100 protein-coding genes and 3 pseudogenes are annotated in these 113,604 nt (G+C 71.0%); 53 read left to right on the forward strand and 50 right to left on the reverse strand.

Going from position 1 to position 113,604, the window contains the following annotated elements; genetic code table 11:
• Positions 1-199: 199 nt before the first annotated feature.
• Positions 200-2,263 carry a serine hydrolase domain-containing protein gene (locus ACIRVF_RS30575; RefSeq protein ID WP_402824857.1) on the reverse strand — a complete coding sequence of 688 codons (2,064 nt, stop codon included), beginning with the start codon at positions 2,261-2,263 and terminating at the stop codon, positions 200-202.
• 264 nt (positions 2,264-2,527) lie between these two features.
• Between ACIRVF_RS30575 and ACIRVF_RS30580 the strand changes: the two genes are divergently transcribed.
• Together ACIRVF_RS30580 and ACIRVF_RS30585 are read left to right on the forward strand one after the other, a co-directional pair.
• Positions 2,528-3,892, forward strand: coding sequence for a sensor histidine kinase (locus ACIRVF_RS30580; RefSeq protein WP_402824860.1), 1,365 nt, complete (start codon positions 2,528-2,530; stop codon positions 3,890-3,892).
• Positions 3,856-4,506 (forward strand): response regulator transcription factor, encoded by a 651-nt coding sequence (locus tag ACIRVF_RS30585; protein WP_030290358.1) that lies wholly within the window; start codon positions 3,856-3,858, stop codon positions 4,504-4,506. Before ACIRVF_RS30580 ends, ACIRVF_RS30585 begins: the two co-directional genes overlap by 37 nt.
• 4 nt (positions 4,507-4,510) lie before the next feature.
• Here ACIRVF_RS30585 and cutA read toward each other — a convergent pair whose 3' ends face one another.
• The 4 genes from cutA to ACIRVF_RS30605 all read right to left on the reverse strand — a co-directional run bounded on the left by cutA (position 4,511) and on the right by ACIRVF_RS30605 (position 7,965).
• Positions 4,511-4,840, reverse strand: coding sequence for a divalent-cation tolerance protein CutA (cutA, locus tag ACIRVF_RS30590; RefSeq protein WP_402824863.1), 330 nt, complete (start codon positions 4,838-4,840; stop codon positions 4,511-4,513).
• 134 nt (positions 4,841-4,974) lie between these two features.
• Positions 4,975-5,874 (reverse strand): class I SAM-dependent methyltransferase, encoded by a 900-nt coding sequence (locus ACIRVF_RS30595; RefSeq protein ID WP_402824866.1) that lies wholly within the window; start codon positions 5,872-5,874, stop codon positions 4,975-4,977.
• A gap of 74 nt (positions 5,875-5,948) precedes the next feature.
• Positions 5,949-6,917: an NAD(P)/FAD-dependent oxidoreductase gene (locus ACIRVF_RS30600; protein WP_402824869.1), complete on the reverse strand. Its 969-nt coding sequence runs from the start codon at positions 6,915-6,917 to the stop codon at positions 5,949-5,951.
• Between the two features lie 76 nt (positions 6,918-6,993).
• The gene (locus ACIRVF_RS30605; protein ID WP_402824871.1) at positions 6,994-7,965 is read right to left on the reverse strand and encodes a hypothetical protein; all 972 of its coding nucleotides are present in this window, start codon (positions 7,963-7,965) and stop codon (positions 6,994-6,996) included.
• 164 nt (positions 7,966-8,129) lie between these two features.
• Here ACIRVF_RS30605 and ACIRVF_RS30610 point away from each other — a divergent pair, with 164 nt between their 5' ends.
• From ACIRVF_RS30610 to ACIRVF_RS30620, 3 genes are read left to right on the forward strand one after another with little or no spacing between them, the layout of a single operon-like run.
• The gene (locus ACIRVF_RS30610) at positions 8,130-9,185 is read left to right on the forward strand and encodes an aldo/keto reductase (protein WP_402824873.1); all 1,056 of its coding nucleotides are present in this window, start codon (positions 8,130-8,132) and stop codon (positions 9,183-9,185) included.
• A 59-nt stretch (positions 9,186-9,244) separates the two neighbouring features.
• Positions 9,245-9,520, forward strand: coding sequence for a type II toxin-antitoxin system Phd/YefM family antitoxin (locus ACIRVF_RS30615; protein WP_402824876.1), 276 nt, complete (start codon positions 9,245-9,247; stop codon positions 9,518-9,520).
• A complete protein-coding gene (locus ACIRVF_RS30620; protein ID WP_402824879.1) occupies positions 9,517-9,921 on the forward strand; it encodes a type II toxin-antitoxin system VapC family toxin in 405 nt (134 codons plus the stop codon). Before ACIRVF_RS30615 ends, ACIRVF_RS30620 begins: the two co-directional genes overlap by 4 nt.
• Before the next feature lie 68 nt (positions 9,922-9,989).
• On the opposite strand, the gene ACIRVF_RS30625 is transcribed toward ACIRVF_RS30620, so the two are convergent.
• A complete protein-coding gene (locus tag ACIRVF_RS30625; RefSeq protein ID WP_402824882.1) occupies positions 9,990-10,559 on the reverse strand; it encodes a GNAT family N-acetyltransferase in 570 nt (189 codons plus the stop codon).
• 23 nt (positions 10,560-10,582) lie between these two features.
• The gene (locus tag ACIRVF_RS30630) at positions 10,583-11,473 is read right to left on the reverse strand and encodes an NAD(P)-binding domain-containing protein (protein ID WP_402824885.1); all 891 of its coding nucleotides are present in this window, start codon (positions 11,471-11,473) and stop codon (positions 10,583-10,585) included.
• A gap of 97 nt (positions 11,474-11,570) precedes the next feature.
• Here ACIRVF_RS30630 and ACIRVF_RS30635 point away from each other — a divergent pair, with 97 nt between their 5' ends.
• Positions 11,571-11,903, forward strand: coding sequence for a winged helix-turn-helix transcriptional regulator (locus tag ACIRVF_RS30635; protein ID WP_402824888.1), 333 nt, complete (start codon positions 11,571-11,573; stop codon positions 11,901-11,903).
• A gap of 3 nt (positions 11,904-11,906) precedes the next feature.
• Here the strand turns inward: ACIRVF_RS30635 and ACIRVF_RS30640 are convergent, their stop codons facing one another.
• Complete coding sequence (locus ACIRVF_RS30640) at positions 11,907-12,395, reverse strand: LURP-one-related/scramblase family protein (protein WP_402824891.1); 489 nt, start codon at positions 12,393-12,395, stop codon at positions 11,907-11,909.
• Between the two features lie 95 nt (positions 12,396-12,490).
• Here ACIRVF_RS30640 and ACIRVF_RS30645 point away from each other — a divergent pair, with 95 nt between their 5' ends.
• The 3 genes from ACIRVF_RS30645 to ACIRVF_RS30655 are packed head-to-tail and all read left to right on the forward strand — an operon-like array spanning position 12,491 to position 15,639.
• A complete protein-coding gene (locus ACIRVF_RS30645; protein WP_402824894.1) occupies positions 12,491-12,997 on the forward strand; it encodes a GNAT family N-acetyltransferase in 507 nt (168 codons plus the stop codon).
• Positions 12,998-13,030: 33 nt separating this feature from the next.
• A complete protein-coding gene (locus tag ACIRVF_RS30650; RefSeq protein WP_402824897.1) occupies positions 13,031-13,765 on the forward strand; it encodes a hypothetical protein in 735 nt (244 codons plus the stop codon).
• 59 nt (positions 13,766-13,824) lie between these two features.
• Positions 13,825-15,639 carry an NHL domain-containing thioredoxin family protein gene (locus ACIRVF_RS30655; protein ID WP_402824900.1) on the forward strand — a complete coding sequence of 605 codons (1,815 nt, stop codon included), beginning with the start codon at positions 13,825-13,827 and terminating at the stop codon, positions 15,637-15,639.
• A gap of 62 nt (positions 15,640-15,701) precedes the next feature.
• Here the strand turns inward: ACIRVF_RS30655 and ACIRVF_RS30660 are convergent, their stop codons facing one another.
• Positions 15,702-17,015, reverse strand: coding sequence for a M18 family aminopeptidase (locus ACIRVF_RS30660; protein ID WP_402824903.1), 1,314 nt, complete (start codon positions 17,013-17,015; stop codon positions 15,702-15,704).
• A gap of 274 nt (positions 17,016-17,289) precedes the next feature.
• On the opposite strand from ACIRVF_RS30660, the gene ACIRVF_RS30665 reads away from it, so the two are divergent.
• Genes ACIRVF_RS30665 through ACIRVF_RS30675 form a run of 3 tightly spaced genes read left to right on the forward strand, consistent with a single transcriptional unit; the run spans position 17,290 to position 20,861 of the window.
• Positions 17,290-18,900 carry a peptidoglycan-binding protein gene (locus tag ACIRVF_RS30665; RefSeq protein ID WP_402824906.1) on the forward strand — a complete coding sequence of 537 codons (1,611 nt, stop codon included), beginning with the start codon at positions 17,290-17,292 and terminating at the stop codon, positions 18,898-18,900.
• Positions 18,897-19,607, forward strand: a complete 711-nt coding sequence (locus tag ACIRVF_RS30670; protein ID WP_402824909.1) for an ABC transporter ATP-binding protein — start codon at positions 18,897-18,899, stop codon at positions 19,605-19,607. Before ACIRVF_RS30665 ends, ACIRVF_RS30670 begins: the two co-directional genes overlap by 4 nt.
• On the forward strand, positions 19,608-20,861 hold the full coding sequence (locus ACIRVF_RS30675) for an ABC transporter permease (RefSeq protein ID WP_402824912.1): 1,254 nt from the start codon (positions 19,608-19,610) through the stop codon (positions 20,859-20,861).
• Between the two features lie 205 nt (positions 20,862-21,066).
• On the opposite strand, the gene ACIRVF_RS30680 is transcribed toward ACIRVF_RS30675, so the two are convergent.
• Positions 21,067-22,896 carry an acyl-CoA dehydrogenase gene (locus ACIRVF_RS30680; RefSeq protein ID WP_402824915.1) on the reverse strand — a complete coding sequence of 610 codons (1,830 nt, stop codon included), beginning with the start codon at positions 22,894-22,896 and terminating at the stop codon, positions 21,067-21,069.
• Between the two features lie 216 nt (positions 22,897-23,112).
• On the opposite strand from ACIRVF_RS30680, the gene ACIRVF_RS30685 reads away from it, so the two are divergent.
• The 3 genes and pseudogenes from ACIRVF_RS30685 (at position 23,113) to ACIRVF_RS30695 (ending at position 25,023) form a co-directional block, all read left to right on the forward strand.
• Positions 23,113-23,616, forward strand: a complete 504-nt coding sequence (locus tag ACIRVF_RS30685) for an SseB family protein (protein WP_402824918.1) — start codon at positions 23,113-23,115, stop codon at positions 23,614-23,616.
• A 126-nt stretch (positions 23,617-23,742) separates the two neighbouring features.
• Positions 23,743-23,943: pseudogene (locus tag ACIRVF_RS30690) on the forward strand (pirin family protein); the annotation flags it as partial.
• Between the two features lie 123 nt (positions 23,944-24,066).
• The gene (locus ACIRVF_RS30695; RefSeq protein ID WP_402824921.1) at positions 24,067-25,023 is read left to right on the forward strand and encodes a pirin family protein; all 957 of its coding nucleotides are present in this window, start codon (positions 24,067-24,069) and stop codon (positions 25,021-25,023) included.
• Between the two features lie 314 nt (positions 25,024-25,337).
• On the opposite strand, the gene ACIRVF_RS30700 is transcribed toward ACIRVF_RS30695, so the two are convergent.
• A complete protein-coding gene (locus ACIRVF_RS30700) occupies positions 25,338-26,591 on the reverse strand; it encodes a restriction endonuclease (RefSeq protein ID WP_402824924.1) in 1,254 nt (417 codons plus the stop codon).
• Positions 26,592-27,014: 423 nt separating this feature from the next.
• On the opposite strand from ACIRVF_RS30700, the gene ACIRVF_RS30705 reads away from it, so the two are divergent.
• The gene (locus ACIRVF_RS30705) at positions 27,015-28,418 is read left to right on the forward strand and encodes a DNA phosphorothioation-associated putative methyltransferase (RefSeq protein ID WP_402824927.1); all 1,404 of its coding nucleotides are present in this window, start codon (positions 27,015-27,017) and stop codon (positions 28,416-28,418) included.
• Between the two features lie 3 nt (positions 28,419-28,421).
• On the opposite strand, the gene dndA is transcribed toward ACIRVF_RS30705, so the two are convergent.
• Positions 28,422-29,567 (reverse strand): cysteine desulfurase DndA, encoded by a 1,146-nt coding sequence (dndA, locus tag ACIRVF_RS30710; protein WP_402824930.1) that lies wholly within the window; start codon positions 29,565-29,567, stop codon positions 28,422-28,424.
• A gap of 74 nt (positions 29,568-29,641) precedes the next feature.
• Between dndA and dndB the strand changes: the two genes are divergently transcribed.
• Genes dndB through dndE form a run of 4 tightly spaced genes read left to right on the forward strand, consistent with a single transcriptional unit; the run spans position 29,642 to position 34,616 of the window.
• Positions 29,642-30,772: a DNA sulfur modification protein DndB gene (dndB, locus tag ACIRVF_RS30715; RefSeq protein WP_402824933.1), complete on the forward strand. Its 1,131-nt coding sequence runs from the start codon at positions 29,642-29,644 to the stop codon at positions 30,770-30,772.
• Positions 30,769-32,268: a DNA phosphorothioation system sulfurtransferase DndC gene (gene dndC / locus ACIRVF_RS30720; RefSeq protein ID WP_402824936.1), complete on the forward strand. Its 1,500-nt coding sequence runs from the start codon at positions 30,769-30,771 to the stop codon at positions 32,266-32,268. The genes dndB and dndC overlap by 4 nt, the downstream gene beginning before the upstream one ends.
• Positions 32,255-34,246 carry a DNA sulfur modification protein DndD gene (dndD, locus tag ACIRVF_RS30725; RefSeq protein WP_402824939.1) on the forward strand — a complete coding sequence of 664 codons (1,992 nt, stop codon included), beginning with the start codon at positions 32,255-32,257 and terminating at the stop codon, positions 34,244-34,246. Before dndC ends, dndD begins: the two co-directional genes overlap by 14 nt.
• Positions 34,236-34,616 carry a DNA sulfur modification protein DndE gene (gene dndE / locus ACIRVF_RS30730; RefSeq protein ID WP_402824942.1) on the forward strand — a complete coding sequence of 127 codons (381 nt, stop codon included), beginning with the start codon at positions 34,236-34,238 and terminating at the stop codon, positions 34,614-34,616. The genes dndD and dndE overlap by 11 nt, the downstream gene beginning before the upstream one ends.
• 155 nt (positions 34,617-34,771) lie before the next feature.
• On the opposite strand, the gene ACIRVF_RS30735 is transcribed toward dndE, so the two are convergent.
• From ACIRVF_RS30735 to ACIRVF_RS30755, 5 genes are read right to left on the reverse strand one after another with little or no spacing between them, the layout of a single operon-like run.
• A complete protein-coding gene (locus tag ACIRVF_RS30735; protein WP_402824945.1) occupies positions 34,772-35,188 on the reverse strand; it encodes a hypothetical protein in 417 nt (138 codons plus the stop codon).
• Between the two features lie 53 nt (positions 35,189-35,241).
• Positions 35,242-37,299: an AAA family ATPase gene (locus ACIRVF_RS30740; protein WP_402824948.1), complete on the reverse strand. Its 2,058-nt coding sequence runs from the start codon at positions 37,297-37,299 to the stop codon at positions 35,242-35,244.
• Positions 37,296-37,460, reverse strand: coding sequence for a hypothetical protein (locus ACIRVF_RS30745; RefSeq protein WP_402824951.1), 165 nt, complete (start codon positions 37,458-37,460; stop codon positions 37,296-37,298). Before ACIRVF_RS30745 ends, ACIRVF_RS30740 begins: the two co-directional genes overlap by 4 nt.
• A gap of 41 nt (positions 37,461-37,501) precedes the next feature.
• Positions 37,502-39,643 (reverse strand): DEAD/DEAH box helicase family protein, encoded by a 2,142-nt coding sequence (locus ACIRVF_RS30750; protein WP_402824954.1) that lies wholly within the window; start codon positions 39,641-39,643, stop codon positions 37,502-37,504.
• Complete coding sequence (locus ACIRVF_RS30755; protein ID WP_402824957.1) at positions 39,640-41,850, reverse strand: sigma factor-like helix-turn-helix DNA-binding protein; 2,211 nt, start codon at positions 41,848-41,850, stop codon at positions 39,640-39,642. The genes ACIRVF_RS30750 and ACIRVF_RS30755 overlap by 4 nt, the downstream gene beginning before the upstream one ends.
• Positions 41,851-42,361: 511 nt before the next feature.
• Between ACIRVF_RS30755 and ACIRVF_RS30760 the strand changes: the two genes are divergently transcribed.
• Positions 42,362-44,068 carry a hypothetical protein gene (locus ACIRVF_RS30760; RefSeq protein ID WP_402824960.1) on the forward strand — a complete coding sequence of 569 codons (1,707 nt, stop codon included), beginning with the start codon at positions 42,362-42,364 and terminating at the stop codon, positions 44,066-44,068.
• Positions 44,068-45,033, forward strand: a complete 966-nt coding sequence (locus ACIRVF_RS30765) for an HNH endonuclease (RefSeq protein WP_402824963.1) — start codon at positions 44,068-44,070, stop codon at positions 45,031-45,033. Before ACIRVF_RS30760 ends, ACIRVF_RS30765 begins: the two co-directional genes overlap by 1 nt.
• Before the next feature lie 186 nt (positions 45,034-45,219).
• Here the strand turns inward: ACIRVF_RS30765 and ACIRVF_RS30770 are convergent, their stop codons facing one another.
• Together ACIRVF_RS30770 and ACIRVF_RS30775 are read right to left on the reverse strand one after the other, a co-directional pair.
• Positions 45,220-45,363 carry a hypothetical protein gene (locus tag ACIRVF_RS30770; protein ID WP_402824966.1) on the reverse strand — a complete coding sequence of 48 codons (144 nt, stop codon included), beginning with the start codon at positions 45,361-45,363 and terminating at the stop codon, positions 45,220-45,222.
• A gap of 144 nt (positions 45,364-45,507) precedes the next feature.
• Positions 45,508-45,774 carry a hypothetical protein gene (locus ACIRVF_RS30775; protein ID WP_402824969.1) on the reverse strand — a complete coding sequence of 89 codons (267 nt, stop codon included), beginning with the start codon at positions 45,772-45,774 and terminating at the stop codon, positions 45,508-45,510.
• Positions 45,775-45,915: 141 nt separating this feature from the next.
• On the opposite strand from ACIRVF_RS30775, the pseudogene ACIRVF_RS30780 reads away from it, so the two are divergent.
• Positions 45,916-46,455, forward strand: a pseudogene (locus ACIRVF_RS30780) (NUDIX hydrolase); the annotation flags it as partial.
• 18 nt (positions 46,456-46,473) lie between these two features.
• On the opposite strand, the gene ACIRVF_RS30785 reads toward ACIRVF_RS30780, so the two are convergent.
• Positions 46,474-47,619 carry a multiprotein-bridging factor 1 family protein gene (locus tag ACIRVF_RS30785; protein ID WP_402824972.1) on the reverse strand — a complete coding sequence of 382 codons (1,146 nt, stop codon included), beginning with the start codon at positions 47,617-47,619 and terminating at the stop codon, positions 46,474-46,476.
• 431 nt (positions 47,620-48,050) lie between these two features.
• Between ACIRVF_RS30785 and ACIRVF_RS30790 the strand changes: the two genes are divergently transcribed.
• From ACIRVF_RS30790 to ACIRVF_RS30800, 3 genes are read left to right on the forward strand one after another with little or no spacing between them, the layout of a single operon-like run.
• Positions 48,051-49,397: a hypothetical protein gene (locus ACIRVF_RS30790; RefSeq protein WP_402824975.1), complete on the forward strand. Its 1,347-nt coding sequence runs from the start codon at positions 48,051-48,053 to the stop codon at positions 49,395-49,397.
• Between the two features lie 42 nt (positions 49,398-49,439).
• A complete protein-coding gene (locus ACIRVF_RS30795) occupies positions 49,440-50,156 on the forward strand; it encodes a class I SAM-dependent methyltransferase (protein WP_402824978.1) in 717 nt (238 codons plus the stop codon).
• Positions 50,153-51,079 (forward strand): glycosyltransferase family 2 protein, encoded by a 927-nt coding sequence (locus ACIRVF_RS30800; RefSeq protein WP_402824981.1) that lies wholly within the window; start codon positions 50,153-50,155, stop codon positions 51,077-51,079. Before ACIRVF_RS30795 ends, ACIRVF_RS30800 begins: the two co-directional genes overlap by 4 nt.
• 101 nt (positions 51,080-51,180) lie before the next feature.
• On the opposite strand, the gene ACIRVF_RS30805 is transcribed toward ACIRVF_RS30800, so the two are convergent.
• Complete coding sequence (locus ACIRVF_RS30805; protein ID WP_402824984.1) at positions 51,181-53,814, reverse strand: valine--tRNA ligase; 2,634 nt, start codon at positions 53,812-53,814, stop codon at positions 51,181-51,183.
• 188 nt (positions 53,815-54,002) lie between these two features.
• On the opposite strand from ACIRVF_RS30805, the gene ACIRVF_RS30810 reads away from it, so the two are divergent.
• Together ACIRVF_RS30810 and ACIRVF_RS30815 are read left to right on the forward strand one after the other, a co-directional pair.
• Entirely contained in the window at positions 54,003-54,887 is an 885-nt protein-coding gene (locus ACIRVF_RS30810; protein WP_402824987.1) for a phosphotransferase enzyme family protein, read from the forward strand.
• Between the two features lie 28 nt (positions 54,888-54,915).
• Positions 54,916-56,082 carry a damage-control phosphatase ARMT1 family protein gene (locus tag ACIRVF_RS30815; protein ID WP_402824990.1) on the forward strand — a complete coding sequence of 389 codons (1,167 nt, stop codon included), beginning with the start codon at positions 54,916-54,918 and terminating at the stop codon, positions 56,080-56,082.
• Positions 56,083-56,174: 92 nt separating this feature from the next.
• Here the strand turns inward: ACIRVF_RS30815 and ACIRVF_RS30820 are convergent, their stop codons facing one another.
• The 6 genes from ACIRVF_RS30820 to ACIRVF_RS30845 all read right to left on the reverse strand — a co-directional run bounded on the left by ACIRVF_RS30820 (position 56,175) and on the right by ACIRVF_RS30845 (position 62,265).
• Entirely contained in the window at positions 56,175-56,516 is a 342-nt protein-coding gene (locus ACIRVF_RS30820; protein ID WP_402824993.1) for a hypothetical protein, read from the reverse strand.
• Between the two features lie 192 nt (positions 56,517-56,708).
• Positions 56,709-58,463 (reverse strand): relaxase/mobilization nuclease domain-containing protein, encoded by a 1,755-nt coding sequence (locus tag ACIRVF_RS30825; protein WP_402824996.1) that lies wholly within the window; start codon positions 58,461-58,463, stop codon positions 56,709-56,711.
• Complete coding sequence (locus ACIRVF_RS30830) at positions 58,460-59,008, reverse strand: plasmid mobilization protein (RefSeq protein WP_402824999.1); 549 nt, start codon at positions 59,006-59,008, stop codon at positions 58,460-58,462. The genes ACIRVF_RS30825 and ACIRVF_RS30830 overlap by 4 nt, the downstream gene beginning before the upstream one ends.
• A gap of 449 nt (positions 59,009-59,457) precedes the next feature.
• Positions 59,458-60,390 (reverse strand): DUF2637 domain-containing protein, encoded by a 933-nt coding sequence (locus ACIRVF_RS30835; protein WP_402825002.1) that lies wholly within the window; start codon positions 60,388-60,390, stop codon positions 59,458-59,460.
• A gap of 121 nt (positions 60,391-60,511) precedes the next feature.
• Positions 60,512-61,141, reverse strand: a complete 630-nt coding sequence (locus tag ACIRVF_RS30840; protein ID WP_402825268.1) for an ATP-binding protein — start codon at positions 61,139-61,141, stop codon at positions 60,512-60,514.
• Positions 61,142-61,221: 80 nt separating this feature from the next.
• Complete coding sequence (locus ACIRVF_RS30845; RefSeq protein ID WP_402825005.1) at positions 61,222-62,265, reverse strand: hypothetical protein; 1,044 nt, start codon at positions 62,263-62,265, stop codon at positions 61,222-61,224.
• Between the two features lie 419 nt (positions 62,266-62,684).
• Between ACIRVF_RS30845 and ACIRVF_RS30850 the strand changes: the two genes are divergently transcribed.
• Complete coding sequence (locus ACIRVF_RS30850; RefSeq protein WP_380574093.1) at positions 62,685-63,179, forward strand: transcriptional regulator; 495 nt, start codon at positions 62,685-62,687, stop codon at positions 63,177-63,179.
• Positions 63,180-63,772: 593 nt separating this feature from the next.
• Complete coding sequence (locus ACIRVF_RS30855) at positions 63,773-64,612, forward strand: hypothetical protein (protein WP_402825008.1); 840 nt, start codon at positions 63,773-63,775, stop codon at positions 64,610-64,612.
• Positions 64,613-64,678: 66 nt separating this feature from the next.
• Here ACIRVF_RS30855 and ACIRVF_RS30860 read toward each other — a convergent pair whose 3' ends face one another.
• Positions 64,679-66,427, reverse strand: a complete 1,749-nt coding sequence (locus tag ACIRVF_RS30860; RefSeq protein WP_402825011.1) for a recombinase family protein — start codon at positions 66,425-66,427, stop codon at positions 64,679-64,681.
• Between the two features lie 35 nt (positions 66,428-66,462).
• Here ACIRVF_RS30860 and ACIRVF_RS30865 point away from each other — a divergent pair.
• Together ACIRVF_RS30865 and ACIRVF_RS30870 are read left to right on the forward strand one after the other, a co-directional pair.
• Positions 66,463-67,197, forward strand: a pseudogene (locus ACIRVF_RS30865) (pirin family protein); the annotation flags it as partial.
• A 190-nt stretch (positions 67,198-67,387) separates the two neighbouring features.
• On the forward strand, positions 67,388-67,756 hold the full coding sequence (locus ACIRVF_RS30870; RefSeq protein ID WP_402825014.1) for a hypothetical protein: 369 nt from the start codon (positions 67,388-67,390) through the stop codon (positions 67,754-67,756).
• Between the two features lie 34 nt (positions 67,757-67,790).
• On the opposite strand, the gene ACIRVF_RS30875 is transcribed toward ACIRVF_RS30870, so the two are convergent.
• The gene (locus tag ACIRVF_RS30875; protein ID WP_402825017.1) at positions 67,791-68,612 is read right to left on the reverse strand and encodes an integrase; all 822 of its coding nucleotides are present in this window, start codon (positions 68,610-68,612) and stop codon (positions 67,791-67,793) included.
• Positions 68,613-68,812: 200 nt separating this feature from the next.
• On the opposite strand from ACIRVF_RS30875, the gene ACIRVF_RS30880 reads away from it, so the two are divergent.
• Positions 68,813-68,935: a hypothetical protein gene (locus ACIRVF_RS30880; RefSeq protein ID WP_402825020.1), complete on the forward strand. Its 123-nt coding sequence runs from the start codon at positions 68,813-68,815 to the stop codon at positions 68,933-68,935.
• 70 nt (positions 68,936-69,005) lie between these two features.
• On the opposite strand, the gene ACIRVF_RS30885 is transcribed toward ACIRVF_RS30880, so the two are convergent.
• Together ACIRVF_RS30885 and ACIRVF_RS30890 are read right to left on the reverse strand one after the other, a co-directional pair.
• Positions 69,006-69,614 (reverse strand): TIGR03086 family metal-binding protein, encoded by a 609-nt coding sequence (locus ACIRVF_RS30885; RefSeq protein WP_402825023.1) that lies wholly within the window; start codon positions 69,612-69,614, stop codon positions 69,006-69,008.
• Positions 69,611-70,477 carry an alpha/beta hydrolase gene (locus ACIRVF_RS30890; RefSeq protein WP_402825026.1) on the reverse strand — a complete coding sequence of 289 codons (867 nt, stop codon included), beginning with the start codon at positions 70,475-70,477 and terminating at the stop codon, positions 69,611-69,613. The genes ACIRVF_RS30885 and ACIRVF_RS30890 overlap by 4 nt, the downstream gene beginning before the upstream one ends.
• A gap of 143 nt (positions 70,478-70,620) precedes the next feature.
• On the opposite strand from ACIRVF_RS30890, the gene ACIRVF_RS30895 reads away from it, so the two are divergent.
• Positions 70,621-71,265 (forward strand): TetR/AcrR family transcriptional regulator, encoded by a 645-nt coding sequence (locus ACIRVF_RS30895; protein ID WP_402825029.1) that lies wholly within the window; start codon positions 70,621-70,623, stop codon positions 71,263-71,265.
• A 17-nt stretch (positions 71,266-71,282) separates the two neighbouring features.
• On the opposite strand, the gene ACIRVF_RS30900 is transcribed toward ACIRVF_RS30895, so the two are convergent.
• Together ACIRVF_RS30900 and ACIRVF_RS30905 are read right to left on the reverse strand one after the other, a co-directional pair.
• A complete protein-coding gene (locus ACIRVF_RS30900) occupies positions 71,283-72,584 on the reverse strand; it encodes an amidase (protein ID WP_402825032.1) in 1,302 nt (433 codons plus the stop codon).
• Between the two features lie 25 nt (positions 72,585-72,609).
• Positions 72,610-72,840, reverse strand: a complete 231-nt coding sequence (locus ACIRVF_RS30905) for a hypothetical protein (RefSeq protein ID WP_402825035.1) — start codon at positions 72,838-72,840, stop codon at positions 72,610-72,612.
• 254 nt (positions 72,841-73,094) lie between these two features.
• Here ACIRVF_RS30905 and ACIRVF_RS30910 point away from each other — a divergent pair, with 254 nt between their 5' ends.
• Positions 73,095-74,045, forward strand: a complete 951-nt coding sequence (locus ACIRVF_RS30910) for an LAETG motif-containing sortase-dependent surface protein (RefSeq protein ID WP_402825038.1) — start codon at positions 73,095-73,097, stop codon at positions 74,043-74,045.
• A 99-nt stretch (positions 74,046-74,144) separates the two neighbouring features.
• Positions 74,145-74,819, forward strand: a complete 675-nt coding sequence (locus tag ACIRVF_RS30915; protein WP_402825041.1) for an LPXTG cell wall anchor domain-containing protein — start codon at positions 74,145-74,147, stop codon at positions 74,817-74,819.
• 126 nt (positions 74,820-74,945) lie between these two features.
• Here the strand turns inward: ACIRVF_RS30915 and ACIRVF_RS30920 are convergent, their stop codons facing one another.
• Positions 74,946-75,572 (reverse strand): ATP-binding protein, encoded by a 627-nt coding sequence (locus tag ACIRVF_RS30920; RefSeq protein ID WP_402825044.1) that lies wholly within the window; start codon positions 75,570-75,572, stop codon positions 74,946-74,948.
• 229 nt (positions 75,573-75,801) lie between these two features.
• On the opposite strand from ACIRVF_RS30920, the gene ACIRVF_RS30925 reads away from it, so the two are divergent.
• The 11 genes from ACIRVF_RS30925 (at position 75,802) to ACIRVF_RS30975 (ending at position 88,152) form a co-directional block, all read left to right on the forward strand.
• Positions 75,802-76,605: a hypothetical protein gene (locus tag ACIRVF_RS30925; protein WP_402825047.1), complete on the forward strand. Its 804-nt coding sequence runs from the start codon at positions 75,802-75,804 to the stop codon at positions 76,603-76,605.
• A gap of 198 nt (positions 76,606-76,803) precedes the next feature.
• Positions 76,804-77,559 (forward strand): YcnI family protein, encoded by a 756-nt coding sequence (locus ACIRVF_RS30930; RefSeq protein WP_402825050.1) that lies wholly within the window; start codon positions 76,804-76,806, stop codon positions 77,557-77,559.
• Positions 77,560-77,654: 95 nt separating this feature from the next.
• Positions 77,655-78,323, forward strand: a complete 669-nt coding sequence (locus ACIRVF_RS30935; protein ID WP_402825053.1) for an SCO family protein — start codon at positions 77,655-77,657, stop codon at positions 78,321-78,323.
• Entirely contained in the window at positions 78,320-78,853 is a 534-nt protein-coding gene (locus ACIRVF_RS30940) for a copper chaperone PCu(A)C (RefSeq protein WP_402825056.1), read from the forward strand. Before ACIRVF_RS30935 ends, ACIRVF_RS30940 begins: the two co-directional genes overlap by 4 nt.
• Positions 78,854-78,866: 13 nt before the next feature.
• Positions 78,867-80,960, forward strand: coding sequence for a FixH family protein (locus tag ACIRVF_RS30945; RefSeq protein WP_402825059.1), 2,094 nt, complete (start codon positions 78,867-78,869; stop codon positions 80,958-80,960).
• A complete protein-coding gene (gene efeB, locus ACIRVF_RS30950) occupies positions 80,957-82,282 on the forward strand; it encodes an iron uptake transporter deferrochelatase/peroxidase subunit (protein ID WP_402825062.1) in 1,326 nt (441 codons plus the stop codon). The genes ACIRVF_RS30945 and efeB overlap by 4 nt, the downstream gene beginning before the upstream one ends.
• 116 nt (positions 82,283-82,398) lie before the next feature.
• Positions 82,399-83,334, forward strand: a complete 936-nt coding sequence (gene pheA, locus ACIRVF_RS30955) for a prephenate dehydratase (protein WP_402825271.1) — start codon at positions 82,399-82,401, stop codon at positions 83,332-83,334.
• A gap of 529 nt (positions 83,335-83,863) precedes the next feature.
• Positions 83,864-85,138 (forward strand): serine--tRNA ligase, encoded by a 1,275-nt coding sequence (gene serS, locus ACIRVF_RS30960; protein WP_380413518.1) that lies wholly within the window; start codon positions 83,864-83,866, stop codon positions 85,136-85,138.
• Positions 85,135-85,968: an HAD family hydrolase gene (locus ACIRVF_RS30965; protein WP_402825066.1), complete on the forward strand. Its 834-nt coding sequence runs from the start codon at positions 85,135-85,137 to the stop codon at positions 85,966-85,968. The genes serS and ACIRVF_RS30965 overlap by 4 nt, the downstream gene beginning before the upstream one ends.
• Positions 85,969-86,086: 118 nt before the next feature.
• Positions 86,087-86,818 carry a FadR/GntR family transcriptional regulator gene (locus ACIRVF_RS30970; RefSeq protein WP_402825069.1) on the forward strand — a complete coding sequence of 244 codons (732 nt, stop codon included), beginning with the start codon at positions 86,087-86,089 and terminating at the stop codon, positions 86,816-86,818.
• A gap of 95 nt (positions 86,819-86,913) precedes the next feature.
• Positions 86,914-88,152, forward strand: a complete 1,239-nt coding sequence (locus tag ACIRVF_RS30975) for a CynX/NimT family MFS transporter (protein ID WP_402825072.1) — start codon at positions 86,914-86,916, stop codon at positions 88,150-88,152.
• A gap of 31 nt (positions 88,153-88,183) precedes the next feature.
• Here ACIRVF_RS30975 and ACIRVF_RS30980 read toward each other — a convergent pair whose 3' ends face one another.
• The 4 genes from ACIRVF_RS30980 to ACIRVF_RS30995 are packed head-to-tail and all read right to left on the reverse strand — an operon-like array spanning position 88,184 to position 91,766.
• Positions 88,184-88,900 (reverse strand): ABC transporter permease, encoded by a 717-nt coding sequence (locus ACIRVF_RS30980; RefSeq protein ID WP_402825075.1) that lies wholly within the window; start codon positions 88,898-88,900, stop codon positions 88,184-88,186.
• A 52-nt stretch (positions 88,901-88,952) separates the two neighbouring features.
• Positions 88,953-89,870, reverse strand: coding sequence for an ABC transporter ATP-binding protein (locus tag ACIRVF_RS30985; RefSeq protein WP_402825078.1), 918 nt, complete (start codon positions 89,868-89,870; stop codon positions 88,953-88,955).
• Positions 89,871-89,908: 38 nt separating this feature from the next.
• The gene (locus tag ACIRVF_RS30990; protein ID WP_402825080.1) at positions 89,909-90,808 is read right to left on the reverse strand and encodes an ABC transporter permease; all 900 of its coding nucleotides are present in this window, start codon (positions 90,806-90,808) and stop codon (positions 89,909-89,911) included.
• Positions 90,792-91,766, reverse strand: coding sequence for an ABC transporter ATP-binding protein (locus ACIRVF_RS30995; protein WP_402825083.1), 975 nt, complete (start codon positions 91,764-91,766; stop codon positions 90,792-90,794). The genes ACIRVF_RS30990 and ACIRVF_RS30995 overlap by 17 nt, the downstream gene beginning before the upstream one ends.
• A 204-nt stretch (positions 91,767-91,970) precedes the next feature.
• Between ACIRVF_RS30995 and ACIRVF_RS31000 the strand changes: the two genes are divergently transcribed.
• From ACIRVF_RS31000 to ACIRVF_RS31015, 4 genes are read left to right on the forward strand one after another with little or no spacing between them, the layout of a single operon-like run.
• Complete coding sequence (locus ACIRVF_RS31000; protein ID WP_402825085.1) at positions 91,971-92,405, forward strand: hypothetical protein; 435 nt, start codon at positions 91,971-91,973, stop codon at positions 92,403-92,405.
• 13 nt (positions 92,406-92,418) lie between these two features.
• Positions 92,419-94,707 carry a hypothetical protein gene (locus tag ACIRVF_RS31005; protein WP_402825088.1) on the forward strand — a complete coding sequence of 763 codons (2,289 nt, stop codon included), beginning with the start codon at positions 92,419-92,421 and terminating at the stop codon, positions 94,705-94,707.
• A gap of 3 nt (positions 94,708-94,710) precedes the next feature.
• Positions 94,711-95,259 (forward strand): hypothetical protein, encoded by a 549-nt coding sequence (locus tag ACIRVF_RS31010; RefSeq protein WP_402825091.1) that lies wholly within the window; start codon positions 94,711-94,713, stop codon positions 95,257-95,259.
• Positions 95,256-95,774, forward strand: a complete 519-nt coding sequence (locus ACIRVF_RS31015; RefSeq protein ID WP_402825094.1) for a hypothetical protein — start codon at positions 95,256-95,258, stop codon at positions 95,772-95,774. The genes ACIRVF_RS31010 and ACIRVF_RS31015 overlap by 4 nt, the downstream gene beginning before the upstream one ends.
• A gap of 28 nt (positions 95,775-95,802) precedes the next feature.
• Here ACIRVF_RS31015 and ACIRVF_RS31020 read toward each other — a convergent pair whose 3' ends face one another.
• From ACIRVF_RS31020 to ACIRVF_RS31030, 3 genes are all read right to left on the reverse strand, one after another.
• The gene (locus ACIRVF_RS31020) at positions 95,803-96,405 is read right to left on the reverse strand and encodes a hypothetical protein (protein ID WP_402825097.1); all 603 of its coding nucleotides are present in this window, start codon (positions 96,403-96,405) and stop codon (positions 95,803-95,805) included.
• 255 nt (positions 96,406-96,660) lie between these two features.
• Complete coding sequence (locus ACIRVF_RS31025) at positions 96,661-97,869, reverse strand: hypothetical protein (protein ID WP_402825099.1); 1,209 nt, start codon at positions 97,867-97,869, stop codon at positions 96,661-96,663.
• A gap of 68 nt (positions 97,870-97,937) precedes the next feature.
• A complete protein-coding gene (locus tag ACIRVF_RS31030; protein ID WP_402825102.1) occupies positions 97,938-98,252 on the reverse strand; it encodes a hypothetical protein in 315 nt (104 codons plus the stop codon).
• 80 nt (positions 98,253-98,332) lie between these two features.
• Between ACIRVF_RS31030 and ACIRVF_RS31035 the strand changes: the two genes are divergently transcribed.
• Positions 98,333-99,220: an LLM class flavin-dependent oxidoreductase gene (locus ACIRVF_RS31035; RefSeq protein WP_402825105.1), complete on the forward strand. Its 888-nt coding sequence runs from the start codon at positions 98,333-98,335 to the stop codon at positions 99,218-99,220.
• Between the two features lie 18 nt (positions 99,221-99,238).
• On the opposite strand, the gene ACIRVF_RS31040 is transcribed toward ACIRVF_RS31035, so the two are convergent.
• Positions 99,239-99,481 carry a hypothetical protein gene (locus tag ACIRVF_RS31040; protein WP_402825107.1) on the reverse strand — a complete coding sequence of 81 codons (243 nt, stop codon included), beginning with the start codon at positions 99,479-99,481 and terminating at the stop codon, positions 99,239-99,241.
• A gap of 187 nt (positions 99,482-99,668) precedes the next feature.
• Between ACIRVF_RS31040 and ACIRVF_RS31045 the strand changes: the two genes are divergently transcribed.
• A complete protein-coding gene (locus ACIRVF_RS31045; protein WP_402825110.1) occupies positions 99,669-100,517 on the forward strand; it encodes an HAD family hydrolase in 849 nt (282 codons plus the stop codon).
• Between the two features lie 93 nt (positions 100,518-100,610).
• Here the strand turns inward: ACIRVF_RS31045 and ACIRVF_RS31050 are convergent, their stop codons facing one another.
• The 8 genes from ACIRVF_RS31050 to ACIRVF_RS31085 form a co-directional block, all read right to left on the reverse strand.
• Positions 100,611-102,419 carry a GAF domain-containing protein gene (locus tag ACIRVF_RS31050; RefSeq protein WP_402825113.1) on the reverse strand — a complete coding sequence of 603 codons (1,809 nt, stop codon included), beginning with the start codon at positions 102,417-102,419 and terminating at the stop codon, positions 100,611-100,613.
• Positions 102,420-102,497: 78 nt separating this feature from the next.
• Positions 102,498-105,983, reverse strand: coding sequence for a thiol reductant ABC exporter subunit CydD (gene cydD, locus ACIRVF_RS31055; RefSeq protein ID WP_402825116.1), 3,486 nt, complete (start codon positions 105,981-105,983; stop codon positions 102,498-102,500).
• Between the two features lie 4 nt (positions 105,984-105,987).
• Positions 105,988-107,079: a cytochrome d ubiquinol oxidase subunit II gene (gene cydB, locus ACIRVF_RS31060; RefSeq protein WP_402825119.1), complete on the reverse strand. Its 1,092-nt coding sequence runs from the start codon at positions 107,077-107,079 to the stop codon at positions 105,988-105,990.
• Between the two features lie 36 nt (positions 107,080-107,115).
• A complete protein-coding gene (locus ACIRVF_RS31065) occupies positions 107,116-108,660 on the reverse strand; it encodes a cytochrome ubiquinol oxidase subunit I (protein ID WP_402825122.1) in 1,545 nt (514 codons plus the stop codon).
• Positions 108,661-108,989: 329 nt separating this feature from the next.
• Positions 108,990-110,357 carry an oxygenase MpaB family protein gene (locus ACIRVF_RS31070; RefSeq protein ID WP_402825125.1) on the reverse strand — a complete coding sequence of 456 codons (1,368 nt, stop codon included), beginning with the start codon at positions 110,355-110,357 and terminating at the stop codon, positions 108,990-108,992.
• The gene (locus ACIRVF_RS31075) at positions 110,350-110,961 is read right to left on the reverse strand and encodes a Uma2 family endonuclease (protein ID WP_402825128.1); all 612 of its coding nucleotides are present in this window, start codon (positions 110,959-110,961) and stop codon (positions 110,350-110,352) included. The genes ACIRVF_RS31070 and ACIRVF_RS31075 overlap by 8 nt, the downstream gene beginning before the upstream one ends.
• A gap of 139 nt (positions 110,962-111,100) precedes the next feature.
• Positions 111,101-112,600: a sensor histidine kinase gene (locus tag ACIRVF_RS31080; protein WP_402825131.1), complete on the reverse strand. Its 1,500-nt coding sequence runs from the start codon at positions 112,598-112,600 to the stop codon at positions 111,101-111,103.
• 12 nt (positions 112,601-112,612) lie between these two features.
• Entirely contained in the window at positions 112,613-113,401 is a 789-nt protein-coding gene (locus ACIRVF_RS31085; protein ID WP_402825134.1) for a response regulator transcription factor, read from the reverse strand.
• Positions 113,402-113,604: the final 203 nt, after the last annotated feature.

The raw sequence follows: 113,604 nt of genomic DNA on the forward strand, positions 1-113,604 counted from the left end.
GCCCCACCCCCCCCCCCCTTGGTGCCCGCCACCCAAAAAACCCCCCCCCCCCGCCCCACCCACCCCCGGAACCGCCCCCGGCGTCACCCACCCTCCCGAGAGCTCCCCGAACAACCAACACCCCCCAACAGCAACCCCCCACAGCCCCCGAAAAAGCCAAAAGGCCCGGAGCCTCCCCGGCCCCGGGCCCCCCACCCCCTCATCCGATCAGATCCAACGACCCCGCCAAGTTCCCCGTCCCGATCAGGTCATAGCCCCCCGCCAGCACCAGGAACACCAGCGCCGCCACCGTCACCCCCGTGTAGTGCAGCCGCCCGAACACCCCCCACCACCCACGCCGCCAGGCAACCACCGCACAGATCACCATCAGCAGGGTGAGCACCGCAGCCCCCAGGTACATCGCCGGCACCACCTTCAGCAGCGGAGAGTCCCCCAGGAACAGCGTCTGGTTCAGCGCATTGGAGTCCGAGGTCAGCAGCGCGAATCCAGCGGTCGCCACCACCAGCACCGCTCCCGTCAGCCACCCCAGCAGTCGAGCCACCGGCTGCCCGGCCCGCCCCTTGCCCCGCGCCGCCCGCACCACCGCTGCCACGCCCCACCCGATCACCGTCAGCGCCAGCACCACCAGGCTCCCCAGAGCGACCCGCTGGTGCAGCTCCGGAGCCTGGTACCAGGCCAACGGCTCGTACGCGATGGTCGGGTCGCTGTCCGTCAGCATCGAGGTGACCTCGCCGTCCGCGTTCAGCTCGAAGGCGATCTGACCGCTCCCGCCCACCTGCTGGAAGAGTCCCGGCTGCACCTGCTCCCACTGGGTGTCCCCCGCCGAAGGATCCCGGGTGACCGGCCCGCTCACGACCAGCCGCCCGTCACGCGCGGCGATGTGCACCGACCCCATCAGCGCCGCCGCCTTGGTCAGGTTCGACTGGCTCACCCGCGTCGACCGGAAGTCCCCGGTGAACTTCGAAAGCTCCCCACCGACCACCGGAGCCCCAGCCCCAGCCCCCGCCTTCGCGGCCCCCGCACCCGGGTAGAACCGATCCACGAACTCATTCAGCACCTGCTGCGTCATCCACCCCCCGGTGCCCCCCTCCCCGTCCCCGTTCACGGTCACGTACAGCCCGACCCCCCGCGCCGGCAGCAGCGCCAGGTTGCTGTGGAACCCGGGCACGTCCCCGTCCTTGACCAGCAGCTGCTGCCCGTTCCGGTTGCGCTGTTCGAGCAGGTACGCCATCCCGGGCATCCGCTGGTCCGGCCCGAAGTGCCGGGCGAGCAGCAGGGCGTCGCCCTCCCGGTCCAGGACCGACCCGCCGTCGTAGGTCCCGCCGTGCAGCTGGGCGAGCATCAGCCGTCCCATGTCACCCGCCGTGGTGACGGCGGCCGCCCCGGTCGGGGTCAGCGGCCCGTACAGCCCCTTGGTCTCGGTCTGCCCGCCCCCGTCGGGGCGGTATCCGTGGGCGAGGTCGGCGTCGACGGGGGCGGGGTGCGGCTGGGTGAAGGTGGTGTGGTCCATGCCGAGCGGCTGCAGCACGTGCTGGGCGACGTACTGGTCGAACGGCTGGCCGGAGACCACCTCGACCAGGTAACCGGCGAGCGCGACGCCGTAGTTGTCGTACGCGGCGGTCACCCCGGGGGCCCGGACCCGGTCCGGCTGGTGGGCGGCCAGCGCGGCCCCGAGGCCGCCGTTGGTGCGGGGCTCGGCCTCCGCCAGCCCCATGAAGGTGTCGTCGAAGCCACCGGTGTGGGTCAGCAGGTTCTCCACGGTGACCGGGTGCCCCGGGTAGCTGTCCCGGACCTTGAAGGCGGTCAGGTAGGTGTTGACGTCGGCGTGGAGGTCCAACTTGCCGGCCCGGACCTGCTGGAGGACGGCGACGGCGGTGAACACCTTGGCGTCGGAGCCCATGAAGAAGGCCGTCCGGGCCGGGTCGACGGGCTTGCGGTTCGGCACGTCGGAGACCCCGTACCCGCCGGCGAAGACCTGCTTGCCGCCGGCCACCACGCTCACCGCCGCGCCGGGGATCTTGTGCTCGGCGAGCAGTTTCGGCACGATCTCGTCGAACAGCCGCTTCACCGACCCGGAGTCGGGTGGTGCCGTCGAGCCTCCCGACGCCGCCGAACTCCCGCTGCCGGCAATCGTGGTGGCCGCGTGGGCACGGTCCGGCGTGAGCCCGTACAGGAACAGACCGATGGCAGCCAGCACCATGACCAGGCGGACCCAACCCCGCCTGACCAGCGGCCGGTTCGCCTCTGCACGTCGCTCGCTCATGATGAACTCCCGTTCCAGACAAGTTGATTGTGGAAGCTCCGGCGCGCTGCGGCGGGTCGCCCTCCCGACACCGACAACACTAGGAGGGATGCCCTTCCCCGGGACATGGCCTCTGGTCGTCGATCGGGGGGTGTACCCAGGTACCACCAAGAGGGGTCCAGGGCCCAGTGATCGGAATCGCGGCGGACGGCAGTCTGGATGTCGTCAGCAAGCAACGGGTAGGGATACCGGCCGCGAGGCCGTCACGGAAGGGGCCGAGCGGTCATGACCAGCAGCATCACCACAGGAGTTGTGAACAACGTGCAGAACACCGACACCACGACCGGCCGCTCCGGGCGGAACCCGCTCCGGGCGCTGGGCAACGCCATCCGGTCCTGCCTGCGCGGCCCGGTCCTGGCAGCCCTCGCGGTGCCGCAGGTGCTGCTGCTCACCGCGGCCACGGTCGCCGCCTCCCTGCTGGGCCTCGGCGTCGGCGCGCTGCTGGTGCCGCCCACGATCGTGGCGATCCGCGGCCTGGCCGGCCTGCGGCGCCGGCTCGCCGCCGACTGGACCGGCGTGGAGATCCGCGACCCCTACCAGCCGCTGCCGGACGCCGAGGCGGGCTTCAAGGGGGCCTGGAAGCGCTGCCAGGCGATGCTGTCCGACCAGGCCACCTGGCGCGACCTGCTCTGGCTGCTGGTCGATCCGGTGGTCGGCTTCACGCTGGCGATCCTCCCGCTCACGGTGGTCGCCTACGGCGTCCTCGGCCTGGTGCTGCCCCAGTTCTGGCAGTCGATCGCCGACAACGGCGGCAACACCTGGTACCTGTGGATCCACGTCACCAGCTCGGGTGCGGCCGGCACCGCCGCCCTGTTCGGCGTCCCGGTGATGCTGGCCGGCCTGGCCGTCGCCCCCGGCGTCATGCGGGCCCACACCGCGCTCGCCAAGTCGCTGCTCGGCCCGACCGCCCGTGCCGAGGCGCTGGCCGCCGAGCGCAAGGTCGCCCACCTCACCGAGACCCGGCGCGACGCGCTGACCACCCAGGCCGCCGAACTGCGCCGCATCGAGCGGGACCTGCACGACGGGGCGCAGGCCCGGCTGGTGGCCATGGGCATGAACCTGGGCGTGGCCGAGCGCTTGGTCGAGCGGGACCCGGAGGCCGCCAAGCAGCTGCTCGCCGAAACCCGTCAGGCCTCCGCCTCCGCCCTCAACGAGCTGCGCGACCTGGTCCGCGGCATCCACCCGCCGGTGCTGGCCGACCGCGGTCTCGCCGACGCCGTCCGGGCCCTGTGCATGGACAGCCCGCTGAACGTGACCGTCTCCGCCGACCTGCCCGGCCGCCCCGAGGCCCCGGTCGAGTCCGCCCTCTACTTCGCCGTCTCCGAGGCCCTCACCAACGCCGCCAAGCACTCCGGCGCCAGCCACGTCGATGTCCAACTGTGGTACGAGAACGGCACCCTGAAGGCCCAGATCACGGACGACGGCACCGGTGGCGCCGACCCCTCGCGCGGCACCGGCCTGCGCGGGCTGGAGCGCCGACTTGCTACCTTCGACGGAGTCCTGGCCGTCCGCAGCCCGCTCGGCGGCCCCACGACCCTGACGATGGAGCTGCCGTGCGAGTTGTACTCGCGGAGGACCTCTTCCTCCTGAGGGACGGTCTGATCCGGATGCTGCAGGCCTACGACTTCGAGGTCGTGGCCGCGGTGGACACCGGGCCGGACCTCCTCCAGGCCCTCCTCACCGAACGGCCGGACGTGGCAGTCGTCGACGTACGACTGCCACCGACGTTCACCGACGAGGGCCTGCAGGCGGCTCTGGAAGCGCGCCGGCAGATCCCCGGTCTGCCGGTGCTCGTGCTTTCCCAGTACGTGGAGCAGCTCTACGCCAAGGAGTTGCTGGCCGACGGCAGCGGGGCGATCGGCTACCTGCTGAAGGACCGGGTCTTCGACCCCGACGAGTTCGTGGCCACGGTCCACCGGGTGGCCGCGGGCGGCACCGCGCTCGACCCCCAGGTGATCGCGATGCTGGTCAGCAACACCGAACGCACCAAGCCGCTGGAGCGCCTGACGCCGCGTGAGCGCGAGGTGCTGGAGCTGATGGCGGAGGGGCGCTCGAACGGGGCGATCGCCGAGCGGATGGTGATCACCGAGCGCGCGGTGAAGAAGCACACCGCCAACATCTTCCTCAAGCTCGACCTGCCCCCCTCCGAGGAGGACCACCGCCGGGTGCTGGCGGTGCTGGCCTTCCTCCAGGTCGCGCCCTGACCGGCTACGGCGCGGTCTCCCCGGCCACCCAGCGCAGGTAGCCGGGGCTGCCGGACACCACCGGCACGGCGATCACCTCGGGCGTCTCGTACGGGTGCCGGCCGGTGACGAACCCGGTCAGCCGGTCGGCGAGTTCGGCCCGGGTCTTGAGGTCGATCCGCCACTCCTCGGCGTCCTGCACCTCGCCCTCCCACCAGTACACCGAGCGGACGGGGTACACCTGCGCACAGGCCGCCAGCCGCTCCCGCACCACGGCGGCCGCCAGGTCCCGGGCCCGCTCCTCGCTCTCGTGGGTGGTGGTCACCACGACGAAGCCCTGCTCGTTCGCTGTCATGCGCCGACTCTAGGACCCCGGCCCCGTGGAGCCCGGAAGCCTCCGCCCGTCGCGGCCCCGGAGGCGGCGGGCGGAGGCGGCGGGCGGAGGCGGCGGGCGGAGGCGGCCCCGGAGGCGGTGGGCGGAGGCGGTTCTCAGGCCCTGCGGGCGGTGTGGACGGTCATCGCCGAGAGGTAGAAGGCGTCCGGGCGGTGCAGGACGCCGGTCGGGGCCTCCTCCTCGATCAGCGCCTCCAGGGTCGCCCGGTCCTCCGGGTCGAGCACCTCGGCGAGCTGGTCGTGGCGCCGGACGAGCTGGGCGCGCAGGTACTCGCGGACCGGCCGGGCCAGCGGCGCCGGGTGGTCGACCAGGAAGGTGCGGGTGCCGCTGGGGACGAGCCCGGCCCGCCGCAGCATGGCCGGCCAGTCCTCGATCTCCTCGGTGGCGCCGGGCAGTTCGGCGCGCATCGCGGCGAAGCCGTCCTCGTGCACCGCGTCCAGCCGGGCCTGGAATCCGGGTCGGCCCAGGCCGAAGTCGCGGGGCAGGTAGCGCGCCGGCAGGCCGCTCTCGGCGACGGCGAGCAGCCCGCCGGGCCGCAGCCGTCCGGCCAGCGCGGTGAGCGCGGCCTGCTGGTCGCCGAGGTGGTGGATCGCGTTGCCGGACCAGATCAGGTCGGCCTCGCCGAGCTTGTCGAACTCGTCGGGCAGGTCGGCCTGTTGGGTGCCGAGCCGGCCGCCGGAGCGGGTCCGGGCGCGTTCCAGCAGGGCGGCCGACCGGTCGACGGCGACCACCTCGGCCGCCGGGAAGACCTCGGCGAGCAGCCCGGCGATCACCCCGGGCCCGGCGCCGACGTCGAGCACCCGGCGCACCGCGCCGTCCCCGGCGAGGCCGGACAGCCAGCGCCCGGCTTCGGTGACGGCCCCGGCGCGCAGGTCGGCCTCCAGCTCCAGGTGCGCCGCGAGGGCGTCCCAGTCGAGGTCGGCGGCGGGCACGTTGCCGTGGCCGTGGCCGTGGGCGTGCCCGTGGTGCTGGTGCTGGTGCTGGTGTGCGGACATGGTGTCCCCTTTCCGTGGTGACGGATTCGCTGGTGGGTTCGGCGGTGGGCCCGGTACGGCGGTAGCTTCGCCGCTCACGCGGCCACGGCCGGCCCGGACGCGCGGCGCAGCGCGACCGCCCGTCCGATCTCCTCGTCCACCAGGTCGTGGTCGAGGGCGAAGGCGGCCGCCGCGCCCATCCCGGCGGCGACGACCACCTGGGCACGCGGGTCGGCGACGTTGCCGACCGCCCAGACGCCGGGCACGCTGGTGCGGCCGACCCGGTCGGTGGTGACCCAGCCGTTGTCGTCCCGTGCGCAGCCCAGGCCGAGGAGCAGGGCGTCGTGGGGCACCATCCGCGGGAGGACGAACACCGCCTCGCGGCTGACCAGCTGCCCGGTGTCGAGCTCGACGCCGCGCAGCCGCCCGTCGTCGCTCACCAGCCGGACGATCCGGCCCTCGGCGACCCGGACGCCGCGTGCCGCGAGCCGCTCGCGGTCGGCCGCGGTCAGCTCCAGGGTGTGGGCGAGCAGCACCACGTCCGCCGACCACTGGCGCAGCAGCAGCGCCTGGTCGACCGCCCCGGGGCCGGTGCCGAGCACCCCGAGCGGGCGGTCGCGGACCTCCCAGCCGTGGCAGTACGGGCAGTGCAGCACGTCCCGGCCCCAGCGCTCGGCGAGGCCGGGCAGGTCCGGCAGGCCGTCCCGCAGTCCGGTGGCGACCACCAGCCGGCGTGCGTGCAGCACCGGTCCGCCGGCCAGGTGGACCATGAAACCGAGCTCGGTGGGCTCGGTGCTCCCGACGTGCTCGACCCGTCCGTCGATCAGGTCCACCCCGTACCGGGCGACCTCCTCCCGGCCGACCGCCAGCAGCGCGGCCGGTGGCATGCCGTCCCGGCTCAGGAAGCCCTGCATGTGGGCGGCGGGGGCGTTGCGCGGCTCACCCGCGTCCACCACCGCGACCCGCCGCCGGGCCCGGCCCAGCACCAGGGCGGCGTTCAGTCCCGCCGCGCCCGCGCCGATCACCACCGCGTCGTGGCGCTCCGCCGTGTTCGTTCCGCTCATCGTCGCTCACCTCCACCGCCAGGCTGCGACCGACCATCCCGTATCGGCAATCTTTGTTGCCGTCTCAGCAAAGAGTTCAGGAGACACGGTCGCCCCCGGTCCGCCGCCAGTACGAGCGGGTGGCCACCGCCAGCGCCACCCCGTACCCGGCGAAGGCGCAGGCCCCGACCCAGGCCACCTGCAGGGTCTGCTCGGGAGTGGCCCATTCGCCCTGCCGGACCCCGAGCACCCCGGCCGAACACAGCGCCAGGTACCCGATCCCGACCAGCCCGTACGGCACCAGCGTGGCCGCGCCGATCAGCGCCGGGGTGAGCGGCAGCCAGCGCGGGACGGCCCGGCCGCGCAGCGGCAGGGTCCAGCGGGGGAACACCTGCCCCCACGGCCGCACCAGCCCCCACAGCAGGAACACCCCGATCGCCGCCAGCAGCACGGTGCCGTCCAGCCCCCGGCGCTCCAGCGCGAGCCACAGCCCGGAGGAGCCGTTGTGCACGTAGCTCGCGTACATCTCGTCCCCGCTGACCCCGGCGAAGCTGCCGCCGAACGCCCAGATCAGCTTCATCACCACGTACGGCAGGAAGGCCAGGCTCCCGGCCCAGGCGGCGAGTTGGACGGCTGCCGGGGCCGCCGAGGGCGCCGGGCGGACGGCGGCTGCCGCCGTCCGCTCCGCGAGCGGGCGCCGGGCCCGGGCCGTCCCGGCCAGCAGCAGCGCCCCGGCCGCCGCCAGCGCCTTGTGCACCGCGTCCGGGACGCTGTCCACGGCCTGCCCGAACAGCAGCGTCACCACGTCCATCAGCAGGCTCCAGGACGCCACCACGGCCAGGGCGCACAGCAGCCGGAGCACCCACGTCAGCCACCGGCCCCGCCGCCCCCGCGCCGCGGCCCACCCGGCCCCGGCCGCCGCCAGCCCCACCCCGGCGACCACCCACCCCAGCCAGTCGGCGCTCCACAGCGCCGTCCCGCTCAGCGCACACCCCAGCCCGAACCCGGCGTAGCCCACGCCCCAGCCGGCCGCCGCCCGGCCGTCCCGTACCCACTCACGCTTCCGCATGGCCCCAGGCTCGCCCGCGCCTCCCCGCCCCGGCCTCGGCCCGCGTGCTGATCCGGATCCCCCCGCAGGGGGATCCGCGCCCGCACTTGCCCTGGAGCGCACTCCAACTCCTAACCTCTGAGCCACCACCGCAGCACCGACCCACCAACCTGGGGAGTACCACCATGCGTTACCGCATCCTGGGCGGCACCGGCATCGAGGTGAGCGCCTACTGCCTCGGCACGATGATGTTCGGCGCCATCGGCAACCCCGACCACAACGACTGCGCCCGGATCATCAACACCGCGCTCGACCGGGGCATCAACTTCGTCGACACCGCCGACATCTACTCGGCCGGCGAGTCCGAGGAGATCGTCGGCAAGACGCTGGCCGCCCGCGGCGACCGGGACGAGATCGTGCTCGCCACCAAGGCGCACTTCCCGATGGGCGAGGGCCGCGCCCGCGGCGGCAACTCGCGGCGCTGGATCGTCCGCGAGGTGGAGGAGAGCCTGCGCCGGCTGCGCACCGACCGGATCGACCTCTACCAGATCCACCGGCCGGACCACACCACGGACATCGAGGAGACCCTCGCCGTCCTGGGCGACCTGGTCCGGGCCGGCAAGATCCTCGCCTTCGGCTGCTCGACCTTCCCCGCCGAGCAGATCGTGGACGCCCACCACGTCGCCGAGCGCCGCGCCCTGCCGCGCTTCCGCACCGAGCAGCCCCCGTACTCACTGCTCGCCCGCGGCATCGAGCGCGACGTGCTGCCGGTCGTGCAGCGGCTCGGCATGGGCGCGCTGACCTGGGGCCCGCTGGCCGGCGGCTTCCTCACCGGCCGCTACCGCAAGGGCCGCCCGATCGACCTGACCACCGGGCGCGCCGCCATCAACCCGGGCCGCTTCGACCCGGCGCTGCCCACCACCGCCGCCAAGCTGGACGCCGTCGAGGCCTTCACCGAGCTCGCCGAGGACCTCGGCCGCACCCTGCCCGAACTGGCCACCGCCTTCCCGCTGGCCCACCCCGCCGTCACCTCGGTGATCATCGGCCCGCGCACCATGGAGCAGCTCGAATCCGCCCTCAAGGCCGCCGACCTGGTCCTGGACGACGCCACCCTGGACCGGATCGACACCATCGTCCCGCCCGGCACCGACCTCTACCGGGCCGACGGCGCCTGGCAGCCCCCGTCCCTCACCACCCCGGCCCTCCGCCGCCGCCCCGTCGCCGACCGCTCGGCGGACTGACCGAGGCCGACCGTCGAAGGGCTGCCATACGGCGCATTACGGCGCGATACAATGGTGGCATGAAGACCATCACGCAGCGCGAACTCGCAGCGCGGTCCAAGGCCGTGCTCGACGATGTCGAAGCCGGCGAGATCTACCACATCACCCGCAACGGCACCGAGATCGCCGAGGTCCGTCCGATCAGCGGTCGCCGTCGATTCGTTCCCGTCGAGGAGCTTCAGCGGAAGTGGCGGAACGCGCCCGCCGTCGACGCGGCACAGATGCGCGCCGAAGCCGATGCCTTCTACGGCGACGAGGACCGGGTCGACGGCGACGACCCGTGGGAGCAAGCGTGACCGAGCGACACGAGCGCGGGCTGCTCGACACCTGCGTGGTCATCGACCTCCCGCAGATCGACCCGCGACTCCTGCCGGTCGACGCGGCACTGTCGTCCATCGTGCTGGCCGAACTCGCCCAGGGTGTGGCCATGGCGAAGGACCCGGTGCAGATGCTGGCCCGGGCCCAGCGACTCGCGGACGTCGAGGCCGAGTTCGCCGCCCTGCCGTTCGACCGGGAGGCGGCTCGGCGTTTCGGAACACTGGTCGCGCTCACGATCCAGGCCGAGCGGGATCCCCGCCCCCGCCGAATGGACCTGATGATCGCGGCCACGGCCGCCGCTCACGGCCTGCCGCTGTACACCCGGAACGGCGCTGACTTCGCCGGCCTCGAACGGGGCGTCGAAGTCATCGTGGTCTAGCGGACCTTGTCGGACAGGCCCCGCGCACACCGCCCGGCGCTGCGCCGGGTGGTCGCGCCGCGTCCGCCTCATCCCCTCGGCGCGGCGAAGCAGTGGACCACGACCGTACGCCCGGAGGCCCAGCGCTGTTCGCCGCTGCCGAGCGGGGTCCAGCCGAGACGGCGGTAGAGGGCCAGGGCGGCGGTGTCGGTGGCGAGGACGTCGAGCACGGGGTGCAGTCCGAGCACCCGCGCGTGCGCCACGGCGCGCGCCAGCAGCAGTGCGCCGACAGCCCGTCCGCGCGCCGTCGGCGCGACGAACAACCGGCCGATCACGGCGGTGAGTTCCGGGCGTCCGCCGGTCCGCAGGGCCCACAGCCCGGGGGCCATGTCCCCCGGAGTGCTGCGGACCAGGCCGACGTGACCGGCGACCCGGCCGTCCACCTCGGCGATCCAGGCCGCCAGCAGGCCGTCCGGGGAGAGCCAGGCGGCGGGCCGCTCGGGCCACTCGACGGGGTAGCCGTCAGCGGCGTGGACGTCGGCCAGGGCCCGGACGCAGCCGGCGAGGTCGGCGGCCCCGCGCCGGCGCACGCCCACCTCCGCCCCGGTCAGCCGTGAGCCGGACGCGACGACATTGGCGCGTTCTTCAAGGTCAGCCATGCCGGTACGTTACCGGCACGCCCTCACCGCCGCAGCAGGTCGACCACCCCGACCAGGTCCTCGGCACCGCTGCCGAGCGCCAGCCGGTGCTCCATCAACCGGAAGTACGGAGAAAGCAGTTCGGCGCTCACCCGCTGCTCCTCGGCGGTGCGCAGCAGCGTCTCCTTGCCCGCCACCTGCATCGCCAGGTTGGAGACCACGCCCGTGGTGTAGTCGCCGCTCTCCAGCTGCTCCGCCGTCCGCTCCACCGACCCGACCATCGCGGTGAGCCAACCCGCCAGCAGCGGCGCCAGATCGCCCGGCTTCACGTCCTCGTTCCGCACCAGCGCGAAGGCGTGCGCGACCCCGGCGAACGTCCCGTACATCGCGCTGAGCAGCGCCACGTCGTGCAGCGCCGCGTACCCGGCGTCCGCTCCCACGTACTGGACGGCGGCCGGCGCGGCCAGCGTCTCCCGGTGCTCCTCCACCAACTCCGCCGAGCCGCTGTAGAACACGTACGCCCCGGCCGCCGGAACGCCGATCATCGGCGGGACGGCCATGATCCCGCCGTCCAGGTAGCGGGCACCGCGGGCCGCGGCCCAGTCGGCCCGGGCGCGGGCCTGGCCGGGGGTGCTGGTGACCAGGTTGACCAGGTCCCGCCCGGCCAGGTCTGCGCCGGCCAGCGCCTCCTCGACCGAGGCGTCGTCCAGCAGGCAGACCACCACCAGCCGGGCGGCCGCGACGGCCTCCGCCGCGGTGGCCGCCACCACGGCGCCCTCGGCGGCGAGCGCCTCGGCGCGGGCGGCGGAGCGGTTCCAGACGGTCAGCGGGTGCCCGGCGGCGAGCCAGGCGCGGGCCAGCGCGGTGCCCATCGCACCGAGGCCGAGCAGGGTGACGGGGGTCTTGCCGACGTTCTCAACGGTGTTCGGTTCCATGCCGATCAGCCTCGGCGCGGCCCCGTCCATGATCAAGTACGCACTTCGGAGTGGGTGGTTACCCTGAGGTGAGCAACGAGGTCGGAAGGGGTGGGCCATGGCGACCGTGCCGAGGCCGGGGGCGTACGTCTGCGGGATCGACGCCGCGATGGACGTGATCGGCGGCAAGTGGAAGGTGCTCATCCTGTGGGCCCTCGGCCAGCGCCCGCAGTGCCGCTTCGGCGAGCTGCGCCGCCTGGTGCCGGGCATCACCGAGAAGGTGCTGGCCGCCCACCTGCGTGAGCTGGAGGCCGACGGCATCGTGCACCGGGAGGCCTACCAGGAGGTACCGCCCCGGGTCGAGTACGCGCTGACCGGGGCGGGACGGCACCTGAACGCGGCACTGGCCCCGCTGGGCGTCTGGGGCCGGGACCACGTCCTCAACCGCTGACCCTCAGTGCTCCTCCGCCGCCAGGTGGTCGACGCAGGCCGCGATCGCGAGCAGCAGCCCGGTGTCCGCCCCGTCCGCGACCTCCACCCCGTAGGTGTCCCGGACCCGGAACCACTTGCGGGAGATCCGGGCGAGCTGGTCGCCGTGCTGGTTCTCGATCCGGTAGTCCTTGTCGATCAGATCGCCGCGGATCCGCAGCTCGCCGCCGGAGGCCAGCTCCACCAGGTACTTGTCCCGGAACGGGGTGAACAGCTTCTCCCGGACGGTCGCGACCGCCTCGCCGTCGGCGTCCTCGATCCTCATCGCGTCGCGAACGGCGAGCATCTTCTCCCTCACCACCGCGACCACCCGTCCGTGCGCGTCCTTCAACTCGAAGGTGTGCCGCAGCCGCAGCACCTTGCCGTCCACCAGGTAGGCCTTGTGCCCCCGGTCGTCCTCGATCCAGTAGTCGTCGCCGACCGCGAACAGCTTCTCCCTGACCAGGTACCGCACCACAGCCTCCTCCGTCGTCGGACTCGAACCACCCATTCGACCCGTACCCGCACCCGCCGCACCGCACCGCCGCGCCGCGACGCTTCAATGTCGCCATGCTGATCCCCCCGCTGCGCACCGAGCGCCTCGACCTCCTCCCCCTCGGCCCCGACCACGCCGACGAACTCGCCGCCGCCCTCGCCGACCCCGCCCTGCACGCCTTCACCGGCGGCCGCCCGGCCACCCCCGAGGAGATGCGCGCCCGCTGCGCCCGGCTCGCCGCCGGCTCCCCGGACCCGGCCCAGGTCTGGGGCAACTGGGCGCTGCGACTGCGCGCCGACGGCGCCCTGACCGGCTACGTCCAGGCCACCGTCCGCCCGGAGGCCGCCGAAGCCGAACTCGCCTGGGTGGTCGGCACCCCCTGGCAGCGCCGCGGCCTGGCCACCGAGGCCGCCCGCGCCCTGCTCGACCACCTCGCCGCCACCGGCGTCACCACCGCCCTCGCCCACATCCACCCCGACCACGAGGCCTCCGCCCGCATCGCCCGAGCCCTCGGCCTCCACCCGACCCCGCACACCCAGGACGGCGAAATCCGCTGGCAGGCCGATCTTCCGCACCCGTAGCATCCGAGGCCCGAACACCCCGGAGGAGCCGCCGTGTCCGTCGATGCCTCGCTGTCCCTGCGCTGGCCCGAGGGCCTCGCCCCCGGCACCGACGGACTGGCCCGGCTGCTCGGCCTCGACCACGGGCCCGGCCACGGGCCGGACGCCGGCCCCTGGAGCATGACCACCACCCCCGACGGCCGGAGCCGCATGTGGGTCCGCATCGCCACCGACCCCGCCGACCGCACCGGCCCGTACGACCACTGGCTCCACCTCTCCCCGCCCGGGTCCCCGCCGCACGCCGAGGACACCCACGCCGTCCTGCGCGCCCACTGCCGGGAGACCGTCGCCCTGCTGCGCCGCCACGGCCTGGCGGAGGCCGCCCACGACATCGACGGCGACCCGACCGGCTACTGGACCCGCGCCGCCGAACACCCCGAACTCCTCACCGACCCCGAGCTGACCGTCTGGTGGGCCGCCGAAGCCCCCACCACCGCGACCCTCCCGGCCGCCCTCACCCCCAACCTCCGCCCGGCCCCCACCACCCAGCGCGCCCCCGCCCCCACCGACGACCTCGGCGCCCATGCCGCCGAGCTGCCCGTCCAGCACACCGCCCGCTTCACCGGCCACCGGGTCACCTCCGGGGAACTCGACACCTTCGCCGACCGCCTCGTCGCCACCCTGACCCGCCCCGGAGAACGCATCGACGTCGCCCTCCGCCTCCACACCCGCCTGATCCGCTACGAGTCCGCCATCCAGCCCCCCACCGACCTCCGCGTCCTCCCCTGACCCCACCGAAGGCCGCCCGCCCGGAATGCCCCCGACCCCCCATGGGGTTGGATACAGCCATGGCATCTCGTGCACGCGTACGCGCCCCCGAACTGGTCGGGGCAGGCGGCTGGCTGAACACCGGCGGCAAGGACCTCACCCTCGCCGACTTCCGGGGCAAGATCACCGTCCTGGACTTCTGGACCTTCTGCTGCATCAACTGTCTGCACGTCCTCGACGAACTCCGCGAGCTGGAGGAGGAGCACCGCGACACCGTGGTGATCGTCGGCGTGCACTCGCCCAAGTTCGTGCACGAGGCCGACCACCAGGCCGTCGTCGACGCCGTCGCCCGGTACGAGGTGCACCACCCGGTGCTGGACGACCCGGCGCTCGCGACCTGGAAGCAGTACGCCGTCCGGGCGTGGCCGACGCTCGTGGTGATCGACCCCGAGGGCTACGTGGTGGCCCAGCACGCCGGTGAGGGCCACGCCCACGCGATCGCCAAGCTGGTGGCCGAGCTGGAGGCGGAGCACGAGGCCAAGGGCACCCTGCGGCGCGGGGACGGCCCGTACGTGGCGCCGGAGCCGGTCGCCGGGGACCTCAAGTTCCCCGGCAAGGCGGTCCGGCTGCCGAACGGCCACTTCCTGGTCGCCGACTCCGGCCACCACTCGCTGGTCGAGCTGGCCGAGGACGGCGAGACGGTGGTCCGCCGGATCGGCGACGGGCAGCGCGGCCTGGTGGACGGCACCAGCCCCCGGTTCAGCGAGCCGCAGGGCCTGGCGCTGCTGCCGGAGGGGCACGAGTACGACGTGGTCGTCGCCGACACCGTGAACCACGCGCTGCGCGGCGTGCGCCTCGCCGACGGCAGCGCCACCACCCTGGCCGGCACCGGCCGCCAGTGGTGGCAGGGCTCGGCCACCGAGGGGCCGGCCCGCGAGGTGGACCTCTCCTCGCCCTGGGACGTCGCCTGGTTCGACGGCCGGGTGTGGGTCGCGATGGCCGGCGTGCACCAGCTGTGGGCGTACGACCCGGCGGCCGGCACGGTCGGCGTCGCGGCCGGCACCACCAACGAGGGCCTGGTGGACGGCCCGGCCGCCGAGGCCTGGTTCGCCCAGCCGTCCGGCCTGGCCGTCTCCGCGGACGGCGGGAGGCTCTGGGTGGCCGACGCCGAGACCTCCGCGCTGCGCTTCGTTTCACGTGAAACCATGACGGTCGAAACCGCCGTCGGCACCGGCCTGTTCGACTTCGGCCACCGCGACGGCGCCGCCGACCAGGCCCTGTTCCAGCACCCGCTGGGCGTGACCGTGCTGCCGGACGGCTCGGTCGCCGTGAGCGACACCTACAACCACGCGCTGCGCCGCTTCGACCCGGCGAGCGGCGAGGTCACCACCCTGGCCACCGACCTGCGCGAGCCCTCCGGGGCGGTGCTGGTGGACGGCGACATCGTGGTGGTCGAGTCGGCCCGGCACCGGCTGACCCGGCTGCGGCTGCCGGAGGAGGCCGTACGGGTGGAGTCGGTGGCGCACCGCACCCAGCGCGCCGCCACCGAGGTCGCGCCCGGCGCCCTCCGGCTGGACGTGGTCTTCGAGGCGCCGAGCGGCCAGAAGCTGGACGAGCGCTACGGCCCGTCCACCCGGCTGCTGGTCAGCGCGACCCCGCCCGAGCTGCTGGTCTCCGGCGCGGGCGCGGACACCGACCTCTCCCGCGAGCTGGTGCTGTCCGAGCAGGTCACCGAGGGCGTGCTGCACGTCTCGGCGATGGCCGCCTCCTGCGACGACGACCCGGAGATCGAGTTCCCGGCCTGCCACGTGCACCAGCAGGACTGGGGCGTGCCGGTGAAGCTGGTCGCCGACGGCGTCCGCCGTCTCCCGCTGGTCCTGGCGGGCATGGAGTAGTAGCCGGCCAACGCGCAGGGGGCCCGCCGGTGTTCCGGCGGGCCCCCTGCGCAGCGGCGTGCTCAGCCCTCCAGGAAGGCCTTGATCGCACTGGCCAGCAGGTACGGGTCCTCCGCCCCGCACAGCTCGCGCGCCGAGTGCATGGACAGCGCCGCGATGCCGCAGTCCACCGTCTTGATGCCCAGCCGCGCCGCCGTGATCGGGCCGATCGTCGTACCGCAGGGCATCGCGTTGTTGGACACGAAGGTCTGCCACGGCACGCCGGCCTTCTCGCAGGCCGCCGCGAACACCGCCCGGCCGACGCCGTCCGTCGCGTAGCGGTTGTTGACGTTGACCTTGAGGATCGGCCCGTCGTTCGGCAGCGGGTGGTGGCCCGGCTCGTGCCGCTCGGAGTAGTTCGGGTGGACGGCGTGGCCCATGTCCGAGGACAGGCAGACGGTGCCGGCCAGCGCCCGGGCGCGGTCCTCGGGGGAGCCGCCGCGGGCGTGGACCGTCCGGTCGAGCACGTTGCCGAGCAGCGGGCTCTGCGCACCGGTGTCGGACTCGCTGCCGGTCTCCTCGTGGTCGAAGGCGGCCAGCACCGGGATGTACGGCAGCACGACGTCGCCCCCGGCGGCGGCCACCGCGACGGCGGCCAGCGCGGCGGTGGCCGCGTGCACCGAGAGCAGGTTGTCCAGGCGCGGGCCGGCCAGCAGCTCGCGGTCCCGGCCCAGGTAGGAGGCGGGCTGGACGTCGTGGGTCATGAGGTCCCAGCCGGCCACGTCCTCAGCGGCCAGCCCGGCCCGCTCGGCGACGTAGGCGATCAGCGAGCCCTCGTCGACCGGGCCGAGGCCCCAGATCGGGGTGAGGTGGCGCTGCCGGTCGAGCTTCATGCCGTCGTTGACCTGGCGGTCCAGGTGGATGGCGAGCTGGGGCACGCGCAGCAGCGGCTCGTCCAGCTGGACGAGCCGCGCACCACCGTCCTTCAGCGCCAGTCTGCCGGACAGGCCGAGGTCCCGGTCGAGCCAGGTGTTCAGCGGCACTCCGCCGTAGATCTCCACCGCCACCTGCCGCCACCCGGCCGAGCCGGTGTCCGGCACCGGCTTCACCCGCAGGTTGGGGGAGTCGGTGTGGGTGCCGACGATCCGGAACGGCGTCTCCGGCCCCGCGCCCTCCGGCAGGTACCAGGCAATCAGCGCGCCGCCGCGGATCAGGTAGCGCCCGCCGGCCGTCCCGTCCCAGGCGTCCGTCTCCGCGACCTGACGGAACCCCGCCTTCTCCAGGCGCTGGGCGGCGCTCGCGACCGCGTGGTACGGGGACGGCGAGGTGCCGAGGAACGTGATCAGATCGTCGGTGTGCGTCCGGTCGAAGAATGCCCGGCGGGCGGCGGTCGACATGCTGCTCCAGGGTCGAGGGAGGGCCGAAGCCGGATGGGGGTCAGCTTCGCCCCCTGAGCATATGCCCGTACACGGACATGGCATTCGATACCCGGCAACCGTTGTGGAACACGGACACACCGTGAACCCGCACTTCACCGGGCCTCCTTCACCCCGCGGTCCCCGCCGGTCGCGGACCGTCAGCGGACTCCCGCGCGCGAACGGGCCACGAGCGGCGCCCGACAGTCGGATGATGGCCCTGGTCCACAGTGAAGTCACCGGGGAGGGAACGCAGTTGACCACCACGATGCCCGCCGACGAGACCGTCGAGCCCGGCCCCGAACCGCCGTCACCACCACCCGCCCGGTCCGGGGCCGCGCGACGCAGGCGGGCGCTGCTGGGGGTGGCACTGGCCGCCGGGCTGGTGGCCGTGGGCGGGGTGGGGGCGGCGACGCTGGTGGAGTCCCCGGCCGACCGGGCGGCGCGGACCGCACCGCCGCCGAACAGCCTGCTCACGGCGCCGGTGGTCAGCCAGGTGCTGACGCCCTCGATCGCCGCCCGCGCGGTGGTGTACCCGCCGTCGCAGTACGACGTGGTCCCGGCGGCGGCCTCGACCGAGGTGACCGCTCTGTTCGTCTCCGGGCTGGGGGTGAAGCCCGGGGACACCGCGACGGCCGGGAAGCTGCTCGCCGAGGTGTCCGGGCAGCCGCTGTTCGCGCTGCCCGGACCGGTGCCCGCTTACCGCGACCTCAAGCCCGGCAGCACCGGCCCCGACGTGGCCGAACTCCAGTCCGCCCTGGCCGGGTTGGGGCACGACAGCGGGGACGACGACAAGGGTTCGTACGGGCCCGGCACCGCCGCCGCGGTGTCCGCGTTCTACCGCGGGCTCGGCTACCCGGTGCCGGCCACCGGCGCCACCACCCAGCAGGCCGTGGACACCGCGCAGAAGGCCGTCGACGCCGACCGGCAGACGGTGGACGACCTCACCGCGCAGAAGAAGGCGGGCGCCACCGCGCCCCGGAACCCGCCACCACCCGGCCCCGCCCAGCAGACGGCACCGCAGCCGACCGCACCGCAGACCGCACCGCAGCCGACCGCACCGCAGCCGGCCGGCGATCTCGACCGGCAACTGGCCGCCGCTCGCAAGCAGTTGGCCGCCGACCAGACCGCCCTCGCCAAGGCCACGGCCGCCAACGGCCCGATGGTCCCGGCCGCCCACGTGCTCTTCCTGCCCACCCTCCCCGCGACCGTCACCGCCGTCAACGGCGCTGTCGGCTCGCCCGTCTCCGGCACCCTGCTGTCGCTCACCAGCGGCGGCCTGGCCGTCACCGGACAGCTGACTCCGGCCCAGGCGGCCGGCGTCGGCGCGGGCATGGCCGTCGAACTCCTGGACGAGGGCACCGGCACCACCGTCCACGGCACCGTCGCCGAGGTCGGCGCCCCGACCACCGCTCCCCCGGCCGGCCGGGTGATCACCCTCGGCGCCACCGGAGCCGCACCGGCCGACCCGGCCCCCGGCGGATCCCCCGCCCAACCCGCCGCGGGCCGACCCGCCGGAGCCGCCGGAGCCGCCGGAGCCGCCGGAGCCGCCGACAGCCAACCCGGCGGCCCCAGTTACGTACCGGTGACGATCACCCCGGACACCCCCCTGCCGGCCGCCATGAACGGCAGGAACGTCCGGCTCACCGTCCTCCGGGCCAAGGCCGGCGCCCCCGTCACCACCGTCCCGGTCGCCGCGATCTCCACCGACGCCGCCGGCCGGACCTCCGTCACCCGGGTGGACCCCGCCGGGAACCGCACCACCGTTCCGGTCGTCCCCGGCGTCACCGCGGACGGCCTGGTGGCCGTCACGCCCGCCGGGGGAGCCCAACTGCGCCCGGGCGACCAGGTGGTGGTCGGCACATGACGGCCGAGGCCGCACCTGCGATCGCCCCGCCCCCCGTGATCGCCCTGCGCGGCGTCGGCCGCACCCACCCGGGCCGCCCGCCCGTGACCGCCCTGCACCCCACCGACCTGACCGTCCACCGCGGCGAGTACCTGGCCGTCACCGGCCCGTCCGGTTCCGGCAAGTCGACCCTGCTGCACCTGCTCGGCCTGCTCGACACCCCCACCACCGGCCGCTACGAGCTGGACGGCATCGACACCGGCAGCCTGCGCGACCGTGAGCGCTCCACCCTGCGCGGACGCCGGATCGGCTTCGTCTTCCAGTCCTTCCACCTGCTCCCGCACCGCACCGCCGAGGAGAACGTCCTCCTCGCCCAGGTCTACAACCGCACCCCGCGCCGTACCCGCCGCGCCGCCGCCCTGGAGGCGCTGCGCCTGGTCGGCCTCGGCCACCGCACGGACGCCCTGCCCGGCACCATGTCCGGCGGCGAGCGCCAGCGGGTGGCGATCGCCCGCGCCCTGGTGAACCGGCCCAGCCTGCTGCTGTGCGACGAGCCGACCGGCAACCTGGACTCGGCCAACGCCGATGCGGTGCTGGCCCGGTTCGACGCTCTGCACGCCCAGGGCTTCACCCTGCTGGTGATCACCCACGACCCGACCGTGGCCGCCCGCGCCGAACGCCGGGTGACCATCCGCGACGGCCGCCTCACCACGCCCGAGGAGGTCTGAGTGCCCCGTCCCGCCGCCCTCCGCGAGCTGCCCTCCCGGCTCGGCGCCCGCGACCTGCTCTCCGAGGCCCTCACCGGCCTCCTCCAGCGCCCCGGCCGCTCGGCACTGACCCTGCTCGGCACCGTGCTGGGCATCGGCGCCTTCGTCGCCGTCCTCGGCCTGACCGCGACCGCGACCGGCCAGATCGGGGAACGGTTCAGCCTGACCAAGGCCACCACCGTCACCGTGACCGACCGACCGCGCACCGACGGCGTCGCCCCCGGCAGCAACCCGCCCAGCGACTTCCCCGCCGACGCCGACCGCCGGATCGCCGCGATCGACGGCGTACGGGCCGGCGGCGTCTGGTGGCCGGTGCCCGGCGGCGCCCCGAGGCTCTCCCGCCGCCCGGACGGCCCCGACGAGGGCGCCGGGCTGTCCGTCCTGGCGGCCACCCCGGGCGCGGTCGCCGCGATGGAGCCGGCCCTGACCGCCGGGGTCGGCCTGGACGAGTTCGTCCAGCGCACCGCCCAGCCGGTGGTCCTGCTCAGCGAGGCCGCCGCCAAGCGCCTCGGGGTGAGCCGGCTGGACGCCCGGCCCGCCGTCTTCATCGACCGCGTGCCGTACACGGTCGTCGGGATCTTCGCGGACGTCCGGCGTCAGCCGGGCGCCCTGCTGAGCCTGGTGATCCCGGCCAGTACGGCGCTGGAGAGGTACGGCAACCCGGTCCCGCAGCCGGACCGCGGCGCCCAGGCACTGGTGGCCACCCGGATCGGTGCCGCGACCGTGGTGGCGGCCCAACTCCCGCTGGCCCTGCGGCCGGACGCCCCCGCCGCGTTCACCGTCGTCCCGCCCCCGGACCCGCACAGCCTGCAGGACACGGTGACCTCCGACCTGACCGGGCTGTTCCTGGCCCTGGCCGGGATCTGCCTGCTGGTCGGCGCGGTCGGCATCGCCAACACCACCCTGGTCGCCGTCCTGGAGCGGACCGGGGAGATCGGCCTGCGCCGCTCGCTGGGCGCCCGCACCGGCCACGTCGCGGCCCAGTTCCTCACCGAGTCCACCGTCCTCGGCACCCTCGGCGGCCTGATCGGCACCGGCCTCGGCGTGCTGACGGTCCTCGGCGTGGCCGCCGCCCGCGACTGGACCGCCGTCCTGCAACCCGCCGCCACGCTGCCCGCCCCGCTGATCGGCACCGTCGTCGGCCTGCTGGCCGGCCTCTACCCGGCCCTCCGGGCGGCCCGGACGGACCCGCTCCAGGCCCTGCGCAGCACGTAGCGGACAAGCAGCGACAGCAGCGCGACGGCGGAACAGCGCAACGGCGGAACAGCGAGCGCAACCGCCGGACAGCCGGACAGCGAAAACACCGAAGGGCCCGGTGGCAGCCGGGCCCTTCGGTGTGAGGGTTTCGTCAGGCGGTCAAAGAGGTGCCGCGCGCAGCACGCCCCGAGAAGGGTGGTGGCGGGCGACAGGCGGGCGGGCCTTAGAAGGCCTCCTCCGCCAGCTCCATGATCTCGTTGTCGATGCCCTCGGCGATCGCCCGCTGCGGAGCGATGGTCGGCAGGACGTTCTTGGCGAAGAAGCGGGCCGCCGCGACCTTGCCCTGGTAGAACGGCACGTCCTTCTCCGAGGCGCCGGCCTCCAGCTTGGCCAGGGCCACCGCGGCCTGGCGCAGCAGCAGCCAGCCGACGACGACGTCGCCGGAGACCATCAGCAGGCGGGTGGTGTTGAGGCCCACCTTGTACATGTTCTTGACGTCCTGCTCGACCGAGGTCAGGTCGGCGATCAGCTTGCCGACGATGGCCTCCAGGTCACCGGCGGCCTTGGCGAGCAGCTCGCGCTCGGCGGCCAGGGCGTCGCCGCCCTCGGCGGAGGCGAGGAACTTCTGGATCTGCTCGGACAGCGCGGCCAGCGCCTGGCCGCCGTCCTTGACGATCTTGCGGAAGAAGAAGTCCTGGCCCTGGATCGCCGTGGTGCCCTCGTAGAGGGTGTCGATCTTGGCGTCGCGGATGTACTGCTCGATCGGGTACTCCTGCAGGTAGCCGGAGCCACCGAAGGTCTGCAGGGACTGGGCGAGCTGCTCGTAGGACTTCTCCGAGCCGTAGCCCTTGACGATCGGCAGGAGCAGGTCGTTGAGGCGCTCGGCGGCCTCGTCGCGCTCGCCGCGGAGCTTGGCGGCCAGCATGTCGTCCTGGACGGACGCGGTGAACAGGACCAGCGCGCGCATGCCCTCGGCGTAGGCCTTCTGGGTCAGCAGCGAGCGGCGCACGTCCGGGTGGTGGGTGATGGTGACGCGCGGGGCGGTCTTGTCCAGGAACTGCGAGATGTCGGCACCCTGCACGCGCTCCTTGGCGTACTCCAGGGCGTTCAGGTAGCCGGTGGAGAGGGTGGCGATGGCCTTCGTGCCGACCATCATGCGGGCGAACTCGATGATCTTGAACATCTGGCGGATGCCGTCGACGGTCTCGCCGAGCAGCCAGCCCTTGGCCGGGTGCTTGGCACCGAAGGTCATCTCGCAGGTGTTCGAGGCCTTGAGGCCCATCTTGTGCTCGACGTTGGTGGCGTAGACGCCGTTGCGCTCGCCGAGCTCGCCGGTCTCCCAGTCGAAGTCGAACTTCGGGACGATGAAGAGGCCGAGGCCCTTGGTGCCCGGCTTACCGCCCTCGGGGCGGGCCAGCACCATGTGGATGATGTTCTCGGACATGTCGTGCTCGCCCGAGGTGATGAAGCGCTTCACACCCTCGATGTGCCAGGAGCCGTCCTCCTGCTTGATCGCCTTGGTGCGGCCGGCGCCCACGTCGGAGCCCGCGTCGGGCTCGGTGAGGACCATGGTGGAGCCCCACAGGCGGTCGGTCATCCGCTGGGCGACCTTCAGCTGCTCCTCGGTGCCCTCCTCGGCGATGACGCCGGCGAAGGCCGGGCCGGAGGAGTACATCCAGATGGCCGGGTTGGAGCCCAGGATCTGCTCGGCGAAGGCCCAGATCAGCGAGTTCGGGGTGACCTGGCCGCCGATCGACTCCGGGATGCCCAGGCGCCACCACTCGGCGTCCATGAAGGTCTGGTAGCTCTTCTTGAAGGCCGCCGGGATCGGCGCGGTGTTGGTCTCCGGGTCGAAGACCGGCGGGTTGCGGTCGGTGTCGGCGAAGGACGCGGCGAGGTCGTTCTCGGCGAGGCGGGCGATCTCGCTGAGGATGTTCTTCGCGGTCTCGACGTCCATGTCGGCGAACGGCCCGGTGCCGTACACCTGGTCGCGACCGAACACCTCGAAGAGGTTGAACTCCACGTCCCGCAGGTTGGACTTGTAGTGACCCATGGCCTGTTTTCTCCGGTTCGTCGCTTCCGGGTGACCGCCGCGTCTCGGGCGTCCCGTACCCACCAGTAGGCATCATGATGCTACCCAGCGGTAACTTGGGCAAGCCCCCGACGGTGAATCCGCTATGAACGTGGTCACGTCCCACAAGCCGGGACGACCACTCCTTGTCAGGATCGACGCCAGCGCGGGCGGCTGCGCTCCCGCTAGCCTGTCCGTGTGTACGGATATGACCAGAACGCATACCCGGGTGACCCCTACCAGCAGCAGGCGGGTCCGCAGCCGGGCATGAACGGCATGCCCGGACCGGACGCCTACGGCGCGCAGGCCCAGGCGTCCCAGCAGTCCCTCTACCCGGAGCCCTCCCCGCCGTCCCTGGCGGACGCCGTCCGGGCGTTCACCACGGGCTCGATGGCGGTCGAGGACTTCCAGGCCATCTTCATCACCTCGAAGGTGCACTGCCCGCGCGGCGACCGCCCCGGCTTCCTGGCACTGCACAACACCCCGACGCCGGTGATCCCGATGTTCAGCTCGCTCAAGGAGCTGCGCCGCTACGCCGGCAAGGACTCCAAGCACTTCACCGTGACCGGGGCCGAGGTGCTGGACCTGCTGCCGACCGGCTACGGCTTCGCCCTGGACATGGAGGGCGAGCACCGGATGGTGTTCGACGCCAAGGCGGTCGAGCAGATGGTCGACTTCACCATGCGCCGGATGTACGGATAGCCACGCCGGGAAGAGGAGCCGCGCTCCTCCGTCCCCACATAGTTCAATTTTCAACTTGCCTATTGTTGAGGATTGAACTAACCTCGTGGAACGTAGGCCAGAGATCCCCCCTCGAAGGAGGCCGACATGCCCGCCGTGACCGTCGACAACCCGCTGACCCTCCCGCGCGTGACCACGCCGGACCCGGCCGTCGCGAACGCCCGGCCGGTGCTGACCGTCGCCACCGCCCCCGAGGGCTACGAGGGCGAGGGCTTCCCCGTCCGCCGCGCCTTCGCCAAGATCAACACCAAGTACCTCGACCCGTTCATCATGATGGACCAGATGGGCGAGGTGGACTACGCGGCCGGCGAGCCCAAAAGCTAGTCCAGTTGGGGGACTAGTCGCAAGAGGGCTCTGACCTGCGAAGACGCAGGACGAACATCGCAATCCACCCCAACTGAGGAGGCCGACATGCCTGCCGTGACCGTTGAGAACCCGCTGATCCTGCCGCGCATCGCGGCTCCCGCCGAGGGCTCCGTCGCCCGCCCCGTGCTGGCCGTCTCGACCGCCCCCGAGGGCTTCGAAGGTGAAGGCTTCCCCGTCCGCCGCGCCTTCGCCAAGATCAACCAGAAGTACCTGGACCCCTTCATCATGATGGACCAGATGGGCGAGGTGGATTATGCCGCTGGGGAGCCGAAAGGAACCCCTTGGCATCCGCATCGGGGCTTCGAGACGGTCACCTACATCATCGACGGCACCTTCATCCACCGGGACTCGCACGGTGGTGGTGGCGTCATCACCGACGGTGACACCCAGTGGATGACGGCCGGCTCCGGCCTGCTGCACATCGAGACCCCGCCGGAGTCCCTGGTCATGTCCGGCGGCCTGTTCCACGGGCTGCAGCTCTGGGTGAACCTGCCCGCCTCGGACAAGATGATCGCGCCCAAGTACCAGGACATCCGGGGTACGAACGTGAAGCTGCTCGCCTCCTCGGACGGCGGCGCGCTGGTGCGGCTAATCGCCGGTGACATCGCGGGCCACCAGGGCCCCGGCGCCACCCACACGCCCATCACGATGATCCACGTGTCGGTGAACCCCGGCGCCCAGGTCACTCTGCCCTGGCGGTCCGACTTCAACGGCCTGGCGTACGGCCTGGCCGGCAGCGGCTCGGCGGGCGAAGAGCGCCGCCCGTTCCACATGGGCCAGTCCGTGGTCTTCGGCGAGGGCGACTCCCTCACCATCCGGGCGGACGAGACCCAGGACTCCCGCCAGGCCAACTTCGAGGTCGTCCTCCTCGGTGGTCAGCCGATCCGGGAGCCGGTCGCCCACTACGGCCCGTTCGTCATGAACAGCCACCGCGAACTCCAGCAGGCCATGGAGGACTTCCAGGCCGGCCGCCTCGGCACCATCCCGGCCGACGCCAACTAACCCGTACCGCCACGCCGGACGAGGCCCCGACCGCACCTCGCGGCCGGGGTCTCGCCATGCATGCACCGAGAACCTTGAGCCCGGTCCCCAGGCCGAGGTCTCCTGCCCGGACGGCGAAAGCCCCAACCACGCCGAACGGCAGCAGGGCAGCAGGGCAGCAGGCAAGCTGGGTAGGCGAAGTCACCCGTGTCGGGCCGACGTCCGAGCGCATCGGACAGCCCGCCACGATCCAATCATCGACTGATCACTTGCGATCCGATACGGCCGTCCACCACACCAATTATTTCGGCACATGACCGATTTCCACCTAGTTCTCACACTACGAGCTCCAGCCTCTTGAGCCAGCGAAGAACCAGCTGTGCCTGGGTAGAACTCAGTCCCGCAGGAGGGCTTGCATCAAGCTCCTTCTGCAGTCTCCCCTGCTCAGGAATCCTGCCGTGCAGACTAGCGATCTCCTCTGCGCCAGCAATCCGGGCCATGAAGGTTTCCTGCATCAGGCTCAAACTATGCTCGGTAAGAACGCGACGTCCAAGGAATGTCAAGATCACGTGATCATTCTCGATCACTACGAGCCCCAGCGACACAAGGGATCGCATACGGCGCCGCGCCTCGTCCTCCCTAGTGATTCGCTCGAACCGCTCCTGAAAGAGATTTACGTATTCGTCTAGCGTCGGTTGCCCTTCAGCAAGCGCTAGCATCTCAGCGATCACCGTGAGGTAGTCGGCGTCACCCAGTTCAGGGAGCTTGGCCAGCAGATACTTCGCCCCATCTCGCACCGGCGCCGCTGTCGCCGGGGCTGCCAAATCGGTAGACGACGCACTCGTACTGCCTGCAAGGAGGCCTTCGTCGAGCGAGAAGAACGCCAACCTGGACGTCTGCACTCCGAGCCCGTGCTCTACCATGAGATCGACCAGCACATCCCCATCAATCAGGTGGACAGGATTTGCATCCTCTCTGGCGGCATCCTTGATAGCCGTAGCCGCAAACCTGCTCGTCGTGACGAGAACTCCTTGCTGACGAGATTTGAGGGCTCCCCTAAGCTGCTGCACCTCGCGTCGACCCACCGACTTGTCCCCCCAACGCTTCACCTGGAGCGCGGTGGGTACGTTGGTAACTCCCCCAGCCGAGAGAATCGCATGGATATCGATTCCGCCATCATTCGACCGCTTGGTCACCTGCACACCGGTGTAACCGATAGCCGTTAGAAGTCGTGCAACGATCTGCTCAAACAATATTGGGTCACACTGCTTCAGCTGGACAAGCAGGTCGCCTTTGACTTTTTTATTCCACGCTTCTACAGCATCTTCTGCAGGGGTCGCAGGGGCGCGCAGACGGACTGAACGTCCATCTGTAACCACGAACCTCTCTCTGTAACCGCGGGCCGATCGCTGGCGGTCATCCTCACGCAGGGCGTCGAGTAGCTGTTCCTCTGCCACCAACAACTCTGGGAGAGTGTCACCCTCACGGCTGAGCATCTCGTGAAGGTCACCCGTGGACAGGGGACCACGATGATGGCGCTTCAAGATCCGTTCAACACTGTCAGCGAGCGATCCGGTCTGCGTCTGCATCCGGTCATCATGCCCTGAGCGGCTGACAGTCCACGCCCACTGACTTGATCCACCGTCAGCTTTCGGGTTCGGGGACCTGGCGAGCCCATCGAACGGCCCCGTGGGTCACGGCGGCCCTACTCCCATGAGGCCGCCCGCGGCTCTGGTGAGACCCGCGACTGGCCTTGATGCGGTTGATTCTCACTCCAACGAATACCTCGACAGCCCGATGAGCATGGTTGTGTGAACCCACGCGCTATGGTTGCGCGTAGTCGTCCAAGTGACCGCCTATGTCGGTTGCGTTACTGGGACTTCGACGTACCGATGGTCTCGCTAGCGAGGGCACTGACCGCCGCGCGCGGAGGACAAGTTGGGCGCTCTGCTCTCCAACTATGTGAGGTCGTGGGTCAAGTGATCCGACAAGGCTGGGATAGCGATCGCCGGTTGACCGCGATCAGCCGAGGCGGCTTGTCGGTGCCAGCCCGTCAAGCGGTCCTAGACAAGCAGATCCTGCCTGACCAACCTGTGCTCGACTACGGGTGTGGACGCGGGGATGACGTACAGGCGCTTCGGCAAATGGGGTGCAAGGCCAGAGGGTGGGATCCCTTCTATCAACCCGACGGGCTCCTCGAGCCCTCCCCGGTTGTACTCCTGACCTATGTCCTGAACGTCATCGAAGACCGCGCCGAGCGAGGGCGGACTCTTAAGCACGCCTGGGACCTGGCCGGCACCGTGCTGGTCGTCTCCGCACGCCTAGTCTGGGAAAGATCCAAGGTCACCGGCGAGGAGCTCGGCGACGGGCTCCTGACGCGGCGGAACACCTTCCAGCACCTGTACGGTGCCAGCGAGCTGCGGACCTACGTGGAAGAGGTCACTGGGGCCAAGGCCGTCTCAGCCTCTCCCGGGATCATCTACGCGTTCAAGGACGACGCTGCGCGGTTGAGCTACCTCGCGCGCCGGATCATCGCTGACGACCGCTGGCTGGCCTCGGACGACACGACCTCCGCGATCGCCTCCCTGATCGACCACGTCGAACGACGGGGGCGCCCGCCCCGGCTGGAGGAAATGCCCCTGCCGATGGCCCAACATCTGGGCCAGCTGCACACAGCCGAGGTCCACCGGCTCGTGCGCGTGTCAGCCGACCCCGCGAAGGTGGCGGAAGGCGTCAAGCGCACCACCCTCAACACCCTGCTGTTCCTGGCCGTCGAGCTCTTCAACGGCCGAGGACCTTTCACCAGCCTGCCCCTGACTGTGCAACTGGACATTCGAGCGTTCTTCTCCTCGTACAAGGAAGCGTGCCGACGAGCAGACCGACTGCTGCTCAAGCTGCGGGACGACCCCTACGTTCGGGGAGCCATGAACGCCTCCGCCGTCGGGAAACTGACCCCGACCGCGCTCTACGTCCACCGACGAGCGCTGGAGCAGATGCCCACGGTGCTGCGGTTGTACGAACACTGCGCATCGATCGCCGCCGGCAGACCTCACTCATGGACCGTCGCCAAGCTCTGCCACCGGGGGCGCGCTGTCAGTTGGCTGGACTACCCCGACTTCGACAGCGATCCGCACCCCCGCCTGCTGACGTCCTACCAGGTTGATCTCGGGACCTTCGGGACGTCCCACCACTCGTACGGCGACCGCGACAACCGGCCGCTGTTGCACCGCAAGCACGAGTTCCTGCACCCCGACGATCCGGACGCGGCCAAGTACCGGCGCCTGACCGACGCTGAGGTCAGGGCCGGCCTGTACGCGCATCCGCACCTGATCGGGACCGAGAACGGCTGGGAAAACGAACTCGCACGGTGCGGGTGGGTGCTGCGCGGGCACCGGCTCCTCCGAGCCCGACAGTGACGCTCAGGCCCGGGGTCGCAGCTTCTCGACCCCGCGGGCGAGCTCGGCGACGTCAAGGTCCTCGGCCAGCGCGGGGAGCCATGAGAACCGCAGTCCGTTGGACGCCACGTTGTCGGGCAAGCCCATCGCGGTGAGCACGTGACTCGGGGTGTAAGAAGCACTCGTGCACGCCGACCCGGTCGCGACCGCAACCAGGTCCTTGAGCGTGACGAGGAACGCTTCCGAGTCGACCTCCTCGAAGGAGAGGTTGAGGATGTGCGGAACAACGTGCCCCTGGTCGCCATTGACATGGAAACGCATACCGCCCAACCCCTCGAGAAGACGGGAGCGCATCTCCGTGGCCGCAGCCTGCCACCGCCCCCGCTCGTCCTCGAAGATCCGCGATGCCTCCGCCAGCCCCATGATCAGGGGAACGGGGAGGGTACCTGGCCGCAGCTTCCGCTCCTGTCCGCCGCCGAACATGATCGGCTCGAGAGGGGGCCGCTCGTCGTCAAGGTTCTCCCGGCGGCGCGTGACGAGGGCTCCCACACCCTTCGGAGCGCCGATCTTGTGCCCGCTGATGCTGATCATGTCGATCGGCGCGACCAGATCGTCCGGGATCTTGCCGTACCCCTGGGCCGCATCGACGTGCAGGTACGTAGCCGTGGTCTGCAGCTCTCGCGCGAGGTCGGCGACGGGCTGGATCACACCGGTCTCGTTGTTCACGTGCATCAGCGACACGAGAAGGGTGTCCGGACGCAGTCGCTCCATGACCGCCCCCACCTCCACCCTGCCGGAGGGACCGGGCTCGATGAAGTCCACCTCGAATCCACGACCGGCCAAATGCTGCAGCGGCTCAAGGACCGCCTTGTGCTCGATGGCGGAGGTGATGACGTGCCGCCGCCCGGTCCGCTCCCCATAGGGTGCCAGACCCAGCAGGGCGATGTTGTTGCTCTCCGTAGCACCACTGGTGAAGATCAGTTCATCCGGCTCGGCTTCCACCGTGCCCGCCAGGTACTCACGCGCCCGTTCGACTGCACGTTTGGCCCGCGTGCCGTACTCATGACGGCTTCCCGCGTTGCCGAACTCCGCGGTCATCCAGTGCAGGACGACATCGGCCACACGCTGGTCCACCGGCGTCGTCGCCGCCGCGTCGAGGTACGTCACCATCGAACCAAGCCACCTTCGAGCGTTATTTTGCACGTCGCGTACGTCATTTACCTGACGTACGATACCGTGAGCGGGTGGGATCTTCAGTTGCTTCTCAGTCCGCCGAGCCGGCGACGTCTGCCGGTTTCGAGTACGTCTTCCCGGCCATCCGCGGCATCCAGGCGGGGCGCGAGTTCTACGTGTCCATGTGTCCACTGCGGCTCATCCCGAAGATCTTCCTCTTCGACGAGGACGAGCTGGCCCCGGAGGTGCGCGCTCAACGGATCTTGAACAAGGGACGCTTGCCGGCACTCACCCGCTACATCGTCGACAACCCCACGGATTACGTCTTCAGTGCGCTGACCGCCTCCGTCGACGGTGACATCCGCTTCGAGGGCATCGCCGACAGCGGCGTGGGGATGCGTGCCGGGCAGATCCGGATCTCGATGGCCGCCCGGTTCCTGATCAACGACGGCCAGCACCGGCGCGCCGCGATCGAGCAAGCGCTGAAGGAGAACCCCGACCTCGGCGAGGAGACGATCGCCGTAGTGTTCTTCCACGATGCTGGCCTCGCCCGGTGTCAGCAGATGTTCGCCGACCTGAACCGGCACGCAGTGCGCCCTCCGCGTTCGATCGGGGTGCTGTACGACCACCGCGACGACCTGGCGACCACCGCACGGCTGCTGGCGATGCGGGCACCCGTGTTCAAGGGACACGTGGAGATGGAGTCGAGCACGCTGTCCCAGCGCTCGCGCAAGCTGTTCACCTTGAGCTCCGTGTACTACGCCACGCAGTCGCTGCTGCACGGCCTGGAGATCACCAAGGATCAGTCGCGAGAGGTGGCTGAGGCATACTGGGCTGCGGTCGACGGGGCGATTCCGGAGTGGAAACTGGTGCGGCGCCGGGAAATGTCGGCTTCGGACGTCCGTCGCGACTACCTGCACAGTCATGGGATCGCGTTGCACGCGATGGGGCGGGTCGGCAACTCGCTGTTGCGCAAGTCGCTCGCACCACGAACGTGGACGCCGGCGCTCAAACGCCTGTCATCGGTGGACTGGTCGCGCGCCAACACGGACTGGGAGGGACGGGCACTCGTGGCCGGGCGAGTGTCCAAGAGCCACCAGAATCTGACTTTGACCGTGAACTACCTGCGTCAGCACCTGAAACTCGGACTGAGCGCCGAGGAACAGCGTGTCGAAGACGCCTACCTGCGAGGAGATTCATGACCACCCCGAAGGCGGCGGCGTTCCAGGACAGGCCCCTGGCGGAGGTCGTCGAGGAGCTGACGGACGAGATCCGCGAGCTCTACGTCGCGGACGAGGTCCCCTGGGTGATCGGGTACAGCGGCGGCAAGGACTCCACCGCCGTCCTCCAGCTGGTGTGGCTCGCACTGAAGGACCTGCCGGCCGAGCGGCGCGCCAAGCCGGTTCACGTGATCAGCACGGACACCCTGGTGGAGAACCCCGTCGTCGCTGCATGGGTCGGCCAGTCGCTGGACACCATGCGCTCGGCCGCGCAGGAACAGCAGCTCCCCATCGAGCCCCACAAATTGACGCCGGAGATCAAGGACACCTTCTGGGTCAGCCTGATCGGCAAGGGCTACCCAGCGCCCCGGCCGAAGTTCCGCTGGTGCACGGAGCGGTTGAAGATCAAGCCTTCGAACAGCTTCATCCGCCGCGTCGTGCGCCGGCACGGTGAGGCGATCCTCGTGCTTGGCATTCGCAAGGCGGAGAGCCAGGCGCGGGCGCGGGCGATGGCCCGGCACGAGAAGCGTCGAGTGCGGGACCGCCTCTCGCCGAATGGCAACCTCCCCAACTCCCTGGTCTACAGCCCGATCGAGGCGTGGTCGACCGAAGAGGTGTGGGCGTTCTTGATGCAGTACCCCAACCCGTGGGGCCACAAGAACAAGGACCTGCTGACGATGTACCAGGGTGCATCGGATGACTCCGAGTGCCCGCTCGTCGTCGACGACAGCACGCCCTCGTGCGGGGACAGCCGGTTCGGCTGCTGGACGTGCACGCTGGTGGAGCAGGACAAGTCGATGACTGCCATGATCCGCAACGACGACGAGAAGCAGTGGATGCGGCCACTGCTCAAGCTCCGCAACGAGCTCGACGACGTCAACAACGAGAGCCAGACGCGCGACTTCCGCCGGATGAACGGCAACGTCCAGCTGCTCGGTGACGGTGACCGAACCATTCCCGGGCCCTACAAACAGTCCGCGCGCGAGGACTGGCTGCGCAAGCTCCTCGGTGCCCAGACGCAGGTCCGCAAGAAGGCTCCGGAGCACGTCCGCGGCATCGAACTGATCTCGGTGGCGGAGCTGCACGAGATCCGCCGGATCTGGGTGTTCGAGAAGCACGAGGTCGAGGACTCGCTGCCGGGCATCTACGAGGAGGCGACCGGTGAGAAATTCCCGGGGCTTCCGCTGGACGAACAGCTCGTCCTCGGGGCGGAGGAGATCGGCCTGCTCAAGGAAGCCTGCGAGGACGATCCGATCCACTTCTCGATGACCCGCGAGCTCCTCGCGATCGAGCGTCAGTACCGGACCATGACCCGACGGGCCGGCCTGTTCGAGTCCCTGGAGAAGGCCATCAAGAAGGGCTACTACGAGGATGCGGACGACGCGCTCCAGTTCGCGAAGAGGCTGAAGGAACTGCGCGAGAGTGACCCGACCCAGCTGGCGCTGAACGAAGAGACCATCACCGATGCACCTGCATAAGCTCACGCTCCACGACTTCGGCGCCTACCAAGGCCGACAGCACCTGGACCTCCGGGTCAAGCCGAAGCGACCGATCGTGTTGATCGGTGGCCTGAACGGCTGCGGCAAGACGACCCTGCTCGATGCGATCCAGCTCGTCCTGTACGGCCCTCGTGCCCGGTGCAGCGGACGCGGCAGCCGCTCGTACGACACGTACCTGCGTGAGAGCATCAACCGCGCAGCCGACCCGACCCGCGGTGCTGAACTGCGGCTGGAGTTCTCGATCACGGTGGAGGGACGCCTCCGCACGTACGAGGTCGCCCGGACCTGGGCCGTAAACGGCAAGAGCGCGCGGGAAACCCTGGCCGTAAACGTCGACGGCAAGTACGACGCCGCGATCAGCGAGAACTGGGCCGAGCACGTCGAGGAGATCCTGCCCCTCGAAGTCGCCTCACTGTTCTTCTTCGACGGCGAGAAGGTCGAGCAACTCGCCGACCCCGAACGAGCTGCGGACGTCATCGAGGCAGCCATCCAGTCCCTCCTGGGTGTGAGGGCTGTAGAACAGCTGCGGACTGACCTTCTCGCCCTCCAGCGTCGGCAGCGGCTGTCGCAGGAGGACCAGGGGATCCTGGACCAGATCCAGGACCTCAAGGTCAAGTCGCAGTCCGCCGCCCAGGAGATGTCCGACCGGAAGCAGGACCTGGCAGAGGCCACCTCGCGCCATGACACCGCCAAGGCGACGCTTGAGAAGATAGAGCGGGAATTCGAACGTGCCGGCGGACGGATTTTCGAGGATCGAGTCGGGCTGGAGGCCGCCAAGAAGGACACCGCGGACCGTCTCGCTGGCACACAGAAGGCTCTACGCGGCCTGGCTGAGGGAGCCCTGCCTCTCGTGCTTGTACGCGATCAGATCGCCACGCTGCAGGAGCAAGCGGTTCGTGAACAGGAGGCGCACGAGGCCCGGCAGGTCGTGGGCGCCCTCGAGTCTCGCGACGCATGGCTGATCGACCAGCTGCCCGACAGCGTACCCAGCGCGGTCCGCACCGCCGTGAAGAAGAAGCTGACCGCTGACAGGAAGAAGCGCGCCGCAGCCGCCGAGTTGGCCGATGACCTCGATCTGCCCCGCAGCCTCACGCAGAAGCTCTCCGCGCTGGAGGAGGTGCTGCGCACGGACGCGAGACGAGCAGGCGACCTCCTTGAAGCCGCCGCCACGACGGTGCACGAGCTGGAGCAGGCCGAGCGCAAGCTTGCTGCTGTTCCCGACGAGCAGCAGATCAAGTCTCTCATCGAGGCCCGACAGAAGGCCGCGGAGAAGGTGATCGTCGCTCGTGCGGCCGTCGAGCAGGGCACGGAGCTGGTGGCGGAGGCCCGATCCCGCCACGAGCGCCTCGAAGCGGATCTCCAACGTGCGCGAGAGAAGCGGGCCCGAACGTTCGTCCGTGAGGAAGAACTCCAGCGCATCGTGACCTACGCCGAGAAGGCCCGCGCCACTCTGGACCGGTTCGGCTCGGCCCTCCTGCGGAAGCACATCAGCAGCCTGGAGGTGGCCGTTCTGCGGAGCTTCCAAGCCCTGATGCGCAAGAGCGGCTTGATCAAGGACCTCCGAATCGACATCGACAAGTTCACGCTCTCGCTCACCAACCGTGACGAGGAGCCCATCGATCCGGGCCGACTCAGCGCGGGTGAACGGCAGCTCCTTGCGATCTCCCTGCTGTGGGGGCTGGCCAAGGTGGCCGGCAACCGCCTGCCCACCGTGATCGACACCCCGCTGGGTCGTCTGGACAGCCGCCACCGCGAGCACCTCGTCGACCGCTACTTCCCGCACGCCGGGCGACAGGTTCTCCTGCTGTCCACGGATGAGGAGATCGACGAGAACCTACTGCGGCGACTGAAGCCCTCCATCGCCCATAGCTACGTACTCGTCCACGACGACACCACATTCACCACCCGCGTCGCATCCGGATACTGGTGGACCGAGGGAGCCCTACATGCCGTCTGAGATCACCATCCGGCTCTCCCAGGCTGCCAAGGACCAACTGGCCTGGCTCAAGCGCCACACCGGACTGACCCAGTGGAACGAGCTTTGCCGATGGGCCCTGGCACTGTCCCTGCGTGACCCCTCCCCTCCGCTCGTCCGGGACATCACCACCGACTCCAACGTGGAGATCGCTTGGAAGACGTTTGCCGGACCCCACGGGGACGTCTACCTGTCCCTGCTCAAGCAGAGGTGCGTGGCTGACGGAGAGGAGCCCACCGATTCCGCAGTGGGCAAGGCGCTGTTGATTCACCTTCATCGCGGCATCGGCCTCCTCGCCGGACGCCAGGACCTGCGCTCCATCCAGGATCTCGTCGCCCTCACCGCCGAGTAGGCCGACTACGTGCCCGGGGCTTACCGCTTGCGGAGGCAAGCCCCGGGCACGTCGGCCCTTGGCGCAGGCGATATGTGGTGCCTGCTCCTAGCGTGTCTCATGCGCGTTTGCTGTGGAACGCGTCGTCCTGGGCCGCCGCTTCGTTCAGACGGCGACTATCCCCACGTGATGCCGTTCAGCAACTCGTCGACAGAAACCGGCTTGGCCCCGCCGCTTTCGCTGAGGGTGTCGGCTACCAGGTCGATGACGACGAGTGCAGCGGGCTGATGTCGCACGTTGACCTGTTCCTGGATGTACTCGAGGCCGCCGTTGGCGTAGTCCTCGAAGATCTTGATCCGCTCCTCGATGCGCGCCCCGTCCATGATCTCCGGATCGTCGGTCACCACGTTGGCCGCGATCATGTTGATCAGGGCCTCGCTGAAGGCCGGCGTGGTCAGCGTCTCGTAGCGGACGCGATCGGGATGCGCTGCTGTGAAGGGAGCTCGAAGGCCGAAGCGGAATCCGACCGCAGCCGCGAAGAGCAGGATGTCTCGGAGAGTGGCGAAGCCTGCCTCGTTCTGCAGCTCGATCATGAGGGCCTCATGCTGCTGCGGGCGGCGGACTCGGACATCGCCAGGCACAGAAGTCACTTGATCACCTTCAGTTCCGAGTGGTCGGTAGTAGCTGCCCGGATGTAGGGGTAGGCCATGCCTTCGAGCTCGATGTCGTCGGTGGCACTCCCCGGAGCGGTCGTGTGGGTCTCAATGACGCCAATGTGGCTGACGTAGGGCGTGAGCTCCGTCACGACCTTTCCGAGCCCCTGGCTCTTGCTCACCAGGACCACGAGCTGCGGGGCCATCTGAGCGAGTGCACGCGACACGGCCTGCTGATAGTCCTGATCGAGCGAGCCGAACGCGGCGTCCATCACGATGGGGTATGCGCCAGCGTCCTCGGCGGACTTGCCCTCCGCCCGGCGCTCCTTTCGGATCTCACGGGCAAGCTTAGAAACGGCTGCCACGAAGCTGAGGCTCAGGATCTGGTTCTCACCGGTCGACTTCGGGACCGGTAGTTCAACGCCGTTGACATCCTTGTGAAGCGTCAGTTCGAAGCCTTTGCTCAGGGTGGGGACATGGTTTTGGTGCGTGATACTCCGGAACACCGTCTTCAACTCGGCATCCAGACGCCGACGCATGTCCTCCTCACGGATCGCCAAGATCTCGTCGAGTGCGCGCCGTACCGACTGCACGAGGTCAGAGCGTGCCCGAGCCTTTGCCGCGAGCTCGTCGGTGACCTTGGCGTGGCTGCGCTCCTTCGTCTTCTGCGTGATGTCTTTTGCGATGCGCTCGAGATCGCTCTTGACCGAGCCGATCCGCTGCTGCTTAACCCCGATGCGGCTGTTGAGGTCCATGCGTTTTGCCTCGAGAGCCTGGACATCCTCAAGGCTGCTGTCGCGCAGCTTGCCATCGAGTTCGGACTTGCTTTCCTCGAGGCGGGTGACCCGATCGCGCTCGGTGCCGATGCGCTTCATGATCTGCGAGAGGCCGTCGCGCAGATCAGCGCGTGCGGAGGACAGCGGGGCGATCTGCCCACTGAGTTGCTGCCAAGCCGTCTCGACCGCCTGCAGTCCTGCCCGTTGACGCCAGTCCTTGACGTGGTCCCACGGCGCCGTGTGCTCGACCAGCGGCGTCCTGCAGATACAGGCGCCATCCTCGAGGAGCTGGTCGACGAACTCCCGCTTGAGCGGCGCAGGCAAGGCGCCCTTCCGGTACAGGCCATCGGCCATCACCTGGGTCTTATCGCCGAGAGCCTCCGTGAACGCCAGGAAGCCGCGTGTCGCGACCAAAGTTGCTCGCTCGGCCAAGGCCGTGTCGCGAGCGCCTCGAGCCTCCTCCAGTTCCTTGCTGACGGCATCGCGCTGTGCCTGAATCGGGGCTGCGGCAGCATGCTGACGCAGCAGATCGGTGACGATCTCCCGCTCCTCGGCCAGGACCGCAAGATCGCCTTCGAGTACCTTCAGATCCTCCCGGGCGGTCGTCTCACGCTCGCGGAGCTCGTCTATGGCGGTCTGGATCTCATTGGCCTTGTCGCCACCGTGCTTCTTTAGGTCCTGGGTCAGGCGCCGGTCGACCTTGGGCAGGTGCACCAGGGCTCGTTCGACCTGCTCGAGATCCAACAGCACCTTGATGTCCTGCTGAACCTCGGCGTATGCCCCCTTCTTGACCAGGTTCTCGATGCGTTCGCCATTGAAGAAGAAGAACCGGCTGACGCCCTGCGGCAGGATGCTGTAGATCTTCTCCTGCGGGGCGCCAACGATCTCCGACGCGCCGTCAGCCATGGTTGTCCAGAGCTGGACCACAGGCGAGGGCGTCGATTGCTGGTCCGATTCCTTGCGGAGGCTCGCGCGGCGCAGCACACGGTAGGTCTGCCCCTCGTGGTCGAACCGCACCTCGACGGCGACCTCTACAGAGTCGCCATTCGGAAGGGCTCGCCACACGCTGTCTGTCACCATGCGGTCCTGGTGTTCGACGTCGTCAGACATCGTCCCGTATAGCGCCCAGGTGAATGCGTTCAGGAACGTGGTCTTGCCGGCGCCGTTCGCACCGAACAGCAGGGAGACTGGCCTGATCGAGTCTGAACTGAGATCGAAGGACTGGACACCTTGGAACTGACGAAAGTTGGTCAGCGTGATCGAATGTAGCCTCACGGGATGATCTCCTTCACCGCGGCGATCAGATCATCCGTCGGATCGTACGCGCGCAGGTGTAGCTTCGCCCGCTCGATCTGGAGGACACGCTTGAGCAACGCCCGTTCCTCGTCACTGAGCTCCTCGAGCACTTGCTTCTCTGTGCGACCCTCACCGGTCACTTCGTATCCTTCCTCGCCCTGGTCTGTGCCATGTCCTCCGCCTACATGTCCATCAGCTGGTAGCGCTCTTTGAGCGGTCGCAGTACCTCGAGCGTCGTCTCGTAGTTTTCCGACAACTTGCCGAACTCATTGGCCCTTTCGAGCTCACGTTTCAGCAGAGCTCGCTCGACGTCGAAGTTGATCGGCGTTCCCGATTGCGGAACCGCCAGGTAGTCGAGGATCTCAGCCTTCTCCTTACCGTCCGCCCGGCGCAGTAGGCGCCCACGGCGCTGAATGAACTGCCGCGGGTTGCTACTGCTGGCCAGCAGATAGCCGACACGGGCATCCGGGATGTCGACGCCCTCGTCGAGGCAGCGCATCGCGACGAGCACTCGCAGGTCGTCACCGGTACCGAAGCGCCGGAGCAAAACCTTGCGCTCTGCCCGCGGTGTCTCCGATACGTAGGAGTGCGCGGACAGGTTCAACTGGTTGCCGATCAGGTTCATCGCGTCCCGAAGCTGATTCGCTCCTGGCGGGTCACCCGGCTCCATCGGGCGCCGCCCCTCGGCGCAGTAGACGAGCTGGAACCACGAATCGGCCCGTGCACTGACGTCTGACCGTAGCTGTGCGAGTTTTCCCTCGGCATGCCCGAGGACACTTGCTCGCTGCCGCAGGAGGAAGCCCATCGGGGAGTCGGGATCCGCGTCCCTGAGGCTGTCGCCAGCTGAAAGCCGCCTGGCAATCTGACTAGTCAGATCAACGTACAAGTTGGTCTCGTAGTCATTCAGCTCGATCAGACGCGGCATGTAGAGATAACGGCACAGTGCGCCCATCTCGATGGCCGCGCCAAGCCCCAACTCGAACACGATCGGGCCGAAGTAATCGATCAACGCGTCGGTACCCTCATCGTCGAACCAACGCTCCGGGGTCGCCGACAGCGCCAGGCGGTAGGTTGCGTTGGGCGGCAGTGCCGAGCGATAGGTTGAAGAGCCGAGGTTGTGAGCCTCGTCAGCGATGATCATCAGCGGCTGGGAGATCCGAGAAAGCACCGACTGAAACCTGTCGCCGGCGAACGACGAGTTCGTCGCGACGATCGCTACGATCGGACGTTGTCCCATGCGGGCTTCGTTGATCTGGTCCTCGACGATCGGCAGCCACTTCTGACTGGACTCGTAAACAGCGACCGGGCGGACGCCGAACGATTCGACCTCAGTGAGCCACTGATCGACGAGGTGCTGAAGCGGTGCCAGGACCAGGACGATCAGCGGCTCCTCACGCTGGCGCAGGACGTTGGCCAATTGGGTCGCGGCAATCATGGCCGTCTTTGTCTTGCCAGTGCCGGTTGCCATCTTGAGGATCCCGCGGCCCCGGTGCGTCAGCCATGACTCGATCGCTTCCCGTTGGTAGCCACGGACATCTTTCGTCAGCCACTCAGGAATTGTCAGCCGTGCCGGTTCCGTCGTGACGACGGGCGACGGTGTGAGCGCATTGTCGCGTCCAGGCAGGGCGGCCCGCCGCCGGTCGCTCCCCAGCTCGATGAGACGATCGCGAGCGACATCTGGGAACCGCTCTACGCTGAGGTGCGGCGTCTGGTTGGACCACAGAGCCTGGAAGTCCGCCTCGAGTCGGAGCGCCCGAGCACCATCACCCGTCACCCAGCCCCGGTACACCTCGACGGACTCGAAGTTCGCCATCAGGCCGCCGTACGTCTCGTTACTGCTCCCGGTGAACCCGATCAGGTCACCGACCGCGTCACGGAACACCCCGATCTTCTCGTGGTAGATGCCGATGCGTCCCTCCTGTTCGACGAAGGCCAGCTTGATGTCCAGCCGGCCTTCAGCGATCAGGCGCCCGAGGAGTCCGAGACCGTCCAGGACCGTCTCGCGCTGCTCGATTTCGAGCTCACGCAGTGTCGCCCGCTCGATGACCTCGCGGACGTCGTAACCGCGCTCGATGTCGATGATGTCGTCTTCGTTGAGATGCGGGGAAGCAACCAGCTTCATCGTGCCGCCGCGCTCGGCGAAAGCCTCGATGCCACGGGCGAACAGGGCAAGGCTCGTCGATGTGAAGTAGCCGACGGCCCGACTGTAGGTCGTCGCCACCGAGAACGCCGGCACGTAGAAGTTCGCGACGACATCTTCCTGGTCACTGCGGTATCGATCACTCAGGGCGAGTGAGCGAAGACTGGACGTGGGCGGAGTCACAACAGATCCATAATCTCGTCGACGTCCACGGTCGGCGCAACGCGCTCGACGTGGTGACCAGTCTCCAGGATGTCACGAACGCCGGTAAGGAGATCGGCGATGTCGCTGTCCCCGCGCTCCCTATAGCCGCCGATCACGCTGGTCACTGGCGAGTCCTTCGGGAGCCCGATCGCCTTTGCCAGCGCCTCCCGAGCCTCGGCGACGTCGAGCGCGCCAGGGGCACCGATCAAACTCAGCGCGTCCGTGAGGGCATCACCTGCCAGCTCGCGCGCAGGGTCGAAGGTGAAGCTCCCGTCATCTCGGACGATTACGAAGGCGTCGGTGTCAGCAGCGGTATCGCTGTCCATGAGGAACCGTCGGATCGTTCCGAACGATGGCTGAGTGCCGGTCCAACTGACGGCCTGTGGGCCGAGCGGCGACTCCAATTGGCGGGTCTGGCCGAACTGCAGCCCAAGGATGCTGGCGATCGCCATCGGCGCGACGAAGCCACTCCCGCGGAGGTGGTCCTTGGTGATGCGCACGCGGTACGCCCAAGCCCCCTCGTGGCGGAACAGACGCCGGGTTCGCGCCGGCGACTTCCGGCTCTCCCTACCAGCGGCCGCCAGGCGAACGATGCCGTCCCGATTCTCGAACGGCGGCGAGCTGGCGTAGGCAACCACACTGCTGGCCGTGACGCTGTACTTGCCCGTGATGTACTCGATGAGGTCGTTCAGGCCGACATGGCCTCCACCGCGCGCCACCTGTTCCCGGATGAGCGAGCGAACTCCGGCGTAGGAGTCCATGCCCCATTCCGATAGGGCCCAGCGGTCACGGTCGACTCGTTCGAAGCGATCGTCCTGGCTCATGGCGTTGCGGAGCGATCCACTGCTCCGCTCAACGATGAAGCGGTCCACGATCTCTTGGGCGCTGAGCGGTGTCCCTGCGACCGAGAGGATCGCCGCACCGTAGTCGCCGACCGACTGAGTCCGGGTGAGAACGAAATCGCCATGGTTGATGTAGCTGCAGTGCGTCAGCCAAGACGCCGTCAGCTCCGGTAGGCGCTCGAGCTGGCTGGCCTCGATCAGGTCGAGGCTGTCGAGGCGTACGACGCCATACTTGTCAGCTCGCTCCTGCAAGAGCGTCTGTGTGATCGTTCTCGCGGCCGTCATGGTGGGCGCAACGCACCACCCATCCGCAATCTCGTAGGCGTCATCGAGGCGGTCCAAGACGCGCCAGGCGGGCTGACCAACCGCGTCGACCGTCCTCCTCAGCGCAGGGATGAGGGTGACCAGGTCGTCGAGTGGACGGATGGTGCCGATCAGACCGCGGACGGCCTCGGCAACGAGTTCGAGCGGGCCGCCGTCACTCAGGAAGCCGAGCACCGCACCACGCGCCTTGCCTTCGATCTGGCGCACCCGCTCCCGAGTCACGCCGAGGTTCTTGCCGATCTCGTCCAGGGTGACGGGATTGTCGGCGAAGAGTCGGGCAGACAAGATCTGAGCGGCGCGAGGGTCGAGCAGTCGAAGGGCTTCGTCGAGGAGCCCTGCCACGTCCATATCGCGCTCGTCGGCGACCAGGATGTCTTCGCCCCTGAGCGCTTCGAGTCGCTGACGGGCCCGGAGAATCTCCTCCGGAGCTCCGGGGGGCAGCGGCGTGCCGAGTAGAGGCTGACCGGGGAGGCCGATGGTGGCGTACCAGGTCGCGATCTGGGAGAGGTCGTCCACCGATGTCGACATCCATTTCGGCAGCCGGACCTGCTCAACCTGCGGTTGCGGCGCTGAGTGAACTACGTGATAGTCCGTCATCACCGCAGGCGTCGTGACCGAGGCTGATGCGTCCGCCAGTCCTTGCAGGATGGCGTCGACCGTGCCGACGCCGACCTGCCGCCAGCCGAGTATCCCGTCGAGCGTGATGCCCGCCAGATCGCCGGCCCGAGAGCAGTCGTGCTGGATGAGCGCGTTGATCGCACGGGCAGGTAGCTGCAACTGGTGTAGGTCGACGTCAGGCGCCAGCCCGGGGAAGATCTGCTCTATGGTCCACTGGGTCAGGTGTGCCATCGCTAGCTCGGAGATCTGAGCCGACCGCTGCCGACGCACGGCTTCATCCGTGTCGTCGATGACGTCGTTCCACCACGTATCGGTGCCAGAGTCCGCAGCGCCTTTCAGCCATGGGAAGGCGTCGAGCCAGCTGCGCGGACGCGGATCGGGGAACGAGGAGTCGTTGGTCATGCGGTGGTCACTCCCTCCTTGGGTCTCGCTCTTTATATCGGTGAACGCCGACACAACATCTTGATCGATTGACCTGACTCGTGGGGCGGTTCAGTGGATTCCGTCGAGGAGACTGGGCTGGAGCACCGTCGGCGAGACCGTCGTTGCCGCCGGCCGCCCCTGCGCCGATCGGTGCGAAGCCGCGTCTTGAGCGCTGGGGGAGCTCGGCCACTCCGTACCCGGCTTGTACGTGGTGGCCAGCCCACAGCCCTGAACGCCCCGCCGCGTAGCGAGTGACCAGGATCAGTCCCAGTAAGGCGCGGACCGGACAGTGACCGGATGATGTCGACTGCTGACGCGGATCACCGCTACCGCCGAACGCTGACTCGGATGTTCCGCAGCGTGACCGTCCTGGGCGCCGTCGCGGAGGCGCCCGAGCCTCGCAGTAGTACTGTCCTTCCGCCCGTCCGGATGTGACTCACCGTCGGGTACCGTGATACCCGCACGCACCGGGTCATGCTGGAGGCAATGAGTGTCTGAGATCGCGTTCGAGTACCCCGCGCACATCACGCGACAGACGGACGACGGCACGCCCCTAGTCTTCTTCGCAGCGCCTGCCACCGAGATTGAGTCATGGGTCGGGATTCCGCAGCGCAGCCGACTCGCGGACGAGGAGACCATCGGCTTCCAGCGCGAGGAGAGCCGACCACGCATTCGTGAGATCTCCAGCTTCTACCGCGATGAGCGTAACGTGGTGCAGAACCCACTCCTCGCCGCTCCACAGTCAGATTCCGCAGCGACGTTCGTACCCCTCGATGGCCACAGCGAGTTCGGCGTCATCCGCATCACGAGCGAGGACTTCTCCGGGAAATCCCTGCTGGACCTCATGACTCGTGTCGTGCAGCGTCTCGAAGCCCGTGTGCCTGATCTCAAGGAGACCCAGCTCGACCCTGAGAAGCTTGCAGCTATCTCGCGGCGGGCGCGAGAGGAACACGACTTCTACGGCGGTCTCGACGAGGATCTGGAAGGCGAGGATGATGTCTCGGTGTCGCCGGCCGGCGACAACTCGGACGCGGCGAGTGTCCTGCTGACGGACGAGACCCATCTCATCGACTTCTACACCGAGCTCCGTGGTCGGATCAATGTCTTGAAGGTGATGGATCCGGGCACGATCCCGGATGAGTTCATCGGCTTCGGTCGCGAAGCCATGTTGAGTTACCTCAAGCCCATCATGCTCGTGGACGGTCAGCACCGTCTCAAGGGTGCCGTATTGGCAGCCGAGCAGAAGGCCAACGGTCCGGAGGGCGAGGAATTCCTCCTCAACGCTGTCGAGGATGGCCTCGACGCCGACCAGGCCAAGGAGCGTTACCTCACCGCCAACGCCCGCCGACTGCCAGTGTCCTTGCTGCTCAACCCCAGCCCCAGCGAGCACGTCTTCCAGTTCGTGGTGGTGAACCAGAAAGCCACCCCCATGGGGAAAGCGTTGCTCGGGACCATCGTGTCGACGAGCCTGAGTCGCGAGGAGCTGGAGCCGGTAGCGCAACGGCTGCAGAACGCCGGCATCAAGCTGGATGACTCCCAGGCTGTCGCCTACCTCACCCGGCATGACTCCAGCCCGTTCAAGGGGTGGGTCCAGACCGGTATGGCCGGAGACCAAAAGGGCTACCTCCAGTGGAATGTCCTGAAGGATCTGGTGAGTATTTTCCGGCAGCTTTCGGGAGGGAAGCTCTTCGGACAGCGCAACGACTACGCCGACGTTTGGAAGAAGAAGCTCCTTGGGGAGAGTGCATTTGTCTCGGATTTCGAGACATTCGAGGAGAAGGCAGCTGCGTGGGCGCAACCTGACGGGCCTTGGCGGTCGGTCTTCATTGCCTTCTATACGCGGATCCGGGATGAGTTCGGATCTGGCGACCTAGAGGCCCATAATGCCTGGGGCTCCACTCAGAGCAATCTCTTCAACAAGATCAGCCTGACTATCCTCGCCGCCGATTACTTCGAGTATCTGACAACGCTGAAGCAGACGCTGAATAGCCTCGATGATGTCCACACGACCATAACGGAGTGGCTGGAGGGCGTGAACCGGACGTACTTCGACCGCGACTGGCGCATGGAGGGGCGCGGCATCAAGAAGGACACTCCTGTGATTCGCAGGACCTGGGCGAGTCTCTGGTCGGAGTATCGGAAGAACCCGGAGTCCTTGCCCAAGGTAACCAGCTACAACCCGGCAGCCAAGGCGTGATGCAGCCTCAGGAGATCGGCGAGTTCTTCACGAGGGTACAGAAGGTCGCTGACGACAACTGGTCGGACTGTACCGTAAAGCACTTGGCCAATCATGCAATCCCGGAGGGGATGCTCGGAGACCGTGGCTGGCTGCTCCGAGGGGACGCAGCCGTGACGTGGGGCCGATGGTTCGTGGAGAGCATCGTTGACCTCGCCCCGTATGTGGCCGAGAGCGAACGCAACATCGGCCATCTGCACAGGGCGGTGCTGCGTCATTTCGAGCAGATGGCACCGACTTCACCCAAGGATGAGAGGCAGGAGTACGCCAAGCCGTTGACCCGATTCGCGTGGCAGATCGTGCTCTCTCGTCGTTCACGGGTGCGGGAGCCGATCAATGCTGCGTTGCGCGAGGCAATATGGTCCGACAGTCAACCTGATCCTCGGTGCTACCTGTGCGGTTATCAGTTCACTAGTCAGGCGCGCGACAAATTCCTCGGGCTCAGCAGGGAGGTGCCTCCAGTGCCTCGATTTGTGGATTTCACTCGACCTCGTGGACTGAGGAGCCCTCACCTGCAGATTGAGGTCGACCATGTCATCCCTGTCGCCGACGGCGGCCAGACCGGCATCGAGAACCTGCGGCTGGCTTGCGGCTGGTGCAACTCGACCAAGAACCGTTTTTCGAATATCTACGACTCTGCCCAATGGTTTTACGGCGCATTCTCTCACCCGCTGCTCGGCCCGGTGACGATTCCCCAGCCGCTATGGATATTGCGCACGGTGGCTACCCGGAAGAGATGCGAATTCTCGGCGGGCTGTTCGGCCCGCATCGAGAACAGCGAGCTGTTCGGTGGACCGCGCAACGAGTTCGGCGCCCTGTCGCCCTCGAACATTGCTGTGTATTGCCCTGAGCATGATCCTTGGAAAGACAAGCGCTGGGTCGGGCCGGGGAGACTACGTAGTTCGATGACTAGTAGCTCTCGCTGACCATCCCACTGGGTGACCTCTCGCATGGCCCGAGGGCAACGAGCGAAAACAGCGGCCTCAAGGTCGCGCCTGCTGGTCGGGCGTACCGGGTACTCCCCTCACCGACACTCCCTTTGATCGCAGCAGCTCTTCAGCACGCACGTGATGGTGGGGGCCGAGCGGCCCCCACCATCACGTGACGTCTCCTTACGCGTCGATGCGGGCGATCTTGCGGCCGGTCTTGAGGTAGAAGGTCACCTCGCCAGCGATGTCGTCCTTGCTGACGAGGGTCGACAGCCGCTGGCGGGTAGCCTCCTTGTCGAGCTGGGTGGTGTGCTGCTCGCCGTCCACCTCCGCGATGAGACGGAGGCCGTTCTGGGCGGCGACGCGGCGGGCGGCGGAGTTGCTGGGGCGAAGCCCAGGACCTGGGTGAGCAGGGTGACCAGAGCAGTCTCGGCGTGCTCCTCGAGGGAGATGGCCGGGAGGTTCTGCGCTTCACCGGAGGTCCGCGTGGAGAAACGGGCTGTGTACTCCGCGCGGCTCAGCTACCTTCAGTCCGTCGAGGTTGGCGGTGACCTCGCCGGCGAGAATGCGCTTGACGGCCATGGGGTGCGCGGTGACGGTGGCGATCTCCTCGTCGGTCCACTCGGCAAGCTGATTGAGGTAGGGCGCGACGAGGTGGTTGGGGATGGACATCACACGGCCGAAGATGTCGTCCTGAGAGGAGGAGAGGCCAAGGTGGTTGCCCTTGGACTTGGGCATCTTGGAGCCGTGCCGTCAGCGCCCTCGATGAGCGGGGTGGTGATGACGATCTCGGACGCCTGCTGCCGGATCTCAGGTGTGGTCAACTAGGCCCATTGTCACCTTCCCAGGATGTGATTGCTGATGAGCACTCAGGCCGATGGGCTCGAGCCGTGGAAGATCCACGGCGACCGCGTGGTCTATGACAACCCATGGGTACAACTGGCGCTCGTGGACGTTGAGCCGCCTGGCGTGGCGCGCTTCGAGCATCACGTCGTGCGGTTGAAGCGCGTGGCCATAGCCGCGGTGCTGGATGCCAATGATCGCGTGTTGATGCTCTGGCGGTACCGCTTCGTGCCGCAGTCCTGGGGCTGGGAGCTTCCCGGTGGCATCGTCGATCCCGGAGAGGATGGTCTGGGGGCTGCTCTGCGCGAGGTCGAGGAGGAGACCGGCTGGCGACCGGATCACCTCGACCACGTGGTTACCTTCCAGCCGATGGTCGGCATGGTGGACTCGCCGCACGAGGTGTTCGTCGGCCAGGGGGCGGCCCTCGTGGGCGCGCCCGAGGACGGCGAGGAGGCCGGCCACGTCGCGTGGGTGCCGATGTCCGAGATCCCGAAGCTCATGGCGGAGGGGAAGCTCATGGGTTCGGGAACCTTGGTGGCGCTCCTGCATGTCCTGGCTTCCCGTAGGCATGGATAGCCGGGGAGATCACTACCCTCATCGCGATGCTTCGAACTTTCCGACCAGTTGGTCGATTCGGGCGCGTTGGCGGGCCGACCCCGTGCGGCTGGCCAGGAGCCGCGCCTGACGGAGGTGGTTCATGGCCTCGTTCTGTTCCTCTCGGGCGAGGTGAGCCTGGGCGAGATCGCAGTGCAGGCCGGCGGTCGCCCGCGTGAAGGTCGCGTCCATTTTGCCGAGCGCGTCGTACAGGTCGCTCATCGCGGCGTCGTCGCCCAGGCGGGCGAGGACGTTACCTCGCCACCGGGCCAGGTGACCGTCGTTGAGGAAGATGCTCAACATGTCCGGGTCTCGGTCTGAAGCTCCGGCGGGGAGAGTGGCCGCTGCCAGGTCCAGGGACCGTCGGCAGGCTTCTGTCTGACCGGCCTGAGCAAGGAGTTCGGCTTCGGCAGCGTGCAGCCATGCGGCCAGCCGAGGGGAGGCGCTGGTGCCAACGGAGCGGTGCGCTTCCTGGACGAGCTGTACGGCGAGATCACTCTTTCCGGCAGCCGACAACACGTACGCCTGCTCGGCCATGGCGTGCGCCAGGTACATCGGCTCCTTCGCCTCGGCGGCGGCTCGCTTGCCCAGTTCGTAGTGACGCCAGGCTCGTTCCGTGGCACCGACGTCGAGTGCCTGCCACGCCGCCAGCGTGGCTGCCCCGGCGAGTGCCCGAGCGATGGGCTCCCTGGTGGCTGGCAACACGGCGAAGGTCAGCGAATCCTCCAGGGCTGTCAGGTGTGCCTGCATCTGGTCCACCAGCGCGGCAGCGCCCATCTGGCGGTCCACCGTGCGCAGGAGCTCGGTCTGGGCCATGAAGGTGTCCACCATGCCGAGGCTGAGACTGTGCGCCGCTTCGATGCGGCCGACCAGTTCGTCGTAGCCGTCGACGGCCAGCGGTTCGCCACCTGTCGCGCCGCTGCCGAGAAGTTCTCGGTCGGTGAGCCCGAGCAGCGCGCGAAGCACTGAGGCGTACAGGGGGCCGATCGGTCGGCGACCGTTCTCCCACTCCGAGACGTAGACGCGCAGGCTCGCCGTCGAGGCGATGTCGAGGAGATGCTGGCGGGCGTGCCGCTCCATCTCGTGGACAAGCCGCTCCTGCGACCAGCCCCGCTCCTTCCGAGCCTGCCGCAACTGAGCTGACACTCCTCGGCCCACCCCTTGATCGTGCCGATTGACCCGTCCTGGCCGTGTTGCCGCAGGTCAGCGAGGGTTAACTCGCAGACGTTAGGGACGGTTGGCTACCAGCCTGGCGCTCAGTCAACTTCCATTGTTCCCACGCTAATCAATGAGCTGCCCGCCGGTCCGAGGTTCGTCCGGATCCCCTCAGGCGGCGGCACGTTGGAGATCACTCACCGAACCGCCAATGCGTGTTCGGCGACACCCCGTCTGCTTCGGAACGGCTCCGGGCAGTGACAGCACGAGTGGGAGCAATCCGGATGAGAACCGACTCTCGAACGTCCCAGGTGACAGCGCCCCTGGGCCCCAGGCGCCCGGCCCTCCGCCGGGCCGAGGAGCCGATGGGGCGATCTGCCATTCGCGATGCCCGCCCCGCTACACCTCGGCACAACCTCGTAGTGGTCGGCTTCGACGAGATCGTCGCGAACAAGTACCTGCCTTGCATCCGCGACGCGATCGAGGCCGGCCATGTCGACTCGTACTCCATCATCGACCTGGAATCGGAACGGTCGACGATCGAGGAACGCATCCACGGAGTCGACCTGAAGCCCCGGGAGGTCGTCTACCTTCCCGCGGCGGGAAGCGGTGCCACCGCGCTGCGGAGGCAACCGGAACTGATCGAGGCCGCGATCGGGCAGCTTCGTCTGCCTGAGCTGCCGATGAAGGTGTACATCGCGACCGAGGTGCGGGCGCACGAAGCCTATCTGCGCTACTGCGTCGAGAACGGCATAGATTCGCTGGTGGAGAAGCCGGTCTTGGCTCCGTTGGTGAACGGCCGGTTCGCGCCGGCCCGGATCACCGAGGTCATGCAGGAGCTCATCGCTCAGGCCAGCCGTACCGGTGCCAACCACTCCGTGATGACGCTGAGCCGGTACCACCGCATCTACAACGGGGAGTTGCTGCGCTCGCTCGAAGAGCGGGTTCGGGAATGGCAGGCCCCCGTCACGTCATTTCACCTGCGTGCCGCCGGCGGTGTGTGGAATCTCCAGCACGAGTACGAGTCGCGGGACGATCACCCCTACCGGTACGGCTACGGGATGGTGATGCACGGCGCGTACCACTACATCGATCTCGCCGTGCAGTGCCTGTCCCTCAACAAGCTCGTGTTTCCGGACCGCCGCTTCAGGCTCGAAGTCAGCTCGTTCGGCGCCTTCCCGACCGACCAGCACCTCCGGATCCCGAATCCGACCGCCAGCCGGTTCGAGGACGGGAGCCCGCGCTGGCCGTACGCCGAGACCGCGGCGCACTCCTTCGGCGAGACGGACATCACCGCCACGTTCCGCCTGGTCGATGTCGCGTCGGATCGGACACTGACCGTCGGGACACTGTCCTTCGAGCAGACGACGCCGTCCATCCGCAGCTGGCAGGACCTCCCGGATGACGTCTACAACAAGAACGGGCGCACTTCGAGCGTCGACCTCGAAGCCCAGCTGTCGACCCTCTACTCCGCACACGTCCACTGCTACGACGTGCCCCGTGGGCAGAACGCGGACAAGATCGACGCCTTCGCCCGGCTGACCACGCGAGCGAACGCTTCTCTGCTGCCGAACGAGCGGTACACGTCGGTCAACACGTTCGACGGGTTGTTCCACAGCGACAGCAACAGGCAGCTCATGGAGAACTGGCTGCAGGGGACCGAGAACAGGAGCTCGCTCTCCGCGCACCTGCTGCCGATGAAGGTCACCGAGGCGTTGGCCTCCTCTCTGCTCACCCCCGGCCGGGCCGTCGAGATCGACGAGTTCTAGGCGCCTGTCTCGCTCGTCCCTCCAACCTCAGGTGGTGCTCCCTTGTCTGTACAGCACTCGAAGGCGTCGCTTCACGCCTACTACGCGGAGGCGTTACGGAACGGCCGGAGCACCGGCGAGAAGCTGTGCGCTCCCGTTCCGGCACGGTTCCTCGCCCTTCTGGCTTCCCTCCCCGCGGACACTCCGCGCCGCGCTCTGGACCTCGGGTACGGCGCCGGGACGTACACCATCGCCCTGGCGGAGGCCGGGTTCACCGTCGTCGCGGTGGACCAGGCGCCGGCCGAGCCGCTGCTCCACCGGCTCTTGCCGCACAAGGACCTGGCTGAACGGGTCACCGTGGTGGAGTCCCTCATCGAGAAGTACGCGGTCCAGGAGGACTTCGGCCTGCTCGTCGCGAAGGACGTCCTGCACTACCTGTCACAGCACGACGTCGAACGTCTGCTCACCGGGGCCGTCCGCAGCTCCCGATCGGTCAACCTGCACTACCTGGAGGTCTTCACCGCGATCTCCCGGACGGACGCCCGTGGCGGGCAGATCCACATCGAGGGCGAGGCTCGGTACACGTCGGACACCCTCGGCCGTGCGCTGGAGCGAATCTACGACGGCTGGGACGTCTCCGTGCGATGGGAAGACCACACCGAGCAGGACACGCGCTCGGGGCGCAGCTACTTCGAAGCGACTCGCGCGACCGTCGTGGCGTCGCGCAGGTTCCCGGCTCCGGTCAGCCCCGCGGCCACGAGTGGAAGGGAGACGGCATGACCATCACGGATTCCGGAGGTGTCAGCTTCGTTGTCCCCTGCCACAACGCGGGTGACTATCTCATCGAGGCCGTGGAGTCTGTTCTCGGGCAGCCGCTTCAGCGCCCGTACGAGGTGGTGATCGTGGACGACGGGTCGGACGACAAGTCGACCCTCAAGGCCATCGGCACCTGCACCGAACTGTCCGGCGTACGCCTCGTCCGGCTCGAACAGCGCCAAGGGCACCACGTAGCCAGGAACACCGGCGTGGCAGCCGCGCGGATGGAGTACGTGATGCAGGTGGACGCCGACGACCGGCTGGCCACCGACCCGTATCTCCTCAGGGAGGGGTCCTATCCGGACCGGGCGGTGGAGATCCTCGAGGCTGATGCCGATACGGCCTTCGTGCACACCATGTCGTGGATGATCGGCGCCTTCGAGGGGTACACGATCTCCTCGTACCCGTGCCGCGAGGACTTGGTGGTGCGCAAGCACCACGTCCCGACGTCGATACTCTGCCGACGGGCCGACGCTCTCGAATGCGGGCTGTACGACCCGAAGGTGCTCAAGTGGGGAGACTGGGCCTTCGCGGTCAATCTGCTGGCAAGCCGGCACAGGCGAGGGGCCGGCAATACCATCCGATGCGTGGCCGGACCATTCCACGAGTACCGAGTGCACTCACGGGTCGAGCGAGTGTCCGACGCGACGGTCTCGGAGCTCGACATGACTCTCCTCGTCGTGGAGAAGAACCTGGACTTCTTCCGGGACCGACTGGACCGGAACGACGGGGCTGCCGAGATCGCCCGCGACCTGCTGAGTCAGAAGCCAACGCGCCTCGACGACCTCCTGCACATGGCGAACTTCGATCTCCACCAGGCTCAGATCGTCGCGGAGCAGCGCGAGTTCTCTCTGTCGAGCCCGTACGAGGCGCTGGGAATTCCGTAGGAGTCGCTACCGGGAGCCCGCTGTAGAGGTGCCCGAGGCCGAATAGCCCGGAGGGGGCCCAAACCATACGGTTTGGGCCCCCTCCGGGCGTGTTCCGCTGCCTACTGCGGCGGCAGCTTGTCCAGCTGGGTCTGAAGCCGAGCGATGTCCGCCTCGGCCTTGGCGAGGCGACCCTTGATCTTGTCCACGACGTCGTCGGGGGCCTTGGCGATGAACGCCTCGTTCCCGAGCTTGGACTCGGCCTGCTGCTTCTCCTTCTCGGCTGCGGCCAGGTCCTTACCCAGTCGCTTGCGCTCGGCCGCCACGTCGATGGTGCCCGACAGGTCGAGCGAGACCGTGGCGCCGGCCACCGGCAGGGAGGCGGTGGCGGCGAAGCCCTCGCCCTCCGGCTGGAGGCGGAGCACCTGACGGATGGCCGCCTGGTGCGGGGCCAGCGCCGTGCCGTCGAGCTCCAGGCGAGCCGGGACCTTCTGGGCGGGCTGGAGGCCCTGGTCGGAGCGGAAGCGGCGGACCTCGGTGACGACCTGCTGGACCAGCTCGATCTCCTGCTCCGCGGGCTCGTCGCGGAACCCGGAGTCGGTCGGCCACTCGGCGACGACGACCGACTCACGGCCCGTCAGCGTGGCCCACAGGGTGTCCGTGACGAACGGGACGATCGGGTGCAGCAAGCGCAGGGTGACGTCGAGGACCTCACCCAGGACGCGGGCCGAGACCTTGGCCAGTTCGCCGCCCTCGAAGAACGTCGTCTTCGACAGCTCGACGTACCAGTCGAAGACCTCGTCCCACGCGAAGTGGTAGAGGGTGTCCGCGAGCTTGGCGAACTGGTAGTCCTCGTAGTACGCATCCGCCTCGGTGACGACCTTGTTCAGCCGCGAGAGGATCCAGCGGTCGGTCGCCGAGAGCTTCTCCGCGGGCGGGAGTTCGCCCTCGACCGTGGCGCCGTTCATGAGCGCGAAGCGCGTCGCGTTCCAGATCTTGTTGGCGAAGTTGCGGGACGCCTGGACCCAGTCCTCGCCGATCGGGACGTCGACCCCCGGGTTGGCGCCCTTGGCCAGGGTGAAGCGCAGGGCGTCGGAGCCGTACTTGTCCATCCAGTCCAGCGGGTTGACCGTGTTACCGAACGACTTCGACATCTTCTTGCCGAACTCGTCCCGGACCATGCCGTGGAACGCGATCGTGCGGAACGGCGGCTGGCCGTCCATCGCGTAGAGAGCGAACATCATCATCCGGGCGACCCAGAAGAACATCAGGTCGTAGCCGGTGACCAGGACGGAGTTCGGGTAGAACTTCTCCAGGTCCGGCGTCTGCTCCGGCCAGCCCAGCGTGGAGAACGGCCACAGGCCGGACGAGAACCACGTGTCGAGGACGTCGGTGTCCTGCGTCCAGCCCTCACCCGTGGGCGCCTCGTCGTCCGGGCCGACGCAGACCAGCTCACCGTTCGGGCCGTGCCAGACCGGGATGCGGTGGCCCCACCACAGCTGGCGCGAGATGCACCAGTCGTTGAGGTTGTCGACCCAGTCGAAGTAGCGCTGCGACATGTCGGCCGGGTGGATGTTGACCCGACCGTCGCGGACCGCGTCGCCGGCGGCCTTGGCGAGGGTCTCGACCTTGACCCACCACTGCATCGACAGCCGGGGCTCCAGCGTCGTCTTGCAGCGTGAGCAGTGGCCGACGGAGTGGACGTAAGGGCGCTTCTCGGCGACGATCCGGCCCTCGGCACGCAGGGCAGCGACGATCGCGGAGCGCGCCTCGAAGCGGTCCAGGCCCTGGAAGGGGCCGTGGATGGTGATGATGCCGCGCTCGTCGAGGACCTCGATGGATTCGAGGTTGTGGCGCTGGCCGATGGCGAAGTCGTTCGGGTCGTGCGCCGGGGTCACCTTGACGGCGCCGGTGCCGAACTCCGGGTCGACGTGCGTGTCGGCGACGACCGGAATGCTCCGGTCGGTCAACGGCAGCTTGATCAGCTTCCCGATCAGGTGGGCATAGCGCTCGTCGTCGGGGTGGACGGCGACGGCGGTGTCGCCGAGCATCGTCTCCGCGCGAGTGGTGGCGACGACGATGGTGTCCTCGCCCTCGCCGTACGTCATGGAGACGAGCTCGCCATCGTCGTCCTGGTAGTCGACCTCGATGTCGGAGATGGCCGTCAGACAGCGGGGGCACCAGTTGATGATGCGCTCGGCGCGGTAGATCAGCCCGTCATCGAACATCTTCTTGAAGACGGTCTGGACAGCCCGAGACAGGCCCTCGTCCATGGTGAAGCGGTCCCGGCTCCACGCCAGTCCCTCGCCGAGGCGCCGCATCTGGCCGGCGATCTGCCCACCGGACTCGGCCTTCCACTCCCACACGCGCTCGACGAAGGCTTCACGGCCCAAGTCGTGACGGGACTTGCCCTCCTTCGCGAGCTCACGCTCGACGACGTTCTGGGTGGCGATACCTGCGTGGTCCATGCCGGGCTGCCACAACGTCTCGTAGCCCTGCATGCGCTTGCGGCGGGTGAGGGCGTCGATCAGCGTGTGCTCGAAGGCATGGCCCAGGTGAAGCGAGCCGGTGACGTTCGGCGGCGGGATGACGATCGTGTACGCCGGCTTCTCGCTCTTCGCGTCGGCCTCGAAGTACCCGCGTTCTACCCAACGCTCGTACAGCGCTACCTCTACCTCGGCCGGCGCGTACTGGGTCGGCAGCTCATGGGTAGGCGTAGGCCCGCTCTCGGGGCGCTGTGGAGTGTTGTCGGTCACGACGGTCATTCTAGGCCCGTGGCACCTCTGCCCTCGCCCGACTTTCCTGAAGCAAGCGGGTTGTCACCGGGACGCAGGAGAGACCGCACGGGGGCAGTAGGGCGGGAGCTCGCCCGGGTCGCCCGCTGTCACGGCAGCCTTTCCGACGTCCGGGACCTGCGGGAACAGATCGCCGCTACGGTAACGGTGTGAGCAGCCTCGAAAACTCCCGTGCCCTGCTACTCAAGGCGTGCGCGGAAATCGGCCTGTCCGCTGCCGGAACCGATCCGATCCGGATCGGCGAGAACGCACTGTGGCGGCTGCCCCAGGGGATCGTGGCCCGTATCAGTCGACCCGGCCAATCCGCCGCCGCCAGCCGCGAACTGGCTGTTGCCCGCTGGCTGTACGACTGCGGGGTGCCCGCAGTGCGCCCACTCGCGCATCTCCGGGAGCCGCTCGAGGTCGACGGCAGCCCGGTGACCTTCTGGCACGAGCTGCCCCCGCACCAGCCGGGAGCGGCCGCCGACACCGCGCCGCTCCTCCGGCGCCTCCACGAACTCCCCGTCCCTTCCTTCCCACTGGGCTACCTGGACCCGTTCATCCGCCTGGCCGCCCGGATCGACGCCGCAGCGACCCTCGACAACGACCAGCGGCAGTGGCTGCGCGACCGCCTGGCCGAACTCGAAACAGCGTGGCTGGGCCTCCAACCGACCCTGCCGACGAGCGTCATCCACGGCGACGCCTGGCGCGGCAACGTAGCGGTCACCCCCACCACCACGTACCTGCTCGACTTCGAACGGACCTCCCTGGGGCCTCCCGAATGGGACCTCACCGCTACCGCCGTCGGCTACGGCAGCTTCGGCTCGGTTTCGGACAGCGAGTACGCCGACTTCTGCAAGGCGTACGGGGCCGACATGATGACCTGGGCCGGCTACCCGTTACTGCGGAGCATCCGCGAGCTCCGGGTCACCTGCTTCGCTCTCCAGCACGCGGCGGCCGATCCGGCTCGACACCGAGCGGAAGCCCACTACCGTCTCTCCTGCCTGCAAGGGCAGAGCGGTCCGCGCCCCTGGGGCTGGACAACTGTCAGCTGAGACGTCTATGAGAGGGACGAGCCCGACCGTGACGACTGCACCCGTGATCCGCAGCGATGTCCCCGGATCCTTCGCTTGGGGTGTCTTCCACGAACGCCACCCCAAGCTCATTCAGCAGGTCCTCGACGCGCTGCCGTATGGGTCGGGCGAGCGGGACGCGGTCGAGGAGCTCCTCGCCGAGAGCACTGACGGTGTGCTGCAGCCGCTCAGCACCAGTGCCCCAGATCACCAGCGGTGGTTGGAGTGGGGTGAGGGCCTGTTCGGACGGCCGTGGAGCGAGGCGCCGTTCCTGTGGGCCGAGAGCTACTTCTACCGCAGGCTGCTCGAAGCCACCGGCTATTTCCGGCCCGGGGCCTGGCAGGGCATCGACCCGTTCGCGCCGTTCAAGGACACCGAACTCGCCGGCCCGGCCGTCGACGCCGAGCTGGCGGCCCTGGGCGACCTGCCCTCGGACTTCACCGACAAGCGAGCCGCCGCGCTTCTCTCCTCGGCACTCTGGGGCAACCGCGCCGACCTGAGCTTCCAGATCACCGCGGAGGCCGGAGGGTCGATCGCCTCCGACCTGGTGACCGACGACAGCGAGGCGCTCTGGGCCGAGCTGGAGCGTGCCGAAGGCGGGCGTGTCTGCATCATCGCGGACAACGCGGGCCGGGAGCTCCTGCCGGACCTGGTGCTGGTCGACCACCTCCTCGCCTCCGGTCTGGCGGCGCAGGTCGTCGTGTACGTGAAGCCGCAGCCGTACTACGTGTCGGACGCGACGATGGCCGATGTCCTCGCCACCGTCGAGCGTCTGCGCACCGCGACCACGGCAGCTGCCGGGACGATCGGCGAACGGCTGTGGCGAGCGATGAACAGCGGCGCGCTCGTGGTCCGCACGCACCCGTTCTTCTGCGCACCACTGCCGTTCCATGACATGCCGGCCGACCTCCGGGCCGAGTTCACCGGCGCGGCGATGACGATCCTCAAGGGTGACCTCAACTACCGGCGGCTGGTGGGCGATCAGCTGTGGCCGCCGACCACTGCGTTCACAGAGGTGGCCAGCCACTTCCCCTCAGCCGTCACGGCGCTGCGGACGCTGAAGTCGGACGTGATCGTCGGCGTCGACGCTGCCGTCGTCGCTCAGCTCGACAGTGCCGGGACGCCGTGGCGTACCAACGGCCGCCACGCCGTGATCCAGGTCGACCTCCGCCGGTAGTCGAGCGCCGTCTGCTCACTCCGCTGTCCTCGCTCGTCTGGGCGTGACGCGGCAAGCGTCGGAGGTGAACAGCGGCGGGTGCGGCGTGGACCTCAGTCCAGGTTCCAGGTCGTTCCGGCGAGGAGGCCGTCGAAGGCGAGAGCTCTCATGGCGGTGTCGAAGTCGTCCCACTCGTACTCGGGTTCGACGTAGTGCAGGTCGAAGTCGGCCCGGGTGAGGTCGAGCTCGCGCCATTCGTGGGCGCAGCGGCAGCGGACGAAGATCTGGTCGTGGACGGCGAGGAGGAGCCAGTCGCGGCGGGCGCCGCAGCCGGTGCAGGTGATGGTGATGGTGATGCCGCGCGGGTTGAGCTCGGCGGGATGCGGGACGGCGCGGATGACGGCACGCGCGGGTTCGGGAGCGGGGTTGTAGAAGTCGTGGTCGTAGTCGGTCATGCGGTCCCTTCGGGTCGGCAGCGGGGCAGCACGGGACCATACGACGTGCACTGCCGGAATGGATCCCTCCCGGCGAGAAGGACATCGAATCGACACCGTCGCCGTGCTGCAGGGTAGTTGTGGCGCTCCGGCCACGCCGGGGGCGGTATTGGTGGGCGGGACGGAGGCTCCGTTCCCGCCCACCTGGGTTGGTCAGCGCGTCCGGCGTACCTGGTCGGGTGCGACCGGCGCCGGCGGTGTGATGACCGGGGTAGCCGGTGTGCCGGTGGTGAGGCTGGTCGTGCGGGCGCGGGCGGCCCTGGTGCGCAGTTCGTCGGGAGTTGCGGCAGGTGCGGGGGTGGGGAGGTGGGCGTCGCGGCGGATCCGCCAGGTGAGGACGGCGGCGGGTGAGTCGGCGGTAGCGAGTTCGCGTCGCCCGGCGGCGTTGGCGAGTAGGGCGTTGGGGTCGTGGCCTGCTGCTTCGGCTTCGGCAAGGGTGGCAGCGAGCGCTGCCCAGCTGTCCTCGGCGAGCACTCCGCTGGCCTGGTCGGCGGGCAGAGCGCGGCGCAGTGCTGTTTCCTGCCGGTCCCGGATAGCCTCGGGCAGGCGCCGGCCTTCGAGGTCCAGGTGGGCGAGCGGTTTGGCGGCGTGCCGGGTGTAGGCGGCACGAAGGTGGTCGGCTGCCGTGCGGGCGGCGTCGGCCTGGTGGCGGTGGCCTTGGGCGGCGTGCCACTTGGCGATGATGATCGCGAGCAGCACGAGGCTGGACAGGGCCGTGGCGGCGGCCGTGCCTCCCTCGCCGCTCCGGCTGCCGGTGGGGCCAGCGTAGAGGAGTTCGCGGGCGGCCGAGCGCATCGCCCGTACCTCCGTGCGGGCGGCTCGGGTGCGGGCGACCGCGGCGTATTCCAGGGCTCGGGCGGCCTGGTTGATCTCCTTCCGTGACAGGACGGGGCTGGTGATCGCGAGGGTGTCGAGGATCTCGATGGTGCCGCTGACCACCGCGGCGACCTGACCGGGTTGGGGCTCGTCGTCGATGTCGGTGGTGGCACGGTCGATGCTGGTGCTGGCGCGGTACCGGACCGTGTCCGGTTGCCCTTGCCCGACCGGGCGGTGGGGCGCGGGCTGGTCGACACCGGTGGCGAAGCGCTCGTGGATCTTGGGCAGGGTGAGGTCGGCGGCCAGCTTGCTGCCGGAGAACCACACCGGGCCGCCCGGATCGCCGCTGGCCAGGGCGAACTTGTAGCCCTTGGCATCGCCGGAGGGCAGGCGGCGGACCTCGAACTCGATGCCCTGTGCGGTGAGGCGGGCGAGGAACTCCTCCTCGCCCGCCGCACCTGCGAGGGCCCGGCGCACACCGGTCCGCAGTCGGGCCCGCCCGGTCTCCTCCAGGCTGAGGCGCTCGGCCTTGCGCAGCTCGGGGCTCTTGGCGCGCTTGGGGATACCGGCCCGGTACTCGGATGTTCGGGTGCCGGACCAGTCCTTGAGCCCGTACTCCCGCTCGATCTCGGTGAGTTCGGTCTCCGTCCGGTACTGGTCGCCCCGCAGGCGGGCCTGGGTGAGGTCGGCGCGGATCACGGTGGCGAGGATGTGGATGTGGTTGTCCCCGTGGTGGACGGCGACCCACCGGCAGCCGTTCGGATCACCGTCGGGGGCAATGCCGGCGGCGGCCACGACCCGGCGGGCGATCGCGCCCCAGTCCTCGTCGCTCAGGTTCCGGTCGGTGGGGTCGGCACGGACCATGCGGTGGTAGACGTGCTTCTTGACCGGATGGCCGTAGCGCACGACGTGCAGGTCCAGGGCATCGCGCAGCTGGGCCAGGGTGGCCTCGGAGTCGCGGCCGGGGTCGGGGGCGAAGCCGTCCCAGGAGGCCACCAGGTGCGGGTCGGTGTGCTCGTTGCGTCGGCCCGGCCCGTACAGGTAGTCCAGCGCCTTGAACGTGTTCTTGCCGGAGCGGGCGGTGGTGATCACCGGCGTGCGGCCTTTGCCACCCGCATCGCCGAAGCGTCCACCTCGGCCACCGCCCTGCGGATCTCGACCACTACCTCCTTGGCCTTGACCAGGGTGGCCTGCGCCGGGCCGTGCTCGATGCCGATTTCGGCGTTGAGCTGGAAGGCGATCTGGTTGACGTTGACACCGACCCGGGCGACCTGGAACCGCGCGGCATCCAGCGCCTGCACAGCCTGATCCAGTTGCTCGTCACGGGTCACCACGTCGGCGCCGCCGGCGGTCAGGGCCTGGCGCTCCAGGTAGTCGGCCACGTTCAGGCCGGCTGCCTTCGCGAGCCGCTTGATCTGCGCTTCGCGCTCCTCGGTGCAGCGAAAGCCGAGCTTCTTCGTCATGGGGTTGTCGTTGTCACGTCGGCGGCGCTTGGGACGGCGGACACTGACGCGCTCAGCAGGGACGGCAGCTCGGGCGGGCGTGGACGGCTCGACGGCGGGCGTCTTCTCCTGCTTCGCCGCGCCCTCGCGGTGAAGCTCCGGTGCTGCCGCCCTCGGCAGCACCGGCTCGTCCACGCCCTCCTGGGCGGGGGCGTCCGCGTACGTGGGCCCGTAGGGGCCCCGTACGCACTCGCTTGCTCCGCTGTTGTCGTGGAGGTGGTCAACTCCGGTGTGGCCATGGGAGCTTACGGGCTTCCCGAGCAGGCTGTGCAGGGTTCGTCGGACGGCGTTCACGTGTGTGGTTCCTCGGTGGCGGCTGGCGATTCGGGCTGGTGAGCTTGTGGGTGGGCAGTGTCCAGGTGGTTGCCGGTTTGGCCATGCCGGAATTCGCAGGTATGGGCGGTGCGTCTGGCGCGGCCTTCCCGGGACCGCACGCCACATGGGACTGGTGTCCGCGGTGCGAGTCGAGTCCGGCCGGGTGCAGTGACCGGGCGGCGGTGGCCTTCTGCCGAGTGCGGCTCTGGGTCGGCAGAAGGCGGTGTCCGGCTGACCGACAGGGCCGGTCAGCCGGACACCAGGGCCGGTCAGCCGGCTTCGGGGTGCGGAGGGTTCTGTTCGTCGGCTTGCTCCTCGCGGAGCTTTCGCATCAGCTCGGTGAGGCGGGTACTGCCGAGCGGAAGGCCGGCGTCGCGCACGGCCTGTTCGACGATCGCGCGGGTGAGACGCCCCTCGGCGGCGACCGCGGCGCGCCCCACCTCCAGCAGCCGCTCCATCCGCGCGCCCGGCGGACGCCCGATCGGCTTGTTCTCCGCCCCGCCTGCGCCTCCGGCGGCCTCGGCCCGGGTGTCCGGGGCATTGGCCGGTCGGTCGTCGACTTCTGCCGGTTCGGGATCGGGCAGCGCGTCGCGCCACTCGGCGGGCAGAAGTCCGGCGGCGGACAGGAGCGTCAGGAGCGCGTTCTCGTCGCTGCGGTCCTCCGCCCGTTCCGGCCGGAGCTCCGGTTCAGGGTCGGCAGAAGTCGCGGTGCGCGGAACGGTGTTCTGCTCAGCGGGAGCGCTCGCGGCGTCGTGGCCGTGGCGGGCGATCAGGATGTACAGGTGGACGGCGCCGCCGAGGGCGAGCGGGGCGAGGGTGGACAGGACGCCGACGACGGTGTCGGTGAGCCTCAGCCCGCTGCTGATGGTGGGCAGTTGGTTGAGGCGGACAGCGTGCAGGGCATTGGCCCAGACACTGGTCGCGGTCGCTCCGGCGAAGAGCGTCCAGGCGTAGGCGCGGGCGGGCCAGTGGGCCTCGCGCAGGACGAGCAGGGCTCGGACGCCGTAGGCGATGAAGCCGTCGACGATGATCGGGAACAGGTAGGTGAGCGGTCCGCGCACGTGGGCCGCGCCGGCCATCTGCCGCAGGGCGTCGTAGGACAGGACGAAGCCGAGGGCGCCGAGCAGGGCGACGGCGAGGCGGTCCCAGAGGGTGACCCGGGCGGACGGGGAGTGGGCAGGGGGTATCGCGAGGGTGGTCAAGGGTGGTGCTCCAGGGGTGGCCTCGTCGCAGGCGGGCGTGGCGAAGCGGCGAGGCGGTGGTGGGGTGAAGTTCGGGGAGGTCGGCGCACCGGCCGGGGTGCGCTGGCGGCAGCGGCGCCGGTCAGGCGGCAGTTCGCCTGCGGCGGTCGGTGCCGGTGAGGATGGCGCGTTCGCACATCTCGGCGAGGCGGGAGGCGGTGCGGTCGCCGAGGGCGTTCTTGATGTCGCCGGGCGCCAGGTTGGTGGTGAAGATCGTCGGGAGTAGGTGCTCGTAGCGGTGGTCGACCAGTCGCAGGGTGAGCTCCTCGGTCCACTCGGACGCCTTGGCGGCGCCGAGGTCGTCGAGGATCAGCAGCGGGCTCGCCATCAGATCGCGCATCTCCCGCTCGGTGTCCGTGCCCTGGCGGGGCCGCTGGGAGGCGTAGAGCTCGGTGGCGGTGAGCTTGTTCCAGCGCAGACGAACTCCGGCCTTCAGCAGGCTGCGGATCGCCCCGTACGCCTGGTGGGTCTTGCCGGAGCCGGTGGGTCCGGCGATCAGGAGCGAGGGTCCCTGGGCGATGCCGGGGGTGCCGCCGGGGCCGGGGCGGCAGGCCAGGGTGACCTGCTGGACCCAGGTGGTGACCTCGGGGTGGTCGGCTTCGGCGAGGCGGTAGCGCGGCGGGATGCGGCGGTCGGCGAGCTCCAGCGCCGTGGAGGGCTGGTCGGTGTCGGCCAGCGGCCGGTCGGGGTCGATGCCCTTGGCGGCCAGCATCCGCTCCAGGCGCAGGACTGCTCCGGAGGCCGGCTGCGGGTCGCGACGCTCGTCCGTGCGGCGGGGGTTGGGCAGGCTGGTCACAGGTCCCCCTCGTAGTAGTCGCGAGCGTCGGCCGGGTTGGCGAAAGGTCGGTACGGGGACCGGGCAGCGCTCTGCCCGGCGCGGGACGCCCCGGCGGGCTGGGCGTTGATCGCCTCGTGGACCATGCTCGGTAGCACGCTCGGGCTCATCGGCTTCGCCGCGTACAACTGCAGCCCGGCGCGGATGTCGTCGTCGCCGGTGCCGCCGTCGAGCAGGTCCTTGATGACCTTGCCGAGGTGCCCGCGCACCTTGGCCGGTACCGGCTTCGGGCAGGTGGCGACGTACTCGGCCACCAGGTCGCCCGCGTTCACCGACGGCTTGCCGGTGGGCGCGGCGACCAGGACCGGGCCGTCCCGGTCGGGTGCTGCCGACGAGGGTGCCGGGGTGGGCGCGGCGTCGCCCCCTTTAGGGGTAGATCCATGGTCCAAGGTCCATGGTCCAGGCACGACGTTCTCCGGAGTCCTCCGGAGGGACTCCGGATAAGCCGTCTGACCTGCACTTTCGCTCGGAGCTGCCGCATTGGGCACCGGAAGGGCTGCTACGGGGGTGGGATCGGGATCGGCGGAGAAGGGCCGTTGGGCGGGGACGGTCTCTGCGAGGGTCGCGAGCGGTTCCGGAAGGCTCCGGAAGTTCTCCGAAGCCGGGTGCACGCAGCCCTGGCCCTTGGCCTTGCACTTGCCGCACCAGCCCGCGGGCTCGTGGACGGGGCAGGCGGGCAGGCGCGAGGGGGTGGGGTGGGAGATCTTCTGGTGCTCGTGCCACTTGGTGACGTGGAGGTACTGGCGGCCGTCGCAGCCGGTGTACCGGCAGATCAGGCCGGTCTCGGCGAGCTGGCGCATCTCGTCCTCGGTGTCGAGCGGGGTGTGCTCGGGCCGCAGCGACCACAGGGCGCCATTGAGGACAGCCGCGTTGTCGCGGTGGCGTCCCTCGTCGTCGGCCTGGGTGAGCAGGCACAGGAACGTGCGCTCGGCGGTCAGGGACACCGAGGCGAGGTCCTCCGAGACGGGGTACTCGGGCTTGATGGTGCGGATGCGCGCCATGGCCTACCACCCCGCTTTCGGGGCGAAGGGACGTGAGGTAGGTGCGCCGCAAGGGCGCGACGCCGTACGCTGGAGCACGTTGGTCCTTCCTCGGTGCGCATATGGGCTGCAACCCTGCACCGTGGTCGATCGTCGTGGATGGGCGGTTTTGGGACCTTTCGGGCCCTCGGTGTTGATAGCACCGGGGGCCTTCGGGCTTTTCGGGGTGAGCGCAGCAGCGCGCCGCGATGCGGTTTAGCTTGACATGCGCTTCACCGTGCATCACTATGGCACCCTGGCGGCCGTTATGCAAGTCGCCTCAGGATTAGATGCGAGGTGAATTGATGCCCGGGACGGACGAGCCCACGGACGACAGGACTGGCGGGCCGGAAGAGGAACTGCAGGGAAGCGAGCCTGCAGGCCCGGAGGCCCCCGCTGGCATGAGCGAGGAGAACGCGGCCGAGCGCGTCCGAATGGAGCGCGAGCGCCGCGGCTGGAGCACCGGCGAGCTGGCCAAGCGCATGGCCGAGGCCGGCTACCCGATCAACCAGTCCTCGGTCTGGCGCATCGAGAGCGGCGAGCCGCGCCGACGGATCAACCTCGACGAGGCAATCGGCTTCGCCAAGGTCTTCGACCTGCCCCTTGAGGACCTCCTCGGCCCGCCGACCTCTCCCGAAGAGAAGATCATGCAGGAACTCGCCGACCACGTGGTCCAGGGCTACCGACTGGCCGCGCAGGGCGCCGAGTTCACGACCAAGGCTTTGACAGCCGCCGAGAAGTACTGCCAGGACTTCCCCCACAACCGCAAACGGCTGCGCGGGAAGATCGCGATCGGCCTCTCCTTCGAGTACCGCAGATACGCGCCCACGCCGCTGGTGCAGGAGTTCCTGCGGGGCGGCAAGATGCCATCCGAGCCGGTCCACACCGACGAGTAGCCCGGCGGGGTCAGTCACCCGGGCCACCATCGACCGTTCGCCAGGACCGCTCGAGATCGTCTTTGGAAAACGGCCGGGGCCGCTCCTACCGTGCTCACGAGCCCGACCAGCCATTTGGCGCGGCCGGGATCCAGAGCTAACGTCACACCCCACGCGGCCACCAACCGCGCAACGCCCATCCACGACGTCGACCACGGTACAGGGTTGCAGCCCGCCAGCCACCGAGGAGGGAACCGCATGCTGCCCCAGCAACACCCAGCCGCAGGCTGCGGCTTCTGCCCGGCCACCACCGAGCGGTTCGTCGCGGACTCCGTCGCCACTGCCCCCAGCACCTCCCCCAGACCCATCTGACGGGTCTGTCCCCAGCTGCCGTCCGCAGCCCGCAGGCCACCTGCGCTGGACACCGACGCAGCTTCTCCGCCGTACCGCCGCGACAGATCGCGGCCGGTCCGGCTCCCGCGATCTCGATGCTGCCGTCCGATCGCCGCTTTCCGCTCCCGGTCGGGAGCCGCCATCTCCCCCAACCGCCCATCCACGATGTCGCCATGCGGTAGCCCGGGTTGCAGCCCGCCGGCCACCGCAAGAGGAGCCACATGCCCCAGCTGTCTCTCCGCGCTGCCCAGCCGGACGCCTGCTCTGCTGCCACCTACCTGAAGGCCATTCAGGCCCCAGCGACGGCGGCTCGGTCAGCACTGGCCACTACCAGCTTCCCCCGTTCCAGCCGCGCGATCGACGGCTCGCTCACAGCGCTGCGCGAGCGGGAGTCCGCCGACGGCAAGGACAAGCGCAAGCGGGTCGACCCCTCGGTGGCGCTGGCGGTCTTCGCGCCCAGCGACGCAGTCGTGGGCCGCTTCCACACCGGCCGCCGAATCGACAACCGCCCTGAGTCGCTGCCCAACTGGCGGGTCTCCGCCACCACCTCGGAGACTGCTGCCGCGATCTCCCAACTCCTCGGCGGCGCAACGGCCGACGACTGGACCCAGGGGGTAGTGACCGGTTCGCCTGCGGTTCGTGTCGTCCTCGACGGCGCGGACTCCGTCACGACGGAGCTTCGGCTGTGGGGGCCGAAGGGACTCGTCCACCACTGTGACGGCGTCCTGTTCCTCTCGCCGACCGAGGTCCAGGGGACTCCGTGTGGCTGCCCCGAGTCCTCCGAGGAACGGGCGGCGCTGGCGAAGAAACTGCGGGCTCCACAGCCTGCGACCACCGTGGTCTTCCGACTGGCGGGGCGCTACGACCTCGGACGGTTCGAGTTCAGTTCGCCCTCTCGGCTCCTCGCCGACGCAGCGGTCAAGACCCGCACCCAGCTCGCCGGTATCGCGGGGGAAGCGCTCTGTGAACTGGCACTTGAGCTCGTCACGGTCACGGTGGGCGGTGGCGTCGAGGTCTCGTACCGAAAGCCGACGCTGACGGTCCTCGGCCCCTGGAGCTAGCGGCCCGTATCGCAGAGGCGGCCCCGGACATCCTTGTCCGGGGCCGCTTTCACATGTCGGTGCCCGTCACAGCGCGCGCTGTCCCCCGCCGTCGTCGTCCGCCTCCCGGCGCTTGGCGAACTCGATCTTCACCCGCTGGTGCACCGGCAAACGGCCCCCGCGCTCCGGGGCCTTGAACACCGTGATCCGGTCCACGAACAGCTTGACGAACTTCCTGCGCTCGGCGAGGGGGGCGCTCTCCCACCACGAACCCGGGCCGATGGGGTCGGCCGTCGGGTCCTCGGGCAGCCACTCGGCGATGGGGATCACCGGTGTCGCCGCCTCCTCCAGCACGGCGATCCTCGCCTCGGCCGCCTCCAGGAGGTGCAGGAGCGCGGCCTCTTCCGTGACGAACCTCCGCCGGCCGATGTCTCCTCGGAAACCGCCCGCCTTGCGGTCGTCGTAGAGCTCCTCAAGTGCCCTCACCGCATCCGCGCGCTCCGCGACAAGGGTCGCGCGTTCCCGCGAACGCTCCGGCGACTCGGTGGCGACACCGAACCTGCGCGTCGCCTCGGCGAGAACCGCCAGGGCCTCGTGGTCGTCCTCGACCTCCCTCAGCAGCTCGAAGATGCTCCGTGCCACGTGGTCGTCCAGCGCCGCCTGGCTGACGGTGCACTCTCCGGCGTGCTGGCCGGGCAGCATCTTGCGCCGGCGGCACCGGTACGACCGCTTGACCGCCTTGGCGCTGTCGGCGTGGGAGGTCTTCACGGATCCGCACTCGCAGTACAGGACCTCCATCGCGGACAGCAGCGACTCACCCCGCGAGAGCCCCTTCCCGCGGCCTCGCGAGTCAAGCCACTCCTGCAGTTCGTACCACTCCACGGGCGGGATGATCGCCTCGTAGATCTGGAGCGGAAGCATCGTCTCGGGGTCACGGAGGATGCGGTAACTCTCCACCGTGCTCGTTGCCTTGCCGTTCTCGCCGACCTTGTAGACGGGTACGGCGGCGAACCCGGCTATCCGTGGGTCCCTGAGGATGCGCTTGAGGGTCTTGGTGTCCCACGCGCTGTCCTTCGTCTTCTTGCCGTAGGTCGCACCGCGCGTGGGCACAATGACCTCGTTGTTCATGCTGTTGACGATCCCGCCCAGCGAACCGGGGTGGCGGCGCCGCTTGGGGTCGTACACCTCGTCCTTGTGCTTCTTGATCGTCGCCCAGATGTCACGGATGACCCCTGGCTCGTTGGTGGCGTGCACGAGGGTCTGGATGACGATCGGTCGGCCGTCCGCCGTGAGCCTGGTCTCGGCCTTCAACTCGAAGCCGTACGGCGCTTTGCCTCCGATGTACCCGCCCAGGTCGAGCGCCATGGCCTTGGCGCCCCGGACGGCGACGCTCTTGTTCTTGCTCTCGTTGTGGGCCTGATCCAGCCGCATGAACATGTGGATCAGGTCCACCAGGTTGCCCTTGCGGAACTCGCCCTCGGTGACACTGACGATGGTGACGCCGAGGTTCAGCAGCTCGACGACGACCGGGATCGCGTCGAGCGGGTCGAGGCGCGAGAGGCGGCTGACGTAGTAGACGACCAGCAGGTTGATCCGGCCTGCCCGGCAGTCCTGCAGCAGCTTCTCGAACTGCGGACGCTCGACTCCGGTGAACGCCGAGATGCCGAGGTCCTCGTAGTAGGCAACCGACTTGGCGTTGCGGCGCTTGGCCTCAGCCGTACCCAGCTCGCGCTGGGTCGTGGTGGAGGCTTCACTGGCGTTCTCGCGCGCGTCGGACTGGCGCGCGTAGACGCCCGCGTGGACGTCCAAGCCGGTGATCACTGCTGGTGCTGACATGAGTGCTGATGTTACTACTCCCCTAACTGACATAACCCAAGGGCACCCCCTGGCACCCGCACCGCGGCTTCGAGACCGTCACCTACATCATTGACGGAACGTTCATCCACCAGGACTCGCACGGCGGTGGCGGCGTCATCACCGACGGCGACACCCAGTGGATGACGGCCGGCTCCGGTCTGCTGCACATCGAGACCCCGCCGGAGTCGCTGGTGATGTCCGGCGGCCTGTTCCACGGCCTCCAGCTGTGGGTCAACCTGCCCGCCTCGGACAAGATGATCGCCCCCAAGTACCAGGACATCCGCGGCGGCAGCGTCAAGCTGCTCAGCTCCGCGGACGGCGGCGCCCTGCTCCGCGTGATCGCCGGCGAGATCGACGGCCACCAGGGCCCGGGCGCGACCCACACCCCGATCACGATGATCCACGCCTCGATCAACCCCGGCGCCCAGATCACCCTGCCCTGGCGCGCCGACTTCAACGCCCTCGCCTACGGCCTGGCCGGCAACGGCTCGGCCGGCACCGAGCACCGCCCCTTCCACCGCGGCCAGGCCGTCGTCTTCGGCGACGGCGACTCCATCACCCTGCGCGCCGACGAGAAGCAGGACTCCCGCGACAACAACTTCGAGGTCGTCCTCCTCGGCGGCCTCCCGATCCGCGAACCCGTCGCCTGGTACGGCCCGTTCGTGATGAACAGCCACCGCGAGCTCCAGCAGGCCATGGAGGACTTCCAGGCCGGCCGCCTCGGCACCATCCCGACCGACGCCAGCTGACCGCTTCCGTCACGAAGGGCCCGGACCATCGGTCCGGGCCCTTTCGCACACGTCGCACCACAAGCCCGGCGGAGCCCCATCTCCCCCTTGCCGCACGGGTATTGACACCGGCTCCGCGCCCGTCGGGATAATGCGATTGGTCTGAACCACTGGCCAGATTGGTCGAGACCACAACGGGAGGAACCCAGCCATGCGCCGTACCGTCCGGCGGCTCGCCGTGCTCGTCACAGCCCCGCTGATCGCCCTGACCGGAGCCACCGCGGCCCAGGCCCGACCGGCCATCGACACCAGCTCGTACACCGTCTACGACACCACCGGCACCTGCTCGATCTACGTGCACTTCTACTACAACTCGCACTGGTACGTGGAGTACGACCTCACCAACTGGAGCAACGGCACCCAGGGTTGCGTGGCCGGCGCGTACACCAGCGACCAGGGCTGGGTCGGCCAGATCACCGGCGGCGGCTACTCGACCAGCGACGACCCCTCCCGCTACGTGCGGCCGTGGGTGCAGAAGGCCGGCGACCCGTCCAGCTTCGTCTGGGGCCAGAACCGCTGATCCGACGGCCCCGGCCGGCCGACGCCTCCGCCGCCTACAGCAGCGCGTAGACGGCGGAGGCGTCGTCGTGGGTCTTGCCGCGCGGCCAGCGCTCGCAGGTGGCGTCGGCCCGCTCGACCTCGCGGACCTGGGCGATCAGCTCACCCGGCCCGGACTCCGCGAGCAGCCGCAGCACGTCGCCCCAACTGCCCAGCCCGAAGCGCTCGGTGTAGCGCGAGGCGCCGTCGGTGAGGGCGGCCAGCGCGCGCAGCCGGTCCAGCGGCACGAAGCCGGTCTCGGCGTGCTCGGCCGCCCGCGGACTGGCGGCGGCGATCCACGGGCCGGTGCCCCGGTTGCGGGCGGCGCGCACCGCCAGCGCGTACTCCAGGTGCAGCGCGGCCCGCTCGGCCGAGCCGGGGACGGTCGCCCAGACCTGGCGGCGCAGCCCCTCCCCGCCGGGGAAGCGCTGGTTGTCGCCGATCACCCTGGGCGGGCCGTCCTTGAACTCCAGCACCAGCAGCGAGTCGCCGAGCACCAGGTACTCCAGCGAGTCGCCGTGCCGCCGGGCCGCGACCACCATGGCCGCGGGCGTGTTGGCGTGGCCGAGGTCGCAGCGGCCGCCGTGCAGCGCGGCCGTCTCCGCGATGGCGTCGGCCAGGCACTCGGCGATCGACCGGTCCACCCGGTCGGTGAGCCGGGCGAGCAGGTGCACGCCCAGGCGCCGGACGTACCAGGCCGTTCCGTGCCGGCACCCGGACTCCAGGCCGGCCGGCGAACTGGCGCCGTCCAGCAGGACCAGTGCCTCCGGCGAGGCCGCCACGAAGTCCTCGCTCTCGCGGTCGGGCCGCCGCGCTTCCCCTGCGAGCTGTAGCTGCATCCCGTCAGTGTGGCCGCCGCCCCCGGCCCGCGCCCAGACCCGTGCGCCGGTGTGGCGCGGGCCGGGACACCGGGCCCGGTGGCAGTGCGGGCGTTTCGGCCATACCGTCGGATATCGACCGGCCGATTCGGCCAATCAGGGCCGGCCGGGTTTGGGGGCACCTGCGGGTGGCCCCACGGCCCGGGACTGACGAGGAGCGGATGATGACGATGTTCTGGCAGTTCATCGTGTTGGTGGCCGCCGCGCTCGGCTTCCCGACCGCCGCGCTGTTCTACCTGATCGGCGGGCCGCGTTTCCCCGACGAGAACCAGAAGCGCCGGTAGCCGACGACCGGAAGCGCCGGTAGCCGAGGACCGGAAGCGCCGGTAGCCGAGAACCGGAAGCGCCGGTGGCTCAGGCCTTCCAGGCCCGGTCGCGGCCCAGCAGCGCCAGGGCGCGGTCGAACCGGCCCGCGCCGCCGCCGGCTTCGAGGCCCGGGCGGAAGGCCCGGCCGGGCGCCCGCGCCTCCGGCGTGTTCGGGACGGCCTCGCTCACCGCCAGCAGCGCGGCGGCCAGGTCGTCGTCGTCCTCCACCGCCGTGACCAGCCGGTCCGCGGCACCGAGCGCCGCGGCGGCGTCCCAGCCGTGCACCAGGGTGTCCACCAGGTGGAAACCGACCGCCTGGGCGAGCGGGAACGGCCCGCCGTCGCGGATCTCGGGCAGCCAGAGCGCCCGGTCGGTGGTGGCCGCCTCCCGGAACGCGGCGACGAGGTCGGCGCCGGTGCGGCGGAAGTCCTCCGCCGGATCCGTCCCGAGCGTCGCGTCCGCGAACAGCACCAGGTCCGGCCCGGCGCCACGGGCGGCCGCGGCGAAGCCCCGGTGCTGGCCGACGCAGTGCTCCAGCAGCCGGCGCAGCGTCCACCCGGCGCACGGGGTGGGTCGGTCCAGCTGGTCCGGCCGGACGGCGTCCACCACCTCGACGGCCAGTTCCATCGCCTGTGCGTGGAGTTCGACGAGCTTCATGCGGCAGTGACCCCCAGTCCTGCGGAAATGAATCCGATCACCTGATCCACGACGGCCGGTTCGCCGATGATCCTGCGGTGGCCGAGCCCTCGGGTGACCACCAGGTCCAGTTGGTCCCCGTACGCCCGCTCCAGCCGGTGCGCCTGGCCGAGCGGCACCACGCCGTCGCCCTCGTCGTGCAGCACCAGGATCGGCAGCCCGATCTCCCCGGCCCGGCCCGCCGCGTCGTAGCGGTCCCAGGCCCCGGCGTCCCCGGCGAACAGACCCTGCTCGATCCGCTCCCGCAGCGCCCGCTCGACGGTGGCGTCCAGACCGAGCCCGGCGCAGAAGGCGGCCGGGAAGAAGCCGACCTCGGACACCCCCGACACGGCCGCCAGGCGGCCCGCCCGCAGCCCGTCGCCCAGCGCGCCGAAGGCCGCGCAGACGCCCAGCGAGTGCGCGATCACCGCCTCGAACGGCCCGTACCGGTCCTGGAGCCGGAGCGCGAGCTCGCGGTACTCCAGCACGCTGGTGCTGCGGCCGCCGGAGTCGCCGTGGCCCGGCGCGTCGAAGGCGACCACGCTGAGGCCGAGGGCGCGCAGCCGGGGGACGAAGGGCGCGAAGCGGGAGGCCCGGGAGCGCCAGCCGTGCAGCAGCAGCACGGGCCGCTCGCCGCTGCCCCAGCGGTAGCCGACCACGGACCTGCCGCGCACGGTCAGCGGTTCGCGAGCCGCCTGCCGGTGCACCTCCCGCTCGGCGGGGCGGACCCGGCTGCGCCGCAGCGGGCGCCGGAACAGCTCGAAGGCCGCCCGTCCGGCCAGGCCGGGGGCGATCCGGGCGGTGGAGTTGAGGGTGGTGCGGATCAGTGCCTGGGCCGGGTCCATCGGGTCTCCCTGCTCTCTGCGCTCCCTGGCCTTGCCGTGCTCGGGCAGATATTAGCACGATCGTTCGTTCAGTTTTTAAGTCCTCCAGCGGGCCTGCCACTACCCTGGGCCGCATCCACCGCGAGAGGGAACGAGGGCGCACGATGGCCGGACCGACCACCGACGGACGGGTCCTGCGCGGCGAGGAGACCCGCCGTGCCGTCCTGCGCCGCGCCGTCGCGATCGCCTCCGTCGAAGGCCTGGACGCACTGTCGATCGGCCGCCTCGCCACCGACCTCGGACTCAGCAAGAGCGGCGTGTTCGCCGGCTTCGGCTCCAAGGAGGAACTGCAGCTCGCCACCGTCCGCGCCGCCCGCCGGATCTTCGCCGACGCCGTCGTCGTCCCGGCCGCCGACACCCCGCCCGGCCTCGCCAGGACCCGCGCGCTCTGCGAGAACTGGCTCGCCTACTCACGGGCCCGGGTCTTCCCCGGCGGCTGCTTCTTCTACGAGGTCACCGCAGAGTTCGACGCCCGGCCCGGCGCCGTCCGGGACGCCCTGGCCGGCAGCGCCCGGGAGTGGCACGGAACGATCGTCGAAGCCCTCACCGACGCCCTCACGGCCGGCACCCTGCGCCCCGACACCGACCTCGGCGACCTCGCCTTCGCACTGATCGCGGTCCTGGAGACGGCCAACTCGCAGGCCGTGCTGCACGAGGAGGACATCCCCTACCAGCGGGCCGGCCGCCTCCTGCTGCGCCTGCTGCGCGCCGAGGCCACCGACCCGGCCGACCCGGCGCTCGCCCCCTAGCCGGGGCAGGGCAGGCCCTACGCCAACAACCCCTCCAGCACGGCGGCTCGGGCGAGCAGCCGTTCGTCCTCCCCCGCCGCTCCGACCACCTGGAGGCCCAGCGGCAGCCCGTCCGGGGTCCGCCCGGCGGGCAGGGTCAGCGCGGGCAGCCCGAGGTAGCTCCACGGCAGCGACATCACCGCGTCCCCGGTGCCGTGCAGCCCCTCCGGCGCGCCGCCCGGCGCCGAGGGCGCCAGCCACAGGTCCACCCCGGCCGCCGTGGTGGCTCCGGCCACCCACTCGCGCAGCCGCTCCCGGAACTCCAGCGCGGCCTCGCGGTCCTCCGCCGCGACCCCCTGGCCGATCCGGATGCTCGCCACCGTCTCCGGCCGGTACAGGCCGCCGAACCGGGCGAACCAGTCGGCGTGACTGCGGGCCAGCTCGAACCGGTTGACGGTCTGCAACTGCCGGGTGATCTCGGCGAAGTCGGGAAACAGCGGCACCCTGCGTACCGCCGGCCCGGCCCGCTCCAACCGCGCCACCTGTTCCTCGAAGGCGCGCAGCGCGGCCGGTTCGGCCCGCTCCAGGTACGGGCCCTCCGGCACCCCGAGCACCGGCTCCGGGCCGGGCTCGACCTCCCGCCAGCCGTCGCACAGCAGCGGGGCCGCCAGCGCGGCGTCCGCCAGGTCGGAGGTGAACACGCCCAGGGTGTCGAGGCTCGGCGCGTTCGGGACCACCCCGTCGATCGGGATCCGCCCCCACGTCGGCCGGAAGCCCACCACCCCGCAGTACGCGGCCGGGCGGATCACCGAACCGACCGTCTGGGTGCCGATCGCCAACGGCACCAGCCCGGCCGCGACCGCCGCCGCCGACCCGCTGCTGGAACCGCCCGGGGTGTGCCCCGGGTGGTGCGGATTGCGGGTCGGGCCCGGGGCGCTCGCGGCGAACTCGGCGGTCACCGTCTTGCCCGCCACCATCGCCCCGGCCGCCAGCAGGCGGTCCACCACCACGGCCTGCGGGCCCGCCAGCACCCCCGGTGGCAGGGCGGAGCCACCGTGCGTGGGCAGCCCGTCCACGTGCACGATGTCCTTGACCCCCACCAGCACCCCGTACAGCGGCGGCCGCCCGGCCGGCTCCGGGTACCGCGCGGCCAACTCCCGTGCCCGCGCCTGCAGTCGGTCGTGCCGCCCGGGCTCCGCCACGAAGGAGTGCAGCAGCGGATCCACCCGGTCGACCAGCGCGCAGAAGCGCTCGACGTGCTCGGACAGCCCGGGCACACCGGCCCGCAGCCCGGCGGCCTCGCGGGTCAACGACCGCGGCCGCACCAGGGGTTCGTCCATACCGCGCACCGTAGCGCCCGGCCGCTCACTGGTGTTCGGCCGACAGGTACGGAGTCTCGCGCAGGAAGTACGCCCCACAGGTGTGGCAGCACAGCTCCGGAGTCTTTCCCCAGTCCACCGCCTCACGCACCCGCGCCCCCGGATCGAGCTCCCGACCGCACATCGCCACGCTCTGCCCGCCCCGGACCATGTGCCACAACCGGACCCCGCCGGCCTCCCCGTCGGCCCCGTACTCGGCTCGCATCTGGTGCATCATGCCCCCCATCGTCCGACCGCCCGGCACCCCCGGCAACCGGGGCGCCCGCGTACCCGCGGGCCTTCCGGAGACCGGGCACGGAATCCCCCGTGCACCAACGACACAAGGCGCGCACCGGCGCCGGTGGAACCGCTCCGACCCCGGCGGAATCCGGCTGCCAGGGCTCGATAGGGTGCGCGATCGCGACCCGCCCTGCGCCCCGCGCCCGGGCCCGCGTCGCCCACACAACCTTCCTCATAGCTGGAGCACCGATCGTGCGCTCTTCCCGCCTCCTGGCCAGTGCAGCCCTGGCCGCCCTCACCTTCGGCGCCACCGCCGGCGCCGCCACCGCGGGCGCCGTCGGGGTCCCCGCGACCCCGTCCGCCACCACCGCCCCGAGCACCCCCACCGGCGGCCCCACCACCGTGCCGACCCACGTGCCGACCCCGCCGATGCCCTCCCCCAGCGGGCCCTGCCCGGGCGGCTACCACCTGGAGAACCTCAAGGCCACCGGCAGCGGCCTGTCCGGCGTCACCCTGACCAGGGGCGGCGCCGCGCAGGAAGCGACCGTGACCTTCGAGAACAACTCCCCGGTCGACTTCAAGAAGTTCAGCACCCACTTCTTCGTCACCGACATCGCCGAAGAAGGCGCGCCCAACCAGCCCGTCTGGGGCAAGGACGCCTTCACCGTCCAGGTGAAGCTCCCCGGCGCCGACTGGAAGCCCGTCGCCCAGGGCGCCATCGAGAACAACATGAGCTACATCCGTGCCGACCTCGGCACGTTCAAGCTCGCCAAGGGCGAGAAGCTCACCCTCCAGGTGCGCCTGGCCGCCACCGGCAAGGCGGTGAGCACCAACTACTTCGCCCAGCTCGACGGCGCCTCCGAGTCCTTCCTCAGCAAGGACGTTCCGGGCGTGCGACAGGGCCCGGAGGGCAGCTGCAGCGGATTCAGCGGCGACTACCGCATCGCTGCGCCGTTCAAGGTCGTCGACGGCACCCCGGTCACCACCGGTACGCCCTCACCCTCCGCCCCGGCCACCACCACCACCGCCGCCCCGGCGCCCGCCGCCACGGCCTCGGCGTCCGCCTCGGCCGGTCCGGAGCTGGCGCACACCGGCGCCTCCTCCAACACCCTGCCGATCGCCCTCGGCGGCGCGGCCGTACTGGCCGCCGGCGCCGGCACCCTGTTCGTCCTGCGCCGCCGCAAGGCGGGCGCGCACGGCTGACCCTCCGCCAGATGAACCGAGGGGCGCGGACAACCGTTCGGGCCCCTCGGTGGTCTTCCCCCGGAGAGCGAACCCCGACCCCACCGCTGGAGCCCCCCGATGCGTCCCGCCCGCCTTCCCGCCGCCTGCACCCTGCTCGTGCTCACCATCGGTCCGGTCGCCCTCGCCACGGCCCCCGCGCTCGCCGCCGACGCCACCCCCACCGCTTCCTCCACTGCCACCGGCGACTGCCCGGAGGGCACGACCGCCGACCCGATACCGGTCACCAGCAGCAGCGACGCCGCGGGCGAACTCTCCGTCACCTTCACCAACCCCGGCACCACGACGGTCAAGCAGCTCGCCACCACCGTCGCCCTCGCGGACGGCGGCAGCCTCCCGGTCGAACTGCGCGCGGGGTCCGGCGCCTGGAAGGCCCTCACCGTCACCGGCACCCCGGTCAACACCGGCAGCTACCAGCTCCCCCAGGGCCAGCGGCTCACCCTCACCGTGCGGCTCGCCGCCGGAGCGCCGCACGGCGACCACCGCCTCACCTTCACCGCCAAGTCCGAGCCCCTCCCGAGCGGCTCCGCCCCGGCGAAGAAGTACACCTGCCCCCAGCTCACCGCCACCCACACGGCCCCTCTCACCCCCGCCGACCACCTCCCGGCCCCCACCCACCTCGCCGACACCGGCGCCGGCACCGCCACCCGCCCCCTCGCCGTCGCCGGCACCACCGCCCTCCTCCTCGGCACCGCCCTCCTCCTCCTGACCCGCCGCCGCTCCCTCGCCGACTGACCCAGGGCACCGCCCGGCCGATGGGGGCTCCCCCGACGCCGCGGCTCCCTCTCACCCGCCACCGCCACCCCGCGCGGCACGCGCTGCGTCCGGCCAGGAGGCCCGACCCGGGCGCGACCACCAGCCCTACGAAGCCGCCCTCAGCAGGGCGTCGTCCCGCCACTTGAGGATCTTGTCGAAGCTCACGATGGCCCCCCGGAGGGGGTGGTTGCGGAGCTGGACGTGGTCGGTGAGGGCGTGGATGAGGAAGAGGCCGCGGCCGGATTCGGCGGTGAGGTCGGGGAGCGTGTCGAGGTCGACCGGGCGGAGGGTGGGGGCCGGGGGGCGGCAGGGGAGGACGTGGGTGTCGTACGGGTGGCCGTCGCGGCGGGGCCGGTGGGCGGTGAGCACCCGGGCCGGGACAGTGGCACGGCCGCGGCGGTGGCGGCGGGGCGCGTGGCCGACCGGGGCCGGGGCGGCCGGGCGGCGGACGGCGGGCGGGGCGCTCGCGGCGGGCAGGCCGGGGCCGGAGTCGGTGACCTCGATCCGGAGCCGGTCGCCGTTGATCGAGGCGGTGACCTGGAAGCCGTCGTCGGGCCGGCCGGTCGCGCCGTGCTCGACGGCGTTGGCGCAGGCCTCGGTGAGGGCGACGCCGAGGTCGTCGGCGATCTGCGGGTCGACGCCCGCGGTCGCCATGGCACCGAGCAGGATGCGCCGGGCCAGCGGCACGCTGGCCGGGTCGCGCTTGAGGTGCAGAGTCCACCAGATGTCCACGGGAGGTCCCTCCTGGCTGCGGCTCCACATACAACTAGGTATCTCCGGGCGAATCGGCGGCGAACCGTGCCCGGGGGCGGCTACCGCCCGTTCGGCGGATGGACTGGCGACGGGGTCTGTGCCGAAGGGCGCACGGGGTGGGGTGCACGCCGCCGCCGAACGGGGCATTCGTAGGGATTTCCCACCCTGCCCGTGTCGGCGGTGTACGCGATGAGATGATGTCCCGGCCATGACTGCCCTCCCCGCCGCCCCGTTCCGGGGCACCCCTGCGCCGGCTCGGCCGGTGGGTGCCGCCTGGGACCTGCGGCTTGCCCGGGCGGTCCCGTTCGCACTGGTCTGCACGCTGATAGCGGCGGCCGGGCACGCCCTGGCCGGTGGCGGGACCGTGCCGCCGACCGCGCTGGCCACGGGCTTCGCCGCGGTGCTGGCGTTCGCGGTGGCGTGCGGCGGGCGGGAGCGTTCGCTGGCGGCCATCGCCGGGGCGCTCGGCGCGGGGCAGCTCGGCCTGCACTGCCTGTTCCACGGCTTCGGCGGCCACGGTTCCGGCGGCATGGGCGGCTCGATGTCCGTGCCTCAGGCGGCCGGCCGGCTGATCTGCAACGAGGCCCGGCCGGGCACCCTGATCGGTCTGCCGGGCAACCCCTCCCCGGAGCAGCTGGTCTCCTCGGCGGGCCTGGATCCGCACGCGTACGCCGCCGTGCCGTGGTGGCAAGGCGGCGTGCTGGGGATGACGCCGTCGATGCTGGCCGGGCACCTGGCCGCCGCGCTGGTGGCGGGCTGGTGGCTGCGGCGCGGCGAGGCGGCGCTGTGGCGGCTGGTGCGGGTGGCCGCGTCGGCGGCCCGGGAGCACTGGGCGGCGCCGCTGCGCTCGGCGCTGGTGCTGGTGGCCGCGCTGCTGCGCGGTCTGTTCGGCGTGGCCGGTCCGGCCCGCCGGTTCGGTGCGGGCGGCGGCGACGGCCGGCTGCCCGCGAGTGCGGTGCTGCGGCACAGCGTGGTGCGGCGCGGTCCGCCGCGCGGGGCCTTCGCGTACTGACCCGGTGTTCCGCCGTACCCGTCGAACGGGGGCGGACGAGCCGGTGAGGTGCGCGGTGTCCGGGCCGTTCCCGTCCGCCCACGGCGACGGCGGCCCCCGGCCCTGCCCTCATACGTCCGCACGTGCGGCGCCGCCGAGGCACGGTTCCCCCGTCGCCCGGTCCGGCCGACCGCCGAGCTCCGATCGGAGACCCCCATCATGCGTTCCCTCCCCACCCGCCGCATCGCCGCCGTCGCCCTGACCGCCGCCGCCTCCGTGGTGGCGCTGGCCGCCCCGGCCTTCGCGCACGTCACCGTCAACCCGGGCTCGGCCGCCCAGGGCGGCTACGCGACGGTCAACTTCCAGGTGCCGGACGAGAGCGACACGGCGAGCACGGTGAAGCTGGAGGTCAACCTGCCGCTGGACCACCCGCTGGCCTCGGTCCGGACCCTGCCGATGCCGGGCTGGACCGCGACCGTCGAGAAGGCCAAGCTCGACAAGCCGATCAAGGTGCACGGGAACGACGTCAACGAGGCCGTCTCCAAGATCACCTGGACCGCCGACCCGAACACCAAGATCGCCCCGGGCCAGTTCGGGGAGTTCAGGCTGTCGCTCGGCCCGCTGCCGACCGACGCCGACAGCATGGTCTTCAAGGCCCTGCAGACCTACGACAACGGCGACGTCGTCCGCTGGATCGACGAGGCCCAGGCCGGCCAGCCCGAGCCGGCCCACCCGGCGCCCACCCTGAAGCTCACCAAGGCCGCCTCCGGTGACGGCCACGGCGTCACCGCCACCGCCTCGCCCGCCGCCGGTGCCCACGGGGACAGCTCGGACCAGACCGCCTCCAGCGGCGACGCCAAGTCCAGCGACACCACCGCCCGCACCCTCGGCGTAATCGGCATCGTGGTCGGCGTGATCGGCACCGCCGTCGGCGTGCTCGGCCTGCGCCGCAAGAACAGCGGCTCCGCCTCCTGACACCCGCACCGGCGGGGCCGTACCGGCACCCGCGGCCGTACCCGTGGACCGGTACGGCCCCGCCGGTGGTCCTCCTGCGCCCGATCGGATCCACCATGCCCCGTACCACCCGCACCACCCGCCTGGTCGGCGCGGCCGCCCTCGCGCTGACCGCCGCGCTCACCCTCTCCGCCTGCGGCTCCTCCGGCGGCGGCTCGACCGCCGCGAAGGTCACCCAGCAGAAGGACGACAGCCCGTACCAGGGCACCAAGCTGGCGAAGAACTTCGAGAAGCCCGACCTCCAGCTGACCGACACCTCCGGCCAGCCCTACGACCTGCGGCAGCAGACCAACGGCAGGGCCACCCTGCTGTTCTTCGGCTACACCAGCTGCCCGGACGTCTGCCCGACCACCATGGGCGACATCGGCGTCGCGATGAAGGCGCTGTCCCCGGAGGACCGGAAGAAGATCAACGTCGTCTTCGTCTCCACCGACCCGCAGCGCGACACCCCCAAGGTGCTGCGCACCTGGCTGGACTCGATGGGCACCGACTTCATAGGCCTCACCGGCGACCTGTCGAAGGTGAAGACCGCCGCCCGGTCGCTCGGCATCATGATCGAGGACCCGGTGGTCAACGCGGACGGCACCGTCACCTCGACCCACGGCGCGCAGGTGCTGGCCTTCCTCCCCTCGGACGACAGGGCGCACGTGCTCTACATGAGCGGCACCGAGGAGAAGACCTACGAGCACGACCTGCCGCTGCTCGCCAAGGGCGTGGCGGCATGAGTGAGCACAGCGGGCCCACCGACGGGAGAGGGGCGGCCAACCACCGCTTCCGCCGTTCGGCCCTGGCCGGGGCGGTGCTGGCGACGGTCCTCGGCGGCGGGGCGATACTCGCCGCCTGCGGCACCGGCGGCCAGGACGGCGCCGCGGCCGCCGGCGCCGGACCGGCGAAGCTGAGCGTGGCCGACCCCTACATCCCGCTGCCCCCGGCGGGCGGGATGGGCGCCGGCTACCTGACCGTGCGCAACGACGGCGGGCCGGACCAACTGGTCAAGGTGTCCAGTCCGGCCGCCGGGTCGGTCACGATCCACCGCTCGACCGCGTCGACCATGGAGCAGGTGAACAGCCTGGACGTGCCCGCGCACGGCGCGCTGCAGCTCGCCCGCGGCGGCACCCACCTGATGATCATGGATTGGCAGAAGGCCCCCGCCCTGGGCGACGAGCTGGAGCTCGACCTGACCTTCGCCAAGTCCGGCACCATCTCCGTCAAGGTGCCGGTCAAGGAGCTCACCTACCGCCCAGGCCAGAGTTAGGGGATCCGCCAGCATGGAGAAGGCCGCCCACCCCCGGAGCGCCCGGCCCCGGGACGCCCGCCCCGGGAGCACCCGGCGCCGGATCGACCGGCGTCGGTCCGACCGGAGCCGCCGGGCCGTCGGACTGCTCGGCGTGCTCGGCGCGCTGCTCGCGCTGATGCTCGCCGGTGCCGGCCCGGCCTCCGCGCACGCCACCCTGGACTCCACGGACCCGGCGCAGAACTCGGTGGTCGCCACCGCCCCGCAGGCCGTGACCCTGACCTTCAGCGAGACGGTCTCACTGTCCAGTGACTCCGTCCGGGTGCTCGACCCGGACGGCAGGCCCGTGGACACCGGCAACCCGGCGCACGCCGACGGCAAGGGCGACACCGCCCGGGTCGGCCTGAACAGCGGGCTCGCCAACGGCACGTACACGGTCGCCTGGCGGGCGGTCTCGGAGGACTCCCACCCCGTCGGCGGGGCGTTCACCTTCTCCATCGGCGCGCCCTCGGACACCTCGGTGTCCACCACCGCGCTGCAGGGCGCCGAGGCGGACACCGTGGTCGCCGCCCTGTACGGGACCGGGCGCACCGTCGCCTACGCGGCCTTCGCGCTGCTCGCCGGGGTCGCCGCCTTCGTGCTGGTCTGCTGGCCGGCCGGCGCCGCCCGGCGCCCGGTGCAGCGGCTGCTGATGACGGGCTGGACGGCGCTGCTGGTCTCCACCGTCGCGGTGCTGATGCTGCGCGGCCCGTACGAGCGCGGCACGGGCGTCGGGCAGGCCCTCGACCTGTCGCTGGTGCGCGCCACCCTGGACGAGCGGATCGGCACCGCGCTGGCCGCCCGGCTGCTGCTGCTCGCCGCGGCCGGGATCTTCCTGTCCCTGCTGGTCGGCCAGTTGGGGCAGCCGCCGAAGCCCGCCCCCGCGGCTCCCGCGGCTCCCGCGGCTCCCGCGACTCCCGCGGAGGACGAGGACACCGACGCCGAGGCCGCCGAGCTCCACGCGCTGGAGCAGCGGGCCGCCGAGCGCCCGCAGCGCGAGGCCCGGCTCGGCCTGGGCGTGGCCGGGCTGGTGCTCTCGGTGGCGCTCTCCGCGACCTGGGTCGGCGCCGACCACGCCTCGGTGGGCATCCAGGTCTGGCTGGCCCTGCCGCTCGGCATCCTGCACCTGATCGCGATGGCACTCTGGCTGGGCGGCCTCGCCTCGCTGCTGGTCGCGCTGCGCGAGGGCGTCGGCGCCGAGGTGGTGGACCGCTTCTCCAAGGTCGCCTTCGGCTCGGTGGCCGTGCTGGCCGCCACCGGGATCTACCAGTCCTGGCGGGGCCTCGGCGGCTGGGGCGCGCTGACCGGCACCGAGTACGGGAAGCTGCTGCTGGTGAAGAGCGGCTGCGTGGTCGTGATGCTGGGCGTCGCCTGGACCTCCCGCAGCTGGCTGGCCCGGCTGCGCTCGGCCCCGGCCGAGGCGGCCGAGGTCGAACGGGCCGAGGTGCCCGAGCCGGTCGCCGCCGCGGTGCGCAGCGAGGACCCGGTGCGGCAGGCGCAGCTGGAGCGTCAGCGGGCCGCCGCGGCGAGTGCCGGGCGCGAGCGCGGGCTGACCCCGACCCGGGCCGGGCTGCGCCGTTCGGTGCTGGTCGAGGCGCTGGTCGCGGTGGCGGTGCTGGTGGTCACCACGATGCTCACCAACTCCCCGCCCGGACGGGTGGCGGGCGAGGTCCGGGCGGCCGGGACCACCTCGGGTGCCGGGTCCGGGGCCGCGGCCCCCGCTTCCCCGAGGACCGAGCCGGGCCGCACGGTGGAGCTCAAGCTGCCGTACGACACCAAGGGCCGGACGCCGAACGCCAAGGGCACCGCGACCGTCACCCTCAACCCCGCCGCGACCGGCCCGAACGAGGTCGCGCTCGCGCTGGACGGCACGGACGGCAAGCCGGTGGACGTCCCCGAGGTGCAGCTCGCCTTCACCCTGCCGGACCGCGACCTCGGCCCGCTGCCGGTCGCGCTCACCCCGAAGGGCACCGGCCGCTGGAGCGGCACCGCGCAGCTGCCGCTGGCCGGCACCTGGGTGGTCTCGGTGCAGATCCGCTCCTCCGACATCGACCAGACCACCCCGACCCAGCAGTTCAAGATCGGGTGAGCGGGGTGGACGACGCGGTGGCGGACGACGCGGCGGCGGAGGACGCGGCGGCAGATGACGCGGCGGGCCGCCCGGCGGGCTTCACCCGCCGGGCGCTGCTCGGCACGGCCGGAGCCGGACTGCTGGCCGGCGCCGGGGCCGGGGTGGCCGGGGCGGTGGCCTACGGCCGCCCGGAGCACGGCGCGGTGGCGGGCGGCGGGGCGGCGGGCGGCGGCGCGCTCGGTGCCGGCCGGGTGCCGTTCCGCGGCGAGCACCAGGCAGGGATCCTCGACCCCCAGCAGGCCGGGGTCCGGCTGGCCGCCTTCGACCTGGCCGACGGCGCCGGCCGGAACGGGCTGCGCACCCTGCTACAGCGCTGGACGAAGGCCGTCGACCGGCTGACCGCCGGGGAGCCGGCCGAGGAGTTCGACAACCAGGTCGCGCTGGACGCCGGGCCCTGCTCGCTCACCGTCACCCTCGGCTTCGGCGCCGCGCTGTTCGACCGGGCGGGGCTGGCCGACCGGCGCCCGGCCGCCCTCGAACCGCTGCCCGCCTTCCCCGGCGACGCGCTGGACCCGGCCCGCGGCGAGGGCGACCTGTTCGTCCAGATCGGCGCCGACGACGCGCTGGTGGCGGCGCACGCCCTGCGGACGCTGCAGAAGCTGGCGGCCGGTACGGCGGCGCTGCGCTGGCAGTCGGCCGGTTTCGCCCGCACCCCGGGCGCGACCGCGCGGCCGGTGACCGGCCGCAACCTGATGGGCCAGATCGACGGCACCAACAACCCCAAGCCGGGCGAGGAGGGCTTCGCCGCCAAGGTGTTCTGCGCCCCCGGCGGGGACCAGCCGGCCTGGCTGGCCGGGGGCTCGTACCTGGTGTTCCGGCGGATCCGGATGCTGCTGGACCACTGGGAGGAGCTGCCGGTGGACCGCCAGGAGAGGGTGATCGGGCGGCGCAAGTCGGACGGCTCGCCGCTGAGCGCGCCGGCCGGGTCGGGCGAGGGCACCGCGGTGGACCTCTCCGCCCAGGGCCCGGACGGCGGCCTGGCCATCCCCTCCGACGCCCACATCCGGGTCGCCGCCCCGGCGGGCAACGGCGGGGCGGCGATGCTGCGGCGCGGCTTCTCGTACCACGACGGGGTGCTGCCGGACGGCTCTCCGGACGCCGGGCTGCTCTTCCTCGCCTTCCAGGCCGACCCGCGCCGGGGCTTCACCCCGGTGCAGCGCAAGCTCTCCCGGGGGGACGGGCTGTCCCGCTTCCTGCGGCACGAGGCGAGCGGGCTGTACGCCGTCCCGCCGGGGGTGCCGGCCGGAGGCTACCTGGGACAGCAGCTGCTGGAGGGCTGATCGTCGGCCGCGGTCCCGGCCACTGGAACGCTTTCCTGCCGGGAGCGCGGAATCGTTATGGTGACTGCTTCGGCACTACCCCGCCCATGCACCACACCACCCGCAACGGAGGCGTCATGTCGGCCACCCGCTACACCTATCTCGGCCCGGCCGGCACCTTCACCGAGGCGGCGCTGCACACGCTGCCCGAGGCAGCGACCCGGGAGCTGGTACCGCTGTCCTCGGTGGCGCTGGCGCTGGACGCGGTGCGCGGCGGGGACGCCGCCGGGGCGTTCGTGCCGATCGAGAACTCGGTCGAGGGGGCGGTCACCGCGACCAACGACGAACTGGCCGCCGGTGCACCGCTGATGATCTACCGCGAGGTGCTGCTGCCGATCACCTTCGCCCTGCTGGTGCGGCCGGGCACCGAGCTGTCCGGGGTGAAGACGGTGACCAGCCACCCGGTGGCCCAGCCCCAGGTGCGCAAGTGGCTGGCCGCCAACCTGCCGGACGCCACCTGGGAGTCGGCGGCCTCCAACGCGGACGGCGCCCGGCTGGTCGCCGAGGGCCGGTACGACGGGGCGTTCGCGGGCGAGTTCGCGGCGCCGATCTACGGGCTGGACCCGCTGGTCAAGGAGATCGCCGACGCGCAGGGCGCGACCACCCGGTTCGTGCTGGTCGGCCGGCCGGGGCGGGTCTCCTCGCCGACCGGGGCGGACAAGACCTCGATGGTGGTCTGGCTGCCGGACGACCACCCGGGTGCGCTGCTGGAGCTGCTGCAGGAGTTCGCGGTGCGCGGGGTGAACCTGATGCGGATCGAGTCCCGGCCGACCGGGGAGGGGCTGGGCAGCTACTGCTTCCTGATCGACTGCGAGGGGCACCTGTCGGAACGGCGGGTGGCCGAGGCGATGATGGGGCTCAAGCGGATCTGCCCGCAGGTGCGGTTCCTGGGCTCCTATCCGCGCGCCGACCGGCAGGTGTCCAAGCACCGGCGGCCGGGGACCTCGGACGAGGATTTCACGGCGGCGGCGGACTGGCTCTCCCGGGCACTCGACGGCCGCGGGGACATCTGAGCGCCTTCTCGCGTCTTTCCGACCTTTTCCGACCGTTATCGACCGGACTGATCAAGTGCGGCGGGTGACCGTACCGTCATCCACAGGAACGTCCGGCTCCGGGGGCCACTGTCCACAGGCCTCCCCGCCGTCCACACGCTGTCCACAGCCGAAAGTTATCCACAGGCCTGGGGGCGAGTCGACAAACCGGTATAGCCATAGTCCAGAACAGGTCGGATCATCGGTTTGCGGCGCAGAGATGACTAATCGGACCAGAGTCACCCGGTTGCCTGCAAATCACCCGTGCGAGTGCTTCAATTCCCTCACCCGAGAAGGTGCATTGAGGTTTGAAACCTCAATTCGCTGGTTTCGTCGAGCGGAAGCCGATCTTCCCCCGCCATCCACAGCCCCGGCCTCCGGCCTGTGGATAACCCGCCTCCGCTCCGGGCCCGGTGGATTCCCCACAGGAGTTATCCACAGGTTCCGGCGAGTTATCCCCAGGGGAAAACCGGTACCGGTGGAGGAACGCCCGCCCGGTACGCTTGGCCCTGTGATTGACCTTCGCCTGCTCCGTGAGGACCCTGACCGAGTGCGCGCCTCGCAGCGCGTCCGTGGCGAGGACGTCGACGTGGTCGACGCCCTCCTCTCCGCCGACGAGCGACGCCGGTCCTCGGGCAGCCGCTTCGACGAACTGCGCAACGAGCAGCGGGTGCTCGGCAAGCAGGTCGCCCAGGCCAAGGGCGAGGAGAAGACCGCCCTGCTGCAGCGCACCAAGGAACTGGCCGCCGAGGTCAAGGCCGCGGACGCCGAGCAGAGCGCGGCCAAGGAGGAGGCGGACCGCCTGCTCCGCTCCCTGGCGAACCTCATCGACCCGGCCGCCCCGGTCGGCGGCGAGGAGGACTTCGTCACCCTGGAGGAGATCGGCACCCCGCGCGACTTCGCCGCCGAGGGCTTCGAGCCGCGCGACCACGTCGAGCTCGGCCAGCTGCTGGGCGCCATCGACACCGAGCGCGGCGCCAAGGTCGCCGGCGCCCGCTCCTACTACCTGACCGGTCCCGGCGCGCTGCTGGAGCTCGCCCTGGTCAACATGGCGATCGCCCAGGCCACCGCGGCCGGCTTCATCCCGATGATCACCCCGGCCCTGGTCCGCCCGGCCGCCATGGACGGCACCGGCTTCCTCGGCCAGGCCGCCGAGAACGTGTACCACCTCCCCGAGGAGGACAAGTACCTCGTCGGCACCAGCGAGGTCCCGCTCGCGGCGTACCACATGGACGAGATCATCGAGGCCGACAAGCTGCCGCTGCGCTACGCCGGCTACTCGTCCTGCTTCCGCCGCGAGGCCGGCACCTACGGCAAGGACACCCGCGGCATCATCCGCGTCCACCAGTTCGAGAAGGTGGAGATGTTCGTCTTCACCACGCCCGAGGACGCGGAGAACGAGCACCGCCGCCTGCTGCAGTGGGAGAAGGACTTCCTCAACGCGCTGGAGCTGCCGTACCGGGTGATCGACGTCGCCTCCGGCGACCTCGGCTCCTCGGCCGCGCGCAAGTTCGACATCGAGGCCTGGATCCCCACCCAGGGCAAGTACCGCGAGGTCACCTCGACCTCCAACACCACCGAGTACCAGGCCCGCCGCCTGTCGATCCGGATGCGCGAGGAGGGCAGGACCCGCCCGCTCGCCACCCTGAACGGCACCCTGGTCGCCGTCCCGCGCACCATCGTGGCGATCCTGGAGAACCACCAGCAGGCCGACGGCTCGGTCGTCGTGCCCGAGGCGCTGCGGCCCTACCTCGGCGGGCGGACCGTCCTAGAGCCGGTCAAGTGACCTCGACCGCATCCCCGATCGGTGGCGACCTGCCCTACCGGCTGGTCGCCACCGACCTCGACGGCACGCTGCTGACCAGCGCGGAGACCGTCTCCGAGCGCACCCGCGCCGCCCTGGCCACGGCCACCGGCGCGGGGGCGCTGCACATCATCGTCACCGGGCGCTCGGCCGTCTGGGCCCGCCCGGTCTTCGACGAGATCGGCTACACCGGGATAGCGGTCTGCGGCCAGGGCGCCCAGGTCTACGACGCGGGCGCGCACAAGCTGCTCACCTCGCTCACCCTGGACCGCCGGCTCGCCGCGCTCGCGATCGAGAAGATCGAGGCCGAGACCGGCCCGCTGGCGATCGCCTCCAACCAGGACGGCCTGGACGGGCAGGTGCTGGCCGGTCCCGGCTACGAGCTGCTGATCGGCTCCGACCTCCCGGTCGTCCGGGTCGAGCGCGGGGAACTGCTCGCCTCGCCGGTCGCCAAGCTCTACATCCAGCACCCCGGGCTGACCGACGACGCCCTCGCCGAGGCCGCCCGGCGCGCCGCCGGGGACCTGGTCGGCGTGGTGATGGCCGGGGCCGGCGTGGTGGAGCTGCTGCCGCTGGGCCTGTCCAAGGCCACCGGCCTGGCCGTCGCCGCCCGCCGCCTGGGCGTGCGCGCCGCCGAGACCATCGCCTTCGGCGACATGCCCAACGACGTGCCGATGTTCGGCTGGGCGGCGCACGGCGTGGCCATGGCCGGCGCCCACGAGGAACTGCTCGCCGTCGCCGACGAGGTCACCGCGGGCAACGACGAGGACGGCGTCGCCGTCGTCCTGGAGCGGCTCTTCCCCCGGGCGTAGGACACGCCGTCCGCCGACGACCACGCACAGCCGCGACAGTTGTAGGATGACCGGGCAATCGGTTGTAGGATGACCGATGACCGATGACCGATGAGTGGTGCACGAAGGGAGGCCCGGCATGAGCGGCGACGGCAACGGACTGCAGGCGGCCGGGCGACGGTCCCTGGTGGACACCACCATCGACCAACTGCGCGAGCGGCTGGCCGGCGGGGCCTGGCCGGTGGGGTCGCAGATCCCCACCGAGCACGAGCTCGCCGAGCGGCTGCAGGTCGGGCGGAACACCGTCCGGGAGGCGATCCGGGTGCTGGTGCACGCCGGAATGCTGGTCTCCCGGCAGGGCGAAGGCACCTTCGTGCGGTCCACCAGTGACCCGGCGGCGGTGCTGCGCGGCGTCCAGCGCTCCGGCATCCGGGACGTCCTGGAGGTCCGCGCCGCACTGGAGACCGAGGGCGCCCGACTGGCCGCCCTGCGGCACACCCCCGAGGACATCCGGCGGATGCGGGCCGCGCTGGCCCGGGAGGCCGAGGTCTTCGCGGCCCACCCCGAGCGGGCCAGCCGCGAGGCCACCGTCGAGCACGACCTGGAGTTCCACACCGCCGTCGTCGAGGCCGCGCACAACCCGGCGCTGGCCGAGGTGTACCGCTACTTCGGTGCCTCCGTGCGCGAGGCGATGACCGCCGCCTTCGGCGACCACGAGATGCCCGAGGCCGTCGTGGCCACCCACGAGGCGCTGGTCGACGCGATCGAGAGCGGCGACCCGGACCGCGCCGAGACGGCCTGTCGCGCACTGCTCGCCGAGCCCACCGCCGCCGTCGAGCAGCTGCTCGCGGCCATCGCGGCCCGGAAGTAGGACGGGCCCCAGCCCCGCTTCCGTCCGTTCCGCGGCCGGCGCCCGTCCCTCCTCAGTCCGCGTCTGCCCTTGATCCACGAAAGAACAGCACCTCCATGGCCGTCACCCGTGCCCAGCAGCCGGTTGCCACCACTCCTGCCCCGCTCCCCGTCCGCACCCGGCTGGCCCACCCCGTCCTGCTGCTGACCGGCATCGTGCTGGTCGCCCTGAACATGCGCGCCTGCCTGGCCGCGGTCTCGCCGATGGTCGCCGAGATCCAGCGGACCTTCGGCCTGTCCGCCACCGCGAGCGGGCTGATCACGACCGTCCCGGTGCTGTTCCAGGGCGTCGGCGCCCCGCTCACCCCGCGGCTGACCCGCCGGTTCGGCGCCGAGCGCGTCGTCCTGGGCGCGGTGCTGGTGCTGGGCGCGGGCGTGCTGCTGCGGGTGCTGCCCTCGGTGTTCGCGCTGTACGCGGGCTGCGTGGTGATCGGCGTGGCCATCGCGGTGCTGAACGTGTCGATGCCGGGCCTGGTCAAGCGGGAGTTCCCGGACCGCGCGGCGACCATGACCGGCGTCTACTCGACCACCATGCTGGTCGGCGCGACCCTCGCCGCCGGCACCTCCGTCCCGCTGGAGCACGCGCTCGGCGGCGGCTGGCGTGCCTCGCTCGGCGCCTGGTCGCTGCTCGCGCTGGTCGCCGCGGTGGCCTGGCTGCCGCAGGTGCTGCGCTCCCGGCAGGAGAAGGCCGCGACCGCCGCGGCCGCCCAGCCCGGCAAGCCGGTCGAGGGTCTCTGGAAGTCCCCGCTGGCCTGGCAGATCAGCCTGTTCATGGGCATCTCGTCGCTGCTGGTCTACACCCTGGTCGCCTGGATGCCGACCATCCTGGCCGACCACGGCATGGACCGCGGCCAGGCCGGTCTGGTCTTCGCCTTCTCCAACCTGGTGCAGGTCGCGGGCGCCTTCCTGGTGCCGCTGATGGCCGGCCGGATGACCAGCCAGCGCGCCCTGGCCGTCACCATGGCCGCGCTGAACGGGCTCGGCATCGCCCTGCTGCTGGTCGCCCCGGTCTCCGGCGCCTGGGTGTCGGCGGCCATCCTCGGCGTGGCCCAGGGCGGTTCGCTGGGCCTCGGCCTGGCGTTCATCGTGCTGCGCACCGGCACCGCGGCCGGTGCCGCCCAGCTGGGCGGGATGTCCCAGGCGATCGGCTACCTGGTCGCCGCGGCCGGCCCGGTGGGCGCCGGTGCGCTGCACCAGCTGACCGGCGGCTGGGATGCCACCCTGGTGCTGATGCTGGTGCTGGTCGCGGTGGTCGGCGCGGCGGGCTTCGGCGCGGGGCGCAACCGCACGCTGTGAGGCGCTCGGCTGCTCCTCGCCTGCTCCTCGGCTACTCCTCGGCCGCCAGCGTCAGCCCGGCCAGCTTCACCGAGGCCAGCACGGTCGCCCCGACGGTGACCACCAGCAGCAGCGGGACGGCAGCCCCGAGCGAGACGTCGGCGCCGACCGCCGTGTCCCCGGCCACCGCCTCGGCGACCGCCCGGCCCCACTGCTGGACGCTCAGCGTCCGGGCGCCCTGGACGAAGTTGCCGACCAGCGACTCCCAGATCAGCGCGTACGCCAGCCCGGCCACCACCGCGTGCCGGGTGACCACGCCGAGCAGCAGGAACAGCGCGCTGTACGCGGCCCCGGCGACCAGCACGGCCACGGTGTAGCCGAGCGCCACGCCGTCCCGGGTGCCGTACAGCAGCAGCCCCGCGAGCAGGGTCGGGACGGCGGCGAACACCCAGGTGGTGCCGACCGCGACGGCCAGCTTGGTGGTGACGATCTTCCAGCGGGGCAGCGGCTTGGCGAGCAGGTAGACGATCGAGCCGTCGTCGATCTCGGTGGCGATCACGCCGGTGCCGATCACCAGCCCGAGGATCGGGACGAGGGTGCCGAGGTCCAGCTGGCCGAGGATCTTGACGGTCAGGCCGTGCGCGTCGCCGTCCGACCGGCCGGCGATCGCCGAGACGATCAGCAGCAGGACGGGCGCCACCAGCAGCAGGGCGCCGCGGCGGCGGCCGAGCAGGCCGCGCAGGGTCAGCCTGGCGACGGTCGGGTTCATGGTCGGTCGGCCCCTTCCTGGGTCCGGGTTTCGGTGGGGTTCGGGCCGGGTGTCACGCGGAGACCAGGTACGAGAAGACGCTCTCCAGCGACTCGTCCGCCGGGGACACGGTGTACAGCCGGATGCCGGCCTCCCGGGCGACCCTGGGCAGCAGGGTGGTGAAGCCCTGGAAGTTCACCGCCTCGATCCGCAGCGCCCGCTCCCGCTCGTCCACCTCGATGCCGGTGGTCGAGCCGTCGGCGATCAGCGCGGCGGCGAGCCGGCGGTCGTCGCTGGAGCGGACCAGGTAGCGGTGCGGACGGTCGGTCATCAGCCGTCGGATCCGCCGGAAGTCGCCCGAGGCGGCGTGCCGTCCGGCGACCACCACCTCGATGTGCCGGGCCAGTTGCTCGACCTCCTCCAGGATGTGGGAGGAGAACAGCACCGTCCGGCCGTCCGCGCCGAAGCGGCGCAGCAGCTCCATCAGCTGGAGCCGCTGGCGCGGGTCCATGCCGTTGAAGGGCTCGTCCAGCAGCAGCACGGCCGGGTCGTGGACGAGTGCCGAGGCCATCTTGACCCGCTGCTTCATGCCCTTGGAGTACGTCCCGGTGCGGCGGTCCTTGGCGTACGCCATCTCGACCAGGTCCAGGGCGCGCCGGGCGGCGGCGCCGGGCTGGGGCAGGCCGTGCAGTTCGGCGTTGGCGAGGACGAACTCCCAGCCGGTCAGGTGGTCGTACATCGACTCCCGTTCCGGGACCAGTCCGATCTGCCGGTACACCTGCTGGTTGCGCCAGATCGGCGCGCCGTCCAGGGTGACCGCGCCGTTGGACGGGGCGAGGAAGCCGCTCATCATGTGGATGAGGGTCGACTTGCCGGCGCCGTTGGGGCCGAGCAGGCCGGTGATGCCGGGACCGATCGACATCGTGATGTCGTTGACCGCGACCACGTTCCCGAACCAGCGGGAGACCTTGTCGATGGTGATGGTGGCCATGCCGCCCTCTCAGACGTCTCACTGAACACTGCGGTTGATCAGACGCGGCTGTAGCGGCGCAGCAGGAGCCGGTACGAGCCCGCCACCATCGCCGCCGCGACCAGGGCGAACACCAGGGTGCCGAACGCGCCCGGGGCGTGCCGGCGGTCGAGCCCGCTGCCGAGGTCGAAGACCTCGTTGACCAGCGCCTCCACCAGGCCGTTCGGTGAGATCAGCGCCGTCCACTGGGCCGCGTCCGAACCGCCCGGGCCGGGGCCGCTCATGCCCACCACGACGGCCGCGACCGTCGAACTCACTGCCAGGTAGCCCATGATGGCGGCCACCCCGAAGCCACGGCGCGGGGTGGCCGCGGCGATCACCAGGGCCACCGAGGTGGGCACCAGGGCGTACAGCAGGGCCGCCGCCAGGCCGTAGAGGAACTGGGCGGTGTTGTGCCCGAAGTCCATCCCGCCGAGCAGTGCCCCGGCGTACAGCACCAGCAACGGTGCCGCCATCAGCAGGAGTTGGGCGCAGGCCATGGCCGCGAACTTGGCCCGGACGTAGTCGGCGCGGGTGATCGGGCGGGAGAAGTAGAGCGGGACGGTGTGGTGGCGGAGGTCCCGGGAGAGCAGCACCGGCGCCTGGGAGGCGAGGAAGATCGACACCACCAGACTGAGGTCGGAGAGGTAGCCGGCGTACTCCACCGGCAGTTCGTCCCGCTTCAGGTAGATCCCGGCGGCGACGAAGATCATCGCCGGGACGGTGACCACGCCCAGCAGCAGCATCGGCAGCACCTTGGACCTGCCGGAGCGGCCGAGGCCGTAGGTGGCGCGCAGGCTCTGGGTGAAGAGCGAGCGGGTGGCGTAGGCGCGGCCGAGGCGCGGGCCGGTGTAGCCGCGGTAGCCGATGTCGTGGATGACGCCGGTGTCGGCGGGCCCGCTGTCAGGAGGCTGCGGCATCGTCCGTACCTCCCCTGGTGCTCGCGTCGTCGTGGTCGGTGAAGAGTTCGGCGACCCGGTGCCGGCGCTGTTCCAGCCGGACCAGGCCGAGGCCGAGTTCGGCGACCGTGTCGCGGATGGTGTCGTAGGTGTCCTCGCCGGCCAGCCGGACCAGCAGCAGGTGCGAGCCCTCCGGCTGGGCGTCCAGCCCGGCGGCGGTCAGCCGCTCCCGCACCGCGGCGCCCGGCTCCGCCCCGGCGTCCTGCGGGAAGTCGGTGACCTCGACCGCGAGGACGGCCGTCGCCTCGGTGAAGGAGGCGGTGGAGGAGGAGCGCAGCAGCTTGCCGCCGTCGATGACGACCAGGTGGTCGCAGGTCCGTTCCAGTTCGCCGAGCAGGTGGGTGGTGACCAGCACCGAGATCCCGAAGTCGGAGTGGACCCGGCGGATCAGCCCCAGCATCTCGTCCCGGCCGGCCGGGTCCAGGCCGTTGGTCGGCTCGTCGAGCAGCACCAGCTGGGGGTCGTGCACCAGCGCCTGGGCGAGCTTGACCCGCTGCTTCATGCCGGTCGAGTAGCCGCCCATCGGGCGGTACCGCTCCTCGTGGAGCCCGACGTGCCGCAGGGTGTCCGCGGTGCGCTCGCGGGCGGCGGTGGCGGGCAGCCCCGCCATCCGGGCCATGTGCACCACGAACTCGGTGGCCGAGACGTCCGGCGGCAGGCAGTCGTGCTCGGGCATGTAGCCGACCCGCTCGCGGATCTCCGAACCCCGGGTGGCGATGTCCAGGCCGAGCACCTCGCCGCGGCCCGCGGTCGCCGGGGCGAGCCCGAGCAGGATCTTGATCAGGGTGGACTTGCCCGCCCCGTTGGCCCCGACCAGCCCGACGACCCCGGGCTGCACCTCGACGGTCAGCTGGTCGAGCGCGGTGACCCGGGGGAACCTCTTGGTGAGGCCCTCGGTCTTGATGACAGCAGTGGACACGCCCTCAACGTAACCGCCTTGCGGTGCAAGGACCATGAGCTGGAATGACGAGGCCTGCCAGTACCCCGGTATGACGTCGGGACCGAACCCCCCTAAGGGTCGGCAAATCAGGAGTCCGCTTGTACTCTTGTCGCAATTTTTTGAGACGTGCCACCAACGGGGGTGCCGGTACAGCTGCACCGGCGCAGAGAGAGAGCGATCGACATGTCTGATCGGGCGACCGCGTTCGACCGGATGATGAATCCGTGGGCCTACGACGCGGACGGCAACCTGACCGCCCAGGCCCGGGCGCAGGAGGTGGCCCGCACCCAGATCAACTCGGCGAACGCGCCCGCGGGGGGTGGGGGCGGCGGATTCTCCGTCGACTCCAACGCGCTGGCCACCGCGGGCACCAACTCCGACCAGATCCACGCACGGCTGAACACCGACGGCCGGGGCGCCGACGACGCCACCGCCAAGGTCAGCACCTCGCTCGCCAACTGGAGCACCGGCCAGGCCGCCAAGAGCGCCGCCGGCACCTGGGACCAGTGCATCACCGCCCTCGGCACGACGATCGGGCAGACCACCCAGGCGCTGCGCACCAGCGCCACCGCCTACCAGCAGCACGAGCAGCACGTGCAGCACGACATGGGCGCCTGAGGGGGATACGGACATGGTGGACTTCCACGAACTCAGCAACGCCAACTTCGACTCCCTGGACGCCGCCGCGACCGCCTGGACCACCGTGGCGCAGAAGCTCAAGTCGATGGACGACGACTGGAACACCACGGTCGTGGGCCAGGTCGACTCCGAGTGCTGGGTCGGCAACGCGGCCGACCAGGCCAGGCCCGGACTCAAGCGCACCGCCGACCAGTTGAGCGCCGCCGTCACCGAGGCGAACGCCCTGGCCTCGATCTTCACCGACGCCGCGACCGAGTTCAAGGCCGCCAAGGCCAAGCTGGACAAGGCCGTCGCGGACGCCCGGGCCGCCCAACTGACCGTCACCGGTGACGGCACGGTGAGCTGGCCGCCGCCGGACACCGCCACCAGGCACGACCGGGAGGCCCTCGACGAGTACCAGAAGGAGTGGAGCGGCAAGGCGGACGCCGCCCACCAGGCGATCGTCGCCGCCATCGCGGAGGCCACCGCCGCCGACGAGCGGATCGCCTACGCACTGAACTCCGACAGCGGCACCGACAAGAACCACTCCTTCAACGCCAACGCCATCGGCGGCGGCCCCGAGGCGGACGGCAAGCGCGCCTCCCTGCTCGCGGCCAAGGGCGGGGACATCAGCGACACCGAACTCACCGAGCTCAACTCGCTGCTGGCCTCGCACCAGAACGATCCGAAGTTCGCCACGACGTTCTACCAGGACCTCGGACCGGACGGCCTGATCAAGTCCTGGAACAGCATGGTCGGCGACCCGGCGCACTACCGCGACCCCAACGACCCGCGCTGGAAGGCCTACCAGGACCTGCAGAAGAACCTCGGGCTCAACCTGGCCACCGCCACCCGGCAGAGCAACCAGCCGCACCTGTCCGACGACTGGGCCGCCGCCCTGCGCAAGGCCGGCGCCCAGCCGGTCTGGGACAAGCCGATGCGGCCGAGCGGGTTCGACTACCAGCCGTACGGCTACCAGGTGCTCTCCGGCATCCTGATGACCGGCAACTACGACCCGCACTTCCTCGACCCGATCGCCCAGCACGTCACCCAGCTCGACACCAACCGGGACAAGTACTGGCCGGCCCCGCCGCAGGCCGTCGCCGACAAGGTGCACGGCTTCAACCTGCTCGGCGGCACCGACGGCGGCCTCGGCTTCCAGCCGACCACGGCGGTGCTGACCGCCCTGGGCCACAGTCCGGCCGCGGCCAACCAGTTCTTCAGCGAGCAGCCGACCGCCTACAACGAGGACGGCACGGTCAATCCGAACGGCAAGCCCAAGCCGGCGGACTACTTCACCTACTACACCCACGACAAGGAGTGGCTGCCGGACACCAACTCGATGCGCGACATGAACGCGCTGGACCAGAGCAAGCACGCCGGCCCGACCGCGCTCGGTCACGCCCTGGAGGCGGCCACCTCCGGCCACCCGTACGACCAGCCGGCCGACGTCCCGCCGAAGCCGCACACCCCCGAGCAGGCCGCCCTGGCGGAGCGGGTCCTGGACACCTTCGGCACCCACGGTGGCAACGGGGCGCTGGACGACATCAAGGGCGACGGCAAGTTCGCCCCGCTGCGCGGCAGCCTCGGGCACATCGCCGCCGACTACATCGGGGACGTCCAGCGGGCCGCCTCGGGCGCGAACGACCTGCCCGTCAACGGCTCCGCGGCCAACCTCGACGGCTCGAAGGTCCAGGGCCTGCTGGACGCGCTCGGGCGCGACCCGCAGTCGTACGGCTCGATCACCAACGCCAACCAGGCGTACACCAGCGCGCTGATCCGCGGCGCGCTGGACAGCGGGCAGACCGACTTCTCCCGGCTGCAGGCGGACATCGACCACATCGCCCAGAACGGCAGCGTGGTGACCGGCACCCTCGCCGAGGCCCGGGTCGACGAGGTCCACACCCAGCACCACGCCTCCGACAAGGCGTACAACGACGCCGTGGCGGAGAACGTCGGCTTCGCCAAGGACGCGTTCAACCAGACCATCGGCAAGGTCACGGACAAGGTGCCGTTCGGCAGCGACCTGTCGGGCATGCTCGTCGACGACATCACCAACAACATCATCGCGGCCAACTCCCGCGACACCACGGCGGACGGCGAACAGGAGGCCCGGGTCTACGTCCAGCAGGCGAAGCAGAGCTCGATGGACGCGGTCTCCCAGGCGGTCCGGGACGCCTCCCTGCAGACCTCCGTCAACTACGCGGACGTGCAACGGCTGGCGGCGAGCGCCCAGGACGCCTCGAAGACCGGCTTCATCGACGGTCTCTCCACCAACATGGCCACCCAGGTGAGGGGTTAGCACGTGAGGATGCTCGAAGGCCGGTGGCCGCTGCCCGCCGCACTCGCGGTGCTGGTGGCGGCCGCCGGGGCCGTCGGCTACCTGGACTGGCGGGGACACCGCCCGGCGGAGGAGCCCGGCCGGACCGCCCACCTCTGCGGGGTGCCCACCGGGAGCGGCTCCCCGCTCGGGCGGCTGCTGCCACCCGGCGGGCAGGACGTGGAGGAGAGGCAGGACGGCCGCTCCGGCGATCCGGTCTCCTGCACCATCCGGGTGGACGGGCGCACCGCGCTCACCGTCCTGGCCACCCATCACGACGGACAGCCCGCCCTCCCGCCCGAGGCCGCCCAGCACCCGGATGCGCACGGCTTCGCGCAGCCCGGCCCGTCCGCGTCCTGGGCGGGCAGCGCCGTCATCGCCCGGACCTGCCCGCCCACCAAGAGCGACTACGGCTACGTCGTGCTGGAGGTCACGGCCGGAGCGGCGGCCCGCACGGGCGACAGCAGCCGGAGCGACCTCGAACAGATCGCCACCGCCGTGGTGCAGCAGAAGACGAAGGACGCCTGCCAGTGACGAGGACCCGACCACTGACCGCGGGCGCGACGGCCCTGCTGCTGCTCGGCGGCGGCCTGCTCGGCTGGCACCTGTACCTCGACCACACCGAGTACCGGCCGCCGGCCGTCGCCCTGTCCCACGGGGAATGCCTGGGCACCCTGGACGACCCGGGGATCAGCGCACTGCTGGGGCGCACCCCCCGGGTCTTCGTGGACACCGGGCTCCGCCCCGCGACGCCGGAGCTCAAGCCCGGCCTGGACTGCACGGTCCAGGGGCAGGGTCAGCGGCTGCTCTTCGCCTCGGTGCTCAGCGCCGCGGACGGCGACGGCACCGAGGCCGGGGAGGCGGTCTTCGGCTGCACCCTGAACGGCAAGGCCGAGCCCTACCGGGCCCGGCTCAGGGTGGACAAGAACTTTCCGCCCGCCGCCGTGCCCGACCGGGATCACCGGGCCGAGCTGGTGACCGGCTTCGCCAAGCGCGCCGCCGAGAAGCTGGGGTGCGCCAACGGCGCCGAGTCGCTCACCGTGAAGTGAGTGCCCCGGCGCCGCTACCGGCTGCCCCTCAGGAACTCGGACGCTCCCACATCTCGGTGACCTTGCCCGAGGCGTCGATCGCGACCGTGTAGACGCCGCTCGAACAGGGGTAGAAGCCCTTCTGGTTCCCCGGCGTGGCGATGCACTCGTTGATGTGTTTCGCCAGGTCGGCCGCGTTGACGTCCTTCGGCGGGGCGACGACCGACCGGAGGTGGCCCTTGACGGTGGGCGCGAACTGCGCGGTCCTGTCGGGGCCCGTCGCCTCGTGGGCGACGTTGTCGACGCCGCACGCGTCCTTGGTCTCCTTGTAGACCAGGGCCGTCGCGCTGGTGCCCTTCTCGACGTTGATCCACTTCTGCCCGGCGGGCAGCGGGGCACTGGTGCAGAAGCCCTCCGGGCCGCCGTCGGTGGCCTTGCCGCTCGGCGCGGGCTTGCCGCTCGCTGCGGGCTTGGCCGTGCCGGTGGCCGGGGCGGCAGCGGTGGGCGACGCGGCACCGGCCGGGGCGGCGGTCGCGGTGCCGGTGGCGGTGCCGGCACCCTGGTCCGACGAGTTGTCGGGGCCGCAGGCGGCGAGGCCGAAGGCGGCGGTGGCGACCAGAGCGGTGGCGAGCAGCCTCCTGGAAACAGACATGACGAAAGAACCCCCGTTTAACGCATGATCAGATAAAGGTGCGGCGGACAGATTAGCGCCTCCCGCCCCCACCCTCCCGGCGAAGTAGTCGTACTTTACGAGCCTCCCGGGAGTTGCGCCGGGAGGTCAACGTCCACCGTGTCGCTCCAGAGGCATGGGCATCGCCGAGTGACGAACCCTTCCTGACCTCGGTCCGTGAGCGACCGCTGGTCCGCCTGCAGCTACGTGAGGAGAACGGCGAAAAACCAGCCTCGGTCACGAGTGGCCGGGTCGACCCGGCACACGCCGTGTCCTGGTGAACCTCTGCCGACGGCCGCCAGCAGCGAGTTCGCTGAGGCGCTCACCGATCACGGAAACGCCCGGGCGGGGCTCCTGCTCGTAGTACCAGGGCTTGCGCCGGCGCAGCAGCTCCTCGCCGTGCTCGTCCCAGGTGAATCCGGGCTTCCGCAGCAGCTTCCGGAACACCTCGTCGACGGTCTCCGGGTGGGCGGCGGCCAGGCGGCGGAGCGGCAGCGGTGCAATCGACTCCTCGCGCAGGTACACGCGTAGCAGGTCCTGGTTCTGCCTCCGGCCGGGGAGGGCCGGATCGGCGAAGAGGTCCCGCAGCATCCCGTAGTCCGGGTAGAAGTTGAGCCCGTCGACTTCGTCATAAATGGCACCGACCGTTTCCGATTTCGCGAGTCCTCGCGGCAGTTCGAAGGCCGGGAAGTCCAGGCCGGGCAGCCGCCTGCCCCGGGCCCGGTCGGGATGCTCGGCGACGGCGGTCTCCTGCCGGTGCCGGTAGTAGGCATTGAGCCGGTCCTCGACTTCGGCAGGGGGAAGGACCAGTTCGTCACTGCCGCAGAACTCGATGAACGCGGCCCGGTCCGCCCGCATCGAGCGCCATCCCTGCTCGATCTTCTCGGGGTTGCGGAAGACCAATGAGGGGTGTTCGGTGGCCAGTTGGAGCGCCGCCTGGGCGATCTCGGTGGCGCTGGACTTCGGGTAGGACGACATCATTCCGGAGATCAGCCACGCCCCGTCGGCCGAATGGACGGGCACCAGGCAGGTGTGCAGGAATCCCCCCTTGGACACTCCGCGGAAGGCCAACCGCCCGACGTTCGAGTACGTGCGGTACTCCAGGTCGTCGATCAGGTTCAGCAGGACGACGGCGTCCCCGTCCTTGCGCCGGATCTCGAAGATGCCCTCGACCGGGTCACGCCAGCCGAGCAGCATCTCCCGATCTGCCTCGGTCAAGCCCCGTCGTCCGGCGACGAACCGGTCCACCACGGTCGAGCCGTCCGGCAAGCGGTACCGCAGGATGAAGTTGTCGGTGATCCGGATCGCATCGCCTTCCTCCAATTGCCGCTGGGGCCCGGCGGCCTCCAGGAGGAGGGGCGTCAACCACCGGTCGAAGCGTGCGCTCCGGGCGAAGGCGACGAGTTCACCCTTCAGTCCGGAGCTTCGCTCGATCAGGTCTCGCAACGACGTCTCATTCTCGTTCCGTACCACGACAGCCGTGCAGGCCCTCTCGATCTTGAAGGTTCCGACGCTCACTGCGTCCAGTAGTAGCGGTACGCCTCGACCCACTCCGCTCCGTCCGGAGCCGGTTCCGGCAGCGGAAGGTCCAGCAACCCGATCGTCTGCCGGAACTCACCGCGGGTGCACTGGGCGACGATCCTTCCGTCCGGTGAGAGGTCGATGCCGCGCACGGTCACCTCGACGCCCAGCATCGAGGTGCTGAACGGCACCGCCAGGTTCTCCTGGACGGCGGTGAACAGAGCCGACAGCTCCTCGTGCTCGTCGTAGGTGTCGACCGTCGCTTCCTCGACCAGCGCGGCCAGTTCTCGCCTGCTCAACGTGCGCATGGCGCCACGCTAGCGGACCTGATCGTGCCGACTTGCGGGCGGTCCGAAGTCCCGCCGATCCGCACGCGTATCGTCACCGTATGCGCTTGAGTACCGTTATCCTGCCCATCCACCGGTGGAGCGAGGGCCAGAAGATCTGGCGGCGGGCCGAGGAACTCGGCTTCCACGCCGCCTACACGTATGACCACCTGTCGTGGCGGAGCTTCCGGGACGAGCCGTGGTTCGGGTCCGTGCCGACGCTGACGGCGGCGGCGTGCGCCACCGAGCGGCTGCGGCTCGGAACCCTGGTGACCTCGCCGAACTTCCGGCATCCGGTGACGCTGGCCAAGGAGCTGATCACGCTGGACGACGTGTCCGGCGGGCGGGTCACCCTGGGCATCGGAGCCGGCGGGACGGGCTTCGACGCGACCGCCATGGGCCAGGAGGCGTGGTCCCCGAAGGAGCGCGCCGACCGCTTCGGGGAGTTCCTGCCGCTGCTGGACGAGCTGCTGCGCGAGGACGCGACGACCCGCGAGGGCACCTACTACTCGGCAATCGAGGCGCGGAACGTCCCCGGCTGCGTGCAGACCCCTCGGGTGCCGTTCTACGTGGCCGCGACCGGCCCGCGCGGGCTGCGGCTCGCGGCCGAGCACGGGCAGGGCTGGGTCACCTACGGGGACCCGAAGGGGCCCGCGGACGTGCCGGTGGAGCAGGCGCCCGGGGTGATCGCCCAGCAGATCGCCAAGCTGACGGCGGCCTGCGAGGCCCGCGGCCGGGACGTGGCGACGCTGGAGAAGGTGCTGCTCCAGGGCTCGACGGCGGAGAAGCCGCTGCAGTCGGTGGACGCCTTCGTGGACTGGGCCGGAACGTACCGGGAGCTGGGGATCACCGAGCTGGTGATCCACTGGCCGGTGCCGCACTCGATCTTCGAGAACGACCTCGCCGTCTTCGAGAGGATCGCCACCGAGGGCCTGGCCCAGCTGGGCTGACCCCTGCCGGGCCGGGCGTCACGGGTGCGGGCGGGTGCGCTGGGCCGGGAAGGCGGGGACCGGGTCCGGGGTGCGGCGGGCGAGCTCGGCGAGGGTGTGGAAAAGGACCTCGCCGAGCAGGACCGGCTCCCGGGAACCGGTCGGTACGGCCCGGCGGTCCGCGGCCGGGCCGTCAGCCAGGACGTCAGCCGGGGCGTCAGCCGGGGCGTCAGGGGAGGAGAGGGTCGGGGGCGGCTCGTCACGGAGCTGGCGAGTGGGCATGGCTCTTCCTGCCGACGGGGTGACCGGGAGGACTCCTGCCCGCCGGGCCCGCAGCGGCACCCCGGAGGGGGACGGATCGGCCGGAAACGGCGCGCGAAGGGCCGGAACCCGTCCGTACGGTCATCGCCCCGGTCATCGCCCCGGTCCCGACCGCGGCGCCGCCCGGGTGTTCAGCCGGGCGGGGGCGATGGGCGAAGATGGACCGGTGACCCAAGCCCGTACCGCTCCCCGCCTCATCGCCACCGACCTGGACGGCACCCTGCTGTGCTCCGGCGGCACCGTCAGCGACCGCACCGCCGCGGCCCTGGCGGCGGCCGAGGCGGCCGGGGTGCAGGTGGTGTTCGTGACCGGGCGGCCGCCGCGCTGGATGCAGCAGCTGAGCCCGCACATCGGCGGTCACGGGGTGGCGATCTGCTCCAACGGCGGCGCGATCGTGGACGTGCGGCGAGGCGGCGAGCTGATCGAGTACTTCCCGATACCGGCCGAGACCTCGCTGGCCGTGGTGGAGGCGCTGCGGACCGAGCTGCCCGGCACCGCGTTCGCCTTCGAGTACGCGGACGGCTGGGCCCGCGAGCCCGAGTACGAGGTCCTGATGTGGGGCGACGCCGAGGTCCGGGCGATCGGCCCGGCCGAGCGGCTGCTGGCGGACGACGGCCCGGTGCGCGGCCTGTTCAAGCTGCTGGCCAAGCACCCGGACCTCGATCCGGACACCTTCCTCACCGAGGCCCGGACGGCCGCCGGGCACCTGGCCGAGATCACCCGCTCCTCGCCGATCCCGCTGCTGGAGATCAGCGCGCCCGGCGTCACCAAGGCCAGCACGCTGGCCCGTTGGTGCGTCGAGCACGGGATCGACCGCAGCGAGGTGGTGGCCTTCGGCGACATGCCCAACGACCTGGAGATGCTGGCCTGGGCGGGCACCGCGTACGCCGTCGCCAACGCCCACCCCCACGTGCTGGCGGCGGTGGCGCAGCACACGGTGAGCAACGAGGAGGACGGCGTCGCGGCGGTGGTGGAGGAACTGCTCCGGCTGCTCTAGCCGAAGCGTTCACAACGTGCCGCGCCGGCCGGGAAGTCCTCCCCCCGTTCGGCTTTCACCTGACGGCGGGGGAACCGTTGCGGCCGGGCCCGCTCACAGCCGCGCGGTCCAGCGCACCACGGTCCCCTTCCGGTACGGACCGCTCTCGTGCCAGGCCGCCCCGCCGAGCGCCTCCGCCCGCCGGGTCAGGTTGAGCAGTCCGCTGCGCCGCCCGCCCTGCGGGATGCCGACCCCGTCATCGGTGACGCTGAGCAGCACGCCGGGCCGTCCGCCCCGGTCCAGCGACTCCGGGTCGCCGCCGACGGGCCGGCCCTCGTCGCCCAGGTGGACGGTGGCGTCGATCTCCACGCCGACCCGGGAGGCCCGGGCGTGCCGGGCCGTGTTGGAGAGCATCTCCCGCAGTGCGGCCAGGAGTTGGCGCCCGGTGTTCTCGCCGACCAGGCTCTCCACCGGCCCGACGAAGCTCACCGAGGGCTTGAAGCCGAGCGCCGCCGCGGCCTGGCTGGCCTCGCGCAGGACCCGGGTGCGCAGGGTGTCGGGGGCGTCGCCGTGGTTGTCGTGCTGGAGGGCGTAGATGGTGGTGCGGACCTCCTGGATGGTGGCGTCCAGCTCGTCCACGGCGTTGCCGATGCCGACCTTCACCTCGGGGACGACGGCCCGGCGGGCCGCGCTCTCCAGCATCATCCCGGTGGCGAACAGCCGTTGGATCACCAGGTCGTGGAGGTCGCGGGCGATCCGGTCGCGGTCCTGGAAGACGGCCAGGCGCTGCTGGTCGCGCTGGCCCTCGGCGAGCCGCAGGGCGAGGGCGGCCTGCGAGGCGAAGGTCTCGGCGAGCTGCTTCTCGGAGTCGGTGAACGGCAGCGCGCCGCGCGGGCGCCAGACGCAGAGCCCGCCGAGCACCCGCCCGCGGGAGACCATCGGCACGGCCATGGACGGGCCGAAGCTGCGGGCGAGCCGCATCACCACGGTGGGGTCGCCGGACATGTCGTCCAGGTAGACGCTCTCCCCCTTCAGCAGCCGGGCGGCGAAGCTGTCCTTGGGCAGCAGCTCGCCGCGGACGAACTCGGCGGCCTCGCCGGAGGCGTGGGCGACCCGCATCTGGCAGTCCCCCTCGCCGACCGGGGCGGTGGGCAGCAGGATCATCCCCAGCGCCGCGTCCGCCAACTCCCGTACCTGCTCGGCCGCGACGGTCAGCGCGCCCTCGGCCTGCTCGGCGGAGAGCAGGGCGGTCGTGACGGCGGCGGCGCCGGCGATCCAGCGTTCGCGGCGGCGCCCCTCCTCGTACAGCCGGGAGTTCTCGATGGCGACGCCGGCGGCCGCGGCGAGCGCGTGCACCACCTGCTCGTCCTCGGGGGTGAAGGCGCCGCCGCCCTTCTTCTCGGTGAGGTAGAGGTTGCCGAAGACCTCCTCCCGGACCCGGATCGGCACGCCCAGGAAGGTCCTCATCTGCGGGTGGTGCGACGGGAAGCCGGAGGAGCGCGGGTCGGCGCCGAGCTCGGACAGCCGCAGCGGCTCGGGACGGTCGATCAGCGCGCCGAGGATGCCGCGGCCGGCGGGCAGTTCGCCGATCTCGGCGGCGGTCACGTCGTCGATGCCGACGTGGATGAAGTCGGCCAGGCCGTCCCCGCCGGGGGCGATCACCCCGAGCGCCGCGTACCGGGCGTCGACGAGCTCGGCGGCGCCGGTGGCGATCCGGTGCAGCGTGGCATGCAGGTCGAGCCCGGCCCCGATGGAGACCACCGCCTCCAGCAGCCGCTGCATCCGGTCGGTGACCGCGGCGGCGGACTGCAGGCGTTCCGCGACCTCGGTGACCAGGGTGTCCAGTCCGAGCGAGGCGATCTCGGGCACCCGGTGGGGTGTCGGCTCGGGGGCGGCCTCGGGAAGGTCCGGCGTGGGGTCCATGGAGAAAGCCTAATTTGTACGTTTTTCAGCCGAAGATCGGCGCAGCGCCGACGAGCCCAGCACCGACGGGCCCAGCGCTCACGCGCCCACCGGTTCCAGCAGGCCGTCCGCCTCCCGCTCCCGCCGCCGCATCGCGTTCAGCCGGCCGTCCGGATCGGCCGCCAGCTCCGACCAGCGGCCGCGCTCGACGACCCGCCCGCCGTCCAGCACCAGCACCTCGTCGACGGTGCTGTCGTCCAGCCCGGCCAGCCGGTGGGTGATCAGCACGGTGGTGCGGCCCGCGGTGGCGGCCAGCAGGTCGGCGGTGAGCGCGTCGGCGGTGGGCAGGTCGAGGTGCTCGGCGGGCTCGTCCAGGACCAGGACGGGGAAGTCGGCGAGCAGCGCCCGGGCGAGCGCGAGGCGCTGGCGCTGGCCGCCGGAGAGGCGGGCGCCGTGCTCGCCGACCATGGTGTCCAGGCCGTCGGGCAGGGTGTCCGTCCAGTCCAGCAGCCGGGCGGCGGCGAGCGCGGCGCTCAGCGCGTCCTCGTCCGCGTCCGGCCGGGCGAGCCGCAGGTTCTCCCGCAGCGAGCTGTCGAAGACGTGGGCGTCCTGGGCGCAGAGGCCGATCACCCGGCGGACGTCCTCGCCCGCGAGCGCCCGGCTGTCCACAGCCTGTGGACAGCCGGCGGCGAAGGTGACTGTCCCGGCCCCGGGCTCCAGGAAGCGCAGCAGTGCCTGGGCGAGCGTGGTCTTGCCGGAGCCGGAGGGGCCCACCACGGCGATCCGGCGGCCGGGCGCGAGGTCGAGGTCGATTCCGGCCAGCGCGTCCGCGCTCTGCCCGGGGTGCCGTACGGTCAGCCCGCGCACCGCGACGGGCAGCGGCCGCTCGGGCAGCTCCGCCGGCTCGGCGGGCTCGGTCACCACGGGCTCGGCGGACAGCACCTCGTCCAGCCGGGCCCGGGCGGCGCGGCCGCGCTGGCGGGCCTGGACGGCGAGCGGCATCCCGGTGACGGCCTCGAAGGCGGCCAGCGGGGTCAGCACCACGACGGCCAGGCAGACCGGCGGGAGCGAACCGGCGCGCACCCCGTGGATGCCGACGGCCGCCGCGCCCACCACGGTCAGCCCGGCGAGCAGCGCGATCAGCCCGGTGCCGAGCGCGGTGGTGGCGGCCGAGCGGGCGGCGAGCCCGGTCAGCGCCGCGTCGGCGGTGCGCACGGCGGCCAGTCGGCGGGGCAGCGCGCCGGCCACGGTGAGCTCGGCGGTGCCGGTGAAGGCGTCCACCACGGAGGTGGCCAGCCGCCCGCGGGCGGGGGCCTGGCGCCGCTCGGCGCCAGCCGACCAGCGGGCGGCGAGCGCGGGTACCAGCACCCCGGCGAGCAGCAGTCCGAGGCCGAGCACCAGTCCGGCGGCGGGCAGGAAGGCCGCCGTCGCGACCGCGGAGGCCAGCGCGACCACGGCCGCCACGGCGGCGGGCAGCCGCCAGCGCAGGTAGCGGTCCTGGATCGCGTCGACGTCGGCGACCAGCCGGGAGAGCAGGTCGCCGCGCCGGAAGGCGGGCAGTCCGGCCGGGGCGAGCGCGGTCAGCCGGCGGTACACGGCGGCCCGCAGGGTGCCGAGGGCGCGCAGCACGGCGTCGTGGGAGACCAGCCGTTCGGCGTAGCGGAAGACGCTGCGGCCGATGCCGAAGGCCCGTACGGAGGTGACGGCCATCATCAGGTAGAGCACCGGGGGCATCTGGGAGGCCCGGGAGATGAGGTAGCCGGAGGTGGCCATCAGGGCGACGGCGCTGCCGAGGGAGAGCGCCCCGAGCAGCACCGACAGGGCCAGCCGGGGGGCGGCGGGCTCGGCCTCGGGTTCCTCGGGCACGGCCGGGGCGGGGGTCGGCCTCCCGCTGTGGGCCGGCCGGGTGACGGCTGTGGAGGCCTCGGCGGCGGCGGGCCCGGCCAGGTGGACCCGCTGGTCCGCGACGGCCAGCAGGGCGGGCCGGTGGGCGACCACCAGCACGGTGCGCGCCGGGTCCTCGGCGAGGGCGCGGACGGCGTCCACGACGGCGGCCTCGGAGACGCCGTCCAGGTTGGCGGTGGGTTCGTCCAGCAGCACCAGCGGCCGGTCGTCGGCGAGCAGCACCCGGGCGAGCGCGAGGCGCTGGCGCTGTCCGGCGGAGAGCCCGGCGCCGTCCTCCCCCAGTTCGGCGTCCAGGTCGGTGACGAAGTCGAGCGCGTGGGCGGCCCGTAGCGCGGTCCACAGCTGCTCGTCGGGGGCCTCGGGCCGGTAGAGCCGCAGGTTGTCGGCGACCGTGCCGGCGAACAGGTGCGGGTGCTGGGGCACCCAGGCGATCTGGCGCCGCCAGCTGCCGGGTTCCAGCTCGGCGAGGTCGTGGCCGCTCCCGTCGGCGGCGGTGATCCGGACGGTGCCGGCCCCGGGGGTGGTGAGGCCGAGCAGGACGGCCAGCAGGGTGGACTTGCCGGCCCCGCTGGGGCCGGTCAGGGCGGTGCTGGTGCCCGGGCTCAGGGTCAGCCCGGCGCCGTCCAGTGCGGGCAGGGCGCGCCCCGGGTGCCGTACGGTCAGGCCCTCGGCGGTGATCACGGCGCCGGTGAGGTCGGGGGCCGGGACGGTTCCGGCAGCGGGCAGCGGGGTCTCCAGCACCCGGAAGATCTCGTCGGCGGCGGTGAGCCCCTCGACGCTGGAGTGGTAGAGCGCGCCGACCTGGCGGATCGGGAAGTAGACCTCGGGGGCGAGGATCAGGATCAGCAGTCCGGTCTCCAGGTCGAGCGAGCCGTCCACCAGCCGGAAGCCGATGGTGACCGCGACCAGCGCGACGGACAGGGTGGAGAGCAGCTCCAGCGCGAAGGAGGAGACGAAGGCGATCCGCAGGGTGCGCAGGGTGGCCCGGCGGTAGTCGGCGGTGATCCGGGCGATGGTGGCGGCCTGGCTGCGGGCCCGGTTGAAGACCTTGAGGGTGGGCAGGCCGGCGACCACGTCGAGGAAGTGGTGGGAGAGCCGGGCCAGGGCGTTCCACTGCCGGTCCATCCGGGACTGGGTGGCCATCCCGATCAGCACCATGAACAGCGGGATCAGCGGCAGTGTCCCGGCGATGATCGCGGCCGAGGTGAGGTCGGCGCCGATGATCCGCAGCAGCACGATCACCGGGACGACCACGGCCAGGGCGAGCTGCGGCAGGTAGCGGGCGAAGTAGTCGTCGAGGGCGTCGACGCCCCGGGTGGCGAGGGTGGTGAGTTCGCCGGTGCGCCGGCCCGCCAGGTAGGACGGGCCGAGCGCGGTGGCGTGGTCGAGCAGCCGGCGGCGCAGGGTGGACTTCACCCGGGCGACGGACCGGTGCGCGGTGAGTTCGGTGAGCCAGCCGACCAGCCCGCGGCCGACGGCGGTGAGCGCCAGCAGCACCAGTGGGGTGGTGAGTTCGCCGAGGCCCGCGCCGCGCTGGAAGGCGCGGACCACGATCTCGGCGATCAGGCTCGCCTGGGCCACGACCAGGGCCGCGCCCGCCCCGCCGAGGAGCACGGATCCGGCGAGGAAGGCCCGGGTGGTGCGCGCGTACCCGAGGAGTCGGGGGTCGACCGGCTTCACGGCGTCAGGCCCGGTCGGCCGGGGCGACGGGAGCGGCCGGGGCGACGGGAGCCTTCGGGGCAGCCGGAGCGGCGGGAGCGGCCGGGGCAGCCGGCCGGTGGCCGCCGGGGATGTGCTGCACCCCGATCCGCTTGCGGAACACCCAGTACGTCCAGCCCTGGTAGAGCAGCACCAGCGGGGTGAACACGGCGGCCACCACGGTCATCAGCTTCAGCGTGTACGGCGAGGAGGCCGCATTGCCCACGGTCAGGCTCCACGCCGGGTTGAGCGTGGACGGCATGACGTTCGGGAACAGCGCCAGGAAGAGCATCGCGACCGCGGCCACGACGGTCGCCCCGGAGAGGACGAACGCCCAGCCCTCGCGCCCGAGTTGGTTGGCCACCAGGGCGCCGGCCAGGGCCAGCACGGCGACCGCCAGGGCGACCAGGCTGCGGCCGTTGCCGCTGTCGGCCTGGGTCCAGAGCAGGAAGACGAGGGCGAGGACGGCGGCCGCCAGGCCGGCCCGGAGGGCCGCCCCGCGGGCCCGCTCGCGGATCTCACCCACGGTCTTGAGGGCCGCGAACACCGCGCCGTGGAAGGTGAACAGGGTGAGCGTCACCAGTCCGCCGAGCAGCGCGTACGGGTTGAGCAGGTCGGCGAGGCCGCCGACGTAGTTCTTCTGCGCGTCGATGTCCACGCCGCGGACGATGTCGGCGAAGACCACGCCCCACAGGAAGGCGGGGACGAGGGAGGTCCAGAAGATGGCCTCCTCCCAGTTGCGCTGCCAGCGGGCACCGTCCCGCTTGGCCCGGTACTCGAAGGCCACGCCGCGGACGATCAGGCAGACCAGGATGGCCAGCAGCGGGATGTAGAAGCCGCTGAAGAGGGTCGCGTACCAGTCCGGGAAGGCCGCGAAGGTGGCGCCGCCGGCGGTCAGCAGCCAGACCTCGTTGCCGTCCCAGACCGGGCCGATGGTGTTGATCAGCACCCGGCGCTCGGCGGTGTTCCGGGCGAGCGGCTTGGTGAGGACGCCGATCCCGAAGTCGAAGCCCTCCAGGAAGAAGTAGCCGATCCACAGGACCGCGATCAGCACGAACCAGACGTCGTGGAGTTGCATGACCCTGGGTCTCCTATCTTGGGTCGGTTCCGCGGATCAGTACGCGAAGGCGAGCGGCTTGTCGGCGTCCTCGTCCGTGGACGGGCCGCGCAGCGACGGGTCCACGGCCGGGGGTTGTTCGGTCACCACCGGGCCGGCCTTGGCGTACTTGACCAGCAGCCGGACCTCGACGACGGCGAGGATCGCGTACAGCGTGGTGAAAGTGGCCAGGGCGCCGATCTGGGTGCCGACGCCGACGTTGGGGGACACCGCGTCGGCGGTGGTCATCAGCCCGAAGACGGCCCAGGGCTGGCGGCCCATCTCGGTGAAGATCCAGCCGAAGCTGTTGGCGACCAGCGGGAAGCCCATGGTCAGGATGCCGATCCGCCAGCTCCACTTGGTGAGCAGCGGGCTCAGCTCCCGCTTCGGGGTGAGCATCAGCCGGGGCACCTCGGTGTCGCCGGTGCGGAACTCGGGGCGCAGCAGGAACTTCCGGCGGGTGGTCCAGAGGCCGATCAGGCCGGCCACGAAGGAGGTCATCCCGAAGCCGATCATGAAGCGGAAGCCCCAGTACGTCACGAAGACGTTCGGGATGTAGTCCTTGGGGTTGCCGCCGTGGGCGGCGGCCTCGGCGGCGGCGGTGTCGTTGATGCCGGGGACGGACGAGCTGAAGTCGCTGTGGGCGAGGAAGGAGAGCACCCCGGGGACCTCCAGCGCGACCGAGTTGTGGCCCTTGCCGACGTCGCCGACCGCGAAGACCGAGAACGGCGCGGGCGCCTGGGTGTCCCACAGCGCTTCGGCGGCGGCCATCTTCATCGGCTGCTGCTCGAACATGACCTTGCCGAGGGTGTCGCCGCTGAGCGCGGTGCCGGCGCCGAAGACCACGGCGAGCACCAGGCCGAGCCGCAGCGAGGTGCGCATCACGGCGGTCTTCCTGGGGTCGGCGCCCTCCGGCCTGCGCTTGGCCTTCCAGAGGTGGAAGGAGGCGATGCCGACCATGAAGGCGGCCCCGGTGAGGAAGGCGGCGGTCAGGGTGTGGAAGACCACGGTGAGCGTGGTGTCCTGGAACAGCACCTTGGTGATGTCGGTGAGCCGCGCCTTGCCGGTGGCCTTGTCGATCGCGTAGCCGGCCGGGTGCTGCATCCAGGAGTTGGCGGCCAGGATGAAGTAGGACGAGAGCACGGTGCCCAGCGAGACCATCCAGATGCAGGCGCAGTGGATCTTCTTCGGCAGCTTGTCCCAGCCGAAGATCCACAGGCCGATGAAGGTGGACTCGAAGAAGAAGGCGATCAGCGCCTCCATCGCGAGCGGGGCACCGAAGACGTCACCGACGAAGCGGGAGTAGTCGGACCAGTTCATGCCGAACTGGAACTCCTGGACGATGCCGGTGACGACGCCCATCGCGATGTTGATGAGGAAGAGCTTTCCCCAGAACTTGGTCGCGTGGAAGTACTTCTCCTTGTTCGTACGCACCCACGCGGTCTCCAGCCCGGCCACGATCGCGGCCAGGCTGATGGTGAGCGGTACGAAGAGGAAGTGGTAGACGGTGGTGATCCCGAATTGCCACCGCGCGATCGTTTCGTGAGCGATTGCCAGTTCCACGTCGCCCTCTCTCCGCCGGCCCCGTTCCCAGGGCTGTTTCGGACAAACTCCATCTCCGGTCGAGCACCGTTGCCGGACCACGCGGGCTTGTCCGCTTGTGAACGTGAACACGTTCACAAGCACAGTATCCACCATCCTTACGGGGGAACCGCAGGTGGGGTGGCATTGACAGCGGGTGGGAGGGCGTGACGGTGCGCACAGTTTGCGGACCGGCCGCGGGGCGTGGCAACGAACGACCCGGCGGACGGCGCCCGGCTCTTGTCCGAACCGGCGCTTGACAGCCGCACGCCCCGCTCGCTTCGGCGAGCGGGGCGTGGTAGCGCCCGTGGTTACGGGCGCCCGAGCAACTGCGCCCCCGAGACGGAGTCGGCGCGGGCGGTGAAGAACTCGGTGAAGCCGTGCAGGAACTCCTCCACCGTGATCCGTCCGTCCCCGTCCGTGTCCAACTGACGGAAGCCGTGCGACAGCTCGGCAGGGTGGACGCGCGGGCCGCCGAACACCGCGCGGTACTCGTCGAACTCCAGGAAGCCGCTGCCGTCGGTGTCGGCTGCGGTGAACACCGCCCGCAGCGCGGGCAGCAGCCCCTGCTCCAGGTAGGCCTCGTCCCGGTCGAGGCCCGCCAGGGTGGCCGCCGTGAACTCCTCCCGGCTCACCTTCCCGTCCCCGTCGGCGTCCATCGCCGCGCGCAGCTGCTCCCACCAGCCGTCGAAGGCCCGGTACACCCGGGCCTCGGCCTCCTCGTCCAACTCCAGCTGCCAGCACACGTTGTGGGCCATCGCCCGCAGGTCGTGCACGGTGATGGAGCCGTCCCCGGTCTGGTCCAGAACCTCCCGGAAGAACCGGTCCACCCGGGAGCCGCGGGCGTCCCCCCGCCCCGGGTGCAGCCGGCGCGGTGGCCGCTGCTGCGCGTCCGGAGAGCGGTAGCGCACCCGCTCCGGGAGGAGTGGGACGACGGCCCCGGCACCCCGGTGCAGCACCGCCGACAGCAGCGCCCCGCGCCGGGTCCGGACCAGGCCGAACCGCTCCCGCACCACCGGCGGCAGGTCCGCCACCGTCAGCTCCCGGATCACCCGGGCCACGGCCACCCGGACGACCCGCCAGCCGGCGTCCCCGAGGAACCGGAGCCGTCGGGGGCGGGGCGCCTCGCGCAGGATGTCGTCGAGCAGGTAGCGGGCCGACTCGGTGAACTCCAGCTTCTCCCGGGCGTACCGGGCGAAGTAGCCGGGCAACTCGTCCGCGGTCTTCGGGAGTTCCTCCTCCGGCAGCTCGAAGGCGGCGATCGCTTCCCTGAACTCCTGGTAGGCGAGCTCCAGTTGAGCGCCGTCGTACGGATCGCCGCCGAGCCGCCGCATGGCCGTCACGGACTCGAACAGCGTCAGCAGCACCCACACCCTGGTCGCCGCGTCCCGCGCGTCGTACGGACGGCCGTCCGGCATCGTCCCGTGGATCCGCTTGTGCGACCGGTTCAGCCGGGCGACCTCCCGGCGCAGGGCGTCCGCGTCCTGGTAGAACAGCCGCCGTCCGCTCCCCAGCGTGTGCTCGACCCGCCGCCAGGGGTGCGCCCGGTAGGTGGAGTGCTCCTGCATCCCGGCCCCCACCACCGGGTCCGCGGCCTGCAGCACCAGGAGCCGCCAGGCGACCAGGGCGATCCGCCACTCGGACAGGTCCTGCTTGAAGGAGACGGCCCGGTCAGCCACGGAGCTCGCCGGTGATCCCGGGGCCGATCACGAAGCCCTTGGCCGGACCCTCGGGGATCACGGCCTCCTTGCCGTACGGGATCCGCGTCGAGGAGGCGTAGACCCCGCGCTCGGGGTCAGGGCTGGTGAGGACGGTCACGGTGCCGCCGTCGTCGTAGTCGTCGATGATCACGTACACCGGGACGCCGGCGCGGGCGTACGCCCCGCGCTTGAGAACGTGGTCTCGTTTGCGCGCTTCGGCGCCCGGCGAGACGGTCTCGACCACCATCGGGACACCTGAGGCGAGCACCCCGACGCCCTCGGGGTGCTCGATTTCTTCGACGTCGTCCGGCGCCACGAAGACGTCCGGGATGAACACCTTGAGGTCGGCGATCACGTTGCCGTCCTGCGCAGGCCCGTAGCCGGAGCCCCTCAGATGGTCGTACAAGGCCCGGCCCAGCCGCCTGTTCACGCTGAAATGGCGGGTGCCGCCAGTGGGTGACAACGTGATCGTCCCCTCGATGATCTCCGCCCGGAAGCCCTCGGGTACATCCATGGACTTCCATGCCTGCCATAGTTGCTGGTCCAGGTTCACGACGGTCTCCTCGACAACGAGCGCGCTCACGAGACACCTCTTTCCCGTCCAGTGTGGTCAGCCCGCGCGATCCCGCACAAGCAACGGCAGCACGGTCGCACACGACCGGGGGGCCGAGCGGGTGAACGGCTTCCGGTTCACCCGATCGAGGAGTTTCGGGCGGTATCCGTCAGCGCTGGCGGGGGAGTTCGACGCGGAAGGTGGCGCCGGCGCCCGGGGCGGTGTCCAGGGTGAGGGTGCCGCCGTGGGCCCGGGTGAGGGCGGTGGCGATGGCGAGGCCGAGCCCGCCGCCGCCGCCGTTGTCACGGCTGCGGGAGGCGTCGACCCGGTAGAAGCGGTCGAAGACCCGCTGGGCCTGCTCCTCGGTGAGGCCGGGCCCGGAGTCGGCGACCTCCAGCAGGCAGACCCCGTCGGCCCCGCCGCCGACGCCGATCCGGACCGGAGTGCCGGGCGGGGTGTGCTTGACGGCGTTGCCGACCAGGTTGGTGACCACCTGTCGCAACCGGGCCTCGTCGCCGAGGACGGGCGCCGCGCCGGGCGCGCCGGTGCCGGTGGGGCCGGTGAGCGCGACCGGGCGGCTGGGGTCGAGGGCGGTGAGGTCGTGCAGGGCGTCGGCGGCGAGGGTGCGCAGGTCCATCGGGGCGAGGTCGAGCGGACGCTCCTCGTCGAGCCGGGCGAGCACCAGCAGGTCCTCGACCAGGGCGCCCATCCGGACCGCCTCGCTCTCGATCCGGCTCATGGTGCGGGTGACGTCCGCCTCGGTGGGCAGCGCGCCCATCCGGTACAGCTCGGCGAAACCGCGGATGCCGGCCAGCGGGGTGCGCAGTTCGTGCGAGGCGTCGGCGACGAAGCGCCGCATCCGGGCCTCCGACTCGGCGCGGGCGGCGAAGGCCGCCTCGATCTGGGTGAGCATGCCGTTGAGCGCGATCGACAGCCGGCCGACCTCGGTGCCCGGGGACAGCTCCGGCATTCGGTGGGACAGTTCGCCGGCGGCGATCCGCTCGGCACCGGCCTCGATCCGCCGCAGCGGCCGCAGTCCGGCCCGGACGGCGAAGAAGCCGAGCGCGGTGATCAGCACCAGGACGCCGCCGCCGATGGCCAGGAAGGAGGTGCTCAGCCGGCCGGTGGTGGCGTCGACGTCCTCGCGGGAGACGGCGACCATGACGTACGTCGGGGTGCTGGCCGGCGAGGCGTACGCGGCGGCGCCGGTGGCCGGGGTGCGCGGGGGCTGGAGCGGCAGCACCAGCACCCGCCAGCTGTGGTGACCGCGCTGGTCGGGCAGGTCGAAGGGGGTGTCCGGGGCGGTCTGGGTCGGGTCCAGTCCGGCCAGTTGCGGCGCCGGGTCGGTGTCCGAGAGGGGCTGGCGCAGGGAACCCTGGACCTTGCCGTCCGAGGACAGCCACTGCACCAGGTACTGGCTGGGCAGGCTGATCCGCCGCCCGTTGACGCCCGGCTTCCCGGCACCCGGCGCGGTCACCTGGACCGGGGCCTTGCGGGACAGCGGCTGCCCGTAGCGCTGGAGTTGCTCGTCCAGCTGCTCCACCAGCTGGGCCCGTACGGTGCCCAGCACGAAGGTGTCGCTGACCGCGAGCCCGGTGGTGACCAGCGCGAGGGCGAGGACCAGCAGCCGGGCGCGCAGCGACAGCCGGGAGGTGAAGCGGTTGAACACGAGCGGGTCCGGTCAGCCCTGCGGGGGGCGGCGCAGCGCGTAGCCGATGCCGCGCACGGTGTGGATCAGCTTGGGGCCGTGCGCCGGGCCGGAGTCGAGCTTGCGGCGCAGGTAGGAGATGTAGGACTCGACGATGGAGAGGTCACCGCCGAAGTCGTAGGCCCAGACGTGGTCGAGGATCTGCGCCTTGGACACCACCCGGCCGACGTTGGCCATCAGGTAGTGCAGCAGCTTGAACTCGGTCGGGGAGAGCGCGACGGGGGTGCCGGCCCGGGTGACCTCGTGGGCGACCGGGTCGAGGCTGAGGTCGGCGACGACCAGTCGGCCGTCCTCGGAGGGGCCGCCGGCCCGGCGCAGGATGGCGCGGATCCGGGCGATCAGCTCCTCCAGGCTGAACGGCTTGGTGACGTAGTCGTCCGCGCCCGCGGCCAGGCCCTGGACCTTGTCGCCGACGCCGTCCTTGGCGGTGAGGAACAGCACCGGCAGGTGGTCGCCGGGGTGTCCGTGCGCGGGTCCGGCGATCTGGCCGCGGCTGGTGCGCTCGCGCAGCTTCTCGACGACGGTGAAGCCGTCGAGGTCGGGCAGCATCACGTCGAGGACCACGAGGTCCGGCCGCTCGGCGGCGATCAGTTCCAGGGCCTCGGTCCCGCTCGCGGCGGACGCCACCCGGAACCCGGAGAACCGCAGCGAGGCGGCGAGCAGCTCACGGATGTTCGGCTCGTCGTCCACGACGAGGAGGAAGGCCTCGCCCTGGCCCCCGGCCACGGTGGTGCCGCCCGGTGTGGTGACAGTGCCTTGCACGGGGGTTTCGCCTCCCGGTCGGACGATGACGTTCAGCATGAGGCTAGCCCCCGGAGGCTATGCGGCATGGATGAATGTTGGATTAACACCTTATCGGTCGGTTTTTGGGCGACAAGCCCCCAGGGGTGCGGCTCGGTGGTGTGCGCACGGGTGTGCGGGAACGTCGAACGGCCGGGGAGCACGCTCCCCGGCCGCACCGCGTC

The organism is Kitasatospora sp. NPDC101157 (assembly GCF_044768255.1).
Classification (GTDB): domain Bacteria; phylum Actinomycetota; class Actinomycetes; order Streptomycetales; family Streptomycetaceae; genus Kitasatospora.

What these genes read in the sequence shown, in the direction of transcription:
- ACIRVF_RS30575 (WP_402824857.1), bottom strand. Translation starts at nt 2,263, where the DNA reads ATGAGCGAGCGACGTGCAGAGGCGAACCGGCCGCTGGTCAGGCGGGGT.
- ACIRVF_RS30580 (WP_402824860.1), top strand. Translation starts at nt 2,528, where the DNA reads ATGACCAGCAGCATCACCACAGGAGTTGTGAACAACGTGCAGAACACC.
- cutA (WP_402824863.1), bottom strand. Translation starts at nt 4,840, where the DNA reads ATGACAGCGAACGAGCAGGGCTTCGTCGTGGTGACCACCACCCACGAG.
- ACIRVF_RS30595 (WP_402824866.1), bottom strand. Translation starts at nt 5,874, where the DNA reads ATGTCCGCACACCAGCACCAGCACCAGCACCACGGGCACGCCCACGGC.
- ACIRVF_RS30600 (WP_402824869.1), bottom strand. Translation starts at nt 6,917, where the DNA reads ATGAGCGGAACGAACACGGCGGAGCGCCACGACGCGGTGGTGATCGGC.
- ACIRVF_RS30605 (WP_402824871.1), bottom strand. Translation starts at nt 7,965, where the DNA reads ATGCGGAAGCGTGAGTGGGTACGGGACGGCCGGGCGGCGGCCGGCTGG.
- ACIRVF_RS30610 (WP_402824873.1), top strand. Translation starts at nt 8,130, where the DNA reads ATGCGTTACCGCATCCTGGGCGGCACCGGCATCGAGGTGAGCGCCTAC.
- ACIRVF_RS30615 (WP_402824876.1), top strand. Translation starts at nt 9,245, where the DNA reads ATGAAGACCATCACGCAGCGCGAACTCGCAGCGCGGTCCAAGGCCGTG.
- ACIRVF_RS30625 (WP_402824882.1), bottom strand. Translation starts at nt 10,559, where the DNA reads ATGGCTGACCTTGAAGAACGCGCCAATGTCGTCGCGTCCGGCTCACGG.
- ACIRVF_RS30630 (WP_402824885.1), bottom strand. Translation starts at nt 11,473, where the DNA reads ATGGAACCGAACACCGTTGAGAACGTCGGCAAGACCCCCGTCACCCTG.
- ACIRVF_RS30635 (WP_402824888.1), top strand. Translation starts at nt 11,571, where the DNA reads ATGGCGACCGTGCCGAGGCCGGGGGCGTACGTCTGCGGGATCGACGCC.
- ACIRVF_RS30645 (WP_402824894.1), top strand. Translation starts at nt 12,491, where the DNA reads ATGCTGATCCCCCCGCTGCGCACCGAGCGCCTCGACCTCCTCCCCCTC.
- ACIRVF_RS30655 (WP_402824900.1), top strand. Translation starts at nt 13,825, where the DNA reads ATGGCATCTCGTGCACGCGTACGCGCCCCCGAACTGGTCGGGGCAGGC.
- ACIRVF_RS30660 (WP_402824903.1), bottom strand. Translation starts at nt 17,015, where the DNA reads ATGTCGACCGCCGCCCGCCGGGCATTCTTCGACCGGACGCACACCGAC.
- ACIRVF_RS30670 (WP_402824909.1), top strand. Translation starts at nt 18,897, where the DNA reads ATGACGGCCGAGGCCGCACCTGCGATCGCCCCGCCCCCCGTGATCGCC.
- ACIRVF_RS30680 (WP_402824915.1), bottom strand. Translation starts at nt 22,896, where the DNA reads ATGGGTCACTACAAGTCCAACCTGCGGGACGTGGAGTTCAACCTCTTC.
- ACIRVF_RS30695 (WP_402824921.1), top strand. Translation starts at nt 24,067, where the DNA reads ATGCCTGCCGTGACCGTTGAGAACCCGCTGATCCTGCCGCGCATCGCG.
- ACIRVF_RS30700 (WP_402824924.1), bottom strand. Translation starts at nt 26,591, where the DNA reads ATGCAGACGCAGACCGGATCGCTCGCTGACAGTGTTGAACGGATCTTG.
- dndA (WP_402824930.1), bottom strand. Translation starts at nt 29,567, where the DNA reads ATGGTGACGTACCTCGACGCGGCGGCGACGACGCCGGTGGACCAGCGT.
- dndC (WP_402824936.1), top strand. Translation starts at nt 30,769, where the DNA reads ATGACCACCCCGAAGGCGGCGGCGTTCCAGGACAGGCCCCTGGCGGAG.
- dndD (WP_402824939.1), top strand. Translation starts at nt 32,255, where the DNA reads ATGCACCTGCATAAGCTCACGCTCCACGACTTCGGCGCCTACCAAGGC.
- dndE (WP_402824942.1), top strand. Translation starts at nt 34,236, where the DNA reads ATGCCGTCTGAGATCACCATCCGGCTCTCCCAGGCTGCCAAGGACCAA.
- ACIRVF_RS30735 (WP_402824945.1), bottom strand. Translation starts at nt 35,188, where the DNA reads ATGATCGAGCTGCAGAACGAGGCAGGCTTCGCCACTCTCCGAGACATC.
- ACIRVF_RS30755 (WP_402824957.1), bottom strand. Translation starts at nt 41,850, where the DNA reads ATGACCAACGACTCCTCGTTCCCCGATCCGCGTCCGCGCAGCTGGCTC.
- ACIRVF_RS30765 (WP_402824963.1), top strand. Translation starts at nt 44,068, where the DNA reads ATGCAGCCTCAGGAGATCGGCGAGTTCTTCACGAGGGTACAGAAGGTC.
- ACIRVF_RS30775 (WP_402824969.1), bottom strand. Translation starts at nt 45,774, where the DNA reads ATGCCCAAGTCCAAGGGCAACCACCTTGGCCTCTCCTCCTCTCAGGAC.
- ACIRVF_RS30800 (WP_402824981.1), top strand. Translation starts at nt 50,153, where the DNA reads ATGACCATCACGGATTCCGGAGGTGTCAGCTTCGTTGTCCCCTGCCAC.
- ACIRVF_RS30820 (WP_402824993.1), bottom strand. Translation starts at nt 56,516, where the DNA reads ATGACCGACTACGACCACGACTTCTACAACCCCGCTCCCGAACCCGCG.
- ACIRVF_RS30840 (WP_402825268.1), bottom strand. Translation starts at nt 61,141, where the DNA reads ATGCTGGCCGCCAAGGGCATCGACCCCGACCGGCCGCTGGCCGACACC.
- ACIRVF_RS30845 (WP_402825005.1), bottom strand. Translation starts at nt 62,265, where the DNA reads ATGGCGCGCATCCGCACCATCAAGCCCGAGTACCCCGTCTCGGAGGAC.
- ACIRVF_RS30850 (WP_380574093.1), top strand. Translation starts at nt 62,685, where the DNA reads ATGAGCGAGGAGAACGCGGCCGAGCGCGTCCGAATGGAGCGCGAGCGC.
- ACIRVF_RS30855 (WP_402825008.1), top strand. Translation starts at nt 63,773, where the DNA reads ATGCCCCAGCTGTCTCTCCGCGCTGCCCAGCCGGACGCCTGCTCTGCT.
- ACIRVF_RS30860 (WP_402825011.1), bottom strand. Translation starts at nt 66,427, where the DNA reads ATGTCAGCACCAGCAGTGATCACCGGCTTGGACGTCCACGCGGGCGTC.
- ACIRVF_RS30870 (WP_402825014.1), top strand. Translation starts at nt 67,388, where the DNA reads ATGCGCCGTACCGTCCGGCGGCTCGCCGTGCTCGTCACAGCCCCGCTG.
- ACIRVF_RS30875 (WP_402825017.1), bottom strand. Translation starts at nt 68,612, where the DNA reads ATGCAGCTACAGCTCGCAGGGGAAGCGCGGCGGCCCGACCGCGAGAGC.
- ACIRVF_RS30880 (WP_402825020.1), top strand. Translation starts at nt 68,813, where the DNA reads ATGATGACGATGTTCTGGCAGTTCATCGTGTTGGTGGCCGCCGCGCTC.
- ACIRVF_RS30885 (WP_402825023.1), bottom strand. Translation starts at nt 69,614, where the DNA reads ATGAAGCTCGTCGAACTCCACGCACAGGCGATGGAACTGGCCGTCGAG.
- ACIRVF_RS30890 (WP_402825026.1), bottom strand. Translation starts at nt 70,477, where the DNA reads ATGGACCCGGCCCAGGCACTGATCCGCACCACCCTCAACTCCACCGCC.
- ACIRVF_RS30895 (WP_402825029.1), top strand. Translation starts at nt 70,621, where the DNA reads ATGGCCGGACCGACCACCGACGGACGGGTCCTGCGCGGCGAGGAGACC.
- ACIRVF_RS30900 (WP_402825032.1), bottom strand. Translation starts at nt 72,584, where the DNA reads ATGGACGAACCCCTGGTGCGGCCGCGGTCGTTGACCCGCGAGGCCGCC.
- ACIRVF_RS30905 (WP_402825035.1), bottom strand. Translation starts at nt 72,840, where the DNA reads ATGATGCACCAGATGCGAGCCGAGTACGGGGCCGACGGGGAGGCCGGC.
- ACIRVF_RS30915 (WP_402825041.1), top strand. Translation starts at nt 74,145, where the DNA reads ATGCGTCCCGCCCGCCTTCCCGCCGCCTGCACCCTGCTCGTGCTCACC.
- ACIRVF_RS30925 (WP_402825047.1), top strand. Translation starts at nt 75,802, where the DNA reads ATGACTGCCCTCCCCGCCGCCCCGTTCCGGGGCACCCCTGCGCCGGCT.
- ACIRVF_RS30930 (WP_402825050.1), top strand. Translation starts at nt 76,804, where the DNA reads ATGCGTTCCCTCCCCACCCGCCGCATCGCCGCCGTCGCCCTGACCGCC.
- ACIRVF_RS30935 (WP_402825053.1), top strand. Translation starts at nt 77,655, where the DNA reads ATGCCCCGTACCACCCGCACCACCCGCCTGGTCGGCGCGGCCGCCCTC.
- ACIRVF_RS30940 (WP_402825056.1), top strand. Translation starts at nt 78,320, where the DNA reads ATGAGTGAGCACAGCGGGCCCACCGACGGGAGAGGGGCGGCCAACCAC.
- ACIRVF_RS30945 (WP_402825059.1), top strand. Translation starts at nt 78,867, where the DNA reads ATGGAGAAGGCCGCCCACCCCCGGAGCGCCCGGCCCCGGGACGCCCGC.
- pheA (WP_402825271.1), top strand. Translation starts at nt 82,399, where the DNA reads ATGTCGGCCACCCGCTACACCTATCTCGGCCCGGCCGGCACCTTCACC.
- ACIRVF_RS30970 (WP_402825069.1), top strand. Translation starts at nt 86,087, where the DNA reads ATGAGCGGCGACGGCAACGGACTGCAGGCGGCCGGGCGACGGTCCCTG.
- ACIRVF_RS30975 (WP_402825072.1), top strand. Translation starts at nt 86,914, where the DNA reads ATGGCCGTCACCCGTGCCCAGCAGCCGGTTGCCACCACTCCTGCCCCG.
- ACIRVF_RS30980 (WP_402825075.1), bottom strand. Translation starts at nt 88,900, where the DNA reads ATGAACCCGACCGTCGCCAGGCTGACCCTGCGCGGCCTGCTCGGCCGC.
- ACIRVF_RS30985 (WP_402825078.1), bottom strand. Translation starts at nt 89,870, where the DNA reads ATGGCCACCATCACCATCGACAAGGTCTCCCGCTGGTTCGGGAACGTG.
- ACIRVF_RS30990 (WP_402825080.1), bottom strand. Translation starts at nt 90,808, where the DNA reads ATGCCGCAGCCTCCTGACAGCGGGCCCGCCGACACCGGCGTCATCCAC.
- ACIRVF_RS31000 (WP_402825085.1), top strand. Translation starts at nt 91,971, where the DNA reads ATGTCTGATCGGGCGACCGCGTTCGACCGGATGATGAATCCGTGGGCC.
- ACIRVF_RS31005 (WP_402825088.1), top strand. Translation starts at nt 92,419, where the DNA reads ATGGTGGACTTCCACGAACTCAGCAACGCCAACTTCGACTCCCTGGAC.
- ACIRVF_RS31020 (WP_402825097.1), bottom strand. Translation starts at nt 96,405, where the DNA reads ATGTCTGTTTCCAGGAGGCTGCTCGCCACCGCTCTGGTCGCCACCGCC.
- ACIRVF_RS31030 (WP_402825102.1), bottom strand. Translation starts at nt 98,252, where the DNA reads ATGCGCACGTTGAGCAGGCGAGAACTGGCCGCGCTGGTCGAGGAAGCG.
- ACIRVF_RS31035 (WP_402825105.1), top strand. Translation starts at nt 98,333, where the DNA reads ATGCGCTTGAGTACCGTTATCCTGCCCATCCACCGGTGGAGCGAGGGC.
- ACIRVF_RS31040 (WP_402825107.1), bottom strand. Translation starts at nt 99,481, where the DNA reads ATGCCCACTCGCCAGCTCCGTGACGAGCCGCCCCCGACCCTCTCCTCC.
- ACIRVF_RS31045 (WP_402825110.1), top strand. Translation starts at nt 99,669, where the DNA reads ATGGGCGAAGATGGACCGGTGACCCAAGCCCGTACCGCTCCCCGCCTC.
- ACIRVF_RS31050 (WP_402825113.1), bottom strand. Translation starts at nt 102,419, where the DNA reads ATGGACCCCACGCCGGACCTTCCCGAGGCCGCCCCCGAGCCGACACCC.
- cydB (WP_402825119.1), bottom strand. Translation starts at nt 107,079, where the DNA reads ATGCAACTCCACGACGTCTGGTTCGTGCTGATCGCGGTCCTGTGGATC.